This is a genomic window from Lysobacter brunescens (assembly GCF_042677005.1).
Classification (GTDB): domain Bacteria; phylum Pseudomonadota; class Gammaproteobacteria; order Xanthomonadales; family Xanthomonadaceae; genus Lysobacter_I; species Lysobacter_I brunescens.
The window spans coordinates 1129976-1245318 of sequence record NZ_JBHTIF010000001.1 but is presented as its reverse complement, the minus strand read 5'-3'; the positions used below and the strand labels follow the sequence as shown (position 1 = coordinate 1245318).

The 115343-nt window shown below is 68.9% G+C and carries 96 protein-coding genes and 3 pseudogenes (2 of these 99 running past the window's edge); 45 read left to right on the top strand and 54 right to left on the bottom strand.

The window, feature by feature from the left end; all coding sequences use genetic code 11:
• The 5 genes from hemN to ACFQ0E_RS05300 form a co-directional block, all read right to left on the bottom strand.
• On the bottom strand, positions 1-689 hold the 5' portion of the coding sequence (gene hemN / locus ACFQ0E_RS05320) for an oxygen-independent coproporphyrinogen III oxidase (protein WP_386822640.1). Its footprint begins 703 nt before the window's first position; the window shows 689 of its 1392 coding nt (coding positions 1-689); the start codon lies at positions 687-689; the stop codon falls past the left edge of the window.
• Between the two features lie 44 nt (positions 690-733).
• Entirely contained in the window at positions 734-1552 is an 819-nt protein-coding gene (locus tag ACFQ0E_RS05315; RefSeq protein ID WP_386824043.1) for an endonuclease/exonuclease/phosphatase family protein, read from the bottom strand.
• A gap of 97 nt (positions 1553-1649) precedes the next feature.
• Positions 1650-2507 carry a thiol:disulfide interchange protein DsbA/DsbL gene (locus ACFQ0E_RS05310; protein ID WP_386822639.1) on the bottom strand — a complete coding sequence of 286 codons (858 nt, stop codon included), beginning with the start codon at positions 2505-2507 and terminating at the stop codon, positions 1650-1652.
• A gap of 134 nt (positions 2508-2641) precedes the next feature.
• Positions 2642-3283 carry a thiol:disulfide interchange protein DsbA/DsbL gene (locus ACFQ0E_RS05305; RefSeq protein WP_386822638.1) on the bottom strand — a complete coding sequence of 214 codons (642 nt, stop codon included), beginning with the start codon at positions 3281-3283 and terminating at the stop codon, positions 2642-2644.
• A 119-nt stretch (positions 3284-3402) separates the two neighbouring features.
• Entirely contained in the window at positions 3403-4191 is a 789-nt protein-coding gene (locus ACFQ0E_RS05300; protein ID WP_386822637.1) for a c-type cytochrome, read from the bottom strand.
• Between the two features lie 134 nt (positions 4192-4325).
• On the opposite strand from ACFQ0E_RS05300, the gene yihA reads away from it, so the two are divergent.
• From yihA to ACFQ0E_RS05285, 3 genes are all read left to right on the top strand, one after another.
• A complete protein-coding gene (gene yihA / locus ACFQ0E_RS05295) occupies positions 4326-4955 on the top strand; it encodes a ribosome biogenesis GTP-binding protein YihA/YsxC (RefSeq protein ID WP_386822636.1) in 630 nt (209 codons plus the stop codon).
• A gap of 217 nt (positions 4956-5172) precedes the next feature.
• Positions 5173-5937 (top strand): hypothetical protein, encoded by a 765-nt coding sequence (locus ACFQ0E_RS05290; RefSeq protein ID WP_386822635.1) that lies wholly within the window; start codon positions 5173-5175, stop codon positions 5935-5937.
• Positions 5938-6218: 281 nt separating this feature from the next.
• Positions 6219-8243 (top strand): XVIPCD domain-containing protein, encoded by a 2025-nt coding sequence (locus ACFQ0E_RS05285; RefSeq protein ID WP_386822634.1) that lies wholly within the window; start codon positions 6219-6221, stop codon positions 8241-8243.
• 51 nt (positions 8244-8294) lie between these two features.
• Here ACFQ0E_RS05285 and ACFQ0E_RS05280 read toward each other — a convergent pair whose 3' ends face one another.
• The 13 genes and pseudogenes from ACFQ0E_RS05280 to ACFQ0E_RS05220 all read right to left on the bottom strand — a co-directional run bounded on the left by ACFQ0E_RS05280 (position 8295) and on the right by ACFQ0E_RS05220 (position 23041).
• Positions 8295-8681 carry a putative signal transducing protein gene (locus ACFQ0E_RS05280; RefSeq protein WP_386822633.1) on the bottom strand — a complete coding sequence of 129 codons (387 nt, stop codon included), beginning with the start codon at positions 8679-8681 and terminating at the stop codon, positions 8295-8297.
• Between the two features lie 127 nt (positions 8682-8808).
• Positions 8809-9528, bottom strand: a complete 720-nt coding sequence (locus tag ACFQ0E_RS05275; protein ID WP_386822632.1) for a response regulator — start codon at positions 9526-9528, stop codon at positions 8809-8811.
• Positions 9525-10961, bottom strand: a pseudogene (locus tag ACFQ0E_RS05270) (sensor histidine kinase); the annotation flags it as partial. The gene ACFQ0E_RS05275 and the pseudogene ACFQ0E_RS05270, both read right to left, overlap by 4 nt.
• A 213-nt stretch (positions 10962-11174) precedes the next feature.
• Positions 11175-12080, bottom strand: a pseudogene (locus ACFQ0E_RS05265) (universal stress protein); the annotation flags it as partial.
• A gap of 202 nt (positions 12081-12282) precedes the next feature.
• On the bottom strand, positions 12283-12927 hold the full coding sequence (gene kdpC / locus ACFQ0E_RS05260) for a potassium-transporting ATPase subunit KdpC (RefSeq protein WP_386822631.1): 645 nt from the start codon (positions 12925-12927) through the stop codon (positions 12283-12285).
• Between the two features lies 1 nt (position 12928).
• Positions 12929-14992 carry a potassium-transporting ATPase subunit KdpB gene (gene kdpB / locus ACFQ0E_RS05255; protein ID WP_386822630.1) on the bottom strand — a complete coding sequence of 688 codons (2064 nt, stop codon included), beginning with the start codon at positions 14990-14992 and terminating at the stop codon, positions 12929-12931.
• 11 nt (positions 14993-15003) lie between these two features.
• Complete coding sequence (kdpA, locus tag ACFQ0E_RS05250; RefSeq protein ID WP_386822629.1) at positions 15004-16821, bottom strand: potassium-transporting ATPase subunit KdpA; 1818 nt, start codon at positions 16819-16821, stop codon at positions 15004-15006.
• 76 nt (positions 16822-16897) lie between these two features.
• Positions 16898-16990 carry a potassium-transporting ATPase subunit F gene (locus ACFQ0E_RS05245; protein ID WP_386822628.1) on the bottom strand — a complete coding sequence of 31 codons (93 nt, stop codon included), beginning with the start codon at positions 16988-16990 and terminating at the stop codon, positions 16898-16900.
• Positions 16991-17005: 15 nt separating this feature from the next.
• Positions 17006-17737 (bottom strand): TorF family putative porin, encoded by a 732-nt coding sequence (locus ACFQ0E_RS05240; RefSeq protein ID WP_386822627.1) that lies wholly within the window; start codon positions 17735-17737, stop codon positions 17006-17008.
• 290 nt (positions 17738-18027) lie between these two features.
• On the bottom strand, positions 18028-19212 hold the full coding sequence (locus ACFQ0E_RS05235) for a S8 family peptidase (RefSeq protein WP_386822626.1): 1185 nt from the start codon (positions 19210-19212) through the stop codon (positions 18028-18030).
• Between the two features lie 558 nt (positions 19213-19770).
• Positions 19771-20691 (bottom strand): ABC transporter permease subunit, encoded by a 921-nt coding sequence (locus tag ACFQ0E_RS05230; protein ID WP_386822625.1) that lies wholly within the window; start codon positions 20689-20691, stop codon positions 19771-19773.
• Between the two features lie 12 nt (positions 20692-20703).
• Positions 20704-21399, bottom strand: coding sequence for a VIT1/CCC1 transporter family protein (locus ACFQ0E_RS05225; protein WP_386822624.1), 696 nt, complete (start codon positions 21397-21399; stop codon positions 20704-20706).
• Positions 21400-21454: 55 nt separating this feature from the next.
• On the bottom strand, positions 21455-23041 hold the full coding sequence (locus ACFQ0E_RS05220; protein ID WP_386822623.1) for a peptide ABC transporter substrate-binding protein: 1587 nt from the start codon (positions 23039-23041) through the stop codon (positions 21455-21457).
• A 123-nt stretch (positions 23042-23164) separates the two neighbouring features.
• Here ACFQ0E_RS05220 and ACFQ0E_RS05215 point away from each other — a divergent pair, with 123 nt between their 5' ends.
• Positions 23165-24529, top strand: coding sequence for a glutamate--cysteine ligase (locus ACFQ0E_RS05215; protein ID WP_386822622.1), 1365 nt, complete (start codon positions 23165-23167; stop codon positions 24527-24529).
• Positions 24530-24634: 105 nt separating this feature from the next.
• Here ACFQ0E_RS05215 and ACFQ0E_RS05210 read toward each other — a convergent pair whose 3' ends face one another.
• Positions 24635-25126: an REP-associated tyrosine transposase gene (locus ACFQ0E_RS05210; protein WP_449284336.1), complete on the bottom strand. Its 492-nt coding sequence runs from the start codon at positions 25124-25126 to the stop codon at positions 24635-24637.
• Positions 25127-25410: 284 nt separating this feature from the next.
• On the opposite strand from ACFQ0E_RS05210, the gene ppc reads away from it, so the two are divergent.
• Complete coding sequence (gene ppc / locus ACFQ0E_RS05205; RefSeq protein ID WP_386822620.1) at positions 25411-28110, top strand: phosphoenolpyruvate carboxylase; 2700 nt, start codon at positions 25411-25413, stop codon at positions 28108-28110.
• A gap of 43 nt (positions 28111-28153) precedes the next feature.
• Here ppc and ACFQ0E_RS05200 read toward each other — a convergent pair whose 3' ends face one another.
• The 5 genes from ACFQ0E_RS05200 to ACFQ0E_RS05180 form a co-directional block, all read right to left on the bottom strand.
• A complete protein-coding gene (locus ACFQ0E_RS05200; RefSeq protein ID WP_386822619.1) occupies positions 28154-28564 on the bottom strand; it encodes a hypothetical protein in 411 nt (136 codons plus the stop codon).
• Between the two features lie 27 nt (positions 28565-28591).
• Positions 28592-29188, bottom strand: coding sequence for a 2OG-Fe(II) oxygenase (locus ACFQ0E_RS05195; RefSeq protein WP_386822618.1), 597 nt, complete (start codon positions 29186-29188; stop codon positions 28592-28594).
• A gap of 206 nt (positions 29189-29394) precedes the next feature.
• Entirely contained in the window at positions 29395-29937 is a 543-nt protein-coding gene (locus ACFQ0E_RS05190; protein ID WP_386822617.1) for a hypothetical protein, read from the bottom strand.
• 11 nt (positions 29938-29948) lie between these two features.
• Positions 29949-30704, bottom strand: a complete 756-nt coding sequence (locus tag ACFQ0E_RS05185) for a hypothetical protein (RefSeq protein WP_386822616.1) — start codon at positions 30702-30704, stop codon at positions 29949-29951.
• The gene (locus ACFQ0E_RS05180) at positions 30686-31570 is read right to left on the bottom strand and encodes a LysR family transcriptional regulator (protein ID WP_386822615.1); all 885 of its coding nucleotides are present in this window, start codon (positions 31568-31570) and stop codon (positions 30686-30688) included. Before ACFQ0E_RS05180 ends, ACFQ0E_RS05185 begins: the two co-directional genes overlap by 19 nt.
• 120 nt (positions 31571-31690) lie before the next feature.
• Between ACFQ0E_RS05180 and ACFQ0E_RS05175 the strand changes: the two genes are divergently transcribed.
• A complete protein-coding gene (locus ACFQ0E_RS05175) occupies positions 31691-32164 on the top strand; it encodes a hypothetical protein (RefSeq protein ID WP_386822614.1) in 474 nt (157 codons plus the stop codon).
• A 51-nt stretch (positions 32165-32215) separates the two neighbouring features.
• Here the strand turns inward: ACFQ0E_RS05175 and ACFQ0E_RS05170 are convergent, their stop codons facing one another.
• Positions 32216-32638: a hypothetical protein gene (locus ACFQ0E_RS05170; protein ID WP_386822613.1), complete on the bottom strand. Its 423-nt coding sequence runs from the start codon at positions 32636-32638 to the stop codon at positions 32216-32218.
• A gap of 118 nt (positions 32639-32756) precedes the next feature.
• Here ACFQ0E_RS05170 and ACFQ0E_RS05165 point away from each other — a divergent pair, with 118 nt between their 5' ends.
• The 4 genes from ACFQ0E_RS05165 (at position 32757) to fghA (ending at position 37370) form a co-directional block, all read left to right on the top strand.
• Positions 32757-33020: a metal/formaldehyde-sensitive transcriptional repressor gene (locus tag ACFQ0E_RS05165; protein ID WP_386822612.1), complete on the top strand. Its 264-nt coding sequence runs from the start codon at positions 32757-32759 to the stop codon at positions 33018-33020.
• 29 nt (positions 33021-33049) lie between these two features.
• The gene (locus ACFQ0E_RS05160) at positions 33050-34159 is read left to right on the top strand and encodes an S-(hydroxymethyl)glutathione dehydrogenase/class III alcohol dehydrogenase (RefSeq protein WP_386822611.1); all 1110 of its coding nucleotides are present in this window, start codon (positions 33050-33052) and stop codon (positions 34157-34159) included.
• A gap of 73 nt (positions 34160-34232) precedes the next feature.
• On the top strand, positions 34233-36485 hold the full coding sequence (locus ACFQ0E_RS05155; protein WP_386822610.1) for a CocE/NonD family hydrolase: 2253 nt from the start codon (positions 34233-34235) through the stop codon (positions 36483-36485).
• Between the two features lie 48 nt (positions 36486-36533).
• Positions 36534-37370, top strand: coding sequence for an S-formylglutathione hydrolase (gene fghA, locus ACFQ0E_RS05150; RefSeq protein ID WP_386822609.1), 837 nt, complete (start codon positions 36534-36536; stop codon positions 37368-37370).
• Positions 37371-37413: 43 nt separating this feature from the next.
• Here the strand turns inward: fghA and ACFQ0E_RS05145 are convergent, their stop codons facing one another.
• The 7 genes from ACFQ0E_RS05145 to ACFQ0E_RS05115 all read right to left on the bottom strand — a co-directional run bounded on the left by ACFQ0E_RS05145 (position 37414) and on the right by ACFQ0E_RS05115 (position 44899).
• On the bottom strand, positions 37414-37755 hold the full coding sequence (locus ACFQ0E_RS05145; RefSeq protein ID WP_386822608.1) for a hypothetical protein: 342 nt from the start codon (positions 37753-37755) through the stop codon (positions 37414-37416).
• A 195-nt stretch (positions 37756-37950) separates the two neighbouring features.
• Positions 37951-39336 carry a DUF58 domain-containing protein gene (locus ACFQ0E_RS05140; RefSeq protein WP_386822607.1) on the bottom strand — a complete coding sequence of 462 codons (1386 nt, stop codon included), beginning with the start codon at positions 39334-39336 and terminating at the stop codon, positions 37951-37953.
• Positions 39333-40337, bottom strand: coding sequence for an AAA family ATPase (locus ACFQ0E_RS05135; RefSeq protein WP_386822606.1), 1005 nt, complete (start codon positions 40335-40337; stop codon positions 39333-39335). Before ACFQ0E_RS05135 ends, ACFQ0E_RS05140 begins: the two co-directional genes overlap by 4 nt.
• On the bottom strand, positions 40334-41497 hold the full coding sequence (locus ACFQ0E_RS05130) for a DUF4350 domain-containing protein (RefSeq protein ID WP_386822605.1): 1164 nt from the start codon (positions 41495-41497) through the stop codon (positions 40334-40336). The genes ACFQ0E_RS05135 and ACFQ0E_RS05130 overlap by 4 nt, the downstream gene beginning before the upstream one ends.
• On the bottom strand, positions 41494-43098 hold the full coding sequence (locus ACFQ0E_RS05125; RefSeq protein WP_386822604.1) for a DUF4129 domain-containing protein: 1605 nt from the start codon (positions 43096-43098) through the stop codon (positions 41494-41496). The genes ACFQ0E_RS05130 and ACFQ0E_RS05125 overlap by 4 nt, the downstream gene beginning before the upstream one ends.
• A complete protein-coding gene (locus ACFQ0E_RS05120) occupies positions 43095-44120 on the bottom strand; it encodes a stage II sporulation protein M (RefSeq protein WP_386824041.1) in 1026 nt (341 codons plus the stop codon). The genes ACFQ0E_RS05125 and ACFQ0E_RS05120 overlap by 4 nt, the downstream gene beginning before the upstream one ends.
• Before the next feature lie 77 nt (positions 44121-44197).
• Entirely contained in the window at positions 44198-44899 is a 702-nt protein-coding gene (locus ACFQ0E_RS05115; RefSeq protein ID WP_386822603.1) for an RDD family protein, read from the bottom strand.
• A gap of 201 nt (positions 44900-45100) precedes the next feature.
• Here ACFQ0E_RS05115 and ACFQ0E_RS05110 point away from each other — a divergent pair, with 201 nt between their 5' ends.
• A complete protein-coding gene (locus ACFQ0E_RS05110) occupies positions 45101-45355 on the top strand; it encodes a YkgJ family cysteine cluster protein (protein WP_386822602.1) in 255 nt (84 codons plus the stop codon).
• A gap of 82 nt (positions 45356-45437) precedes the next feature.
• On the opposite strand, the gene ACFQ0E_RS05105 is transcribed toward ACFQ0E_RS05110, so the two are convergent.
• Genes ACFQ0E_RS05105 through ACFQ0E_RS05090 form a run of 4 tightly spaced genes read right to left on the bottom strand, consistent with a single transcriptional unit; the run spans position 45438 to position 48625 of the window.
• Positions 45438-45992: a GDYXXLXY domain-containing protein gene (locus tag ACFQ0E_RS05105; RefSeq protein ID WP_386822601.1), complete on the bottom strand. Its 555-nt coding sequence runs from the start codon at positions 45990-45992 to the stop codon at positions 45438-45440.
• Complete coding sequence (locus ACFQ0E_RS05100; protein ID WP_386822600.1) at positions 45989-47059, bottom strand: DUF4401 domain-containing protein; 1071 nt, start codon at positions 47057-47059, stop codon at positions 45989-45991. The genes ACFQ0E_RS05105 and ACFQ0E_RS05100 overlap by 4 nt, the downstream gene beginning before the upstream one ends.
• Complete coding sequence (locus ACFQ0E_RS05095; protein ID WP_386822599.1) at positions 47056-48030, bottom strand: DUF2157 domain-containing protein; 975 nt, start codon at positions 48028-48030, stop codon at positions 47056-47058. The genes ACFQ0E_RS05100 and ACFQ0E_RS05095 overlap by 4 nt, the downstream gene beginning before the upstream one ends.
• Positions 48031-48046: 16 nt before the next feature.
• Complete coding sequence (locus ACFQ0E_RS05090) at positions 48047-48625, bottom strand: gamma carbonic anhydrase family protein (RefSeq protein ID WP_386822598.1); 579 nt, start codon at positions 48623-48625, stop codon at positions 48047-48049.
• Between the two features lie 133 nt (positions 48626-48758).
• Here ACFQ0E_RS05090 and ACFQ0E_RS05085 point away from each other — a divergent pair, with 133 nt between their 5' ends.
• Together ACFQ0E_RS05085 and ACFQ0E_RS05080 are read left to right on the top strand one after the other, a co-directional pair.
• Positions 48759-50216: a coniferyl aldehyde dehydrogenase gene (locus tag ACFQ0E_RS05085; protein ID WP_386822597.1), complete on the top strand. Its 1458-nt coding sequence runs from the start codon at positions 48759-48761 to the stop codon at positions 50214-50216.
• 52 nt (positions 50217-50268) lie between these two features.
• Positions 50269-51300, top strand: coding sequence for a cyanophycinase (locus ACFQ0E_RS05080; protein ID WP_386822596.1), 1032 nt, complete (start codon positions 50269-50271; stop codon positions 51298-51300).
• Positions 51301-51330: 30 nt separating this feature from the next.
• Here the strand turns inward: ACFQ0E_RS05080 and ACFQ0E_RS05075 are convergent, their stop codons facing one another.
• Positions 51331-51861, bottom strand: a complete 531-nt coding sequence (locus tag ACFQ0E_RS05075) for a cytochrome b (protein WP_386822595.1) — start codon at positions 51859-51861, stop codon at positions 51331-51333.
• A 159-nt stretch (positions 51862-52020) separates the two neighbouring features.
• Between ACFQ0E_RS05075 and xth the strand changes: the two genes are divergently transcribed.
• Positions 52021-52791 (top strand): exodeoxyribonuclease III, encoded by a 771-nt coding sequence (xth, locus tag ACFQ0E_RS05070; protein ID WP_386822594.1) that lies wholly within the window; start codon positions 52021-52023, stop codon positions 52789-52791.
• A 78-nt stretch (positions 52792-52869) separates the two neighbouring features.
• Here xth and ACFQ0E_RS05065 read toward each other — a convergent pair whose 3' ends face one another.
• Both ACFQ0E_RS05065 and ACFQ0E_RS05060 read right to left on the bottom strand, forming a co-directional pair.
• Positions 52870-53136, bottom strand: coding sequence for a hypothetical protein (locus ACFQ0E_RS05065; protein ID WP_386822593.1), 267 nt, complete (start codon positions 53134-53136; stop codon positions 52870-52872).
• A 29-nt stretch (positions 53137-53165) separates the two neighbouring features.
• Positions 53166-53561 (bottom strand): hypothetical protein, encoded by a 396-nt coding sequence (locus ACFQ0E_RS05060; RefSeq protein ID WP_386822592.1) that lies wholly within the window; start codon positions 53559-53561, stop codon positions 53166-53168.
• Positions 53562-53725: 164 nt separating this feature from the next.
• Here ACFQ0E_RS05060 and ACFQ0E_RS05055 point away from each other — a divergent pair, with 164 nt between their 5' ends.
• Together ACFQ0E_RS05055 and ACFQ0E_RS05050 are read left to right on the top strand one after the other, a co-directional pair.
• The gene (locus tag ACFQ0E_RS05055; protein WP_386822591.1) at positions 53726-54241 is read left to right on the top strand and encodes a ribonuclease domain-containing protein; all 516 of its coding nucleotides are present in this window, start codon (positions 53726-53728) and stop codon (positions 54239-54241) included.
• A complete protein-coding gene (locus ACFQ0E_RS05050; RefSeq protein ID WP_386822590.1) occupies positions 54238-54705 on the top strand; it encodes a barstar family protein in 468 nt (155 codons plus the stop codon). The genes ACFQ0E_RS05055 and ACFQ0E_RS05050 overlap by 4 nt, the downstream gene beginning before the upstream one ends.
• Positions 54706-54790: 85 nt before the next feature.
• Here the strand turns inward: ACFQ0E_RS05050 and ACFQ0E_RS05045 are convergent, their stop codons facing one another.
• Positions 54791-56056 carry a TCR/Tet family MFS transporter gene (locus ACFQ0E_RS05045; protein ID WP_386822589.1) on the bottom strand — a complete coding sequence of 422 codons (1266 nt, stop codon included), beginning with the start codon at positions 56054-56056 and terminating at the stop codon, positions 54791-54793.
• 237 nt (positions 56057-56293) lie between these two features.
• Here ACFQ0E_RS05045 and gltB point away from each other — a divergent pair, with 237 nt between their 5' ends.
• Both gltB and ACFQ0E_RS05035 read left to right on the top strand, forming a co-directional pair.
• Positions 56294-60787 carry a glutamate synthase large subunit gene (gene gltB, locus ACFQ0E_RS05040; RefSeq protein ID WP_386822588.1) on the top strand — a complete coding sequence of 1498 codons (4494 nt, stop codon included), beginning with the start codon at positions 56294-56296 and terminating at the stop codon, positions 60785-60787.
• The gene (locus tag ACFQ0E_RS05035) at positions 60787-62283 is read left to right on the top strand and encodes an FAD-dependent oxidoreductase (protein WP_386822587.1); all 1497 of its coding nucleotides are present in this window, start codon (positions 60787-60789) and stop codon (positions 62281-62283) included. The genes gltB and ACFQ0E_RS05035 overlap by 1 nt, the downstream gene beginning before the upstream one ends.
• Before the next feature lie 73 nt (positions 62284-62356).
• Here the strand turns inward: ACFQ0E_RS05035 and ACFQ0E_RS05030 are convergent, their stop codons facing one another.
• The 8 genes and pseudogenes from ACFQ0E_RS05030 to ACFQ0E_RS04995 form a co-directional block, all read right to left on the bottom strand.
• Positions 62357-64828 carry a M14 family zinc carboxypeptidase gene (locus ACFQ0E_RS05030; RefSeq protein WP_386822586.1) on the bottom strand — a complete coding sequence of 824 codons (2472 nt, stop codon included), beginning with the start codon at positions 64826-64828 and terminating at the stop codon, positions 62357-62359.
• A 146-nt stretch (positions 64829-64974) separates the two neighbouring features.
• Positions 64975-67527 (bottom strand): proprotein convertase P-domain-containing protein, encoded by a 2553-nt coding sequence (locus ACFQ0E_RS05025; RefSeq protein WP_386822585.1) that lies wholly within the window; start codon positions 67525-67527, stop codon positions 64975-64977.
• A 368-nt stretch (positions 67528-67895) separates the two neighbouring features.
• Positions 67896-69329: a phenylacetate--CoA ligase family protein gene (locus tag ACFQ0E_RS05020; RefSeq protein ID WP_386822584.1), complete on the bottom strand. Its 1434-nt coding sequence runs from the start codon at positions 69327-69329 to the stop codon at positions 67896-67898.
• 95 nt (positions 69330-69424) lie between these two features.
• Positions 69425-70102, bottom strand: a complete 678-nt coding sequence (folE, locus tag ACFQ0E_RS05015) for a GTP cyclohydrolase I FolE (protein ID WP_386822583.1) — start codon at positions 70100-70102, stop codon at positions 69425-69427.
• Between the two features lie 34 nt (positions 70103-70136).
• Positions 70137-72056, bottom strand: coding sequence for an exodeoxyribonuclease V subunit alpha (recD, locus tag ACFQ0E_RS05010; RefSeq protein ID WP_386822582.1), 1920 nt, complete (start codon positions 72054-72056; stop codon positions 70137-70139).
• On the bottom strand, positions 72053-75466 hold the full coding sequence (locus tag ACFQ0E_RS05005) for a UvrD-helicase domain-containing protein (protein ID WP_386822581.1): 3414 nt from the start codon (positions 75464-75466) through the stop codon (positions 72053-72055). Before ACFQ0E_RS05005 ends, recD begins: the two co-directional genes overlap by 4 nt.
• Entirely contained in the window at positions 75463-78810 is a 3348-nt protein-coding gene (gene recC / locus ACFQ0E_RS05000) for an exodeoxyribonuclease V subunit gamma (protein ID WP_386822580.1), read from the bottom strand. Before recC ends, ACFQ0E_RS05005 begins: the two co-directional genes overlap by 4 nt.
• A 147-nt stretch (positions 78811-78957) precedes the next feature.
• Positions 78958-85938 (bottom strand): annotated as a pseudogene (locus ACFQ0E_RS04995) (putative Ig domain-containing protein); the annotation flags it as partial.
• Between the two features lie 282 nt (positions 85939-86220).
• Between ACFQ0E_RS04995 and ACFQ0E_RS04990 the strand changes: the two are divergent.
• From ACFQ0E_RS04990 to ACFQ0E_RS04975, 4 genes are all read left to right on the top strand, one after another.
• Positions 86221-86769, top strand: coding sequence for a phage tail protein (locus tag ACFQ0E_RS04990; protein WP_386822578.1), 549 nt, complete (start codon positions 86221-86223; stop codon positions 86767-86769).
• A gap of 75 nt (positions 86770-86844) precedes the next feature.
• Positions 86845-87381, top strand: a complete 537-nt coding sequence (locus tag ACFQ0E_RS04985) for a phage tail protein (RefSeq protein WP_386822577.1) — start codon at positions 86845-86847, stop codon at positions 87379-87381.
• An 83-nt stretch (positions 87382-87464) separates the two neighbouring features.
• Complete coding sequence (locus tag ACFQ0E_RS04980; protein ID WP_386822576.1) at positions 87465-87992, top strand: phage tail protein; 528 nt, start codon at positions 87465-87467, stop codon at positions 87990-87992.
• A gap of 58 nt (positions 87993-88050) precedes the next feature.
• On the top strand, positions 88051-88557 hold the full coding sequence (locus tag ACFQ0E_RS04975) for a GNAT family N-acetyltransferase (protein WP_386822575.1): 507 nt from the start codon (positions 88051-88053) through the stop codon (positions 88555-88557).
• Between the two features lie 33 nt (positions 88558-88590).
• On the opposite strand, the gene ACFQ0E_RS04970 is transcribed toward ACFQ0E_RS04975, so the two are convergent.
• Positions 88591-88881 carry a DUF6916 family protein gene (locus ACFQ0E_RS04970; RefSeq protein WP_386822574.1) on the bottom strand — a complete coding sequence of 97 codons (291 nt, stop codon included), beginning with the start codon at positions 88879-88881 and terminating at the stop codon, positions 88591-88593.
• Between the two features lie 282 nt (positions 88882-89163).
• Between ACFQ0E_RS04970 and ACFQ0E_RS04965 the strand changes: the two genes are divergently transcribed.
• The 6 genes from ACFQ0E_RS04965 to ACFQ0E_RS04940 are packed head-to-tail and all read left to right on the top strand — an operon-like array spanning position 89164 to position 93343.
• Positions 89164-89934 carry an ABC transporter ATP-binding protein gene (locus tag ACFQ0E_RS04965; protein ID WP_386824039.1) on the top strand — a complete coding sequence of 257 codons (771 nt, stop codon included), beginning with the start codon at positions 89164-89166 and terminating at the stop codon, positions 89932-89934.
• Positions 89934-90683, top strand: a complete 750-nt coding sequence (locus tag ACFQ0E_RS04960; protein WP_386822573.1) for an MlaE family lipid ABC transporter permease subunit — start codon at positions 89934-89936, stop codon at positions 90681-90683. The genes ACFQ0E_RS04965 and ACFQ0E_RS04960 overlap by 1 nt, the downstream gene beginning before the upstream one ends.
• A 52-nt stretch (positions 90684-90735) precedes the next feature.
• Positions 90736-91263 (top strand): outer membrane lipid asymmetry maintenance protein MlaD, encoded by a 528-nt coding sequence (mlaD, locus tag ACFQ0E_RS04955; protein WP_386822572.1) that lies wholly within the window; start codon positions 90736-90738, stop codon positions 91261-91263.
• Between the two features lie 17 nt (positions 91264-91280).
• Positions 91281-91955: an ABC transporter substrate-binding protein gene (locus tag ACFQ0E_RS04950; protein WP_386822571.1), complete on the top strand. Its 675-nt coding sequence runs from the start codon at positions 91281-91283 to the stop codon at positions 91953-91955.
• The gene (locus ACFQ0E_RS04945; protein ID WP_386822570.1) at positions 91955-92257 is read left to right on the top strand and encodes an STAS domain-containing protein; all 303 of its coding nucleotides are present in this window, start codon (positions 91955-91957) and stop codon (positions 92255-92257) included. The genes ACFQ0E_RS04950 and ACFQ0E_RS04945 overlap by 1 nt, the downstream gene beginning before the upstream one ends.
• Before the next feature lie 27 nt (positions 92258-92284).
• Positions 92285-93343 (top strand): MlaA family lipoprotein, encoded by a 1059-nt coding sequence (locus ACFQ0E_RS04940; RefSeq protein WP_386822569.1) that lies wholly within the window; start codon positions 92285-92287, stop codon positions 93341-93343.
• 34 nt (positions 93344-93377) lie between these two features.
• On the opposite strand, the gene rmuC is transcribed toward ACFQ0E_RS04940, so the two are convergent.
• Both rmuC and ACFQ0E_RS04930 read right to left on the bottom strand, forming a co-directional pair.
• Positions 93378-94772 (bottom strand): DNA recombination protein RmuC, encoded by a 1395-nt coding sequence (gene rmuC, locus ACFQ0E_RS04935; RefSeq protein ID WP_386822568.1) that lies wholly within the window; start codon positions 94770-94772, stop codon positions 93378-93380.
• Between the two features lie 31 nt (positions 94773-94803).
• On the bottom strand, positions 94804-95997 hold the full coding sequence (locus ACFQ0E_RS04930; RefSeq protein WP_386822567.1) for a class I SAM-dependent rRNA methyltransferase: 1194 nt from the start codon (positions 95995-95997) through the stop codon (positions 94804-94806).
• A gap of 262 nt (positions 95998-96259) precedes the next feature.
• On the opposite strand from ACFQ0E_RS04930, the gene ACFQ0E_RS04925 reads away from it, so the two are divergent.
• From ACFQ0E_RS04925 to ACFQ0E_RS04910, 4 genes are all read left to right on the top strand, one after another.
• Positions 96260-97222 carry a TerC family protein gene (locus tag ACFQ0E_RS04925; protein WP_386822566.1) on the top strand — a complete coding sequence of 321 codons (963 nt, stop codon included), beginning with the start codon at positions 96260-96262 and terminating at the stop codon, positions 97220-97222.
• 82 nt (positions 97223-97304) lie between these two features.
• Positions 97305-98099: a rhomboid family intramembrane serine protease gene (locus ACFQ0E_RS04920; protein ID WP_386822565.1), complete on the top strand. Its 795-nt coding sequence runs from the start codon at positions 97305-97307 to the stop codon at positions 98097-98099.
• Between the two features lie 161 nt (positions 98100-98260).
• Entirely contained in the window at positions 98261-98806 is a 546-nt protein-coding gene (locus ACFQ0E_RS04915; protein WP_386822564.1) for an outer membrane beta-barrel protein, read from the top strand.
• Between the two features lie 312 nt (positions 98807-99118).
• Positions 99119-99706 carry an outer membrane beta-barrel protein gene (locus ACFQ0E_RS04910; RefSeq protein WP_386822563.1) on the top strand — a complete coding sequence of 196 codons (588 nt, stop codon included), beginning with the start codon at positions 99119-99121 and terminating at the stop codon, positions 99704-99706.
• Between the two features lie 84 nt (positions 99707-99790).
• Here the strand turns inward: ACFQ0E_RS04910 and ACFQ0E_RS04905 are convergent, their stop codons facing one another.
• The gene (locus tag ACFQ0E_RS04905; protein ID WP_386822562.1) at positions 99791-100435 is read right to left on the bottom strand and encodes a DUF2238 domain-containing protein; all 645 of its coding nucleotides are present in this window, start codon (positions 100433-100435) and stop codon (positions 99791-99793) included.
• Positions 100436-100545: 110 nt separating this feature from the next.
• Between ACFQ0E_RS04905 and ACFQ0E_RS04900 the strand changes: the two genes are divergently transcribed.
• Entirely contained in the window at positions 100546-102228 is a 1683-nt protein-coding gene (locus ACFQ0E_RS04900) for a M28 family metallopeptidase (protein WP_386822561.1), read from the top strand.
• Between the two features lie 112 nt (positions 102229-102340).
• On the opposite strand, the gene ACFQ0E_RS04895 is transcribed toward ACFQ0E_RS04900, so the two are convergent.
• The gene (locus ACFQ0E_RS04895) at positions 102341-102814 is read right to left on the bottom strand and encodes an Lrp/AsnC family transcriptional regulator (RefSeq protein WP_386822560.1); all 474 of its coding nucleotides are present in this window, start codon (positions 102812-102814) and stop codon (positions 102341-102343) included.
• A gap of 139 nt (positions 102815-102953) precedes the next feature.
• Between ACFQ0E_RS04895 and phhA the strand changes: the two genes are divergently transcribed.
• From phhA to ACFQ0E_RS04840, 11 genes are all read left to right on the top strand, one after another.
• Positions 102954-103844, top strand: a complete 891-nt coding sequence (phhA, locus tag ACFQ0E_RS04890; protein ID WP_386822559.1) for a phenylalanine 4-monooxygenase — start codon at positions 102954-102956, stop codon at positions 103842-103844.
• 335 nt (positions 103845-104179) lie between these two features.
• Positions 104180-105616: a cytochrome-c oxidase, cbb3-type subunit I gene (ccoN, locus tag ACFQ0E_RS04885; RefSeq protein ID WP_386822558.1), complete on the top strand. Its 1437-nt coding sequence runs from the start codon at positions 104180-104182 to the stop codon at positions 105614-105616.
• A 31-nt stretch (positions 105617-105647) separates the two neighbouring features.
• Positions 105648-106262: a cytochrome-c oxidase, cbb3-type subunit II gene (gene ccoO, locus ACFQ0E_RS04880; protein WP_386822557.1), complete on the top strand. Its 615-nt coding sequence runs from the start codon at positions 105648-105650 to the stop codon at positions 106260-106262.
• Positions 106263-106264: 2 nt separating this feature from the next.
• Entirely contained in the window at positions 106265-106426 is a 162-nt protein-coding gene (locus tag ACFQ0E_RS04875; protein ID WP_386822556.1) for a cbb3-type cytochrome oxidase subunit 3, read from the top strand.
• Positions 106426-107343 carry a cytochrome-c oxidase, cbb3-type subunit III gene (gene ccoP, locus ACFQ0E_RS04870; RefSeq protein ID WP_386822555.1) on the top strand — a complete coding sequence of 306 codons (918 nt, stop codon included), beginning with the start codon at positions 106426-106428 and terminating at the stop codon, positions 107341-107343. The genes ACFQ0E_RS04875 and ccoP overlap by 1 nt, the downstream gene beginning before the upstream one ends.
• Positions 107344-107352: 9 nt before the next feature.
• Positions 107353-107652, top strand: a complete 300-nt coding sequence (locus ACFQ0E_RS04865) for a hypothetical protein (RefSeq protein ID WP_137852305.1) — start codon at positions 107353-107355, stop codon at positions 107650-107652.
• A 47-nt stretch (positions 107653-107699) separates the two neighbouring features.
• Complete coding sequence (locus ACFQ0E_RS04860) at positions 107700-109250, top strand: 4Fe-4S dicluster domain-containing protein (RefSeq protein ID WP_386822554.1); 1551 nt, start codon at positions 107700-107702, stop codon at positions 109248-109250.
• The gene (locus tag ACFQ0E_RS04855; protein ID WP_386822553.1) at positions 109247-109816 is read left to right on the top strand and encodes a FixH family protein; all 570 of its coding nucleotides are present in this window, start codon (positions 109247-109249) and stop codon (positions 109814-109816) included. The genes ACFQ0E_RS04860 and ACFQ0E_RS04855 overlap by 4 nt, the downstream gene beginning before the upstream one ends.
• 18 nt (positions 109817-109834) lie before the next feature.
• The gene (locus tag ACFQ0E_RS04850; RefSeq protein WP_386822552.1) at positions 109835-112306 is read left to right on the top strand and encodes a heavy metal translocating P-type ATPase; all 2472 of its coding nucleotides are present in this window, start codon (positions 109835-109837) and stop codon (positions 112304-112306) included.
• Between the two features lie 44 nt (positions 112307-112350).
• On the top strand, positions 112351-112536 hold the full coding sequence (ccoS, locus tag ACFQ0E_RS04845; RefSeq protein WP_386822551.1) for a cbb3-type cytochrome oxidase assembly protein CcoS: 186 nt from the start codon (positions 112351-112353) through the stop codon (positions 112534-112536).
• 36 nt (positions 112537-112572) lie between these two features.
• The gene (locus tag ACFQ0E_RS04840) at positions 112573-113307 is read left to right on the top strand and encodes a sulfite exporter TauE/SafE family protein (RefSeq protein WP_386822550.1); all 735 of its coding nucleotides are present in this window, start codon (positions 112573-112575) and stop codon (positions 113305-113307) included.
• 4 nt (positions 113308-113311) lie between these two features.
• On the opposite strand, the gene ACFQ0E_RS04835 is transcribed toward ACFQ0E_RS04840, so the two are convergent.
• A complete protein-coding gene (locus ACFQ0E_RS04835; protein ID WP_386822549.1) occupies positions 113312-114943 on the bottom strand; it encodes a hypothetical protein in 1632 nt (543 codons plus the stop codon).
• Between ACFQ0E_RS04835 and ACFQ0E_RS04830 the strand changes: the two genes are divergently transcribed.
• Positions 114880-115343: the 5' portion of a pseudouridine synthase gene (locus ACFQ0E_RS04830; RefSeq protein WP_386822548.1), read on the top strand. 424 nt of this gene lie beyond the right edge of the window; 464 of the gene's 888 nt are visible here — the first part of the coding sequence; the start codon lies at positions 114880-114882; its stop codon lies off the right edge, out of view. The two genes, ACFQ0E_RS04835 and ACFQ0E_RS04830, sit on opposite strands and share 64 nt — an antisense overlap.

The following is a 115343-nucleotide window of genomic DNA, read 5'->3' as shown; positions in this document are numbered from 1 at the left end:
CGCCGGAAACCGTCGACGGTCTGGTTCGGCAGGCCGTAGATCAGGTCGATGTTGACCGAGCGGAAGCCATGCGCGCGGCAGGCATCGACCACGGCGCGGGTCTGCTCCACGCCCTGCACGCGGTTCACCGCGTCCTGCACCGCCGGGTCGAAGTCCTGCACGCCGAGGCTGGCGCGATTGAAGCCGGCCTGCGCCAGTTCGGCGATGTCCTGCGGCAGCACGGTGCGCGGATCGAGTTCGATCGAGATGTCTCGATCGGGCGCGTCGCTGAAGCGGAAATGCCGGCGCAGCACGTCGACCGTGCAGCGCAGCTGGGTCGCGCTGAGGAAGTTGGGCGTGCCGCCACCGAAGTGCAGCTGGATGACCTCGCGGTCGCGGTCGAACAGCGGCGCGATCGCCGCGATCTCACGGCACAGATGGGTCAGGTAGGCGTCGCCACGGCTGCGGTCGCGGGTGATGACCCGGTTGCAGCCGCAGTAGAAGCACGGGCTGAGGCAGAACGGCACGTGGACATACAGCGACAGCCGGCGCGGAATCGGGTCGCCGTTGCTGTCCTGGATGGCGCGCCGCAGTTCGGCCTCGCCGAAGTCCGGGCCGAACTGCGGCGCCGTCGGGTACGACGTGTAGCGCGGGCCGGGCCGGTCGTAACGGCGCAGCAGATCGGGGTCGAAGGTCAGTCGCGGCATCATGGCCGCAAGGTACGCACCGGGCGCGGGTCCGGCTTTGACTCAAATCAACCTGCGGCCGAAGGCGTCGCCGGCGGGGCAGTCAGGGTGTGCGCGGGCAGGCTGTGCGCAGGCACGTCCAGCTCGACCGACAGCGCCAGGTGGTCCGACCAGGCCGCCGGCACCGCGCGCATGTCGGCGCAGCGCAGGCCTTCGGAGAGCAGCACGTGGTCGATCGCGCGCTGCGGGCGCCAGCTGGGGAAGGTGTGTACGGCACAGGCCGGCGGCTGCAGGCGGGTGCGCTGGAATAGCAGCGCCATCTCCGGCTGGTCGATGGTGCAGTTGAAGTCGCCCATCAGCACGCTGTGCGGATGGTCCTGCAGCAGTTCGCCGATGAAGGCCAGCTGTGCGCGCCGCGAACCGGCGCCCAGCGACAGGTGCGCGACCGCGATGGTCAGGCTGTCGCGGTCGCGGCCGAAGCGCGCGACCAGCACGCCGCGACCGGCGATGCGGCCGGGCAGCGGATGGTCGCTGACCTCGGCCGGCTCGATGCGCGACAGCAGCGCGTTCGCGCTGGAGGCGACCACGCCGACCCGTCGCCCGGCGGTGCCGTTGCCGGCCACGCCCACGCTGCGGTTGGGCTGGTGGCTCCAGAAGTCGAAGCCCGCGCGCTCGGCAAGGTAGTGGGTCTGGTTGGTGAAGCCCGATCGCCAGCTGCCCGGGTCGCTTTCCTGCAGGCCGACGATGTCGTGCAGCGCGGCCAGCTCGGCGATGGCGTCCAGCGAGGCGCGCTTGTTGCCGGCCGGCAGCACGTGCGACCAGCTGCGGGTGGCGTAGTCGGTGTAGCGCCGGGTGCTGGCCCCGGCCTGGATGTTGGCGCTGAGCAGTTTCAGCCGCCGCGAATCGCTCGCGGCGGCATGGGCTGCGGCCGGTGTCGATGTCATGCCCGGCCGCTCCCGTTGCGGATCATGCGCGCGATGCGGATCAGGGCGTGGCCGGTGCAGCGGCGCCGCTGGCCTGGGCGCGCTCGAACGCGATCAGCGCATCGGCGACGCGCAGGCGGTCTTCGGCGCTGCGACCCAGCACGCGGTACTTGCCGTTGATGAAGATCGTCGGCGTGCTCGGGGTGGCACCGATCGACTGCGCGGCGAAATACTGCTTGGCCTTGTTGTACTTGCCGGTGACCGCGAAGCTCTTCATGTTGCCGGCGAAGGCCTTGGCATCGACGCCGAACTGCGAATAGAAGGCCGCGATCTCGGCATCGCTGTCCTCGCCGCGCTCGCCCTTGAGCTTGCCTTCGAGGTGGATCGCGTCGTAGACCTTCTCGTGGGCCTTCTCGGCGATGCCCATGGTCTGCGAGGCGTAGAACGCGCGGACGTACTGATCCCAGTTGCCGCCGAACGCCGCCGGCACGTAGGTGAAGCGCACGTCGGCCGGCAGGGTCTTCTTCCAGTTGCCGATCAGCGGCTGGAACGAGGCGCAGGCCGGGCAGACGAAGTTGAACATCTCGACCACTTCGATCTTGCCGTTGAGCGGCTCGAACGGCTGGCCGTTCTGGACGAGCTGGTAGTCCACGCCGAGCTTCAGACCCGGGACCGGGCCGTCGGCGGTGGCCAGCGGGGGCGTCGGGGCTGCGCCGGCTTCGGCGACGGCCGGATCGGCGACCACGGCATTCGGATCGTTGCCCGCAGCGGCAGCGGCAGCGGCGTCCTTCATCAGCTGTTCTTCGCTGACGGCGGTGTCGGTCGCGGCCGGCGCATCGGTGCTGGCGGCGTCGTCCTTGCCGGTGCACGCGGTCAGCGCGAGCGCGGCGAGCAGGGCGAACGGCAGGTATCGCTTCATCGGTGTCTCTCCTGTCGGAATGCGGTCGGTCTATCGAACGATGTGGAGCTGGGAATGACTGGGGAATGACGGGCTGTGCCGCGCGCGGACGCGGCGTCGCGGATCCGGCCGGCGATGCGCCGGGCAGAAGGAAATCAGGGTTTGGGCTTGGCCCGCTCCATCGCGACCAGGGCATCGACGATGCGCAGGCGGTCGGCGAGCGAACCGCCACGCACCACGTATTTGCCGTTGACCACCATGGTCGGCGTGCCCTTGACGCCGTTGGCCTTCATGAAGCCGCGGACGCGCGACATCTTCGCGGCGGTCTCCTTGGACTGCATCAGCGCGACCATGCGCGACTGGTTCAGACCCTTCTGCGCGAACCAGGTTCCCAGCTCGTCGACGGTGGGGCTGTTGCGCGGCAGCGTGCCGTCCTTGTGGATCGCGTCGAACAGCGCGTTGTGCACCTTCGGCAGCGCCTTGGCCGATTCGGCGGCGAAGTAGGCCAGCGCGTAGCTGTCTTCCGGGTCGAAGGCGACCGGCACGTAGGTGAAGGCGACATCGGCCGGCAGCTTCTTCTTCCAGGCATCGACCATCGGCTGGAAGTCGGCGCAGTGGTGGCACGTGTAGGCAAAGACCTCCGCCACTTCGATCTTGCCGTTGGCCGGCTGCCAGCGCTGGCCCTGCGGCAGCACTTCGTAGTCGCGGCCGGCCTGGACCGGGCCGGCGGGCGCCTGCGCGCAGGCGGTCAGCGGAAGGAGGAGCGAGAGCAGCAACCAGGCGAACAGACGCGGCATGGGCGGAAACCTGTGTCGGGGGAATGAAAAAACGCCGGCACAGAGGATGTCCGTGCCGGCGTCCGGATTCAAGCGCGAAACCTGTGGATTGCGATGCCGGACGCAGGCCCGGCGGCGCTTCAGCGTGCCTTCGCCGTCGCCGGCGCGCGGGCGTGCAGGCCCTGCATGTAGCTGGCCAGCGCCTGGATTTCCTCGTCGGTCAGCGGCTTGGCCACGGCGGCCATGATGTCGAAGTGGGCCTTCTCGGCGGCGGGCAGGGTGGTCACGCCGGCGCGGTATTCCTCGAGGCGACGCTTGCTGTACCAGGCCTGCTGGCCGCCGACGTGCGGATAGGCCGGGCCCGGGTTGCCGGCGCCGGTCGGGCCGTGGCAGGCCATGCAGGCCGGCACGCCGCGCTGCGGGTCGCCGCTGCGGTACAGCTTCTGGCCGACTTCGTAGAACTTCAGGCCCTGGTTCGGGCCCTGGGCGATCACGGTGTCGTCGGCGATGCCGGCGCCCGACTTCTGGGTGGCGTAGTAGGCGCCGATGTCGCGCATGTCCTGCGCGCTCAGGGCGGCGGCGAAGGGCTGCATGATCGCGTTCGCGCGGTGGCCGCTCTTGAACAGCGCCAGCTGGGTGGCGATGTAGCGCTCGCTCTGGCCGGCGATGCGCGGGTAGAGGGTCGGATCGGCGGTCGAATTGCCGTCCAGGCCGTGGCAGGCGGCGCAGGCGCCGGCCTTGGCGGCACCGGCCTTGGCATCGCCGCCCTTGGCCTTTGCCAGTTCGGTCAGCACGGACGCGTCCAGCGGCGCGGTCTGGACCGGCGCGGCTTCGGGCACGGGGGTGACCGTGGTCTGGGCGATGGCGGCGGCCGCCGCGACCGCGAGGACCGCGAGGCCGGCGAAACCGAAGGCACGTGCGTGACGCATGCTCAACACTCCAAGAAGACGGGACGCGGGGCCGGCAGGACCGACCGCAGGCCGAAACCGTGGAATTATCGTCGCGGCACCGGGGCCGGTCAAACCGGGCCGGCCGGGCTTGCCGGTCGTGCGATGCTATGGCGATGGTCACCCCTCCCAATCCCTTCGTCCGCGCCGGCTACCTGCTGGCCGCCCATACGCCCCGCCAGCTGCCGCCGGACGGCGGTTTCGAGGTCGCGTTCGCCGGCCGCTCCAATGCCGGCAAGTCCAGCGCGCTCAACGCCCTGTGCCAGCAGAACGCGCTGGCCCGGGTCTCGAAGACGCCCGGCCGCACCCAGCAGCTGGTGTTCTTCGAGCTGCCGCCGCACGAGGGCAAGTTCCTCGTCGACCTGCCCGGCTACGGCTACGCCAAGGTGCCGCAGGACCTGCAGGCGCACTGGCAAGCCTTCCTCGACCAGTACTTCCGCACCCGCCAGGCCCTGAAGGGATTGGTGGTGGTGATGGACATCCGCCATCCGCTGAAGGACTACGACCGGCACATGATCGCCTACGCCGCCGAGCGCGGCCTGCCGGCCCACGCCATCCTGACCAAGGCCGACAAGCTCGGCCGCGGCGCCGCCGGCAACACGCTGATGGCCGTGCGCAAGGACCTGCAGGCCCAGTACGGCGACACCGTCAGCGTGCAGACCTTCTCCGGCGAATCGAAGGCCGGCGTGGACGAACTGCGCAGCGTGGTCGCCGGCTGGCTGGGCATCGGCAGACCCGCAGCTTGACGCCCGTCGCGATGCGACGTTAAGAAGACCACGCCTTTTCCCCCGAAGGACCCAGAGGATGTTCCCCCTCCAGCCCCCCGGCAGGCGCCGTCGCGCGATGGCTGCCCTGACCGCATTGCTGTCGATGTCGCTGGCCGCCTGCAGCAGCGGCGACGCACCGGCCCAGCCCGCCGCCCCCAGCAAAGACACGCCCGCCTCCCGACAGGACGTTCCGCCCGTGACCACTCCCGCCCCGCCGAAGATGGCCGCGCAGCCGCCGTCGCCCAGCAGCATGCTCTACCTCATCTACCAGAAGGACGGCGATGGCGCGCTGTCGTACGAAGTCGACGACGGCGCCGTCGCGACCTGGTGGTTCGGCCATTCGTTCGATCTGGGCGGGAAGCACTGGTACACCGGCTTCGCGTACAACACGCCCGAGGTCTACGGCCCGAAGGACGAGAACGCGGTGCCGGCGCCCGGCAGCAAGGTCAACATCACCGCGGCGACGCTGTTCAAGGACAGCGCCGGCTCGGAGAAGGAATGGACCATCGACGGCGCGTATCCCACGATCGGCGAGTTCGGCGCCTACGAGCGGGCCGGCGAAATCGACAAGACGCGCAAGATCGAAAGCCGCGAGACCGGCGACGGCCGCATGGTGCTGGCGGTGCCGGTCACCTTCTTCGCCAATGGCGTGGATTCGGCGTCCTATGAAATGTTCCTCTTCGACTCGGCCGACCTGCAGCTCGAAGCCAATGCCGGCAGGCAGCGCTGGACCTACATCGGCAACATCGCCGCAGGCGAGGACAACGATGCCGATTGCGGCCAGGAGCCGGGCGATCGCGCCTGCTACCAGACCAAGGGCACGCTGAGCTTCGGCACCCCCGGCGACGGCGGCCTGCCGACGATCCGCATCGCGATGAGCGGCACCGGCACCGAAGCCGCGAGCGGCGTCACCGAATATCGCTACGACACCGCCGGCAAGCAGTACCAGCCCGCACCCTGACGCCGCACCGGCCGACGGACGGGCGTCCCGACCGCTGCCCACGCGACCCGGGATTGCTAGACTTCACCCCGCGCGCCGGCCTGGTCCGGCACGCAGGCAGTTCTGTTGACTGACCGTAGAGGGCTCATGGAGGAGTCCGGTCGACACCCATGCCGGGCGGCCCTTCGGGGACGTCCGGGCGTTGTTTCATGGTCGACCACATGCAGAGGGTCCACGGACGGATCCGGTTGACGCGCCGTGGCGGCGACACCGCCACGCCCAACCTCACGGACAGCACACACATGCCACGCGATTACAGCAAGACCGAAGTCCTCGACATCATCGAGAAGGAAGCCAAGGAACGCGGCATCCCCCGCGACGATTTCCTCCGCTTCGCCTACATCGAAACCGGCGGCAGGTTCGACGAGACCGCCAGCCGCGGCCCGAACGGCGCCAAGGGCCTGTTCCAGTTCGTCCCGGACACCGCCCGGGCCTACGGCATCGCCGGTCGCGAGCTGGACCCCGTCGCGAACACCGATGCCGCCGCACGCCTCTACCTCGACAACCGCCAGGCACTGGTCAACCGCCACGCCCGCGACGGACGTCCGTACCTGTCGGGCAGCGCGCAGCCCGACGGCCTCGACATGTACCTTGCGCACCAGCAGGGCGCCGCAGGCTACCGCTCGATCCAGACCGCGATCGCGACCGGCGAGTTCGGCCGCGACGATACGCGTCGCAACATCCTCAACAACATCAGTTCGCGCGACTTCGAGAAGGTGACCGGTCGCAAGTACGAATCGCTGTCGTCGATGTCGGACCGCGACCTCGCGACCAGCTTCACCACCTATTGGGATCGCAAGTTCGATCGCATCCAGATCCCGGAAAAGAACATCGGTCCGGCCACGCAGGCGAACACGCCTTCGCAGGCCACGCCCGCGCAGACCGCGCCGACGCAGACACCTGCCCAGACGCCGCTGCAGAACCGCCCCGCGCAGGAAGCCGGCAAGGGCATCGAGCTCAACGACGCGCACGCGCTCACGCTGAAGTACGACCACGTGAAGTACGCGATGAGCGGCAAGATCGCCGGCGTCAGCGGCAAGAACCCGGACCAGGGTTACGTCGATTGCTCGGGCTGGGTCGCGACGATGCAGAACGCGACCATGGCCGAGATCAATCGAGAAGCCGGGCGCGAAGTGTTCTCCCGCGCCGATCGCTTCAGCCTGGGCAACGACGGCGCTGCGATGATCGTGCAGAAGGCCGAGCAGCGCTCCGGCGTGATGCTCACCGGCGCGCAGGTCACGCGCGGCGCGCTGAAGGAAGGCATGATCATCGGCGAGGACAACGGCCCGACCAAGTGGGACGGCGGCCGCTACAAAGGCATCGACCACATCGTGATGGTCGTGCGCGACCCGAAGAGCGGCGAGCTGATGGTCAGCCAGTCGCGCGGCGGCGAAGGCGTGGAGCTGAGCTCGCTCGACCGCTACCTGGAGCGCAAGCAGGCGAACGGCGTGAAGCTCTACGCCACCGATCCGCTCGCCGAAGCGCGCACGCTGCTGCAGGATCGCAACCAGTCGCAGACGCAGGGCGGCGCACAGCGCGCGGCGCAGCCGGCGGATGCGCTGGCCGACGGCGTGCTCAAGCGCGGCGAGGACGGCGCAGCGGTGAAACACCTGCAGGCACAGCTGTCCACGCTGGGCTACAAGCGCCAGGACGGCCAGCCGTTCAACGCCACCGGCCATTACGGCGAGAACACCGTCGCGGCGGTCGCGGCCTTCCAGAAGGCCAATGGCCTGCCGGCCACCGGCGACGCCGACAGGGCCACGCGGCAGGCGATCGAAGTGCAGTGGAACCAACAGCGCACGCCGACGCAGGCGGCGCCTGCCGAGACCACGCCAGCGAAGCCGGCGCCGACACCCGCGCCGACGCAGCCGAACGCAACACCGTCTTCGCTGGCCAGCCCGCAGCATCCGGACCACGCGCTGTACAAGCAGGCGCTGTCGAACCTCGAACAGCTCGGTCCCGGTGGCGGATTCAAGTCGCGAGAGCAGATGGAACAGGCCGCAGGCGCGCTGGCGGCGGACGCCAAGGCCACCGGCCTCAGCCGCATCGACCATGTCGGCCGCAGCAACAACGGCCAGGGCTTCCTGATCGCGGTGCAGGGCGTGAACGGCGACCCCTCGCACCCGGCCGCGAAGCACGCGTACATCGACTACACGCAGGCGACCACGCAGACGCTCGAACAGAGCACGCGCATGGCCGATGCCAAGTCGACGGAAGCGCCGCAGGTCGCGCAGCAGGCGCAGGAAACACAGCGACGCGGGCCCTGATCCGGGCGCTTTCCTCTCTCGACCTTCCCGGGCGCATGCGCCCGGGAAGCGTCATCCGGCCGCGCGGCGCAGCAACAACGCGTAGCCGATCACGCCGACGACGAGGATTGCGACGAACAGCAGCAGGCGCCTCACCGCGATCGCCTGTGTCTGCACCGAGGTCGGCTCACCGGCACCGGTCGCGTCCAGGTCTTCACCGTCCAGGTCATCGTCCTCGAACCCCACCGGCTCGCTGGATTCCCAGTCGTCGACGACCAGGCGCGCCGCTGCGACATGCGCATCGGGCACGCGCACGAGGACTTCGGTGTTCGCCGGCAGCTCGCCGACCGCGCCCTGCAGGAATTCGCCCTGGACGAAGGCCGGAATGCCCTCGGCTTCCATCATCTGGCGGATCAGGTGGGCATCGGAGAGGTTGGCGGCGCGGTAGACGATCTGCATCGGGGCGCTCCTCTTGGCCACAGGTGGACGGACATGACAGCCAGCATACCCTCGACGCCTGTCGATCATCCGTTCGCACGCTCCCCGCAGCAGGGCACCGCATCGACCAGAACGCGCGCCGGGACAGTCAGATCCGACCGAGAAAGCGCAGGCCCACGCCCGGCTCGGTCGCGATGTAACGCGGGCTCGCCGCATCGTCGGCGAGCTTGTGGCGGAGCTTGCCGACCAGCACGCGCAGGTAATGCGTGTCTTCCTCGTGATCCGGGCCCCACAGCTCGCGCAGGATCTGCGGCTGCGTCACCACCCGCCCTGCGTTGCGGGCCAGCAGCGCCAGCAGCGCGAACTCCTTGCGCGCCAGGGTCACCTGGGCGCCCTCCAGCAGTACTTCGCGTCGTGCAAGATCGATGTGCAGCCTGCCATCGTCGAACACCATCGCGCCCTCCATCGGCGCTGCGCGCGCACGCAGCAGCGCGCGCACGCGCGCCATCAGCTCCTGGATGCCGAAGGGCTTCGTCACGTAATCGTTGGCGCCCGCATCGAGCACAGCGACCTTCTCCGCCTCGCCGGACCGCACCGTCAGCACCAGCACCGGCACCTGCGACCATTCGCGCAGTTGCGAGAGCACCGCATGGCCATCCATGTCGGGCAGCCCCAGGTCGAGAATGACGAGATCGGCGCCATGCGTGGCCAGCGCAGCCAGACCGGCCGCGCCGTTTTCGGCGAGTTCGACGCGATAGCCCTGCGCGCGCAGGCTGATGTCGAGGAAGCGGCGGATCTGCGGTTCGTCGTCGACGACCAGCACGCGGATCGGCGACGCGCCGGCGGGAAGCACGGGCGTTTGCGTCATGGACGGTGTCCGCTCTCCGGGGGCAGGATGCGGGGAAGGGTAATACGGATCACGGTGCCGCGACGCTGCGGGTCGGGACCATCGCCCGGCAGCGCTTCCACGCTGCCGCCATGGGCACCGATCATGCCCTGCGTGATCGCCAGGCCCAGGCCGGTGCCATGGCCACCGCGATCGCCCCGCTCGACGCTGTAGAACATGTCGAAGATGCGCTTGCGCTCCTCTTCGGGGATCCCGGGGCCGCGATCGCGCACGTCGACCTGCAGCGCACCGTCGCCGAGGCGCCGGGCGACGATGTCGACGGCCTCGCCGGTGGGCGAGAACTTCGCCGCGTTCTCGATCACGTTGAACAGCGCCTGCTCGACCAGCGCGGGATGCACCCAGATGGGCTCGACGTCGGCGTCGACGCGCACGGTCGCGAGCATGTCGGGCTGGTAGCGCTGCAGGCGGGACACCGCCGAGCCGATCAGTTCGCCCACACCGATCCAGTCGCGATTGAGCGTGAGGCCGCCGTGGCCGAGCCGGGTCATGTCGAGCAGGTTCTGGATGTAGCGGTCCAGCCGCTCGCCCTCCAGGCGTACGGTGTCGAGCAGCGCGTGGCGGTCTTCGGCGCTCATCGCGTCGCCGTAGGCATCCAGGCTGCCGGCCGCGCCGATGATCGAGGCCAGCGGCGAACGCAGGTCGTGCGACACCGACGACAGCAGCGCGGACCGCAGGCGTTCCGTCTCACCGGTGAGCTTCGCGCGCTCCAGGTCGGACACCAGCCGTGTGCGCACGATGGCCTCGGCGATGTCGGCGACCATCGCTTCGGCGAGCCGACGCTGTTCCGCACCCAGTCGCGACACGTGCGCGGGCAGGCGCAGGCCGGCCACGCCGGCGGCCTTGCCGTCGATCACCAGCGGCAGGAACCACCAGCCGGCATTGGCGAGCGTGTCGGTGAAACGGCCGGCGGGCTGGCGATGCCTGCAGGCCCAATCGGCAGCGGCGCGATCCATGTCGCTGAGCGCGAACGCACCGTCGCGCGGCAGCGGCGCATCGCCGACGTGCAGCAGGGCGTCGCCGTCGATGGCGCGCTGCAGGGCCACGCGCCCGGCTTCGACCACTTGGCCGATGTCCGCCGCGCTGGCGAGTTGCCGTCCGAGGGTCTGCAGCGCGCTCGCATGGGCATTGGCGGCGCGCAAAGCGACGACCTGCGCGCGCAGCCTGGCCGCGAGCCGCCCGCAGACCAGGGCGGCGACCAGGAACAGGAACACCGAAGCCACGCCCTGCCGGGCGCCGATGTAGAACGTGAAGCGCGGCTCGATGAAGAAGAAGTTGTAGGCCAGGAAGCACAGCGTGGCCGCGATCACCGCGGCCGCCATGCGCGTGCGCGCCGCGACCACGATCACCGCGACGATGAACACCATCGACAGGTCGCCCAGACCCGCGAACCGCTCCAGCAGCCATCCCAGGCAGGTCGCCACGGCCGCTGCGACGACGGGCAGCGCGATATCGCTGCGGGTCAGCCCACCGCCGGCTTCGCGCAGGGTCCGCCGCGCGCGCGCGCGGGCTTCGGGCGTGCTGATGATGGTGAGTTCGTAATGCGCGCCGCGCTGCAGCAGTTGCTGGGTGATCGTGCGGTTGAACATGCGCGCGAGCGGGCGTTCGCGCGTGCGTCCGAGCACCAGCGTCGACGCGCCGATGCGACCGGCATGGTCGAGCAGCGCGTCGACGATATTGGGGCCGTGCAGCACTTCGGTCTCCCCGCCGAGCCGTCGCGCAAGCGCGAACGCACGATCGACTTCCTGCTGCGCCTGTACGCCCGGCAGGCCGCGCGACTGCACGGTGACGACGGTCCACGGCGCATCGCGTCGTTCGGCGATCCGGCGGGCCATGCGCACCAGGTATTCGGACTGGCCCAGGCCGTCGATGGCGACCATCACCTGCCGGCGCAGCGACATGCCCGGCAGGCCGCGCGCGGCCTGCGCCTCGCGCAGGTCGCTGTCGACGCGATCGGCTGCAACCTGCATCGCCAGTTCGCGCAGCGCGCTGAGGTTCGACGGCGAGAAGAAGGCTTGCAGCGCCTGCGCCGCATGCTCGGGGACATACACCTTTCCCTCCTGCAGGCGCTCGATCAGCTCGCGCGGCGGCAGGTCGATGAGCTTGATGTCGCGCAGACGGTCGAAGACCAGGTCCGGCACGGTCTCGGCGACGCGCACGCCGGTGATCCGGTGCACCACGTCGTTCAGGCTTTCCAGGTGCTGGATGTTGATCGTCGTGTAGACATCGATGCCGGCGTCGAGCAGTTCGATCACGTCCTGCCAGCGCCGCTCGTGGCGGCTGCCCGGCGCGTTGCGGTGCGCGAGTTCGTCGACCAGGGCCACGCGCGGCCTGCGCGCGATCAGCGCATCCAGATCCAGTTCGTCGAGCCTGCGTCCGTGATAGTCGATCGAACGGCGCGGCAGCACCTCCAGGCCATCGAGCATCGCCAGCGTCTCCGCCCGCCCATGGGTCTCGACCAGGCCCACGACCACGTCGACGCCCTGTTTTTTCAGCTCGCGCGCGCGCGACAGCATCGCGTAGGTCTTGCCGACGCCCGGCGCCGCGCCGAGGAAAATGGTCAGGCGCCCGGCGGCCTGCTTCTGCAGTTCGCCGATCAGGGCATCGGCCTGTGCGCTGCGTTCGTTCATGTCTCGACGTGATTCGCGATGCGCGTGTTGCCGGTGCGTTCCGCCAAGCTTAGCGGAACGCGATGCCCGCGATCGACGCGCGACGCGATCACGGCGCCACCCGCAGCGCGTCGAGGGCGAGATTGAGCCGCAGCACGTTGACGCGCGGTTGCCCCAACACCCCGTACTGCGGCGCTTCGGTCTGGGCCGCCACCAGGCACTCGACCACGGCGACGTCCAGGCCGCGCGCCTTGGCGACGCGGGCGACCTGGATGCGCGCGGCGGCCGGGCTGATGTGCGGATCCAGGCCGCCGCCGGACTGCGTGACCAGATCGCCGGGCACGTCGGCGGGCGCGACGCCCTCGCGCGCGGCGACGGCGGCGATGGCCTCGTTCACGCGCTTGCGCATGTCCGGATTGGTGCGCGACTGGTTGCTGCCCGCCGCGGCCATCGGATCGTAGCCGGCCGCGGAGGGCCGCGACGCGAAGTAGCGGTCGCCCGCGAACGGCTGCGGCACCAGCGCGGAACCGACGACGGCGCCGTCGCGCTCGATCAGGCTGCCCTGTGCCTGCGCAGGGAACAGCACCTGACCCAACCCGGCACCAGCGAGCGAGTACAGCAGGCCGAAGCCGGCCAGCGCCACGCCGGCGAAGACGATCGCGGGGCGCCATGCGCCGCCACGATGCAAGGGCGCATCGAAGGACGGCGTCGCATCGCGGTCGGGCTGTACGGCGGCAGTGTGTGTGGCATTCATGTCAGGCTCCAGCGGCGACGAGCGCCATGTCGATCAGCTTGATGGCGATGAACGGCAGGACCACGCCACCCATGCCGTAGACCAGCATGTTCCGGCGAAGCAGCGACACCGCGGTGGCGGGCTTGAAGCGCACGCCCTTGAGCGCGAGCGGGATCAGCGCCGGGATGATCAGCGCGTTGAAGATCAATGCGGCCAGCACGGCGTTCTGCGGACTGGACAACTGCATGACGTTCAGCGCGGACATCTGCGGAATGGCGGCGGCGAACAGCGCAGGCAGGATCGCGAAGTACTTCGACACATCGTTGGCCAGCGAGAACGTGGTCAGCGCGCCGCGCGTGATCAGCTGCTGCTTGCCCACCTCGACCACCGCCAGCAGCTTGGCCGGATCGGAATCGAGATCGACCATGTTGCCGGCCTCCTTCGCGGCCTGCGTACCCGAGTTCATCGCCAGGCCCACGTCGGCCTGCGCCAGCGCCGGTGCGTCGTTGGTGCCGTCGCCGACCATCGCGACCAGGCGGCCGCCGGCCTGCTCGGTGCGGATGCGCGCGAGCTTGTCCTCGGGGCGGGCCTCGGCGATGTAGTCGTCGACGCCCGCTTCCGCCGCGATGGCGGCGGCCGTGAGCGGATTGTCGCCGGTGATCATCACGGTCCGGATGCCCATCTCGCGCATGCGCGCGAAACGTTCCTTGACGCCGTGCTTGACCACGTCCGACAGCTCGACCACGCCGAGCACGTGCCGGCCTTCCGACACCACCAGCGGCGTGGCGCCACCGCGCGCAACCTGCTCGACGCGGGCATTGAGCTCCGCCGAGACCTCGCCGCCCAGCGCCTGTACGTGACGCGCGATGGCATCGCCCGCGCCCTTGCGGATGACGCGTCCGGACGGGCCGTCCTCGCCCGGCAGGTCGACGCCGGACATGCGCGTCTGCGCGGTGAACTGCACGTAATGCGCGCGCTCGGGATCGACGACGACGCTCTGCAGTTCACGGGCCAGGCGCACGATCGACTTGCCTTCCGGCGTGGGGTCGGCCAGCGAGGACAGCAGCGCGGCATCGCGCAACTGGTCGCGGTGGATGCCGGCCAGCGGATGGAACGCGGTCGCCTGGCGATCGCCATGGGTGATCGTGCCGGTCTTGTCGAGCAGCAGCACATCGACGTCGCCGGCGATCTCCACCGCCTTGCCGGATTTGGCCAGCACGTTCGCGGCCAGCGCGCGGTTCATGCCGGCGATGCCGATGGCCGGCAGCAGGCCGCCGATGGTGGTCGGGATCAGGCAGACCAGCAGCGCGATCAGCAGCAGCGGATCGAGTGCGATGCCCAGGAAGCCGGCGAGCAGCGGCAGCGTGGCACAGACGATGAGGAACGTCAGGGTCATCGCCGCCAGCAGCATGGTCAGCGCGATTTCGTTCGGCGTCTTCTGGCGGTTGGCGCCTTCGACCAGCGCGATCATGCGGTCGAGGAAGCTGCCGCCCGGTTCCGCGCTGATCTCGATGACAATGCTGTCCGACAGCACCTTGGTGCCGCCGATCACGCCGCTGCGGTCTGTCCCGGCTTCGCGCAGCACAGGTGCGGATTCGCCAGTCACCGCCGCCTCGTTGATGCTGGCGATGCCCTCGATGATCTCGCCATCGGCGGGAATGAGTTCGCCCTCGCCGACGATCACGCGGTCGCCGCGACGCAGCTGGGTGGCCGGTATGCGGGTTTCGTTGCGCTGCGCGTCGAGCCGGCGCGCGACGAGGTCGCGGCGTGCGGCGCGCAGCGTGGCCGCCTGGCCACGGCCCCGCGCCTCGGCCACCGCTTCGGCGAAATTGGCGAACAGCACGGTCGCGAACAGGATCAGCGTCACCGCGGTGCCGAACACGAGCTGCTTGCCGACCACCACGGTGATGAGCGCGGAGAGGAGCGTGCCGAGCAGCACGATCGCGATCACCGGGCTCCTCAGCGCCTGGCGCGGCGACAGCTTGCGGAAGGATTCGATGAGGGCCGCACGCAGCGCGGCGGCATCCAGCCCCGCCAGCGACTGGCGGCGCGCGATGCCCGCATCGGCTTGGGAATGGTTGTTCATGATTGGACGTCTCAGGGACTGGCCAGCGACAGGTGTTCGGCCACCGGGCCCAGCACCAGCGCAGGCGTGAATTGCAGGACGGTCAGGATCGCGATCACCGCGACCAGCGTCAGCGCGAAGGTCGGCGTTTCGACATGCAGCGTGCCGCTGCCTTCGGGGGCCACGCGCTTCTTCGCCATCGCGCCGGCGATCATCAAGGGGATGATCAGGGCCGGATAGCGACCGAGCACGAGCACGACGACGCAGGTCAGGTTCCACCAGTAGGTGGCGTCGCCCAGACCTTCGAAACCCGAGCCGTTGTTGGCGAAGGCCGAGGTGTACTCGTAGAACACCTGGCTGATGCCGTGGAAGCCGGGATTGGACGTTCCTGTTTCAAAGCCGCCGATGTATTCCGGCAACGCCAGCGTGAGCGCGGTGAAACCGAGCACCGCCAGCGGCTGCAGCACGATGAGCAAGGCGAGCCAGCGGATCTCGAAGGCTTCGATCTTGCGTCCGAACAATTCGGGTGTGCGTCCGGTCATCAGGCCGGCGAGGAACACCGCCAGCAGCAGGTAGACCAGAAACTGCTGGAGGCCGCAGCCCACGCCGCCCCAGATCGCGTTGACCAGCATGTTGCCGATGGTCACGCCGCCGGTCAGCGGCGCCAGCGAGTCGTGCATCGCATTGACCGAGCCGTTGCTGGTCTGCGTGGTGAGCGCCGCCCACAGCGCCGATGCATCCGCGCCATGCCGCACTTCCTTGCCTTCCATCAGCGCCGGATCCAGCGCCGTGGGCGAATGGCCTTCAGACCAGATCGCGGCACCGGTGGACAGCGCGGACATCAGCAGCATGCTGCCGAAGATCAGCGCGGTGAACCGCCGCCTGCGCACGAACGTGCCGGCCATGAAGGTCACGGCGACCGGGATCAGGATGAGCGCGAGGGTTTGCAGCAGGTTGGACAGCGGCGTCGGGTTCTCCAGCGCCACCGAGCTGTTGGGCCCGTACCAGCCACCGCCGTTGGTGCCGAGCTGCTTGGCCGCCACCATCGGCGCGACCGGTCCCACCGGGATCTTCTGCGCTTTCATTTCCGCGCTGGCATCGACCGGCGCGACGGTTGGACCGCCCTGCAGCGTCGAGGGCACGCCCTGCCAGGTCAGCAGCAGCGACCATGCCAGGCACAGCGGCAGCATGAAGCGGAGCGTCGCGCGGATGACGTCGACCCAGAAATTGCCGACGTCGCGTTCCGCCTGCCCGGCCTCGCGCTTCGCAGCCTGCGTGTCTTCCGGACGATAGAACTGCGTGACCGGCAGCGACTTGTCGGCCTCACCAGCGGCCGCGGCGGCTTCGATCGGCGAGGCGTCCTTCGCCATCGACTCGCGCCCCCCGAACAGGCCGCGCAAGGTCGCCACGACCAGCGCGAGGCCCATCATCGGCGTCACCACCTGCAGGCCGACGATGCCGACCATCTGCGAGAGATAGCTCAGCTGTGCCTGGCCGGAGTAGTGCTGCTGGTTGGTGTTGGTCAGGAACGACACCATCGTGTGCAGCGCGGTATCCCAGCGCATGTTCGGGATGTCGTCCGGGTTCAGCGGCAGCCAGGCCTGGGTCATGAACAGCGCCCACACCAGAATGCCGAGCACGAGATTGGAGGCGAGGAAGGCCTTGGCGTAGGCCTTCCAGTCCATACCGCTGCCGGGGTGGATGCCCAGCGCGCGATACAGCAGGCGTTCTACAGGACCGATGGCACGGTCCAGCCACGACGACTCGCCGCGCATCACGCGGGCGAGATACAGCCCCAGCGGCCAGCCGAGGCCGACCGCGAGAGCGAAGACGAGAAAGAGTTCGATCATGTTCGTTCACCAGTACAAGGTGCGTGGACGTGCGCACTGCGCCGCGTCGGGCGAGGACGCGATGCGCGCCGACCGCTCAGAAATCCTCGGGGCGCAGGACCACGTAGATCAGATAGGCCGCGGACACGATCACCGCGACGCCGCAGACAAGGGACAACCAGGCAGGCATCGTCGTTCTCCGGGATCAGAAGGACGCCTGCAGCGCCGCTTCGACGCGCGACCCGGCGACGTCGTCGCCGAAGATCGTTTTCGCGTTCGAATCGGTGGCGTGTGCAGTCAAGCGCGCCTCGAATGGCGCCTTGAATGCCCACACCGCACTGACCAGGCCGTGGGAGTAGCCATCCTTGGCCACGACTGCGTCGTCCAGGAAGTAGTGCCCCACGGCCGCTTCGAAGCGGAACGTGTCGGTCACCGGCAGCTTCGCGCCAAGCAGCGCATAGGTCCCATCTGCGTCGTAACCCAACGCTTCGCTGGAGTAGCCGAGCGACAGCCAGTAGTGGCTCCTGTAGGTGATCGTGCCGTTGAGTTCGGTCCAGTCGAGATCGACCGTGGTCGACGGATACTGGTACCGGACCGCGTTGACATCGACAGTCCAGTCATCGTTCAGGGCCTTGGTCCAGCCGACCGTGAAGTCGAGTTCGCTGCTGGCGCGCGTTTCCGGGGCGAACTCGACGTTCGAGGCCCAGATCGATGCGTACAGGCCGGATTCGCCGGCGACTTTCACGCCCGCCTGCACGGTGGGATCGCCCTGCGTCTGCGTGGTGCCGCGCCAGACGTAGTCGGTACCGATCGCCGCGTTGCCGGTGAGGTCGACCGCGCTGGCCTCGCGACCGATGGCCATCAGGCCGATCGCGGCGAGGATGGCGGTGATGAGGGGCGCGCGCGCTTCGCGCAGGCGTTTCGAAACAGGAATCATGGTGCCGCTCGTGGATGTCGTCGAGGCCGGTCTGGCCACGCGGACATTCTCCGGAGGGGCGGCGTAAAGCCTCTATTCGCTCGGGGCGGCGTCGCGAAAAATCCGCGTAAACAATCCATGTTGCGCGACTCGGGTCGCGCTGCGGCGACAAGCCTGAGGCCCGCCGCTCATTCCTCCAACGAAAACGCGGCCGGGGCAAGCCCCGGCCGCGCGTGTTGCGCGATCCATGGCGACGACCGTCGAGGTCGGCCGCCGCCGTGGATCGATCCCGATGGATCCTTGCGAATCGATCAGAAGTTCAGCGTGTACAGCAGGCGGTTCGGCGAACCCGTCTGGGCACCGGTCACCTTGTTCGGCGTCGAAGCATTGATGATCGCCGTGGTCACCTGGGCCGGGGTGGCCGAGGGGTTCAGGGCGAGGTACAGCGCGGCGGCGCCGGCCACGTGCGGCGACGCCATCGAGGTGCCGCTGATGGTGTTGGTCGCGGTGCTGCTGGTGTACCAGGCCGAGGTGATGTTCGAACCCGGGGCGAAGATGTCCAGGCAGGTGCCGTAGTTCGAGAACGACGAACGCGCATCGGTGTTCGTGGTCGAACCGACGGTGATCGCGTTGGTCGCGCGCGCCGGCGAGTAGTTGCAGGCGCTGGCGTTGTTGTTGCCCGCAGCCACGACCACGGTCACGCCGGCATTGACCATGCGCTGCACGGCCGAGTCAGTGGTGCTGGACGCGCCGCCGCCGAGGCTCATGTTCGCCACGGCCGGACGGATGCGGTTGGCGGTGACCCAGTCCATGCCGGCGATGACGCCGGAGTTGGTGCCCGAGCCCGTGCAGCCGAGCACGCGGACCGGATGGATGGTCACGCCCTTGGCGACGCCATGCGTGGTGCCGCCGACGGTGCCGGCGACGTGCGTGCCGTGGCCGTTGCAGTCGGTGGTGCCACGGCCATCGCTGATCGCGGTGTAGCCATTGCCCATGCGGCCGGAGAACTGGCTGTGGGTGCCGAGCACGCCGGTGTCGATGATGTACGCGTGCACGCCGGAGGCGGTGCGGTTGTACACGTAGGTGCCGCTCAGCGGCAGGTTGCGCTGGTCGACGCGATCGATGCCCCAGGTGGCGCCGCTCTGCGTGGCGGACGTGGTGACGATGCCGTCTTCTTCGACATAGGCGACGCGCGGGTCGGCCAGCAGGCGGGCCAGGGCGCGGTCATCGGCCTGGGCGACGAAGCCGCGGACGACGTGGTTGAAGCTCTTGGTGATGCGGACGCGGTGCGTCGAAGCCATGCGGCTGGCGACGGTCGCGACGGAGGCGTTCGGGCGCGCTTCGCTCAGCAGGCGCGCGGCGTCGTCCTTCAGCACGACGATGTACTGGCCGGCGATCGGCTTGTCGGCGGTGCGGAAATCGGCGGCGGCGGCGGTGCCGGCCGACAGCAGGGTGGCGGCGATGGCGGCGGACAGCATGCAAACTCGATGATTCACGATCACTCCCTTTATTCGTTGTTGTTCGAGATGGTGTGTTGTGTGCTCGCGCGGCGGTACCCGCCGCGTCGGCGATCCAGAGTGCGCAGGCGTGGACGCGCGACGTTCCGCAGACCGGGTCTGCGCGGACGGCGGGTCGGTGACTGACGGATCGGGCCTGCGTACTGCTTGTCCCTGCAGATGCCCGATGCTTTCCCCCTGTGGATCGCGGAACGACACTAGGAAGCCCGTTCAGGTTGTGTCAATCAACGCCACTGTGCCGACTTTGGCTTCGCGGGCTTCGAGCCATGGCCTGGCGGGGGTGTCTGCAGGGGCAGAGCCAAGCCTGTCTCAGTTCACCGGCACGTCGTCCGGGGCATACCGACGACCGTATACCGCGCAAGCATGTGATCGATCAGGGAAAAGCACGCGAGGGTGACCGCATTGCGATGCAGCACATTCCCTTTGGGAATAAGCTCATGGCAGAAAGAGCATATGTCATGCCATTCGCAACAGGCCGTACGCACATAATGAACAAAGGCGCGTGCCTCGACCCGATCCTGCTGCGATGCAGCAAGCTCATGCGACGGAATCGCGCAGCCTCGGGTCCATCTGCGCCCGCATCAGATCCACTATCGCGTTGATCGCCACGATCAGGACACCCACCACCAGCACCACGCCGAGGACCAGGGTGTAGTCGCGGTTGAGCGCGCCCTGGACGAAGTAGCGGCCCATGCCGGGGATGCCGAACACCTGCTCGACCACCGCCGAGCCGGTGACGATGTTGATCAGCGCCGGGGACAGCCAAGCCACCACCGGCAGCAGGGCCGGCTTCAGGGCATGGGCGAACAGCAGGCGGGTTTCGGACAGGCCCCGGGCCCGCGCTGCGGCCAGGTATTCGGCATGGCGCACGTCGAGCATCGAGGCCCGCGCCAGGCGGGCGCAGTAGGCCAGGTTCGGCAACGCCAGCGCGATGGCCGGCAGGACCACGTTCGTCCACTCGCCCCAGCCGCCGGCCGGCAACCAGTGCAGGGTCACCGCGAACAGCAGCACCAGCAGCGGCGCGACCACGAACTTCGGCACCGCCAGGCCCAGCCCGGCGAACAGCATGAACAGACGATCGAGCCACGAGCCGGCGCGCATGGCGGACCAGATGCCCAATGGCACCCCGACCAGCAGGGCCAGCAGCAGGGCCAGCCCGCCGTTGAGCAGCGACACCGGCAGCGCCTGCGCGACCAGCTGGTTGACCGTGTAGTCGGGGTACTGGAACGAGGGTCCGAGGTCGCCACGCGCGACATCGCCCAGCCAGGCCGCGTACTGCGCCGGCAGCGCGCGGTCCAGCCGGTATTTCGCTTCCAGCGCCGCCTGCACCTCCGGCGGCGCCGATTTCTCGGTATCGAACGGGCCACCCGGCGCCGCGCGCAGCAGCACGAAGCACAGCGAGGCCAGCAGCCACACCGTCAGCAGGGCTTCACCCAGGCGTGCCAGGAATCGCCGCACCCCGGAGGCCTGTCAGACCTGCACGTCGAACAGGCGACCGATCACGGCCGCCGCCGCCATCGCCATCGCGCCCCAGAAGCCCACGCGCAACGCACCGCGCGCGACGCTGGCGCCCCCGACCCTGGCCGCCAGTCCGCCCGACAGCAGCAGCGCCACCACGGTCACCGCGATCACCACCAGCTCGATCCGGCCCGCCGGGGCCAGCAGCACGGCGAGGATCGGCAGCACCGCGCCCGCCCCGAACGCCGCCGCCGAGGCCAGCGCCGCCTGCAGTGGCCGCGCGCGCAGCGACTCGGTGATGCCCAGCTCATCGCGCGCGTGCGCGCCCAGGGCATCGTGCGCGGTCAACTGCTGCGCGACCTGCTTCGCCAGCTCCGGCGACAGCCCGCGCTGCACATAGATATGCGTCAGCTCCTGCAGCTCGGCATCGGGCTCCTCGGCCAGCTCGCGGGTTTCCTTGGCGATGTCGGCATGCTCGGTGTCGGCCTGCGACTGCACGGAAACGTATTCGCCGGCGGCCATCGACATCGCGCCGGCGACGATGCCGGCGATGCCGCTGCCCAGCACGGTGCGCGCGTCCGCACCCGACGCGGCGACGCCGACCACCAGGCCGGCGATGGAGATGATGCCGTCGTTGGCGCCAAGCACGGCGGCGCGCAGCCAGCCGACGCGATCGGTGCGATGGGTTTCGATGTGCCAGCGGCGCATGGGCGGCTCCTGCAGCGAAGGGGTGGGTCGATTGTCGGCGATCGCGATGTGAACGTCAGCGCTCGGCGAACGACATCCAGCGCGACGGGTGGCGATCGAGGGGATTGGGCTCGAAGCCGCGCACGCCGTCGTCGACCAGGTGTTTCGACGTGTAGAAATACAGCGGAATCGCGACGTGCGCATTGAGCAGGCGTGTTTCCGCTGCGCGCAGCCAGGCGTTGCGGGCGGCCTCGCTGCGCGCGAGGTCGGCGCGGCGCATCGCGGCCGTGTAGCGCGGATCGTCGTAGCCCATCCAGTTCAGCGCACCGTCGTCGGCGAAGCCGACCAGGAAGTTGCGCGCGTCGGCGACATCGCCGATCCAGCCGCCGCGGAACACCTGGGTGATCGCGCGCTGCCGTCGGTTCTGCACGAACACCTTCCACTCCTCGTTGCGCAGGCGCACGCGCACGCCGAGGGTGTCGCGCCACATCGCCGCCACCGCCAGCGCCATGCGCCGATGCGGGGTCGAGGTGTTGTAGCGCAGCTCGATCGTCAACGGATTGGCATCCGAATAACCGGCAGCGCGATACAGCGCCTTCGCCCGCGCCTCGCGCCGCGCCTGCGTCCAGCCGGACCAGTGCAGCGATGCCGGCGCGTAACCGGGAATGCCCGGCGGCACGACGCCATAGGCTGGGGTCTCGCCGAAACCGGTGATGTAGCGGGTGAGCTTGTCGCGATCCACCGCCAGCGACAGCGCCTCGCGCAGCTGCGGCGCGTCCTTCAGCGGCGGCTGCGTGGTGTTCAGGCCGAGCCAGAACGCACCCAGATAGGGCGAGAGCCGAAGACGCGCGCCGTGACGCGCGCGCAGCTTCGCCAGCGGCTGCGGCGGCACGGTTTCGGTCAGGTGCAGGTCGCCGGCGATGAAACGCTGCAGCTCCGCCGCGGCATCCTCGGTCACATGGAAGCGCACGCGCGGGATGCGCACGCTGGCAGCGGCGTGGAAATGCGGATTGCGTTCGACCACGAGGTGCGCCTGCGGCGTCCACGCAGCCAGACGATACGCCCCGTTGCCCACCAGCCGCCCGGGGCGCGTGTGCTGGTTGCCGTGACGTTCGACGGCCGGCAGATAGACCGGGAATGCGATCGGCAGGGTCAGCAGCGCCGGCAATGCGACCTGCCGCGACGTGCGCACGCGCACCGTGCGCGCATCGGGCGCATCGATGCCCAGCCGCGTCGGCTGCAACTTCCCCGCACGCACCTCGGGCGCATGCAGCACGGCATCGAACTGCTCGGCGAACGGTGCGGCGGTCTGCGGCGCGAACGCACGACGGAAGCTCGCGACGACCTGCACGGCATCGAGCGGCTCGCCGTTGCTCCAGCGCAGGCCCTCGCGCAGGTGGAAGGTCCAGGTGCGGCCATCGGCCGACACCGACCAGCGCTCGGCCATGCCCGGGACCAGTCGCCCCCTGGCGTCTTCGGTCACCAGCCCTTCGTACAGATCGCGCAGCACGTTGCCGCAGGCAACCTCCTGGCAGACGTGGGCATCCAGCGTCGACGGCTCCGGCCCGTTGCCGCGCTCCAGCGCGCGCGCCTGCGCCATCGCCGGCGAGGCGCCGGTCGCCATGGAACACAGCGACAGCAGCAGGGCAACAATTCGAGTCATCGGCGGGGGCTATAGTGTCGACCTTGCGATGTTAGGGGACACCCCCCATCTCGCCTACCCGCGCAACCGGATTGCCACCTGACGGCCTCCTGTTGCAGGCCTCCCCCCGCATACGGACTCTCCATGTCGAGCCCCAGCCACGTCGCCGACACGCCCATCACCCATCGCGACCAGCTGGTCGAGGTGCTCGCTTCCGGCGAAAAGCCCAAGGCCGACTGGCGCATCGGCACCGAGCACGAGAAGTTCGGCTTCCGCCTCGACGACCTGCGCCCGCCGACGTTCGACGGCCCGAAGGGCATCGAGGCCCTGCTCACCGGCCTGACCCGCTTCGGCTGGGAAGCGGTGCAGGAGCATGGCCACACCATCGCGCTGCTGAAGGACAACGCCTCGGTCACGCTGGAGCCGGCCGGCCAGCTGGAACTCTCCGGCGCGCCGCTGGACACCATCCACCAGACCTGCGTCGAAGTCGGCACGCACCTGAAGGAAGTGAAGACTGTCGCCGACGAACTCGGCCTCGGCTTCCTCGGCATGGGTTTCCAGCCGAAATGGCGCCGCGACGAGATGCCGTGGATGCCCAAGGGTCGCTACAGGATCATGCGCGCCTACATGCCCAAGGTCGGCGACCTCGGCCTGGACATGATGACCCGCACCTGCACCGTGCAGGTCAACCTCGACTACAGCAGCGAAGCGGACATGGTGAAGAAATTCCGCGTCTCGCTCGCGCTGCAGCCGATCGCGACCGCGCTGTTCGCCGATTCGCCGTTCACCGAGGGCAAGCCGAACGGCTACCTGTCGTACCGCTCGCACATCTGGACCGACACCGATCCCGACCGCACCGGCATGCTCGACTTCGTGTTCGAGGACGGCTTCGGCTACGAACGCTACGTCGACTACCTGCTCGACGTGCCGATGTATTTCTCGTATCGCGGTGGCGAGTACATCGACGCTTCCGGCAAGTCGTTCCGCAAGTTCATGCAGGGCGAGCTCGACGTGCTGCCCGGCGCCCTGCCGACGCTACGCGACTGGTCGGACCACATGACCACCGCGTTCCCGGAAGTGCGGCTGAAGAAGTTCCTGGAAATGCGCGGCGCCGACGGCGGCCCGTGGAACCGCCTGTGCGCGCTGCCAGCGTTCTGGGTCGGCCTGCTCTACGACCAGACCGCGCTGGACGCCGCATGGGACCTGGTGAAGGATTTCAGCATGGCCGAGCGCAACACGCTGCGCGACCACGTCCCGAAACTCGGCCTGCACGTCCCGTTCCGGAACGGCACCCTGCGCGACCTCGCCCGCGAAGCGCTGAAGATCTCCGTCGAAGGCCTGCGCCGTCGCGCCGCGCTCAACAGCCAGGGCGTCGACGAAACCCGTTTCCTCGACCCGGCCATCGAAATCGTCGAACGCGGCCAGACCGCCGCCGAGCGCAAGCTCGAACTCTTCCATGGCGCGTGGAACGGCGACATCGACCGCGTGTTCCGCGAGTTCGCGTACTGAGCCACACGTTGTGCGCCATCGCGGCTTGCGTCGCTCACACAAGGCTCGGCAATCGATTTGGCTGTATGCGACACGCTTTGTGGGAGCGACGCAAGTCGCGAGTGCCTAGACCTTGTCGTCCAGGACATCTTCCCAGACTGTACCAAGGTACGGATAACTGCGAGGAACAGCGACCAATCCGGCCCGTACCGGATTATGGAGGATGTACATCGCAATACCGCGCACGCTCTCATCGGCGCGGAGCGTCCGATCATGGAATCCCGGCATCCAGAATTGACCACAAGCCACGCCGGATCGCCTCACAGCAAGCGCCGATACCGCCTTGACACGCTGGATCAATGACGAAAGCACCCGCTCGCGCCCCAGCTCGATCAGTACGTGCATGTGGTCAGGCATCAACACCCAGCACAGCAACCTGGAGTCACCCCACAGGTCGCCCTCCATCAGCTTTGCTGCGACCACCTCCGCCGTTTCTGCGTGGCTGAACCGTGGGCAGCGGTTCGCACAGATAGTGGTGACCATGTATATCTGCCCGGGAATTGACCAGCGCCCCTTGCGGAGCGCTTTGTAGCCTGAAGATGAGCGCACGAATGTCATCCCGGCAGCCTAAAGTCCGCGACTGGTGACCGGTATCAGGCGTGGCCTGGCTGGTGTGTAGGAAAACTCCCAGCCTGTCGCGACTTGCGTCGCTCCCACGAACAGCATCACACCCTGTGCGCAAGTCGCGACGGACTGCCAGACAGGCCAACGGCGGCAGGTACGCCTGTCCCATGGACATCCCGGGACAGGACGCGCGGGCATGGCTTATGCACACGAATGCATAGCCCCGCTCGCGGATTTTTGTATACCCTTGGGAAACGCCCCCCACGCGTACCCCCATCATGCGACTGCGCGAACGTCTCGAATTTGCCGAGAGCGATACCCTGCTGCGCGACGATGTCCGTCGCCTCGGCGCCATGGTCGGCCAGATGCTGGCCGAACAGGTCTCCCCCGAATTCCTCCTCCAGGTCGAAACCCTGCGTCGTGCCGCGATCGCGCGCCGCGAGCAGGGCGAAACCATCGACGAACTGGCCGCGCGCCTGGCCGAGGTGCCGTCGGGCGACGCCGATGCGCTGGTCCGCGCCTTCACCGCGTACTTCAACGTCGTCAACCTCGCCGAACGCGTGCATCGCATCCGTCGACGCCGCGACTACCAGCGCAAGACCGACGCACCACAGCCGGGCGGCTTCACCGCCGTGCTGCGCACGCTGCGCGACGACGGCGTCACGCTCGACGACCTGCGCGCGCTGCTGTCGCGGCTGCGCGTGGAACCGGTGTTCACCGCACATCCCACCGAAGCGATCCGCCGCGCGCTGCTGCTGAAGGAACGCACAATCACCGAGCGTCTGATCGCCGACATCGACCGCCAGCGCACGCCGGCCGAACGCGGCGCCGACACCGCGCGGATCCGCCAAGCGCTCACCGCCGCATGGCAGACCGCCGACGCGCCATCGCAGCGGCCGAAGGTGTCCGATGAGGTCGAACACATCGGCTACTACCTCGGCAACGTGCTCTATCGCGTGCTGCCGGTGTACTACGAAGCCTTCGCCGAGGCCGTGCAGGCCGTGTATGGCGAATCGATCGACCTGCCGACGCTGCTGCGCTTCGGCACCTGGGTCGGCGGCGACATGGACGGCAATCCCAACGTGGGCGCGGAAACCATCCGCGCCGCACTGACCGCGCAGCGCGCGCAGGCGCTCAACAGCTATCGCCACGACCTGCAGTCGCTCGCCGAAGTGCTCACCCAGAGCCGCGACCGCGTGCGCGCCGACGATGCGGTCGAACGGCTGATCGCCGACTACACCGCGCTGCTGCCGGCGGATGCGGCGAAGCTGAGTCCGCGCCTGGTCGACATGCCGTATCGCCAGCTCATCAACCTGATGCGCGCGCGTCTCTCGGCCACTCTGGCAGGCGGACCCGGTGCGTATCCCGATGCCGATGCGCTGCTGGCCGACCTGCGCACCATCGACGCCAGCCTGATGCACAACCGCGGCGAGCATGCCGGACATTTCGCGCTGCAGCGCGTGCTGTGGCGCGTGAAGACCTTCGGATTCCACCTCGCCACGCTCGACCTGCGCCAGGATTCCGGCACGCATGACGAGGCCGTGGCCGCGCTGCTCGGCGATGGCGAGTGGACCTCGCGTTCCGTCACCGAACGCGTCGAACGCCTGCACGCGATGATCGACGGCACGGCGCGCATCGACCGCGAGGCCGCATCCGCGCGCAACACGCTCGACGTGTTCCGCACCGTGCACGAGGCGCGCGCCACCTTCGGCGCGCACGCCTTCGGCCCATACATCATCAGCATGAGCCGCAGCGCCGCCGATGCGTTGGCCGTGCTCGCGCTAGCGCGCACCGCCGGTTGCGTCGAGGGCGACGACGTGCCGCTCGACGTGGCGCCGCTGTTCGAAACCATCGACGACCTGCGCGCCGCGCCGGACATCATGCGCGCGCTGTTCGCCGATCCCGTCTATCGTCGTCACCTGACGTCGCGCGGCGATCGCCAGATCGTGATGCTCGGTTATTCCGACAGCGCGAAGGACGGCGGCATCCTCGCCTCGCGCTGGTCGCTGCAGCGCACCCAGGTCGAACTGCTGGAGCTGTCGCAGCAGGCCTGCATTCGCATCGAGTTCTTCCATGGTCGCGGTGGTTCGGTCAGCCGTGGTGGCGGCAAGACCGAGCGCGCGGTCATCGCCGCGCCGCGCGGCACCGTCGACGGCGTGCTGCGCGTGACCGAGCAGGGCGAAGTGATCCATCGCAAGTACGCGATCCGTGCGCTGGCGCTGCGCAACCTCGAACAGACCACCGGCGCCGTGCTGCGCGCCAGCCTGCGCCCGCGCCCGCCGGAACCTCGCGAGATCCGCTGGCGCGATCTCGCCGCCACGCTGGCGCAGCGTTCGCGCGCGCACTATCGCGCGCTGGTCCACGAGCATCCGCAGTTCTCGACCTACTTCCGCGCCGCAACGCCGATCGACGTGATCGAACAGCTACGCCTGGGCTCGCGTCCATCGAAGCGCCGCGAAGGCGGCATCGAAGCGCTGCGCGCCATTCCCTGGGTGTTCGCCTGGTCGCAGAACCGCTCCGGCCTCACCGGCTGGTACGGCGTGGGCACCGCGCTGTCCGCCGCCATTGATGAAGTCGGCCACGACACCGTCGCCGACATGGCGCGCGACTGGCCGTTCTTCGCGGCGATGCTCGACGACATCGAGATGCTGCTGGCGAAGTCCGACATCGACATCTTCGAACGCTACTCGCGTCTGGCCGGTCCGCTGCACGACACCTTCTTCCCCGGGATCGCCGAGGAATTCGCGCGCACCTGCGACACCATCCTCGCCCTGCGCGACCGCGGCACGCTGCTCCAGGACGACTACAGACTTCGCCTGTCGATCCGACTGCGCAATCCCTACGTCGACCCGATCAGCCTGCTGCAGGTGGAGCTGCTGCAGCGCTGGCGCGCCGGCGAACGCAGCGACGAAGCCCTCCTGCAAGCGCTGGTCACCACGGTCAACGGCATCTCGGCAGGGATCCAGAACACGGGCTAGCGCTGCCAGGGGACGCGCGTCGTCGCTCGGTACGCGCCCGGCTTCAGCGCGGCTTCGCGATCCGCTCGATCCGCTGATCCATCGCATCCATCTGCTTCTGCAGTTTCAGCACAGCCTTCAGCACTTCTTCCAGTTCGGTGCGCTGGAAGATCGATCCCGGAGGCGTGATGCCGACCGCGACGGTGCTGGTGCCTGGACTCACTCCGCCGCCGCCACCACCACCACCTCCTCCTCCGCCGCCTCCTCCTCCACCGCCGCCTCCACCGTCATTGACGCCCACGGCGACCGTGCTCACCGATGGATTCATGTTGTGGTCGCCGAGTTCCATAAAGACACGTCCGTGCTGCCGTATGATTTCGACCAGCACGAGGGGATTCTTTTCGAGGTCGATCAGTTTTCCGAATTTCTTCCGGATCTGCTCGACGGCCCTGAGTTGCTCGCGTTCTTTCGTCATGACGATGCACTCCTCGTGCTCATGTGGTCACTCGCGGAACCGCTTCTGGCGAAGCCAGGTCACAAGCGTGGTCTTCCTGCCCTTCAGCAGGGGCATGCTCGAATGGATCATGCGGTGGTTGCTGTCGCCGTTCGCGAACAGGTTGTTCCAAACCACCAGCTTTCCCGCCTTCGCACGCACGCGACGTCCGAGCGCACGAAAATCGGTGCCGCCGCCGTGCTCGGGCGTGGTCAGATACAGCAGGAACGTGTAGATGCGGTCGCCGGCGGGATGCGTGTCCCAGTAGCCGGAATCCATGTGGTAGTAGAAATTCCCACCCAGCGGATAATCGGTGGCCTGCCAGGTCTCGAGATGAGACGTCTCCATCTCGACGAAACCTGCGAGACGCTGCTCGATCTCCGCCAGCTTGTCCAGCATCTCGTCCGTCAACAGGCTCTGCTGCGCGGTCTCGCTGACGCGCAGCGGGCTCAACACATCGCGCCGCGTGCCGTCGTCCTGCTCCATGTAAGTCAGGCTCGGCCGCCAGCACGCGTACTTCAGCTCGTTCAGGATCCAGCGGCACTCGCTCGACGACAGGAAGCCATCGATCTCGAGGACAGCGTGCTCGCCGATGTCCGCCTCCATGTCCTGCACGCGGCTCGCTCGAATGGATCCCATGCCCGTTCCCTCGGATGTGCGTCGATGGCACGTTCCGCGCGTCGATGCGGCGGCCAGTATCCATGTCAACGCACGGGGCGATGGACAGCGGACACGGGCGTGGATCGTACTGAGGGGCACGCCCGGATCGACTGCATCGCTGCTGGCACGGCCGCCAACGGCATATGCACGTATCAGCGCTTCTTCGCCGCCGCCTCCAGCGCCCGCATCTGTGCGTTCGATAGGAATCGGAGGCTTTCCAGCTTCCGGCCGTTCAGGAAATCGAGCATCACGCCGTACTTGAAGCCATCCACGCCATCGCGCTCATCCATCGAGTGGATGCGGGCGATGTTGTAGCCATCGCAGAAATGGATCGTCGTACCTCCGTCGGATGCGGCCAGCGCGACCCGACAATCCGGCATGCCGCCCGCAAGGATCGCTGCGTAGTCGGCCGACGCAGCCTGGACGATGGCGCGTCCTTCAGCGTCGAGCGAATCGAGCGCAATGCCGAAATGGGGCGCGCCAGCGACAGGCATGAGATGCGCAGGCAGCCTGCGTTTCGACATGTTCGTCGGAATGCCGCTTTCATCGCCCGCCTTAGGTGACTCAAGCGGGTCGGACTGCGATGCCTGCACGGGTGACTTGCCGGTGACGGGGACATCTCCGGGCGAGCAGGCCGATAACAGCAGCGCGCAGGCCATCAGCGCCACGATCCTGCATTCCGCGATGCGCTTCATGGATCCATGCCTCATTCCGTCATCGTACGGAAGCAATAGAACAATCCGCCGCTGCCAAGTTCCGCAAGCTTCGGTACGCTGCAACCACGGCTCAGATGCGCGGCATTCCAGGACCTCGCCCAGGGCTGATCGATCGCGCTGACGCGATCGTGGTGGCCAACCAGGGTGCCGCCTTCGTCGCTCGCGCTGGTCCAGTTGCGGCAGGTCGAATCGGGATCCAGCGGCGACGGCGCGGTGCCGTCGAGACGCGTGCCGGTGAGGATGTCGTGCACCTTGCCGGGTACGGGTTCACCACGTTCATCGAGCGCCGTGGTGCGCGAGATCACATTCTCCGCGCCATGGAGCGCGGCCACCGACTCTGCGATGCGCACGCCCTTTGCGTTGTGCCACGGGCCCGCGCCGATGCGGTCGCGCGCGTGCACCGGCACCTCCGGCGGCATCACCTGGGTGCTCAGGTACGCGCGCCAACCCGTCGCAGGCAGGCGCGCCTTCTCCGCCAGCATCGCGCAGTGCCGGTCCGCGCCCTCGATCCCGCCGAGATCGCCGCCCTTGCCGGGACCCGCGCTGGTCACGAAGAACGTGGTCTCCTGCGCGATGGTCGACGACATCGGCGATGCAGCCAGCAAGCACAAGGACAGGCGCAAGGTGTGCGCGGTTGGCATGGCGTCTTCTCCAGTCGTTCGTCGATCGATTAGTCCGAATCCTACAACGCCGGCACATGCGACCGCACATACAGCCAAGGCCACCGCTACCGGGCAGCCTTCCATCCATCCGAGTGCGAGCGCAACGAGGCTTTCAGGCTGGCCGCTGCTCCAACCACGCCCTCTTTTCGCGACAGGATCATGTACTGCAATGCAGGCAGTTCCGGGATCGGCCGTGCGACCACGCCGGCAGGCATGCGGCAGCAGGCGTTCACCACGGCCAAGCCCATGCCCAGTTTCACCAGATGCAGCATCAACTCCCAGCCCGATGCTTCGACTGCCGCATGCCAGGGCACCTGCGCGGACTGCAGCATCTGCGACAGCATCATGCGATGTGGTCGCCCCGCTGGCGGCACGATCAAGCCGGCATCGGTGATGTCCTTCAGGCGAATGCTGCGACGCATGGCCAGCGGATGCTTTCTAGGCAACGCCAGCACTTGTCCCACGCGGGTCAACGGCTCGGCGTCCAGATCGCGCGGCATCGCGTCCAGACAGGCGATTCCCAGGTGCGCACGCCCAGCGCGCACGGCCTCCACGGCCGCCGCACCGTCCGCTGTCATCAACTGCAGGGCATGGCGACGATTGGCCAGATGCGCACGGATGCCGGGGCCAAGCAGATAGAGGAACGCGCCTTCGCCGGCCGCGAGCACAACCGGTCGCGTCGTTGCATCGTCGCGCATGTCGTCGCGGAACGCCGCCATCGAGGCCGCCATGTCGCGCGCCAGTCGCTGCACGCGCCGTCCGGCCTCGGTGATCTCGATCGTGCGTCCGCGCCGCACGTAGAGCGGCGTGCCGACTGATGCGGCGAGCTTGGCGATCTTCGTGTGCAGCGCCGGCTCCGAGATGTGCAGCCGCACGGCAGCACGGCTGAAATTGCCGTCCTCGGCGAATTCAGCGAAGGCGGCAAGGGCATCGATGGACAGGTCGCGCATCGGATTCACCATCCCGGACTCACTATAAGCATTCTCGATAGCGTATCCGAACAATCAAGTTCCCGTGAATAGTCGACCCGTGTGGAATGCGCGTCATCCACACACCTCACGGAGTACATCATGATTCTCGGCATCGACGTCGGTCGCGTCCTCATCACACCGGGCGACGACAGCAGGCCCGACACCTCATTCATCAGCGGATCTCTGGATGCCGCACTGGAGACACCGCCTTACGACGACATGTTCGACGTCGTCCCGTCACTGGTCGAACACTTCGAGGGGCGCGTCTGGATCGTGTCCAAGTGTGGACCACGCATCCAGCAGCGCACCCTTCAGTGGTTCGAGCGCCATCGTTTCTTCGAACGCACCGGCATCGCAGCCGACAAGGTCAGGTTCTGCCTGAAGCGTCCCGACAAGGCGATCCACTGCCGCGAACTCGGCATCACGCATTTCATCGACGATCGCGCCGACGTACTGGAACCGATGGCCGGCATCGTGCCGCACCGCTACCTTTTCGGGCCGCAGCGCGGCCGCCCACCCTCCGGCATGCGCCATGTCTGTACCTGGCGGGATGTGGCGAAAGCGATCCTCTGACGGGAGCCATGCAGTCGCTGCTCGTGTCACCGCATGATCCAACACGATCCGCTAATCGCGACAGAACCCCTCTCCGGTACGAATCGTCAGGCACTGCGTCTTCTCGCTCAGCCACTTCATGCCGGTATCGAGGCCATTCGTTTGTCGCATGGACTCTTCGACGCCATCACGGTTGAAGACGATACGCGTGCCGTCGGCACGTCCGGGGAAGCGGCGTGGACCATCGAGATTGGTGATCACGAGGTCGTAGACACCATCGCGTCCGCCGATCACCAGCGATGTGCCTTCGGGGCCACCCCACTGTCCGACCCAGCGATCGGTGGGATAGGCGGCCGGCACCGCCGCCGGGTCGGCAGGCACCGTTGTCGCGTCGGGCGCTTCTGTGGCCGAAGGCGGCGCACTGCGCTCGTTGCAGGCGCCAAGCGTGCAGGCGACAAGCGCGACCAGCACGAAGAGGGATTTCGGATACTGCATCGGAGTCCTCCTGTCTCTGTAACCGATAGCCAGACAAGCATGGGCCGCTTGAACACCAGGTAAGGCGGGCAATCGATGCTGGACACCTGCATTCGCCTGCCACATACTCCCCCCCACTATGCCGTACACGCCTGCCGAGAAGAAGAAGGCCCTGACCCGACTGCGCCGCATTCGCGGCCAGACGGATGCGCTGGAGCGGGCGCTGGAGGCGGGCACCGACTGCGGTTCCGTGCTGCAGCAGCTGGCGGCGATCCGCGGCGCGGTGAACGGGCTGATGGCGGAGGTGCTGGAAAGCCACCTGCGCGAGGAATTCGGCGAGGCCGCCGCGAAGGACGCGGGCATCCAGCAGGCGATCGCGCTGGTGCGCTCGTATCTCAAGTAATCGAAACGACACATCCCAGGGAGAACACCATGAAATCACGCGCCGCCGTCGCCTTCGGGCCGGGCCAGCCACTGCAGATCGTCGAGATCGACGTCGCACCGCCGAAGAAAGGCGAGGTGCTGGTGAAGATCACGCATACCGGCGTCTGCCATACCGACGCCTTCACGCTGAGCGGCGACGACCCGGAAGGACTGTTCCCCTGCGTCCTCGGTCATGAGGGCGCGGGCGTCGTGGCGGAGGTCGGCGAAGGCGTGACCAGCGTGAAGCCTGGCGACCACGTGATCCCGCTGTACACCGCCGAATGCGGCGAATGCCTGTTCTGCACCAGCGGCAAGACCAACCTCTGCGTGGCCGTGCGCGCGACGCAGGGCAAGGGCGTGATGCCCGACGGCACCACGCGCTTCTCCTACAACGGCGAGCCGGTGTACCACTACATGGGCTGCAGCACCTTCAGCGAATACACGGTCGTCGCCGAGGTCTCGCTGGCGAAGATCAATCCGGAAGCGAACCATGAACAGGTGTGCCTGCTCGGCTGCGGCGTCACCACCGGCATCGGCGCCGTGCACAACACCGCGAAGGTGCAGGCCGGCGACACCGTGGCGGTGTTCGGCCTCGGCGGGATCGGTCTTGCGGTGATCCAGGGCGCGCGCCAGGCGAAGGCCGGGCGGATCATCGCGATCGACACCAACCCGGCGAAGTTCGAGCTCGCCACACAGATGGGCGCGACCGACTGCGTGAACCCGAAGGACCACGACAAGCCGATTCAGCAGGTGATCGTCGAGATGACCGGCTGGGGCGTGGACCACAGCTTCGAGTGCATCGGCAATGTGAACATCATGCGCGCGGCGCTGGAATGCGCCCATCGCGGCTGGGGCCAGTCGGTCATCATCGGCGTGGCCGGCGCCGGGCAGGAAATCTCCACCCGCCCGTTCCAGATGGTGACTGGCCGGACATGGAAGGGAACCGCGTTCGGCGGTGTGAAGGGGCGTACGCAGTTGCCGGGCATGGTGGAGGACGCGATGAAGGGCGAGATCGAGCTGGCCCCGTTCGTCACCCACACCCTGCCGCTGGACGAGATCAACGAAGCCTTCCACCTGATGCACGAAGGCAAGTCGATCCGCACCGTCATTCATTACTGACCAGCCAGCCGACATGGCGCCACGGACCGCTGGTATGCCAGCGCCCGCTCACAACGCACCAGGACGCGATTCGATGATGAGATTCCTTGGCGCCATTCTCCTGCTGCTGTGGTTCTGGATGGCGACCGCGACCGCACAGGATCTGGCTCCCGGCTCGACGCGCGACGCCGATGCGGTGATCGACAGCCTGCCGGATCTGGCCCGGCAGGCGATTCCGCTGTACCGGGAAGAGAACCGGGCGCGCTATCTCAACACCCTGTTCCGCCTGCAGAGCGTCGCCGGCGATCACCGCGCGGCGAACGACACGCTGCAGGCCCTGGTCGAACTGCGCAGCGTGTCCGATCCCGGAAACGTCGCGCCGCTGCGCGCATTCCAGGTCGCGCAGCGCGCACGGCTGGACCATGCCGCGAACGGGCCGGTCACCGAGGGCCATGTCCGCAGCGCCTTCCGCGCTGTGTTCGAACCGCTGGGCGACCTCGACGCGAGCCGGGCGATGCATTGGCTCAAGGGCGATGCGGATGGCCTGCGCACAAATCTGCACGAGGCCGCGATGAAACAGGTGGGCGTGGCGCGCATGCCGCTGCCCGATGCGCTGGGCCTGATCCGCACACAATACCTGCTGACGACCTTCGAGACCCTCGGACCACACACAGACGCGCTGGTCGCGGAAGACGATGCGCGACGCTATATCGTCGATGCGCGCGGCCTGGTGCGCACGCCCGATGGCGCCGACATCGCGACCGTGCTCGTGCGACCGCGCGCGACTCGCGAGCCCTTGCCGGCGCTGCTGCGCTACACCATCTATGTCAACGAGCAGGGGATGGCGGATGCCCGCAGCGTAGCGGCGCGCGGCTACGCCGGCATGGTCGCCTACACGCGCGGCAAGGGCTGGAGCCCGCAGGCACCTCTGCCTTTCGAGCACGACGGCGACGATGCCCGCGCTGTCATCGACTGGATCGCGCGCCAGCCGTGGAGCGACGGTCGCGTCGGCATGTACGGCGGCAGCTACGACGGCTTCGCGCAGTGGGCGGCGGCGAAGAAACTGCCGAAGGCGCTGAAAACCATTGTGCCCTGGGTCGCGAACAACCCCGGCAACGGCCTGCCGATGGAGAACAACGTCTTCCTGTTCGTCAATCACGGCTGGCCGCTCTACGCCGCCAGCAACAAGACGCTGGACAACGAGACCTACTCCGACCATGCGCGGTGGGATGCGCTCAACGAGCGCTGGTACCGCAGCGGCGCGTCCTATCGCGACATCGATCGCATCGACGGCACGCCGAATCCCTGGTTCCAGCGCTGGCTGCAGCATCCGCGCTACGACGCCTATTGGCAGGCGATGACGCCGCATGGACGCGAGTTCGCGCAGATCGACATTCCTGTACTGACCGTCACCGGCTATTTCGACGACGGCCAGCAGTCCGCGCTGCATTACCTGAAGCAACACTTGGCACAGCGGCCCGATGCCGATCACACCCTGCTGATCGGCCCATGGGATCACGGCGGCTCGCAGGCCGCGCGCAAGCCATCGGCGCACAACGGCTATGCGATCGATCCGGTCGCCATGATCGACACGCCGGAGATCACCTTCCAGTGGATGGACCATGTCTTCCGCGGCGCGCCGAAGCCGGCGATCCTGCGCGACCGGGTCAACTACCAGGTGATGGGCGCGAACGCGTGGAAGCATGCGCCATCGATCGATGCGATGAGCCGCGAGCGAAAGACCTTTTATCTCAGCGCGACGCGCAGCGGCCAATACCACGCGCTGTCGGAGCGCCCCGACGCCACGCCATCGACGCTGAGCCAGATCGTGGACTTCGCCGATCGCAGCACCAGCCTCGGCGACACCTATCCGGACCCCGTCGTCGGCAGGACGCTGGGCGCATCGAGCGGCCTGGTGTTCGAGAGTGCGCCGTTCGATGCAGCAATCGAAGTTTCAGGCATCTTCTCGGGCGAATTGCACGTGACCACCGATCGTCGCGACCTGGATTATGCGGTGACGCTGTACGAGCGCCTGCCCACTGGCGAACTGTTCCAGCTGTCGTACATCATCGGTCGTGCGAGCCATGCCGATGACATGGCGACACGCCATCTTCTGACGCCCGGGGAAAAGACCATCATCCGCTTCGACAGGACGCGGATGACCAGCCGGCAGTTGCAGCCGGGCAGCCGCCTGGTCGCCACCGTCAGCGTCAACAAGAACGCCTACGCGCAGGTCAACCACGGCACCGGCAAGGATGTGAGCGACGAAAGCATCGCGGATGCCGGCGCGCCGATGCGCGTGCAGTGGCACACCGAGAGCCGCATCCACATCCCGATATCGAATTGAATCGAGCGATTGATCCACACCAGATCGAGGCAGAGAGAGCAAGCGCACATGCAACGGATCGAACATCACGCGTCCCACGGCGGCTGGCAGGATGTCTGGCGCCACGAATCGACAGTGCTGGGATGCACGATGAACGTCGGGGTCTACCTGCCGCCGCAATCGGCCAACCGGCCGTGCCCGGTGCTGTACTGGCTGTCCGGGCTGACCTGCACCGAGCAGAACTTCATCACCAAGGCCAACGCGCAGCGTTACGCGGCGGAGCACGGGGTGATCGTGATCGCGCCGGACACCAGCCCGCGCGGCGACCAGGTGCCGGATGCCGAGGGCTACGACCTCGGCAAGGGCGCGGGCTTCTACCTGGATGCGACGCAGGCGCCATGGTCGGCGCACTACCGCATGCACGACTACGTCGTGAACGAACTGCCCGCGCTGGTGGCGGCGCATTTCCCGGCCACCGATGCGCGCGCGATCAGCGGACATTCGATGGGCGGGCATGGCGCGCTGGTGGCGGCGCTTCGCAACCCGGGGCGCTACCGCAGCGTCTCGGCGTTTTCGCCGATCGTGGCGCCGTCGCAGGTGCCGTGGGGCCGGAAGGCCTTCGCGGCCTATCTCGGCGACGACGAATCGCAGTGGAATGCCTGGGACGCGTGCGAACTGGTCGCGACCGCGCGCGAGCGGCTGCCGCTGCGCATCGACCAGGGCGGCGATGACGAGTTCTTCGACACCCAGCTGCAGTCGGGTCGCCTGCTCGCCGCCTGCGATGCGGTCGACCATCCGATCGACCTGCGCATCCGCCCGGGCTACGACCACAGCTACTACTTCATCAGCAGCTTCATCGGCGAGCACTTCATCTTCCACATGCGCCAGTTGAACCAGGCACGCTGAACCTGGCGCTTCGAAGTGCTTGCCTGGCCGCCTGTCGCGCGTGTCAGGCGGCGGTCACGTCGCGCAGCTGCCAGGCATGCCCGGCGAGCAGGCGCAGGCGGTGGCGCAGGACGCTGCTGGAGATGGACGACACCACCACCAGCTCCACGTGCAGGTCATTCTGCGTGCCGACCACGGTGGCCCCGGGATCGGTCGCGGCCATCGCCGGATCGACGGCGTCCGGATCTTCCTGCGTGGCGCGCCAACGCTGGAACAGCGCATCGGTGCGCAGCGCCGCCAGCAGCTCCCCGGCGATGCCTTCGGCGCCGCGCGAACGGAACGCGAACGCGCCGGCGGCCTGCACGGCATCGGGATCGGGCAGCGAGATGAAGAACCTGGCGGTCATGCGCGTGCTCCTCTGATCGGTATGCGGTCGATGCGCCACACGTTACGCCGATCAGGTGGCGGCGGGTAGGGCGTGCCCTGCACCCGCCGTGGTGTTCGTTGCGGACGTTCAGGACGCATGCCGAAGCGCATCATCACCGTGACCGTCGACGTGACCGCCGGCGGAACGGCCACGACGGCGGGCCCAGGGCCCGCCCTACAGCAAGCCGCTGCGCTTGATCGACAGGTACTGCTCGACCAGGGCGGCCGGCAACTGTTCGCAGGTCACGTCGAGCACGGTGACGCGGTGGTTGCGCAGCACGTCGTGCGCGGCGGCGCGTTGCGCGATGTAGCGCGCAGCGGAGGCAGCGCCGACGGCGCTGCGCAGGTCGTCGACCGGCACGTCGAGCGCCTCGTCGAGATCGCGCTCGCGCAGGCTGGCGACGACCACAAGATGCCGGCGCTGGAGCAGGCGCACCGCGCCTAGCACGTCCTCGATGTCTTCGTCGCGCAGGTTGGTGACCAGCATGACCAGCGCGCGGCGGCGCTGGCGCAGGGCCATCTCGGTCGCGGCGGCGAGGTAGTCGGTGGCGACCGGCGCGGGTTGCAGGTCGTAGCTGGCGCGCAGCAGGGTGTCGATCGCGCCCATGCCGCGCTGCGGCGACACCCAGCGCTGTTCGCCGCCGGCGGTGAACAGGCCGACCGCATCGCCGCGCTTGAGCGCGATGTACGACACGACCAGCGTCGCGTCGAGCGCACGATCGAAGTGGGACAGCCCGCCTTCGTGCGCGAGCATGCGCCGGCCCGTATCGACGACCATCAGCAGCTGCTGATTCTTCTCGTCCTGGTATTCGCGCGAGATGAGCTTGCGCGCGCGCGCCGTCGCTTTCCAGTCGATCTGGCGCAGGCTGTCGCCGACGCGGTATTCGCGCATCTGGTGGAAATCGGTGCCTTCGCCGCGACGGCGCTTGATGTGTGCACCGACCAGGCGCGAGGCCTGTTCCGCGCTGAACAGCGCGAACCCGGCCAGCGGCGCGAAGTTCGGGAACACCCGCACCTGCTGCGCGACACCGGCGATGCGCGACTGCCGCCACAGCCGCAGCGGCGAATGCAGGCGCAGCTGCACGCCGTCGAAGCGGAAGTTGCCGCGCGCGCCCGGCTGCAGGTGATAGCGCAGGGTCGACACGCTGTCCGCCGCGAGGGTGAGCGTGCGTGGCAGTCCGCGCATCGCCCAGCCGCCGGGATGCAGGTCGTGCACGGTCACGCGCTGGCGGCGGCCATAGTGCTCGATGCGCAGCTCGACATCGCGCTCGACGCCGATCGGCCACGCTTCCGGCAGCGTGCGCGCGATTTCCGGCGTGGACACGCGCAGCAGCAGGGCGAGGTCGATCAGGGCGAGTCCGGCCAGCGCGACGATGGCGATCAGCCAGGCGTTCGCCGACACCACGCCGATGCTCGCCGCGAGCCCGAGTCCGCCCCAGGCAACCAGCGCCCAGACCAGCAGCGGCCCGGGACGCGGCCAGGCGCGGCGCGCGCCATGCGCGCCTGCCGGGCGCGCGGGCACGGCAGGCGCGGCTTTCGCGATGGCCGGCACGGCGCTCATTGACGCGGCGCTTCGACCTTGGCGAGCAGGGCGTCGAGCACCTGGTCGGTGCTCTGGCCTTCGATCTGCATTTCCGGCGAGAGTGCGATGCGGTGGCGCAGCGCGGGCTTGGCGATGGTGCGGATGTCGTCGGGCGTGACGAAATCGCGACCCGACAGCACCGCCTGCGCGCGCGCCGCGCGGACCAGCGCGAGGCTGCCGCGCGGGCCGGCGCCGAGCGCGATGCCCGGCCACTTGCGGGTAGCGGCGACGATGCGCACGGCGTAGTCGATGACTGCGGCATCGACGGTGACCAGCGCGGTGCCCAGCTGCATGGCCACGATCTCGTCGGCGCTGAGCACCGGGCGTACCTGCGACAGGTCGAAGTGCGCGGCGGCGCGGCCGGTACTGACCGCGGTGACCATGCTCACTTCGTCGGCATGCGAGGGATAGCCGATCAGCACCTTCAGCAGGAAGCGGTCGAGCTGCGCCTCGGGCAGCGGATACGTGCCTTCCTGCTCCACCGGGTTCTGCGTGGCCAGGGTCATGAACGGCGCGGGCAGCGGATGGCTGCCGCCTTCGATGGTGACCTGTTGCTCCTGCATCGCTTCGAGCAGCGCGGACTGGGTCTTGGCCGGTGCGCGGTTGATTTCGTCGGCGAGCAGCAGGTTGGTGAAGATCGGGCCGCGTCGGATCGTGAAGCGCTCGGTCTTCGGGTCGTAGACCGCGTGGCCGCTGACGTCGCTGGGCATCAGGTCGGGGGTGAACTGCACGCGGCCGTAGCCGCAACCCAGGGCCTGGCCCAGCGCGCGCACCAGCAGGGTCTTGCCGAGGCCGGGCACGCCCTCGATCAGCACGTGGCCGCCGGCAAGCAGGACGATCAGGATCTGGTCGAGCACCTCGTCCTGGCCGATGAACGCCTTGGCGACCTCGTCGCGCACCGCAGCGGCGCGCGCGACCAGGGCTTCGCCGACGATCGGCTCGGGCGCGGAGGACGGAATGGCGGTGGCGTCGTTCGTCATAGTTGGCGTCTCAATTGGAGAAGTCTGGCGATGCGTTGCACGAAATCCTTGCGGTCGCCGCTGCGCGGATAGCGCAACGCAGCTTCGACCTCGTCCTTCGACAGGCCGGTGCGTCGCGCGATGGCTTCGATCTGCGCCGGGCCGTCGAGCGCGGCCGCATAGGGGTCGCGCTGACGCAGGCGGCGCATGAAGGCCTCGTGCACCGCGGCGTAGAGCGTGGCGCGACGACCGTAGCGATACAGATGCTCGCCGCTGGCCTGCACGTGTTCGAGCAGGGAGCGGCGATCCATCGGCGGCGCCGGCAGCTGCGGACCGAGGCGCTCGGCGCGCATCCACAGCCAGACCAGCAGGGCGAGGAACAGCGGCAGGAGCGCGCGCCAGCCGTGGTCGAGCAGCAGCTTCCACAGCGGCGGCATGTCCGCGCTGTAGATCAGGTGGAAGGTGCCGCGCGCATCCCAGTTCGGCTGCAGCAGCTGGCGGGTGAGCGCGAGGTGCTGCACGTCTTCCAGCTTCTCGTTGCGCAGGAAATCGAGCTCGGCGATCACATCGACCGTGCCCTCGCCCCAGCCCACGCGGGCGTAGCCGTAGTCCAGGCCGTCCTCGTTCTCTTCCGACCACGCGGCCTGCACCTGCGCCTCCTCGTCGTAGAAGTAGAAGCGGCGCCCGTTGCAGAACTCGTTGTGGCGCGCCAGCGCGTCGACTTTCAGGCCCATGCACTCGGGCACGTCGTCGTAGGGCGCGATGCCCAGGTCGGTGAGCAGCGGCACGTCGGCATCGCCGATCGCCACGCCCGGCGCGGGCGTGGTCACGATCAGGTGGCCGCCCTCCGCGACCCAGTCGAGCAGGGCCTCGGCATCGGCGACGGGCAGCGCGCGCAGATCGCCCATCATCAGCACGGTGTCGGCCGGCTTGAGCGGGTGTTCCGACAGGCGCAGGCGCTGGCGCGATTCCACGCGGCGGCCGGCGTCGCGCAGCGACAGCTTCAGCGCGTACAGCGGGTTGTAGGACGCCTCGCCCTTCGCCGGCAGCTTGACCTCCTCGCTCACGCGCTCGTGAGTGTCCAGGAACCACCACACCGCCAGCGCGCCGAGCAGCACGCCGAGCACGGTCACCAGCGAGATCAGGCCGACCCGGCGACCCTGGTTCGCGGGCGCGCTCATGACGTCCACCGGAAGCGGCGCGCCAACAGATCGAGCAGGGTCTCGAAGTCACTGGCCTCCGGCAGGCTGTGGCCATACGCGGCGTACTGCCAGACGCGGACCACGCGCTGGAAGGCCTCGCGGTCCTCGACCTCGGGCATGCGTCGCGAGGCGCGCAGGCATTCGGCCTCGGTCGCGCCCGGCGGCAGGTGCGCGTCGATACGCGCGGCCATGGCCTCGACGCTGGCGCGATACAGCAGGGCCAGCGCGCGGCGCGGCTGACCCTGGGCCCACAGACGGCGCGCGACGGTGGCGATGTCCGGCGGCAGCGGTTCGTGCTCGTCGACGCTGCGCACCTCCACAGGATCGGGCTGCGCCTGCGGCGGGCGCGTCGCCAGCTGCAGCCAGGGCAGCCAGCGCTTCGCCGTCGCGATCAGGAGGCCCACCAGCACCGCCAGCAGCAGCCACAGGCCGTATTCGGCAATGAAGCCGAAGATGGCCCCGAGCCAGGCCAGCGACGGCATGTCGAAGGGCGCCTTGTTCTCTTCCTTCTTCTTTTTCGGCTTCCAGAGGCTGACCGTGCGCGTCGGGCGCAGGTCGGGATCCTTGTAGGCCTGCTTCACCGAGCGCCCGAAGGCATCGTGCGGCACGCGCTGGTCGCCGAAGATGTCGTCCAGGCTGCGATCGTCCGCTTCGGCTTCGTCGTCGGCGGGCACGTCGTCGGTCGTTTCGGCGGTCTTGTCGGGAGGCGTCCCGCCGCTTGCGGCGGACGCCGGCGCCTGCGCGTCCTGCGCCGTGGCCGGCATGGGCGACATCGCCAGCGGCAACAGGCAGGCCAGCGCCACCAGGCTGGTGCCGGCCGCGGCGGCGAGGCGACGACGCATGCGCCGGAACGCGATCTCCAGGTCCCAGGCTTCCAGCTGCGTGCGGCGATTGAGGTACAGGCCGAAGCCGGCACCGATGTAGAACGGTTCGATCAGCGCCACCGCCAGCCAGTCGACGCCGTTGAGCGCGATCAGCGCCCAGGCCGGCGGGGTTTCGGTGATCGTCGCCCAGGCGTCGCGCGCGGTCTCGGACAGCAGTTCGTTCGGCACGAACATCAGCGGGATCAGCACGGCGGATATCTGCAGCGCGAGGATGAAGTGCAGGCACATCAGCGTCAGCATCGCCGCGTGCCCGCCGTTGCCGGCGCCGATGACGCGGCGGCGTTCGCGCATCAGCGCCGGGGCCGCGCCTTCCAGCAGGTCGACCGGCAGCATCGCCGTGCGCAGCGGGCTGAAGCGGCGCCAGGTCAGGTGGCCCAGCATCGGTCGCCAGCCCCAGTGCAGCTGCGCGCGCAGGGTGTCGGCGACGGTCGGCACGCTGCCGAACACCGCGCGCGACAGCACGTAGAGCGGGATGCGATCGAACACCGGGCGCAGCCACCACATCGCCAGCAGCGCCAGCCAGAGCTGGTCGATCGCCCAGGCGGCGAGGTTGAGCAGCGCGAAGACCAGGCCGGTGACGATGAGCCACGGCACCCAGATCGCGGCGGCGTGGCGGCGCACCAGCGCGGCGCCGAGTTCCATCGCTTCCCAGCCCGAGCGCGGACGCAGTTCGACCGCGAGCGATTCGATCCTCATCGCCGGCCGCCTCCGCCGGACGCATCCGGGGCATCGACGATGCCGCGCCCGCCGAAGGTCAGCCAGGCCAGGGTGAGCGTCCACAGGAGCGCGCCGACGCCGTACTTCACCAGCGCGGGGATCCAGCCGATCGACGACCAGAAGGCTTCGACGAAGGCCGCGAACAGCAGCATGACGAACACGCCCAGGCACAGGCGCGCACCGACGCGCCCGGCCTCGATCAGCGCATCGACGCGACGGCGGCGGCCCGGCGCGACCAGCGCGAGTCCCAGCTGCAGGCCGGCGGCGCCGGCGATCACGATGGCAGTGAGCTCGGGCGCCGAGTGCCCCGCGACGAAGCGCCAGAACGGGTCGCCGTGGCCGATCGCCTGCAGGTGGCCGGCGGTGCCACCGATCATCACACCGTTGATCAGCAGCACGACCACCGTGCCGATGCCCGCGAGCAGGCCGCTGGCGAACGTGCGCAGGCCGATGCTGATGTTGTTCATGATGTAGTGGCCGAACATCATGAAATCCGAACCGCTGTCGCGACCGATGCGGTGCTGCGTCGCGGCCGGGTCGTACATCTGCTCGAATTCCGACACCTGCTCCGGCGCCATGATGCTGTAGATCAGCTCCGGCATCTGCTGCACGGCGACGAACGAGGCCACCAGCGGCACGACGAACAGCAGGCACGCAGCGAGCAGGCAACCGCGCTGCGCGCGCACCAGGCGCGGGAAATCGGCGAGCAGGAACCAGAGCGCGCGATGCCACGCGGCCGGCGGCGCGCGGTAGAGCACGGCGTGGCCGCGCTGGGTCAGCACCTGCAGACGCTCGACCACGCGCGGGCTGTAGCCGCGACTGCGCGCCAGCGCCAGCTGCTGGCACAGGCGGCGATAGCGCGCGGGCACGTCCTCGTCGCGCAGCTCGCCGCTGACGACCGGGTGCTTGCGCGCCTCGCGCGGGCTGCCGCGCCGGGTCAGCCAGGTCTCGAAGGCGTCCCATTCCTCCCGGTGACGCGCGACGAAGGCCTCCTGGCGCATCACCGCCGCGCGCATCGTCGCGGCCCCGGCCGAGGCCGGCATGGCGGAGGATGAGGGAGTGCCCGATGCAGTCGAGGTCATTGCCGTCCCAGCAACCAGTTGGCGACGCCCTGCAGCCGCAGCGCGCCGAGCGCACCGCCGCTGCCCACCACGGGCGCGGCGATGTCGGCCAGTTCCTCGCGGCGCGCCTGGGTCAGCTGCGAAGCGCGGTCGGCGAAGGCGATCACCGCCGCCTGCTCCTGCGGACGCAGCGGCTGCGCCGGCGCATGGGCGCCGTCGACCTGCACGCGCGGTGCGGGCGCAGTGGCAGGGGCGTGGATGACCATCGTCCTGGCGACCATGTCGCCCAGGCGGCGGCCCCAGGGGTCGAAGAAGCCCGCCACCAGGCCGGTGGCGTAGCCGAAGGGCAGGAAATCCACGGTACGCAGCAGGTTGCGCACGATCGACGCCAGCCAGCCCACCGGCGCGCCGTCGTCGGAGATCACGCGCAGCGACATCACCCGCTTGCCCGGGGTCTGGCCGTCCCAGAGCACCTCGAACAGGATCGGGTAGGCCCAGAAAATCACGAAGTAGGCGATCAGGTAGACGCCGGCGCCAACGCGGTCGAGCATGGCGGCGACGATGCTGACCACGAACAGCAGGGAGAAGCGGACGGCGCTGTCGATCAGCCAAGCCAGGGCGCGCGGCACGGGACCGGCAGCGGGCAGCCGCAGTGCGACGCCTTCGGGGGTGTAGACCTCGCGCACCGTGTCGAGGCTGCGCATGGCGTGTTCGCTCATGCGGCGCGGCTCCGCGCCATGGGCCACGCCACGCACCACGCGTGCGGCCCCATCGTGCCCGCGTCCCTCGTTCCCACCGCTCCGGATCCCGTCGTCTCTGTTCGCATGCGGGGCCTACTCTACCGTGACGCTGCGCAAATTACGCCCCCGGATCGCCGCGATCCGGCACACTGGCCACCCGCCCGCGGACGACCCGCCCCGATGGACTGCCGACCCGGCTGCGGCGCCTGCTGCATCGCGCCCTCGATCGCCTCGCCCATCCCCGGCATGCCGCACGGCAAACCGGCGGGCATGCCCTGCGTGCAATTGGACGATGCCCTGTGCTGCCGGCTGTTCGGCCAGCCCGAACGCCCCGCGTTCTGCGCCTCGCTGCGCCCGGCCGCGGACATGTGCGGCGCCTCGCGCGACGAAGCCATCGACCTGCTGTCGATGCTGGAGATCGCGACGCGGCCGTGAGCGATGCGCGCATAAGTCAAAACGGGGTCAGGTTCACTTTCGCAAAAAGTGAACCTGACCCCGTTTTGACGGGTGATGCACGTCAGAGCGGCCTGCGCTTCTCGTCGCGCAGCCCGGCGATCAGCGCGGTGCCGTCGGAGGCGACGCGCAGCTCGGCGTAGCGAGCGGGCTCGTAACGCTTCGCCTGGCCTTCGGGAAAGAACCAGCTGTTGCCGGCGATGACGATCTGGAACCACTTGCGCACCCGGAATTGCAGCGCGATCTCGCCCTCGGCGAGCCGCTGCGGCGCGTCCTGGATGCGGACGAAGCGGCCGACGCCGTCGCGATCCGGCACGACGACGACGTAACCATCGCTGCAACCCTTCGAGCCGCAGGAATCATCCATGTTCCAGAGCGCTGTCGCATTACTGCCGCTACGGCGCTCGGGATGCTGCGCATCTCGAATCGCCTCGTCCACCGCGAAACGCAGCACCATGTAGTCGCCCTGCATCAGCGAACGCGGGTCGACCGGCGCCAGTTCCAGCAGCACCACGCGGCCTTCCGACAGCGTGCGCTCGTGGCCGCGGATGCCGAGGTTGGCCACGACCAGCGCCAGCAGCAGGCCGCCCCAGAGCAGGAGGTTGCGCCAGTGCGTCATGCCGCCTCCTTCCGCGCGAAGCGCGCGTGCGCCCAGCGCACCCCCAGCACGGCGACGCCCGCAGCCGCGAGCCAGCCGGATTTCTCCAGCAGGGTCAGCTGCAGGTGGTAGTAGTAATCGAACAGATAGGCCGCCGTGCCGAGCAATCCCATCGCCAGCAGCGCGGGCCGGTACAGCGCGAAACCGATCAGCGCGATGGTCACGCCGATCGACACGCCCGGCGCGCGCCACACCAGCAGTGCGAAACCGGCTGCGAAACCCAGCGCGATCAGGCGGCCTCGCGCATCGAGCGCAGGCTGTCGCGACACCAGCCAGTGTGCGCACAGCGGCAGCAGCGGGACGATCAGAACATCCGCGACCAGCAACAGGTCGTTCGACGTCTCGACCCGACCGGAAAAGATGCCGGTCGCGCGCGCGACGAACCAGGTCGAGAACAGCAGCACGAGCGCCAGCGCCCAGGCCAGCGGCGGCAGGGCCACCGCCAGACGATCATGGCCGGTACTGCGCCACCATGCGGCGAACATCGCCCAGGCCAGCAGCGGGATCGCGAAGTACTTCGACGCGGCGTCGTCGACGAGACAGAGGGCGAGCAGGGCCACCGCGACGATGACGCCGCAGAGGAAGCGATGCATGGGCAGCCGGCCGAGCGCGTACATCACCGCAGCTACCGCGCCGATGCCCAGCCAGACCAGTCGCCAGTGATCGTCGCTGCCCGGGCGCTCGCCCCACTCGACGAAGGCCATCCCGATCAGCAGTTGCCCCACCAAGCTGGTGGCGATCGCGAACTGCTCGATGAAGTCGCGGCCGCGCGCCACGCGCAGCAGCATCCACGCGACTGTGCAACAAGCGGCGCCCATCGGGAAGGCCAGCGCCGGAGCGCGATACAGATCGTCGAACAAGGTGAGGAAGAAGCCGAAGAAGAACAGCGCCGCGATCCAGGCCGACACGCCGATCAGCGCGGCGAGATACCACGGCGTGTCGTCGGCGATGTCCGGCGCGTCGCCGGAGACCGCACCGGCCTGCGTCAATCGCTGCCAAAGCGCCTGCGTGCGTGCGTCGAGGCTCATGCGGCCTCCTCGCGCGCCAGGCGGCGCAGCACGAACGCGGCGGCGGTGGCCTGGACAAGCACCGCCATGGCCAGCGCGAGCATCTCGAAGGCAGTCTCCTTGCCGCTGAACACGAATTCCGCCAGTGCGCTGGTCACCACCGCGATCACGCCCAGCATCAGCATCGCCAGCACCGGCAGGTCGCGGCGCGGGTGCAGGAAACACAGGCCCGCGACCAGGGTCATCGCCAGCCAGCACAGCAAGCCGACATGCAGCCCACGATCGCGACCGAAGATGTCGTCCATCGCCGCGAACGACAGCGATGCGATCATCGCGAATGCCAGCAGGCGGCGGCCGATGTGACCGGAGAATTCGGGCCAGCGCGTGCCGGCGAGTTCCCAGGCCAGGAGAAGCAGTGCGTTGAGCAGGCCGAGGGCGACATCCTGGGACAGGTGGCCGGCGACATCCAGCCACAGCGTCAGCGCCACGTTGAGCAGCAGCGCCCAGGTCAGCCACAGCGCCGCATGCCGACCAGCGAGCACCCAGGGCAGCGACAGCGCGGCCCACAGCGCGAACAGCTCCCAGGTGTCGGCGCCGGTCTGGTAGGTCTGGCCGATCAGCGCGAGCAGGCCGCCCAGCAGCACCATCGCCAGCCACAGCACCGCCTGCCCGGCGAGTCGCGACAGCCCCAGCCTTGCGGCGCCGATCACCGCCGCCACCAGCAGCGCCTGCAGGCCGTAGAGGCGCAGGAACTTGCCCATCTCGTCCCAGTTGGCGGCGATGAAGCAGATCGCGCCGGCCGCGAGCAGGGCAACGCCGAGCCACAGCCCCAATAGGTCGAGGAAACCACGCCACTGCGCCGCAGACGGATCGCCACCGAGCGCCGCGTGCGCGCGTGCCGAGGTCGCGGCGTCGATCGCAGCGGCACGTCGCCAGCCGCGCAGCAGCGACCGCGTCGCCGCTTCGTCCCGCCATCCTGCCGCGTCGTGCATGGCGTCTCCGTGCCGGTCAGGCCGGCGGGTTGGCGGATATCGCGTCGAGGTACTGGCCCTTGAGTCGCACGTAATGCCCGGCCGAGTAGTACAGCGCCTCGATCTCGGCCTCGCTGAGCTTGCGCGCGCACTTGGCCGGGCTGCCCAGCCACATCTCGCCCTCGCCGACCACCTTGCCCGGCGGCACCAGCGCGCCGGCGCCGACGAAGGCATGCTTCTTCACCACCGCGCCGTCGAGGACGATCGCGCCCATGCCGATGAGCACCGCGTCCTCGATGGTGCAGGCGTGGATGATCGCCTTGTGGCCGATGGTGACGTCGCTGCCGATGCGCGTGGCGAAACCGCCGAGCTTGGCGTGCGGGCCGTCGTGGCTGACGTGGACGATGGTGCCGTCCTGGAGGTTGGTGCGCGCGCCGATGCGGATGAAGTTCACGTCGCCGCGGATGACGGTGGCGGGCCAGACCGAGCTGTCGTCGCCGATCTCGACGTCGCCGATGACCGTGGCGGCCGGGTCGATGTAGACGCCGCTGCCGAGCCGGGGCCACTGGCCGAGGTAGGGGCGGGTGGGGGGATGGGGGCTGTGGGCATCGTTCATGCGGGCATTGAACCATGCGACCGGCGCGGGACGCACGGCGCCGGACCTCCCGAGGCTCGCCCCCGAGGCAAGTCGCGGAAAACGCGACGCCCGGTCGCCTGCCGCGCCACGGAATGCCACTACACTTCGGCGTATGGACGCCCAGACCACCGCCGCCACGCCCACCGACCTCACGCCCGCCGACATCAGGCCCGCCGAACTGCAGCCCACCCTCGACCGCCTGCGCGCCGCCTGGCGTGCCAGCAAGCCGGACCACGCCCAGCGCATGGCCGACCTGGAGCGGCTGAAGACCGTGTTCCGCAGGCGCATGACCGAGATGGAGGCCGCGGTGCGCGCCGACTTCGGCCACCGCTCCGAGCATGAGACCCTCCTCGCCGACGGCATGACCGTGCTCACCGAGATCGACCACCTGCGCCACCACCTGCGGCGCTGGATGAAGCCGCGACGCGGCCGCGTGGGCTGGCGGCTGTGGCCGGCGCGCGCGCAGATCCGCCGCGAGGCCCTGGGCGTGGTCGGCGTGATGTCGCCGTGGAACTACCCGGTCAACCTCGCCCTCGTGCCGCTGGCGACCGCGATCGCCGCCGGCAACCACGTCTACCTCAAGCCGTCCGAACATACGCCGCGCACCAGCGCCTTCCTGCAGTCGCTGCTGGCCGAGGTCTTCCCCGCCGACCGCGTCGCGGTCGCCGTGGGCGGCGCGGACATCGGCGCGGCCTTCGCGGGCCTGCCCTTCGACCACCTGCTGTTCACCGGCTCCACCGCCGTGGGCCGCAAGGTGATGGCCGCCGCCGCGCCGAACCTGACGCCGCTGACGCTCGAACTCGGCGGCAAGTCGCCGGCGATCGTGGCTGCGGATTTCCCGATCGAACAGGCCGCTGCGCGCTTGGCCAGCGGCAAGTGGTTCAACGGCGGCCAGACCTGCATCGCCCCGGATTACGTGCTGATCGATGCCGGGCGCCGCGACGCGCTGGTCGCCGCGCTGCGCGAACAGGTCCATGCGCGCTACGGCGCGGACATGCGCGATGCGCCGCATTTCACCCGGGTCATCAACGAAGGCCAGTACCGCCGCCTGCGCGCCCATCTCGACGACGCCCGCGCGCGCGGCCTGCAGGTCATCGCGCTGGCCGAGGTCGACGAGGCGCGCGCCGAGGCCGAGCACCTGCTGCCACCGACCCTGGTGCTGGACCCCGGTGACGACGCGACCGTGATGCAGGAGGAGATCTTCGGGCCGATCCTGCCGATCCGCGGCTACGCCGCGCTCGACGATGCGATCGCGCATGTCGAGCGCCACGACCGGCCGCTGGCGCTGTATCCCTTCAGCCACGACAGTTACACCGTCGAGCGCATCCTCGGCCGGCTGGTCGCCGGCGGCGTCACCGTCAACGACACCCTGCTGCATTTCGCGGCCAGCGACCTGCCGTTCGGCGGCATCGGCCCCAGCGGCATGGGCCAATACCACGGCGAAGCCGGCTTCGACACCTTCACCAAGGCGATGCCGGTGCTGTGGCAGGCCCGCTGGAGCGCCACCGACATGCTCAAGCCGCCCTACACCGGGCGGATCGACGCGCTGGTGCGCAAGCTGACGCGCTGACACGCCGCGCAGACCCACCCTCGACTTCCACAACGGACACAAGGATTTGCCGATGCCCCGTCGCACGCTCGCCCTCACAGCCGTCGTCGCCACCGCGCTGGCCGCGCTCTGCGCGCAGGCGGCGCCCTCGAAACCCGCCAAGCTGCGCAGCTGGCTCACCGGCAACGCTGCGGATTCGGCACGCCAGCCGGTCGGCGGTCCCGCGCTGCTGCTGATGGGCGGCAGCACCGAGGTCGACGCCGCGTTCGCGCAGCGCGCGTTCCCGATCGCCAACGGCGGTGACATCGTGATCCTGCGCACCTCGGGCAAGGATGGCTACAACGACTACCTCTACACCCTCGTCAGCGGCCCGCTGAAGCCCGATTCTGTCGAAACCCTGCTCGTCGACACGCGCGACAAGGCCAACAGCGACTACGTGGACCGCGCGATCCGCCAGGCCGAACTGGTTTTCCTCGCCGGCGGCGACCAGTCGACCTACGTCAACGCCTGGCAGGGCACGCGCGTGCAGGACGCGCTGCACTTCGCGCACGCGCGCGGCGCGGTGATCGGCGGCACCTCGGCCGGCCTCGCCGTACTGGGCCAGCACGTCTACGACCCGGACGGCGTCGCGGGCGTGACCAGCGCGGAAGCGCTGGCCAATCCGTACCATCCGTACGTGATGCTGAGCACCGGCTTCCTGCGTTTCCCGATCCTCGACGGCGTGATCACCGACAGCCACTTCCGCGAACGCGACCGCATGGGGCGCACACTCGCCTTCATGGCGCGGCTGCGCCAGGACGGCCTCGCGCCGTCGATCACCGCCATCGCGATCGACGAACAGACCTCGCTGTTCATCGACCGCAACGGCCGCGGCACCGTCGACAGCAACCTCGGCGGCGCGACCTACGTGATCTCCGAACGCAGCGACACCGTGCGCGAGCAGGTCCAGCCCGGCCAGCCGCTGGTCTACCGCAACCTGCAGCGCGTGCGCCTGCGCGCCGGGCAGTGGTTCGACTTCGTCGCGCGCACCCACAACGGCGAGAGCACGACGCTGTCCGTCGACGGCCGCAACGCCGTGCCGTTCACGCCCGCCGACCCGTACTGAATCGGCACCGGCATCGCCTGCGACGCGTGCTCAGAGCATGCGCCGCAGCGCGTCGTCGCGACGGAACAGGTGGTGCCACAGCGCGCCCAGCGCATGCAGGGCGATCACGGCGTAGAAGGCGTTGCCCAGGGTTTCGTGCGCCTCCTCCAGCGCCTCGCCCGCGTCCTCGCCGAGGGCCAGCATCGGTGGCACCTCGATCGACGTGAACGGGATCGCCAGCGCGTGGCCCTCGGCCCACACCGAGAGCACGCCGAGCACCGGCTGCGCCACGACGAACAGCAGCAGCGCCAGCGCGACCAGCTTCGATAGCATCACGCTCCATGCAGGCGACGGCGGCGTCACCGGCGGTGTGCGCGTGAAGGCGCGCGACAGCAGGCGCGGCAGGAACAGGGCGAGCAGGGCCAACCCGGCGAAGACGTGCCAGTCCGGCCCGGCACGCTCGCCTTCCGCGATCTCCTCGGTCAGCTCGCTGGTGAGATAGGCCAGCAGGACGAGGCCCGCGCTGATCCAGTGGATCGCGCGCACGGGCCATGCGAATTTCGACGAACGGACGGCGGACATCTTCGGCTCCAGGCATGGGGGAGACACGAATGTCGCTGCGCATGCACATAGAGGAATTGATCGCGATCAATCCGCATCGCGAAATCGGCATGACCGATGGCAGGGTCCGCGGAACGATTCCCGACTGCGTGCGTAGCTGATTCCCGCTACACTCGCGCAATGAAAATCGCTTCCTGGAACGTCAATTCGCTCAACGTGCGCCTGCCGCACCTCGAACAGTGGCTGCAGGCCGCGCAGCCCGACGTGGTCGGCCTGCAGGAGACCAAGCTGGAGGACAACCGCTTCCCCGATGCGGTGCTCGCGGGCCTCGGCTATCGCAGCGTGTTCGCCGGACAGAAGACCTACAACGGCGTGGCCCTGCTCGCGCGCGGCCATGCGCTCGACGACGTCGTCATCGGCATCCCGGGTTTCGACGACGCGCAGCGTCGCGCCATCGCCGCCACCGTCAACGGCATCCGCATCGTCAACCTCTACGTGGTCAACGGCCAGGACGTCGGCACCGAGAAATACGACTACAAGCTGCGCTGGCTCGACGCCGTGCATGGCTGGATCGCCGACGAACTGTCGCGGCATCCACAGCTGGTGGTGATGGGCGACTTCAACATCGCGCCCGACGACCGCGACGTGCACGACCCGGCCGTGTGGAACGACGAGAGCATCCTCACCTCCACCGCCGAACGCGCCGCCCTGCAGCGGCTGTTGAACCTAGGTCTGCACGACGCCTATCGCCTGCATCACAGCGAAGGTGGTTTCTTCAGCTGGTGGGATTACCGCCAGGCCGGTTTCCGCCGCAACCTCGGCCTGCGCATCGACCTCAACCTGGTGTCCGATGCGTTGCGCGACAAGACCGTCGCCGCCGACATCGATCGCGAACCGCGCACCTGGGATCGTCCCAGCGACCATGCGCCGGCGTGGGTGCAGATCGCCTGAGTCAAGCCGTATCGGGTGCGCCTCGGCGCACCGGCTTTTCACGCCCCTGACGGCCCGCTTCGCGCGACACGCCCACCTTCAGGTACTACGTCGCCTCGCGACCCAGGCGCCTGCCAGCATCGAGATGCCGATCGCCAGCGCGAGATCGATCGCGAAATACACGGGATGGAAGGCATAGGTATCGCAGCTTGCGGGATGGCAATCGCCTCCGCAGCGATGGAACGCGAACGGCAGGCCGATCGAATGGAAACCATCGACGGCCGGCGCGCGCACCGTCAGCAGATGCGTCGCGGCGTTCAAGCCGACCCACAGCAAGAGCATCGCCAGGCACGTGAGGACCGACACGCGTCGCTGACGATGCGCCTCAGGTTGCGTCATTCCTTCGACGTGTCCGCCACCGGCCTGCTCCGCAGCGACGCGGCGATCAGGCCCAGTCCGCCGGCGAGCAGGCCGAGCATCATCAGCGTGTTGAACAGGCTGGTCGGGCGGAAATAGATCTGCAGGTTGGCGAGCACGCCGACGATGATGATGGTGAGGCCGGCGAGCAGCAGCAGCCAGCCGATCACCGACTTGGCGTTGAAGAAGATCAGCCCGGTGCCGAGCAGGAACGGGATCAGCGAGAGGCCGAAGCTGCTGTAACCGTAGAAACTCCAGAATCCGCCGGAGCTGACGTGGACCTGGTTGGTGAGCAGCCAGCCGCCCGCGACTGCGCAGACCAGGCCGATCAGGAACTGGGAAATGCCACCGGGCGTGCCGCCTGCGCCATTCATGGTGCGTCCTCGGGAAGATGAACGAATCGACGAGGGATCATAACGCGGCGCTGCGGTCGTGGCGGACAACCCGGCATGCGGATCCGGCGCGGATTTTGACCGGGGTCAGCGCGACGCGGCGGATCGGGTCTACACTGCGAACCGACACCGGACGGGAGCCAGGCATGCGTCGATCACGATCTTCCGGCAAGCGCGGCATCTCCTGGATCGCCGTGCTCGCGCTGCTGCTGCTCGGCGCCGCAACCTGGAGCTTCCTGCGCACGCCGGACGCGACGCCGTCAGCCGACGCGCCGGGCATCGCCGCGTCTGCGGAGATGGAAACCAATCCGCTGGCGCTGCCGCCGCCGATGGAGGCGAATACTCCGGCGACACCGGCCGCATCGCCCCGCTACCCGGATTTCCTGCCACCGGAAGCCATCGACACCCTGCAGCTGATCGCGCGCGGCGGCCCTTATCCCTATCGCCAGGACGACGGCGTGTTCGGCAACCGCGAACGCCGCCTGCCGCAGCAACCGCGCGGCTACTACCGCGAGTACACCGTCGAAACGCCAGGCTCGCCCGATCGCGGCGCGCGGCGCATCGTCGCCGGCGGCCAGCCGCCGGTCGAATACTTCTACACCGACGACCATTACCGCAGCTTCCGTCGCTTCACGCTGGACGGATCGGAGACGACACCGTGAACATTTCGGTCGAACTGGGCAGCCTGCTGGCCGATGCGGAACAGACCGGCGCGTATTTCGTCGATGCGCGCGACCGCGAGGCGCTGGTCGAAGCCGGACGTCTGCTGCGCTACACCGTCGCGCCGATCGACCTGCGCAACTGCGCCGACCTCGACGCCGTGCTGCGCGAGATCGCCGACGCGCTGCAGTTTCCCGACTGGTTCGGCGGCAATCTCGACGCGCTGGCCGACTGCCTGAACGATCTGTCCTGGCTGCCCTCGGGCGGCTATGTGGTGGTGCTCGAACACATCGGCGACTGGCGCGCGCGCGCGCCCGAGGAAGTCGACGATGTCGTCGACATCCTCAACGACGCCGCCGCGCGCTGGGCCGACGACCAGGTGCCGTTCTGGACCTTCCTGCCGCTGTCGCCACGCGAGTTGGAGGCGATGGACAGCGACACCGGCGAGGATTCATCGCCCGCGTAGCGGAAAAGCATCGCGACTTGCGTCGCTCCCACAGGAGAAAGACTGCTTGTGTGGGAGCGACGCAAGTCGCGACTGCCGGCCAGGCTCAGGCCGACGCAGCCTCATCGCCCGATCCGGCTGCGACACGCGCCGGCCGCGCATAACGCCACGCCACCAGCACCGCGCAGGCGAGCAGCACGGCGGCGATCAGGAAGGCGATGCCGGGCAGGCGCGTCGGTGCGTGCGGGCCGATGAAGAAACCGAACGAACCGGCGAACAGCGCCGGCGCGAAGATGCCGGCGAGCGACACCAGGCCGCTGAGCGCCCCCTGGATGCGGCCCTGCACATCGGCGCCGACCTGCTTGCTGATCAGCGACTGCGTCGCCGGTGCCGCGATCGCCCACAGCGCGCTGATCGGCAGGCCGACGAGGAACAGCCAGCCGACATCGGCGATGCCGTAGATCACGAAGCCGACCACGCCGCAGGACAGACCGAGCAGCATCGCGCGACGTTCGCCGAGCGCCTTCACCAGCCTGCCGACCAGCAGCGCGTTGACGATCACGCTGAGCACGCCGACGGCAGCCAGGACGTAGCCGGCCTGCTTCTCGCCCCAGCCGTAGCGCGCGTCGGCGAACAGCACGAAGGTGCTCGGATAGACGTAGTGCGCGAAGTTGGCGATGAACACCACCGCGACCAGGCCCCAGATCTGCGGGTACTCGCGCAGCATCTTCACGCCGCCCATCGGCTTGGCATGCGCCCAGTCGAAGCGCGGCGAACGACGTTCCTTCGGCAGCGACTCGGGCAGCACGAACAGGCCGTAGGCGAAGTTCAGCAGGGCCAGCCCGCCGGCGAACCAGAACGGCAGGCGGTGGTCGATGTCGCCGAGCACGCCGCCGAGCAGCGGGCCGAGGGTGAAGCCCAGGCCGAACGCGGCACCGATCATGCCGAAGCCCTTCGCGCGATTTTCCGGCGTGGTGACATCGGCGATGTAGGCGTTCGCGGTGGTGAAGCTGGCCGAGGTGATCGCCGAGACGATGCGGCCGACGAACAGCCAGGCGAGGTTCGGCGCCAGCGCCATCGCGATGAAATCGATGCCAAGGCCCAGGCAGGACAGCAGAATCACCGGACGCCGGCCGAAGCGGTCGGACAGCGCGCCCTGGATCGGCGAGCTGAAGAACTGCACCAGCGCGAACACCACGCTGAACGCGCCGACCCAGTAGGCGGCGGTCGACTCGTCGCCGCCGACGAAGGTCTGCACCAGATGCGGCAGCACCGGGATGATCACGCCGAACGCGAGCACGTCGATCAGCACGGTGATGAAGATGAAGACGAGCGCGGCCTGTCGGCGGCCGCCGGCGAGAGGGCTGTTCACGTGAGTGCGGGGAGGGAGAGCTGGAGCGCGAGTCTACCGCGACGCGCCCGCAGCCGACGCCATGCGCCGCGAGCGCATGCTCCGTGACGGACGCCTCATGTCGTCGTGGCCGTCATGAAAATCCGGCAGTTGCCGCAGTGCATCAATTGTGCTTAAGTCGGATGCATCCTGTGTCAAATCGTCGGCGAGCCTCGTGCCCGCCTTGGTTTCTGCGCCTTTCACTCGGACCCCCTCCCGATGGAAAGTTTCCAATGTAACGATTCGCGCCGGCAACGGCCTGGCCTCCACGATGCGCGCGACGAGCGCGACAGCTGCGGTTTCGGGCTGATCGCGCACCTCGACGACACGCCCGACCACTCGCTGGTCGAGCAGGCGCTCAACGCACTCGCACGCATGGAGCATCGCGGCGGCATCGCTGCCGACGGACTCAGCGGCGACGGCTGCGGCCTGCTGATGAAAACGCCCGATGCCTTCCTGCGCGCGCTCGCCGCCGAATCCGGCATCGCGCTCGGACAGCGCTACGCCTCCGGCCTGGTGTTCATGCCGCACGATCCCGACGCCATCGCGCGCGTGCATGCGGTGTTCGCGAAGACGATGCGCGAGAACGGCCTGGCCGTCTCCGGCTGGCGCACGGTGCCGATCGACGACAGCGTCTGCGGCGCACTGGCGAAGTCGACGATGCCGGCGATCGAGCAGGTCTTCGTCGTGCCCGTGCTGGACGTGGAAGGCGCGCGGATGTCGCGCGAGGCCTTCGCACAGGCCCTGTACCTGGCGCGCAGGCGCGCCGAGCAGCGACTGCGCGACGTGCCTGGACTGCATGTGGTCAGTCTGTCGGCCAGCAGCATCGGTTATAAGGGCATGGTGCTGCCGCAATACCTGTCGCGGCTGTATCCCGATCTGCAGCGACCGGAACTGGCGAGCAGCGTGGTGGTGTTCCACCAGCGGTTCTCGACCAACACCAGCCCGCGCTGGCCTCTGGCGCAGCCGTTCCGCATGCTCGCGCACAACGGCGAGATCAACACGATTTCAGGCAACCGCGTGTGGGCGCAGGCGCGCGCGCACGTGTGGCGCACCGAGGCGCTCGATCCGTCCGAATTCGATCATCCGATCGAGATCGACGGCTCGGATTCGATGAGCCTCGACTCGATGCTCGAACTGCTGCAGGCCGGCGGCATGGACCTGCTCAAGGCGCTGCGCGTGGTGATCCCGCCGGCGACGCAGTCGCTGGAATACAAGGACGCCGACCTGCTCGCGTTCTACGAGTACTACGCGATCAACAGCGAGCCGTGGGACGGCCCGGCGGGCATCGTCGCGTTCGACGGCCGCTATGCCGCCTGCACCACCGACCGCAACGGCCTGCGCCCGGCACGCTGGCAGCTGAGCGACCAGCGCGTGTTCATGGTCGCCTCCGAAACCGGCGTGTGGGACGTCGACGACGCGCGCATCCTCGCCAAGGGCAAGCTCGGTCCGGGCCAGATGATCGCCGCGGACCTCGACACCGGCCGCCTGCTCGACACCGACGCGATCGACGCCATCAACCGCGCGCGCGCGCCGTACAAGCAGTGGCTGAAGCAGGGCATGACCTACCTGCACAGCGAACTGATCGATCCGAATCTGACCGCCGAGCCCTTCGACGGCAGCACGCTCGCAGGCTTCCAGAAACTGTTCCAGCTGACCCGCGAGGAACGCGAGCAGATCCTGCGCCCGCTTGCCGAGACCGAGCAGGAAGCGGTGGGTTCGATGGGCGATGACGTGCCGATGGCGGCGCTGTCGGCGCAGGTGCGCCCGCTCTACGATCGCTTCCGCCAGGCCTTCGCGCAGGTGACGAATCCGCCGATGGATTCGCTGCGCGAGGACTGCGTGATGTCGCTGGGCACGCAGATCGGCGAGGAAGGCAACATCTTCGTCGACGGCCCGGAACAGGTGCGGCACGTGATGCTCAACTCGCCGGTGCTGTCGCAGCGCAAGCAGCGCCAGCTGCTGACGATGCCGCAGTTCCGCGACTCGCATCGCTACATCGACCTGAACTACACGCCGACCGAAGGCCTGCGCGCCGCGCTCCTGCGCCTGTGCCGCGAAGCCGAGACCGCTGCGCGCGATGGCATCGAACTGCTGATCGTCACCGACCGCAGGCCGCGTCGCGGCGAGCTGCTCGTGCATGCGCTGCTGGCGACCGGCGCGATCCATCGCCACCTGGTGCGCACCGGCCTGCGCTGCAAGTCGAACCTGATCATCGAGACAGGCACCGCGCGCGATCCGCACCACGTCGCCTGCCTGATCGGCTTCGGTGCGACGGCGGTGTATCCCTACCTCGCCTACCAGACCCTGCACGACCTCGGCGAGCGCGGCATCCTCAAGACCAAGCACGGCGAAGTCGCGCAGATCGGCCGCAGCTACCGGCGCGGCATCAAGAAGGGCCTGTTGAAGATCATCTCGAAGATGGGCATCAGCACGATCGGCAGCTATCGCGGCGCGCAGCTGTTCGAGATCGTCGGCCTCGACCGCGAGGTCGTCGACCTGTGCTTCGCCGGCACGCCCTCGCGGATCGGCGGCGCCACCTTCGAGCAGCTGCAGCGCGAGACCGAATACATCGCCGCGCGCGCCTGGGACAACAACGCGCTGCCGGAGATCGGCGGCCTGCTGCAGTACACGCCGACCGGCGAATACCACCAGTACAACCCCGATGTGGTCACCACGCTGCAGCGCGCCGTGCGCAGCGGTCGACGCGAGGACTGGGACGCGTACGCGAACGCGGTGAACGGCCGGCCGCCGGCCGCGCTGCGCGACCTGCTCGCGCTCGACACCGCGAAGACGCAGCCGATCCCGCTCGACGAAGTCGAACCGGTATCGAGCATCGTCCGCCGCTTCGACAGCGCGGCGATGAGCCTCGGCGCGCTGTCGCCCGAGGCGCACGAGGCGCTGGCGATTGCGATGAACCGTCTCGGCGGGCGCAGCAATTCCGGCGAAGGCGGCGAAGACCCGGCGCGCTACGGCACTGACAAGGTGTCGAAGATCAAACAGGTCGCGTCCGGCCGCTTCGGCGTGACGCCCGAATACCTGGTCAGCGCGGAAGTGCTGCAGATCAAGGTCGCGCAGGGCGCCAAGCCCGGCGAAGGCGGCCAGCTGCCCGGCCACAAGGTCAACGCGCTGATCGCGAAGCTGCGCTATGCACGACCGGGCATCGGCCTGATCTCGCCACCGCCGCACCACGACATCTATTCGATCGAGGACCTCGCGCAGCTGATCTTCGACCTGCGCCAGATCAATCCCGAGGCGCTGATCTCGGTGAAGCTGGTCGCGCACGCGGGCGTCGGCACGATCGCAAGTGGTGTCGCCAAGGCCGGCGCCGACCTCATCACCATCTCCGGCCACGACGGCGGCACCGGCGCCAGCCCGATCTCCTCGATCCGCTATGCCGGCACGCCCTGGGAACTGGGCCTGTCGGAAGCACGCCAGTCGCTGATGGCCAACGGCCTGCGCGAACGCGTGATCGTGCAGGCCGACGGCGGCATGAAGACCGGCCTGGACGTGATCAAGGCCGCGCTGCTCGGCGCGGAATCGTTCGGCTTCGGCACCGCGCCGATGATCGCGCTGGGCTGCAAGTACCTGCGCATCTGCCACCTCAACAACTGCGCAACCGGCGTGGCGACGCAGGACGACAAGCTGCGCGAGGACCATTTCACCGGCCTGCCCGAGCGCGTGGAGAATTTCTTCCGCGGCATCGCCGAGGAAGTGCGCGGCTATCTCGCCCAGCTCGGCGCGCGCACGCTCGATGACGTGGTCGGTCGCACCGACCTGCTGCTGCAGACCGAAGGCACGCTGCCGCAGCATCGCCTGATCGACCTGTCGCCGCTGCTGTCGCAGGACGGCCTGACCGGCCCCGCGCGCTGCAGCGTGCGCGGGGCCTCGGCGCCGCCGGAAGGCCTGGCGGCAACGCTCGATGCGGACCTGGCAGAAGTCATCGCGCACAAGCGCGGCGGCAGCTTCCGCTACGCCATCCGCAACACCGATCGCAGCATCGGCGCGCGCCTCTCGGGCCGCATCGCCCGCGCGCACGGCAACCACGGCATGGGTGATGCCCCCATCGACCTGCATTTCGACGGCAGCGCGGGCCAGAGCTTCGGCGCCTTCCTCGCCGGCGGCCTGCGCCTCGAACTGGAAGGCGAAGCGAACGACTACGTCGGCAAGGGCATGGCGGACGGACGCATCGTCATCCGTCCACCGCAGGGCGCGCGCTACGTCGCGCACGAGTCGGCGATCCTCGGCAACACCTGCCTCTACGGCGCCACCGGCGGCGAACTGTACGCCGCCGGCCGCGCCGGCGAGCGCTTCGCGGTGCGCAACTCCGGCGCGCTGGCGATCGTCGAGGGCGCGGGCGACCACTGCTGCGAGTACATGACCGGCGGCATTGTCGTGGTGCTCGGCCGTACCGGCCTGAACTTCGGCGCCGGCTTCACCGGCGGCATGGCCTACGTGCTCGACCGCGACCGCGATTTCGTCGATCGCTACAACCACGAACTGATCGACATCCTGCGCATCAACTCGGAAGGCTTCGAGCACCACCGCTCGCACCTGCTCGACCTGCTCGAACACCACCAGCGCCTCACCGGCAGCGTCCACGCCCAGAACCTCATCGACAACTTCCGCGATTTCCTCGGCAAATTCTGGCTGGTGAAACCGAAGGCGGTGAGCATCGAATCGTTGGGCGAAACTCTGAGACGGGCTGCGTAATGAGCAAGAAAACACCACAGGCGTTCCTGCAATCGCAACGACAGATGCCCGAGCGCGTCGCACTGGAGCTACGCCGCCAGGGCGACTGGCATGAGCTGTACGGCCGCTTCGAGGAAGCCGAGGCGAAGAAGCAGGCGTCGCGCTGCCTCGACTGCGGCAACCCCTACTGCAGCTGGGGCTGCCCGCTGCACAACTTCATTCCGCAGTGGCTCGAACTCGCGCGCGAAGGCCGCGTGCACGAGGCAGCGGCGCTGTGCCACGAGACCAATCCCCTGCCGGAAATCTGCGGCCGCGTCTGCCCGCAGGACCGACTCTGCGAAGGCAGCTGCACGCTCAACGACGGTTTCGGTGCGGTCACCATCGGCGCGGTCGAGAAATACATCGTCGACAAGGCGCTGGCCGAGGGCTGGCGCCCCGACACCACCACCGCGCCGGCCACCGGCAAGCGCGTGGCCGTGGTCGGCGCGGGCCCGGCCGGCCTCGCGTGCGCGGATCGCCTCGCGCGCGCGGGCGTGCAAGCCGTGGTGTTCGATCGCTACGAACAAGTCGGCGGCCTGCTGCAGTTCGGCATTCCGAGTTTCAAGCTGGAGAAGTCGGTGATCGCCGACCGCCGCGCGGTGCTCGAAGGCATGGGCGTGGAATTCCGCCTCGGCGTGGAAATCGGCCGCGACGTGTCGATGGACGCACTGCTCGGCGAATTCGACGCGGTGTTCCTCGGCCTGGGCAGCTATCGCTACACCGATGGCAAGCTGCCAGGCCAGCAATTGCGCAACGTGCTGCCCGCGCTGCCCTTCCTCGTGCAGAACGGACGCATCGTGGTCGGCACCGACGACACCACCGGCCGGCCGATCGCGGGCTGGGAAGACCAGGTCGACCTGCCCGACCTGCGCGGCAAGCGCGTGGTCGTGCTCGGCGGTGGCGACACCGGCATGGACTGCGTGCGCAGCGCGATCCGCCTCGGTGCCGCGCAGGTCAGCTGCGTCTACCGCCGCGACGAAGCGAGCATGCCCGGCTCCGCGCGCGAAGTCGCCAACGCGCGCGAGGAAGGCGTGCAGTTCCTGTTCCAGCGCGCGCCACTCGAATTGATCGACAACGGCGAAGGCGACGTCCGCGCCGTGCGCGTGGCCGAAACCCGACTCGGCGAACCCGACGCGCGCGGCCGCCGTCGCCCCGAACAGGTGCCCGGCAGCGAAGTCGAACTCGACGCCGACATCGTGATCATCGCCTTCGGCTTCCAGCCCGATCCACCGGCCTGGCTCGCCGAACACGGCATCGCGCTGCACGATGACGGCCGGATCCGCATCACGCCCCCGCCACCGCCGCATCACCACATCGCCCAGACGAACGGCGCGACCGCGATCCTTCCCTACCAGACCGCGAATCCGAAGATCTTCGCCGGCGGCGACGGCGTGCGCGGCGCGGACCTGGTGGTCACAGCGGTGAAGGAAGGCCGCGACGCAGCGGCGAGCATCGTGCGCTGCCTGCTGCCGGGCTGAGGCTTCGCCGCATCGCCGAAGTCGATATGCCGCCGGAACGACACGGGCACCGGCCCGTGCCGTTCGCGCAGCATCAGAAGGTGAGGCTCCAGCTGTTCAGACGGCCGGAATCCTGCTGGTCGACGTCGCTGACGCGCAACCGCCAGGTGCCGTTGAGCGGTTCGCTGGACAGGTTCAGCTGATAGCTCTGGATGACGTTGTCGGCACTGTCGCTGCCGGACGATGCCTTGACCGGGTACACGGTGCCATCCGGCGCGATCAGGTCGATCACCACATCACCGCGATAGGTGTGCGAGATGTTCACCGACAACGTGGCGTTGCTAGGCGCGTTGCCGGTGCGACCGTTCACCACGATGCCGCTGGTGATGGTCGCGAGCGCCGGCAGGTCCTGACCCGTGGTGTTCGCATAGGTCTGCGTGCTGCCACCGGTGCCGGCGGTGAAGCTGCCGGTCAGGCTCGCACCGGAGAATGCCGCGTAGCCCTTGATCAGCACGTGATACGTCCCGGCCTGCGCGGTCGCGACGTTGATGGTTTCGCTGTTGGTGCCGCCATCGGACTTCTGGTCGAAGCCGCCGGTGGCCGAGGTCGGCGCACTGCCGAACTTGATGTACAGGTCGGCATCGCCGCTGCCACCACTGGTCAGGAAGCGGAGATTGGTCGCGCCTGCGGGCACCTGCAGCGTGTAACGCAGTTCGGCATCCTTGGCACCGGACAGGCCGGTCACGGCCACGCCGTTGCTCAACACGTTGCCCCCACCGCCGCCTCCGGTGGCGATGTTCACCAGCACGGCATTCGGCGCGCCTGCTTCACCAGAAGCATCGACGCCCTGGACGTAGATGAGGTGCCGACCCGGGCTGAGTCCCGTCGTGGAAATGCTCGCGGTGACTGTCTCGCGCGAAGTGCTGAAACTGCCGTCGCCGGCATTCATCGCGATGCCGCCGCTCGCGCCGGCTTCCCAGGGCGGCGTGTCGATGTAGGCGCGCGCCGAAGCGATGCGATGGGTAGGATCTGCGGTGCCGACGGTCTGCCCCCACAGGCCATCGTCAAGCACGGCGCTGATCGTGACGGTGGTACCGGCAGCGACAGTGATGGATCGGGCAGCAGACACAGAGGGCGCCGAGACGGTCAGGCTGGCGGTTTCCGGACCGGACGGATAGCGGTAGGGCCTGGTCAGGATGCGCGCGGTGTATTTCAGCGCGCTGAGGTTGTCGGGCAGGATGGTGCTCAGGAAGGAACTGCAGGGCTGGAAGAAAGTGCTGTCAGCGACCAGGCTCGATCCAAGCTCCCATGTGTAGCTCGGCACGCCAAGCTCGCCGTACATGGCGTCATCGGTCGCGCCTGCGGTCGGGTAGAGGTAGGCCGACTGATACGGCGAGTACTTGTTGTAGTAGCCCATCCGGCGACCGAGGCTCTGCAAGCCGGCGTGATTCGGCGCAGTGCTGTTCTGCACGTCGCCCCAGGGCCAAAGCACATCGCCACCGAAGGCGTGCAGGTCGATGTAGACGCCCTGGGTGTCCGCCGGCGCGGCGCTGGTCCTGTCGCTGGCACGCTTGTCTGCGAAGATCCCGCCCGCATAGCTTCCCGATGCGCCGCGCGTGCCGGCGATCAGGCGCATGATGTTCTGCGTCTCCTGCTCCGAGGCGGCCGAGGGCCCACGGTAGGTTTCGACGCAGGCGTTGCTGCTCGTCTGAGCGTTATCCAGTCCCCCCCATCCGAACGGGAAATTGCGGTTCAGATCGACGCCGGTCTGGCTGGCGGGGCAGGAGCCGTTGGTGTTGTTGATGTTCTTGCGCCACAAGGTGCCGTTCTCGGCGACCTTGCGGCCATCGGGATTGCCTTGCGGAATCAGGTAGAACACGTAGTTGTCGAGCAGCCAGGTCGCTTCGGCGTCGGTACCGTAGCCATTCACCAGCCACTCGCCGAAGCGCATGCTGAGCTCGGCTGGCGCATATTCCCGCGCGTGGATCGAAGACAGCAGCACCATCGCCGGCTTGTTCGTGCGGATCGCATCGGTGGCCGAGTTCGTCAGGCGAAGCACCTGCATCTCGTAGCCGTTGGTGCCGCCGGCACTCCATTTCTTCCAGGTCGGCCCGAGGTTCATGACCTGGGCGAGCGCGGGCTTGCTGACAGCCAGGGTCGCCATCGCGCTGTGCGTATCTTCCACGGTGCGATAGCAGGCGAAGTCGCTCAGCGCGCGTGCGCCGAAGCGGCCTGTACGCAGGGCCTGGCTCATGCTGCGCAGTCGACTCGTACCGGTGGGATCGATGTCCATACGCACGCCCATCCGGCGCAGATCGGACATGTCGTAGGCGTCGATCGGGACCCGGATGGTCCTCGCCTGCCTGTCGATGCGGGGATGCTGGAAGCGCCCGGCGATCCGCTGGAGTTCGGCCTGGTCGCGGTAGTGGATGATGACGTAGTACTCCTCGGCTGCAACCCTGGATGGGGTCGCGGTCGAGGACTGCGCGGGTGCGCTCGATGTCGGCAGCGTGCACAACAACAAGGCTGCCGGCAACGCGGCGACCAGCAGCGAACGAATTTTCATGGCGGTGTCCCTCGAAAGATCCTGCTTCAAGTAAGGGCCACATGCGTGTGGCCGTGCGCCGGGGGGGGGGGAGACGAGTGCCGTCGATGCGGCGCTTCGCAGGCGCTGTCGGGATGGCACCGGCGGCCGGCGCCATCCCGCCGTGATCAGAAGGAGATGCTCCAGCTGTTCAGACGGCCGGCATCCTCCTGGTAGACGTCGCTGACGCGCAGACGCCAGGTGCCGTTGAGCGGTTCGCTGGACAGGTTCAGCTGGTAGCTCTGCATGACGTTGTCGGCGCTGTCGTTCGAGGAAGCCTTCACCGGATACACGGTGCCATCCGGCGCGATCAGGTCGATGACCACGTCGCCGCGGTACGTATGCGAGATGTTCACCGACAGCGTGGCGTTGCTCGGTGCGTTGCCGCTTCGACCGGTCACCGGGATGTCGCTGGTGATGGTCGAGAGCGCTGGCAGATCCTGACCGACGTTGTTCGCATAGGTCTGCGCACCGCCACCGCCATTGCCGGCGGTGTAACTGCCGGTGAGGCCCAGGCCGGAGAAAGCGCTGTAGCCACGCACCAGAACGTGGTAGATACCGGCCTGCGCGATTGCGACGTTGATGGCTTCGCTGTTGGTGCCGCCATCGGATTTCTGGTCGAAGCCGCCAGTGGCCGACGTGGGCGCACTGCCGAACCTGATGAACAGGTCGGCATCGCCACTGCCGCCTGAGGTGGCGAAGCGCAGGTTGGTCGCGCCCGCCGGCACCTGCAGGGTGTAGCGCAGTTCCGTGCCTTGTGCGCCCGACAGATTCGTCACGGCCACGCCATTGCACAACACGCTGCCGCCGCAGGCCGGATTGCTGCCGCCGCTCACGGTCACCGCGCTGGTCTTGCTACCGGTCAGTCCGCCATTGTCGGTGACCGTCAACCTGACGCTGTAGGTGTTCGCAGCCCCGTACGTCTTGGTCGGATTGGCCATCGTCGAGGTCGTGCCGTCGCCGAACTCCCACACGCGCGAAGCGATGCTGCCATCGCTGTCGCTGGAAGTATCGGCGAACGTGGCGCTCAGGCCGCTGGTCACGGTCGTGAAGTTCGCGACCGGCGCGGCATTACCGCCAGCGGGCGGGATCAGCTCGACACCGGTACCATCGGCCTTCCGCCTGTACCTGGCGAAGAAATCCTTCCACAGATTGCGCGAATGCTCGTTGAGGTTGCCGTGCTCGACGCTCGCGGCGACCGAGCAGCGCGCTTCGAGCTTGCTGGTGGTGTTCGTGTAGACCGTGGTCGCGACGCGATTCGCACTGTCGAGCGCGGCGTAGCTGATGCTCGATGTCGAGGTCGCACCCAGCTTGGTCCGCACGGCGTTGACGAATGTGTTGGGGCAATCTCCGCCATCCAGGCTGCCGACGCCGTACCAGTACGGAATCGCCTGCCCGCTCACGCTGGAGGCCTCGGTGTACGCCCAGGAACCGGCGGCGGCGAGCACATCGCCGTTGCTCGCGACGAAGTCGGAGACGAAGTAGGACCCGTTCGAGAAACCGTGCATGTACACGCGGCGGGCGTCGACCGCGTACTGGGTGCCGTCCGCAGTGATGCCGTTGGCAGTGAAGCCGGTGATCAGCGTGCGATAACGCGCGAAGTTCGAGGAGCCCCACGAGAAGCCCGGCGCGGTCGGGGCATACACGATGAAGCCGAACTCGTCGGCGACGCGATTGAACTCGGTCTGGTCGAGGAAGTAGTTGCCGTTCGCGGTCACGCCATGGAACAGCATCACCACAGGCGCCGGGACACCGGGGTTGCTGCGCACGGAGGCCGGCACGTACACATAAGCGTCGCGGCTGCTGCCGCTGACGGTCTCGGTGATCCTGTAGAAGCCCGTGCTGCCGGCACGGACGCGCGCGCGGAGCGTGTAATTGCCCTGGACCGTCTTCCAGCGCGAGACCTTGGTGAACAGGTTGGCATGCACGAGGTTCGGCATGTCGGTCGTGCTGGCCACGTTGCTCATGCGGCGCACGAAATGCGACGTCGTGAAGTCGCGGTTCCAGGCCGAGGAGCCGGTGCGGTAGTAGCGCAGGTCGTTGGCGCTGGTGGTATCGCTGCCTTCGGAGCCGCCGCGTGCGTTCTCGGTGCGGACATGCGCGACGAAGTTGTCCATGCCGGTGCCGGTCGAATTGATCGTCAGCACCGCCAGCGGGCGCTGCGGCTTGGTCAGGCCGGTGAGGCTGGCCGACGAGGTCGCATCGATGAAGGCTGCGCCGGCGATGTTGTTCGGGTACTGCGCGGCATAGGCCGCCAGGGTGGTGCCGGCGGAACCGTAAGCAGCCATGTAACGCGAAGCGCCCTCAATGCCGCTGCTGGTCGAGCTGCTGTACAGCGAAGCGAGCGAGGAGACGTCGGCGCTCGCATCCCAGGCGGTGCCGCCATCCATCACCACGACCTTCGCCGCTTCGGCATTGGCCACGGCCTTCCAGCGGCTGCCTTCTGTCGACGAGAGGAAGCCGGAAGCGGTTTGTCCTTCAGGCGCCAGGACGATGTAGAGCGGCACGCCCTGGCCCGACGCGACCGTGTTTCCGATGTAGGAGACGGAGGCGGCGTTCGCGAACATCGGCAAGGCCAGCAACAGGCCAGCGGCCAATGCGAGCCGCCTGCACGGTACGTGGTCGGGTGCTGCATCCGTGCTGCCGGCAACGGCCGGCATGTGGAGAAGAAAAGTGGTCATGGCTTACCTGCAAGAGTGTGGTGGATGCCCTGCACCAGCCCGCGATGACGGGAGGCGCGCACGAATCGGACGGGTGCGCCGCAGACAGGCAGCCGGCGCCGCGCCGCGGCCTCTACGCCACAGCTCGGGGTCGGATCGATGCGCCCTCGCGTCGCCGCAGCCACGCGTCGTGCGTGTCGACAGTGCGAAGACACCCTCGCGCTTCGTGGCTGGGTCGCATGCTCGACCGCCACGGACCGGTCTTTCGTGATGAAAGACCGCTTTTTATGTCTTGTGAGATTCTTCTCAGCAGGCCAGCTGCACGGCGCTGCCGGCGACCGCCGCTGCGGCAGCTGGCTGGCGGCCCGGGCAGGCCACGCAGGATGTCGTCAGGCGACCGCCATCACCGCCGACTCCACGCCGGTACGCGCGATCCAGTCGAATGCATGCGCGAACGCGGTGCTCGCCGAGCAGGCCAGCGTGGAGATGGCGACGCGCAGCTTGCCGGTGCGCGTGAGCGGGATGTCGTCGGCGTAGTGGAAGTTCAAACGGGTCGACGGGCCGCAGACCTCGTGGAAGCGTTCGCGCAGGGTATCGAGCGCGGCGGGGTCGAAGCCCTCGCCGCGCACCAGCGAGACCTCGATGGCGTCGAGCCGGTGCTGCACGGCCTGGAAGCGCTGGATGCCGGGCGTGCCGAAGACGAGGTATTCGAGGTACTCGCCGACGAAGCGGCCTTCGGGCGTGCGCAGGGTGTCCATCCGGCGGCCGTCGACTCTGCCCAGCAGCGGCAGGCCGCGCCCGCAGGGGCAGTCCTGCGCGTGGGCGGTGGCGATGTCGCCATTGGCGTAGCGCATCAGCGGCATGCCGTAGTTGTGCAGGTCGGTGACCAGCACCTCGCGCGGGCCGGCGGCATCGCCCGGCGCCACTGGCTCGCCCAGCTCGACGTGCAGGTGGTCGGCGTTGACGTGCAGGCCGGGGCCATGACCGCATTCGGCGGCGATCAGCATCACCTCGCGACAGCCGTAGGTGTTGCGGACCGGCGCGCCGAACACGCGTTCGATCAGCAGGCGATGGTGCGGATAGAGCGGCTCGGCGGCGCAGAGGATCGCGCGAGGCGCATGCACGCGACGGCCGCGCGCCTCCAGCCACTTGGCCAGACGCACCAGCGGCGCGACGTAGGCGACGATCACCTCCGGACGATCGGCGTCGATCGCATCGGCATACCCGGCGAGGTTGGCCTCGCCCATGACATAGGCGTTGAGGTAGCGGCGATTGAACGCCGCGTGATGCAGGCGTTCCTTCCATCCCTGGCCGCCGGGATCCTGGCCCCACAGGAACAGCGCATGGACGCCGAGCGGCGCGCCTGCCCAAGCGTAACCGCGCAGCATCACCGCAGTGCGGCGTTCGTAGCTTTCGCGGGTGTAGCCGATGGTGACCGGCTCGCCGGTGGAGCCGCCGGTGGTCTTGTACAGGAGGCGATCGCGCCAGCCATCGGCCTTGAGCGCTTCGAAGTGCTCGCGGAGGTGACGCTTGGTGAGGATCGGCAGGCGCGCGTAGTCGTCGTGGTCGCGGATGTCGCCGGGGCCGGACACCCCGGCGCGCGCCCAGTGCGCGCGGTAGAACGGCACCTGGGTCCAGCAGTGGTCGACCAGCGCGCGCAGCTTGCGCCACTGCAGCTCGCGGATCTCGTCGGCCGACCGCCACTGGTCGCGCTCGTACTCGGTCAGGTAGCGCAGGGTGCCCCGGCCGCGCAGGCCGGACTCGTACAGTGGATACAGCACCCTGCGGAACAGCGGCCCATAGGCCCGGCGCAAGCGGTTCATGCCATGTGTCTCCAGCACCTGTCGGTCTCCTCGCAATCAGGACAACGACAAGCAGGCACCGTGCCAGCCACCGCGATCGCGGGCGAGCCCGGCGCTCAGCCGGCGCCGCGGACCCGGATCAGTTCGAGGAACTCGGCCCGGGTGCGGGCGTCTTCGCGGAAGGTCCCCAGCATCTTCGAGGTGACCATGCTCACGCCGCGCTTGTGGATGCCGCGCGTGGTCATGCACTCGTGCGCGGCCTCGATCACCACGCCCACGCCGCGCGGTTCCAGCGCTGTCTGGATGCAGCGGGCGATCTGCGCGGTCATGTTCTCCTGGACCTGGAAGCGGCGGGCGTAGGCCTCGACCACGCGGGCCAGCTTGCTGATGCCGACGACGCGGCCCTTCGGCAGGTAGCCGACATGGGCGCGGCCGATGATCGGCGCCATGTGGTGCTCGCAGTGGCTCTCGAACTCGATGTCGCGCAGCACGACAAGTTCGTCGTAGCCGCCGACTTCCTCGAAGGTGCGCTGCAGATACGCTTCCGGATCCATGGCATAGCCGCTGAACCAGTCGCCGTAGGCCTTGACCACCCGCTTCGGGGTGTCGATCAGGCCCTCGCGCGTCGGGTCGTCGCCGGACCAGCGCAGCAGGGTGCGCACGGCCTCCTCGGCCTGGGTACGGGTCACGCCGTGGCGTGCGTCGCCACCCGCAGCGGCGGCAGCCTCGGCAGGCGTGTCATGAGCGTGGTCGTCGGCGCACATCGTGAGGGAATCCAGCGTGGGGGTGGGCATGGTAGCGCGTTCCGTTCAGGGAGGGCCTTGAGGCCTACGGAACGGCGCATTCCCCGGATGCAGAGATCCGCCGCAGCCGTGCTTCCAGCCCCGATTCCCGCCAGGTCCGGCGCTCGAGCGCGCGTTCGAAGGTTTCGGTCGCGCCCCAGATCCAGACGCTGCGACGGGCGCGGGTGAGCGCGGTGTAGAGCAGTTCGCGGGAGAGCACGCGGGCGTCGCTGTCGGGCAGGACCAGCAGCACGCGGTCGAACTCGGAGCCCTGCGCCTTGTGCACGGTGGTGGCGTAGGCCGAGGCGTGGACCGGCAGCTGCGCCGGGCGCCAGGCGCGCAGGCCCTGCGGGGTCTCGAACCAGGCGGCGAGGTCACCGTGGCGGTCGCGCCAGACCACGCCGAGGTCGCCGTTGTACAGGCCGTGGCGCTCGCTGTTGGCGGCGATCATCAGCAGGCGGCCGTGGAAATACGGCGTGCGCTCGCCCAGCTCGGCGGCGCACCAGGCGTTCCAGTGCTCGGCGCCGAACGGGCCGCGACGCAGCGCGGCGAGGATGCGGCAGCGCGCGGCCAGGGCCAGCGCCTGGCCGGGATCGTCGGCATCGCGCACGGCGGCGAACGCGGGCAGGGCCTCGCGGCGCAGGGCCTCGGCCAGGGCTGCACCATCGCCGTGGCGACGCGACAGCACGGCCTCGTCCCCGTGCGCGAACACGTCGAGCACCGCGTCGCGATCGCCGCGTTGCAGCGCACCGGCCAGCGCCTGCAGCGGCGCGGCACCGGCCTGTCGCCAGCCGTGCAGCAGGTGCACGCGCGCCCCGGCGAGCGGCCCGGTGTCGGCCTGCGCGGGCGACACGTCGGTGCCGAGCAGCGCGGTGGCGAAGGCGGCATCGTCCGCCGGCAGGGACAGGCCATCGCCGCTGGCCGCGCACAGGCCGCCGAGCACGTCGCCGGCTTCCACGGCAGGCAACTGGTCCGGGTCGCCGATCAGCACCAGGGTCGCGGACGCCGGCACGGCCTCGACCAGCTTGGCCATCAGCGGCAGGTCGACCATCGAGGCTTCGTCGACCACGACCAGGTCCTCGCGCAGCGGATGGCCGGCGTGGTGGCGGAAGGCGACGCGCCCGGGCTGCCAGCCGAGCAGGCGATGCAGGGTGCGGGCCTGGGTGGGCACCGCTGCGGCGGTGTCGGCGTCGATGCGGCCGGCAGCGAGATCGGCGCGCAGCACGGCGGCGATGGCCTCGCGCAGGCGCGCGGCCTCCTCGCCGGTGGGCGCGGCGAGAGCAATGCGCGGCGGCGGCGCGCCGCGCAGGCGCGCGGCTTCGATGACCGCGACGAGCAGGCGCGCCACGGTGGTGGTCTTGCCGGTGCCGGGACCACCGGTCACCAGCAGCAGGCGTCGGCGCAGGGCCATCGCAACCGCCAGCGCCTGGCGATCGAGCATCGGCGGTGCATGATCGCCGGCCGCGCGTCCGAACAGCCGTGAGAGCAGCGCACGCAGCGCCGGGGGATCGGCAGTCGCCTCCTGCCGCTGTGCAGCGCGCGCGGCGAGACGGTCGGCGAGCGCCTGCTCGTAGCGGGCGTAGCGACGCAGCGCGATGCGATCACGACTGAAGTCGAGCAGCGTGCCGGCATGCCCTGCGTCATCCGTCGAGACACAGGCGTCGGCCTGCAGCACAGCGCGCCATTCATCGAGATCCGGCAACTGCGCGCTGGTGCCGAGCGCATCGAGCAGGCGGTGCATGTCGCCCAGCGCGACGCTGCTGTGCCCGGCCGCGACCGCGCGCATCGCCAGCGCACCGGCCAGCGCCACCGCCGGCGAAGCGCGCAGGCGATCGCGCAACAGGGCGGCGAAATCGGCATCGACCTGGCGCAGCGCGCCGTCGGCCTGCAGCCGATGCAGGGCGCGCGCGGCATCGGCATGCACGCGTTCGGCATCACCATGCGCTTCGCGGATCCGATCGTTCATCCGCCGCCCTCGCCGTCGAAGAACGCATCGAGCGCGGCGAGCAGCGCCGGATCGACCGGATCGACATGCACGCCGCGGCGCGAGGTCCCGGCCGCATCCGCGTCGTGCGCAGCAAGCGTGTCGGCATCGATGCCCCGCATGAACAGATAGACCGCGCCGCCGAGATGGCGCGCATCGTCGTAGGCCGCGCCATGGCGCAGGCGCAGCCAGCGGCGCAGCGCGACCAGGTAGATGAGGTACTGCAGGTCGTAGTCCTGCGCCTGCACCGCGCGACGCAGGCTGTCGGGGTCGTAGGCCGGCAGCCGGTTGGTCTTGTAGTCGAGCACGTGGTGGCGACCGTGCGCATCGCGATACACCAGATCGACGTAGCCGTGCATCAGGCCATCGAGCGAGCCCGCGACAGGCCTGCGCGCGCGCGGGTAGCCATGCGCCTGCAGCAGCGCGTGCAGGGCGTCGATGCGCAGCGGCCGCAGACGGAAATGGAAGGGCAGCTCGCGGATGACCGAGGTCGACGGCCAGTCGCACAGGCGCACACCACCGGGCAGCGCGACGTTGAGCGCACGCGAGACCAGGCGCGCGGTCTGTGCGATGTGCGAGGGCGTGACCGCGAGTCCCTGCCGGCGCAGCGCGCGTTCGAGCAGGGCGCGCTGGATGTCGGGCACGAGGTCTTCATCGTCGCCGGGCGCGCGTCGCCACGCGGCGGCATCGGCCTCTTCCAGCACGCCATGCACGGCGTTGCCGAAGCCGGTGCCACCGAGCGTCGCATCGTCGGCCTCCAGCTCGACGACGGCCAGCGCTTCGTCGCCCGCGCCGCGCGCGCTTTCGCCATCCTCGCTGCGCGCATGCAGCGACGAGAAACTGTGCAGGCGCAGTCCGCCGACGAGCGTGCGCGACGGCATGCGCGTCGCCACGGACGCGACCTGCTCCTGCCGGCGCGACGGTCGCGGCAGCGGCGCGTCGGGATCGAAGGGCCGCACGACGATGCTGCCGCCGGAATCGGCCGCAAGCCGTTCGATGCGCGCCTGCATGCCGGCGTAGTCGAGGGTGTCGTCCTTGAGTCCCGTGCTTTCGCCGGAATGCAGGATCCAGTGCAGCGCGGTGCGCTTCACCTGATCGTTGCGGCTCCAGACGACGTGCAGGGCGTGCTTGGCCCGTGTCAGTGCGACGTAGAGCTGTCGCTGCTGCTCGGCCTGTTCCTCGCGCTGCACCTCCACCGCGATCGCATCGGCCTGCGCCGGTTCGAGCACGCCCTTGCGCAGCCAGGCGCGCGCGGGACGGCCCTGCGCATCCTGGAATTCGCGCGCCACCAGTCCGCGCGACGGCGGTTCGCTGCGCCAGGCCACGAACGGCAGCACCACGACCGGATACTCCAGGCCCTTACTCTTGTGGATGGTGACGATCTGCACCATGCCCGCGTCCGATTCCAGGCGCAGCTGCCGCGTTTCGTCATGGGTCGCATCCGCGCGCTGCCGCGCGAACCAGTGCAGGAGTTCGGCCGCACCGGGACGCAGCGCCGATTCGGCCTGCAGCAGCTCGGCGAGGTGCAGCGTGTCGGTGAGGCGCCGCTGGCCGTCGGCCTCCGCCAGCCAGCGCGGTGCGGCATCGACCACGAACGGCAGCAAGGCCGGCAGCGGCCCGCGCTGTCGCCAGGCATCGGCGGCATCGGCGAAGCGCGCCAGCCACGCCTGCTGCGCGCGATCGTCACCGTCGAGCGCCTGCAGCGCGGTCGCATCCAGTCCGAGCAGGCGCGTCGCCAGCGCAGCGCGGAAACGACCGCCATCGGCCGGTTCGAGCAGGCTGGCGAGCAGCGCATGCAGGTCTTCCGCGGCTTCGCCGGCGAACACGTTCGCGCCGGACAGCGTCGCGGCAGCGATGCCGGCGCGGGTCAGCGCGCGCTGCATCATCGCCGCCTGGTCGTTAGTCTGGGCCAGCACCGCGATGTCGGCGGGACGCAGCGGGCGCAGGCGTTCGCCGACGCGCAGCGTGCCGTGCGCGAGCAGTTCCGCGACCACGCGCGTCGCGGCATCGCGCATGACTTCGAATTCGTCGTCCTTGTTGCGCAGGCCCTTGCGCAGCGCCGAATTCGGCGGACCCTTGGGATCGTGCGGCGCCTTCGGCAGCCAGTGCAGGGTCATCCCGGGCACCGGGTGCTCGCCAGCGTTCGCATCGACGAGGCGCAGATCGTCGTCGCGCGCATCGGCGCCGGGCTCGACATGCTCGAAACGGATCGCATCGACATGGAAGGGCAGCGGATGCGTGGTGAACAGGGTCTCGATCGCGCGCAGCACCGCAGGGGTCGAGCGGTAGTTCGCACCGAGGGCGACCACCGCCGATGCGCCGCTGCGGGCGATCGCATAGTCCTTCGCCTTGAGATATGTGGCCAGATCGCCGCCACGGAAACGATAGATCGCCTGCTTGGGGTCGCCGATCAGGCACAGCCAGCCCGGCGCAGCGTTCGACGCGCTGTCGTCCACGCCGGCTTCGTGCATGCGCTTGAAGATGTCCCACTGGCGCGGATCGGTGTCCTGGAATTCGTCGATCAGCCGGTATGGCCAGCGCGCGGCGAGCGCGGCGGCGAATTCGGCATCGTCGCTGGCGCGCCAGACGCGTTCGATCAGGCGATCCTGGTCGGACAGGCCACGTCGCGCCATCAGCGCTTCGTAGCGCGCGGTGGCGGTGTCGCGCAGCGCGTGCAGCGCGGCGGCCATCTCCGACTCGTGGGGCTCGGGATGCATCGTGCGCAGCGGATCGCAGAGCTTCGGCAGGTCGCCGGCCAGCGCATCGGGCGAATCCCACAACGCCGAGAGCAGCGGATGCAGGTCGACATCGTCCGCACCGGCAACGCCGTTGCTCGCCGCACGCCAGACCTCGGCCGCGACCTCCGCCCAGAGTTCGCCCGGATCGTCGATCACCCGCTGCTCGGCGAGCAGGCCGGCGCGGAAACCGAATTCGCGCAGCGCACGATGGCAGAAGCCGTGGATGGTCGAGATCGTCGCTTCGTCGATCTGCAGCAACGCGGCTTCGACGCGTTCGCGCACGCGCGCTTCACCGTCGCGGGCGATCGCCGCCTGCAGCACCGCCATCGTCGGCACCGCTTCGCCCTGCGGCATGGCGTGTGGCGCGTCGAGCAGCCGACGCGCCAGGCGCAGGCGACGACGCACGCGCTGGCGCAGCTCCTGCGTGGCCGCGCGGGTGAAGGTCACCGCGAGGATCTGCGCCATCGTCGCGCCGCGCTCCAGCAGCAGGCGCAGCACCAGCGTGGTCAGGGTGAAGGTCTTGCCGGTGCCGGCGCTGGCTTCGATCAGGCGCACGCCGTCCAGCGGCAGGTGCAGGCCGACATCGCGCGGCGCCGTCGTCGGCGTGTCGTCGTGCGCGGCCGGTGCGCCGAACAGGGGCAACTGCGTGCTCATGCGCCGAGCCCCGTCGTGTCGAAGACGCGCACGGCGAGTTCTCGGAAGCGCACGCCGAAGCGGCCGTCGATGGCATCGAGCAGGCCGTCGGGGCGGAACGCCAGGCGCAGCCAGGCATCATCGCTTTCGCCGGCGAACTCGTGCGGCGCGAAGGCATCACAGGCTTTGCGCCAGGCCGCGAACGCGTCGCCCTTGGCGGCGAAGTGTTCGGCATAGGCATGCGCGGCCTTGGGCGCGAACGGCAGCGGCGCGGCCTGGCCCTCGCGCCACAGATCGAGCAGCACGCGCAGCCGCGCCTGCGCCTGTTCGCGACTCACGCCGGACCAGACGCGCCCGGCATCCTTGCCCTTGCCGTTCTCGAGTCCGAGCAGGCGCGTGCTCGCGGCCTCGCCCAGCGCGGAGGCGAGCAGCAGGTGGTCGATACCCGCTTGCAGCACCCGCTTGCCACCGAGGCTGCCCGCGCTCGCGATCACGCGTCGTCCGTCGTACACGTCGTCGAAGCGGAAGTCGATGCCGAGGCCGGCGTCGCCCTCGATCACGGTCGGCGAGGCGTCGCCGATGGCCGCGGCACGCGCCGCGCGCAGGCTTGCAGCATCGACGCCCGCATCTGCGGCGAGCTGCTCGCCGTCGCGCCCCGGCGGCAGCAGGCCTCGTGCGCGCAGGCGACGCGGCACGACGTCGCTGTCGGGATCCGCATCCATCGGCGCGTCCAGCAATGCGTCGAGCACCTGGTAGCGCAGCAGCCTGTCGTGGCCGAGCGGCTCGCGGTCCGGCGCATCGTCGGCCGTCTCGGGCAGGCGCAGGCCGAGCCGCCCGCGCAGCCAGGCTTTCGCGGGATTGGCGAAGAAGCGCTGCAGCGCCTCCCGGTCCGGCACCTCGTCGTCGAGCGCATCGGGCGTCGCGACCGACAGCGTGTCGGCGACGAAGGCCGGCACGGCGCGCAGGTCGCGCGCATCGACCGCATCGGCACGCCATTCGCCCCGATACGAGAACCGGCGTGGTTCGATGCCGCCCTCGTCGTCCGCACCGAAGGCACGCGGCGAGAACGGCTGCAGCGGATGGTCGACGCACAGCGCGTCGCGCACCGCTTCGCCATGCATCGCCTCCACCGCGTCGAGCAGTTCGGCGACCACCGGCGAGGGCTCGCGCATGCTGCCGTCGCGCGCATCGCGCCCGCCGTAGCTGAGATAGAACACATCGCCCGCCGCGCACAGCAGCTGCAGGAACAGGAAGCGGTCGTCCTCGCGCACCGAGCGATCGCCGAGCCGGCGCGGCGCACGGCCCTGGATCGCATCGACGAGGCGGTTGATGTCGTCGCCCGGCTCGCGGCGCGGATAGGCGTCGGCATCCAGCCCGAGCAGGCAGATCACCCGGAACGGCACGGTGCGCAGCGGCACCATGCCGGCGAATACCACGCCGCCCGACAGCCACGGCCGATGCGGCGATGCGCGCTCGAGCGTGTCGTGCAGCGCGCGCTGCACCAGCGCCGCCGGCAGCGGGCCGGCCTCGGCGGCTTCGGCCGCGAAATCGTCCAGCGTCTCCAGCAGCAGGCGGCGCGCCTGCGCTTCGGCGTCGTCCTGAGGCACCGGTGCGAGCAGGTCCTGCAGCAGCGTCGCGAGGGTCTCGCGCCACGCACCGGCGTCGCGCGGTTCGCGTGCCCAGGCCGCGAACGCGCGCAGCCGGCGATACAGCGCCAGCGCGCCGTCGAGCAGCTCGGCATCCGCACCTTCGAGTTCGGGATACGGTGCGATGAGCGCGGCATCGACTTCGACCTCGGCGGCGTCGCCGCTCGCATAACCACCTAGCAGGCGCTCGATGCCGAAATCGAAGCTGTATTCGCGCCAGCGGCCCGCACCGGCGCGTTCGCGCGCCTGTGCGTCCTCGCCCCAGCGGATGCCGGCGGCCTCGAACCAGTCGTCGATCTTCGCGCGCCGCGCGGCATCCAGCCCCAGTGCATGCGCGATGGCCGGCGTCGCCAGCAGGTCGCGGAACAGGCCGGCGGTCAGCGGCGCATCGGCCAGGCCGAGCAGCGTGGGCAGCAGCGGCACCAGCGGATGCGACTGCACCTGCGGGCGATCGGCGAGCGAGAACGGAATCCAGCGCGGGTCGTCGGGCGCGATGCCGCCGAACACCGCGCGCGCCAGCGGCAGGTACTCGGCGATGTCCGGCGCCAGCACCGCGATTTCCGAGGGCTGCAGCGGCGGATCGAAACGTGGGTCTTCGAGCAGACCGCGCAGCTGATCGTGCAGCACCTCGACTTCGCGCAGCTTCGAATGACACGCGTGCAGCTGCAGCGACACGTCGCCGGGATCGAACGCGCTCGGCACCGGCGCGGCGCGATCGAGCACGTCCTGCTGCAGGCGATGCAGCAGTGTGTCGCGTCCGGGCGCGACGAAGCATTCGAGTTCGCTGTGCGGCAGCAGCACGTCGTAGGCGAACAGCTGGGCGACGATCTCGCGACCGCCGGCGCCCCAGGCCATCAGCAGCGGGTTGTCGCGCTGCGCGTCGGCGAGCGCCGCCGGCAGCGACTGCGGACCGTCGCGACGCAGGCGTTCGCGCAGCGATTCCACGTCGCCCCAGTATTCGGCCGATGGCGTGGGCAGGTGGAAGTCCAGATCGATCCACTGCCCGACCACGGCCAGCAGGTGCAGCACGTCCGGTGAGACGTGGATGGTGCCGAACGCGACGAGGCGCGGCGGCAGGCCCGGCGGCGCGATGCCGGTGGCGGCCGGCGATTCGCGATCGTGGCGCGCCAGCCAGTCGGCGAGCAGCGCGGCGCGGTGCGCGCCGGGCTGGCGGTGCCGCATCTGTCGCCAGAGCTGCGCCTGCCAGTCGTCGCGCGACTCCGGATGCCCAGCCTCCCAGTCGCGCAGCCAGTCCGGGCGATAGGCCTGGTACTTGTCGAACGCGCCTGCCAGGGATTCGGCCAGGCCGAGGCGGGCCAGTGCGACTTCGCGGGGATCGCCGCTGCCACCGGCGCGCTGCAGGTGGCGGCGCACCGGCGGCGGCAGGCTGCCGGGCTGCGCGCCGAGCAGGGCGTACAGCCGCCAGCGCAGGTGGTCGCGATCCCACGGCGACTGGTCGGGCAGGTCGGCGCGATCCGCGCGCAGCAATCGCCAGACGAATTCCGAGGGCGTGCACAGATCGAGGTTCGCGGCCACGCCATGGCGCTCGGCGAGGGTCTGCAGCAGCCAGTGCCGCAGCGTCGGCTGCGGAATGAGGATCACGTCCGGCGCCAGCGAGTCCACGTCCAGCGGTGTCGCCAGGCGCTCGCCGAGCAGCCCCGCCAACCGGTCGAGCCGGTTGCCGGAGATCAGGCGGAAGCGGGTGGAGGCGGTCGGCATCGAGGACACATGATGCCGGAGCGCGCGCCGGACCGCTTCGCGCCCGCGAACTGCGCACAAAAAAAGCGCCGCTGCGGTGAGGCAGCGGCGCTCGGTGGATCAGACGCGTGGATCCGGCGATGGCGGCGTGGATCAGAACTTCTTGTCCACGTTCAGCTGCACGCCGTGGTCGCGGTCTTCGCCGTTGCCGATCAGGCCGCGGTAATCGAGCTTGAACGACCAGTCGTTGTTCAGATCGAACAGGAAGCCCAGGCCGAACATCCAGCGGCTCCGATCGAAGTCCGAGAACGTCGCGCGGTAGAACGGGCCGCTCGGCAGGTCCGCGTAGCGCATCGACTGCGCGCCGCTGCCCTTGAAGTCGTGCTGGTATTCCATCCGGAACTGCGGCGAGAAGATGCCCCACGTGGTCTCGCGACGGTAGTCGATGCGCACGCCGGCGTTGCCGGTGGTGGTGTCGACCTCCATCTCGTTGTAGGCCAGCGCGAAGATCGCGTCGCCGTTCTCGGTGTAGCCGTCCAGCGTGGCGCGGGCCACGTCGACACGGGCGTACGGCGTGAACTGCCAGGCATTGCCGACCGCGATGTCCGCACCGGCCGACAGCGAACCGAACCACTGCGAACCGCCACGGTTGCCGTTCACGAAGTTGCCGTTGCTGGTCACGAAGCGGCGCAGGTCGTAGTCGAGCTTCTGGTAGCCCCACAGGCCGTCGAGGAAGAACACATCGCCCGGGCTGTAGCTGCCGTACAGGGCGAACGTGTACGCACGACCCTCGCTGCGGCTGCCGTTCTCGCCGATGTCGCTGCTGTCGGTGCCGTAGCCCACGCCGCCGCCGAGCACGAAGGACTCGTTGACGCGGTAATCCAGGCCGAAGCTCACGCCATCGGTCTCGAAGTCGACGTTCGCGGTGTCGTTGCGGCCATCGCGGTTGCCCGAGCGGATCATGCCCGAGGCCCAGATGCCGAAGGCCTTGTTGACGTCGCCGCTGCTGCCGCCCTGGCCGGTACCGCCGCCAGCGCCATTGCCCGCACCGTTGCCGAGGCCCGCACCGATGCTGTTGCCGGTGGTCGGACGATCGCAGCGGCGACCCGGGATGCTGCCCACCATTTCAGGGCAGTACTGGTCGTAGGACACGCTCAGGCCGTTGTCGAAACCACCGCCCGAACCCGACCCGTGCAACCGCTCCAGACGCTGCTGGAAGTTGTTGATCTGGGTGGTGGCGAAGCGACGGGTCGCATCGGCCTGCGACTCGATCAGGCCGCGCACTTCCGGATCGCGCGACGGATCGGGGCGCTGCACGATGTTGATCGTGTAGGCACGCGTGCCGGTGAAGCCGAGGGCATCGGTGGCGCGGATGGTGAAGTTGAACGCACCCGAGACCGTCGGCGAACCGCTGAGGTTGCCGTTGGCGTTGAGCGTCACACCCGCCGGGAGCGCGCCGGCCGACACCGCGAAGGTGTACGGCGCGGTACCACCCACCGCGTTGATCACGTGGGTGTAGGGCACCGAGAAGATGCCGTTCGGCAGCACCGGCGGATTGACGGTGATCGTCGGGGTCGAGATCGCCAGGGTGTAGGCGTTCGTCACCGTCGCCGCCGTGCCGGTGGTGCTGTCGGTCGCGCTGATGCTGAAGCTGAAGCTGCCCGCGACGGTCGGCGTGCCGGTCAGCGCGCCGGTGGTCGGGTTGAAGCTCAGGCCTGCCGGCAGCGCACCCGACGCCAGGGCGTAGGTGTACGGCGCCACGCCATTGCTGGCGGTGAAGGTCTGGCTGTACGGCGTGCCGCCCGTGCCCGCCGGCAGCGCACCGGCCGCCGGGGTCAGGGTCAGCGTCGGCACGGCGATGACCAGCGTGTAGTTGTTGGTCACCGTTGCGGCCGTGCCACCGGTGCTGTCGGTGACGGTCACGCTGATGTTGAACGTGCCCGACTGCGTCGGCGTACCGCTGAAGGTGCGCGTGGCGGCGTTGAAGGTGATGCCGGCCGGCAGCGCGCCGGTCTGGGTCACGATGTACGGCGCGATGCCACCCGCGATGGTCAGCGTCTGGCTGTAGGCCACGCCCGACGTGCCGCCCGGCAGGGTCGCCGGCGTCAGCGTGACCGTCGGCACGGCCACCACCACGGTGTAGGCGCGGCTGCCGGTCTGGCCGAAGCCGTCGGTCGCGGTCACGGTGAAGTTGAACGTGCCCGAGGTGGTGGTGGTGCCGGACAGCACACCGCTGCCGCTCAGGGTGAGACCGTTCGGCAGACTGCCCGCGGTCACCGCGAAGGCGTACGGCGCAGCGCCACCGGTGGCGGTCAGCGTCTGGCTGTAGGCATCGCCGGCCGTGGTGTTCTGCAGCGTCGCCGGATCCACGGTGATCGTCGGTGCCGGCACGTCGATCGTGTAGTTCTGCGCGATCGAGAACGGCGCGCCCACGCCGGTCAGCACGGTGTCGGTGGCGGTGATCGTGATCGGGTAGCTGCCCGGCACGGTCGGCGTACCCGAAATCGTGTTGCCGCTGAAGCTCAGGCCCGTCGGCAGCGTGCCGGTGAGGACGTAGCTGAAGCTGTTCGAGCCGCCTGCGGCCGGGAAGGCCTGCGAGAAGGCCGTCGCGTACGGCGCGTTCAGCGTGCCCGCGGCCGGGGTCATCGTCAGCGTCGGCGCCGCGATGGTCACCGTGTAGGCCTGGCTGCCGGTCTGGCCGAAGTTGTCGGTCGCAGTCACGGTGAAGCTGTAGGTGCCCACCTGGTTCGAGGTGCCCGTGAGCGCACCGCCGCTGGCCAGGGTGATGCCCGGCGGCAGACTGCCCGCCGTCACCGCGAAGCCGTACGGTGCTGCGCCACCGGTGGCGGTGATGGTCTGGCTGTAGGCGACCGCAGCCGTCGGATCCGGCAGGGTCGCCGGGCTCACGACGATGGCCGGGGCCGGCACGTCGATCGTGTAGTTCTGCGAGACCGTGAACGGCGCGCCCACGCCGGTCAGCACGGTGTCGGTGGCCGTGATCGCGATCGGGTAGCTGCCCGGCACGGTCGGCGTACCGCTGATCGTGTCGCCGCTGAAGCTCAGGCCCGCAGGCAGCACGCCGGTGAGGACGTAGCTGAAGGTGTTCGAGCCGCCCGATGCGGTGAAGGTCTGCGAATAGGCCACTGCGTACGGCGCGTTCAGCGTGCCCGCGGCCGGGGTCATCGTCAGCGTCGGCGCCGCGATGGTCACCGTGTACGCACGGCTGCCGGTCTGGCCGAAGTTGTCGGTCGCGGTGATCGTGAAGTTGTAGGTCCCGACCTGGTTCGAGGTGCCCGTGAGCGCACCGCTGCTGGCCAGGGTGATGCCGGGCGGCAGGCTGCCTGCCGTCACCGCGAAGGTGTACGGGGCCGCGCCGCCGGTGGCGGTGATGACCTGGCTGTAGGCAACCGCAGCCGTCGGATCCGGCAGCGAGGCCGGGTTCACCGCGATCGCCGGGGTCGGCACGCTGATGGTGTAGTTCTGCGCGATCGTGAACGGCGCGCCGGTGCCGGTGGTGCCGTCATCGGTCGCGGTGATCGTGATCGGATAGTTGCCCGGGACCGTCGGCGAACCGCTGATGCTGCCGCTGCCCGCATTGAAGCTCAGGCCAGCCGGCAGCGTGCCGGTCAGGGCGTAGCTGTACGGACCGGTGCCGCCGCTGGCGGTGAAGGTCTGCGAGAACGCGGTGGCATAGGGCGCGTTGAGCGTGCCCGGAGCCGGCGTCATCGCCAGGGTCGGGCCAGCGACGGTCAGCGTGAACGCCTGGCCGACGTTGTACGGCGCGCTGGGACCCGTGCTGCTGTCGGTGGCCGAAACATTCAGATTGAACGTGCCGGCTTCGGTCGGCGTGCCCGAGATCGTCACCGTGTTGGCGGTGGTGCCGGTGACGGCGAGACCTGCCGGCAGGTTGGTGACCTGATAGGTCGACCACGGCTGCGCGCCGCCATTGAAGGTGAAGGTCTGCGTGTACGGCGCCGCGACCGTGGCGGCGAAGCCACCGCTCGGGGTGATCGTGATCACCGGATCCTGCACGGTGATCGTGACAGTGGCGGGCGCCGAGGTGCCGCCGGAGTTCGTCGCGGTGTAGGTGAAGCTGTCCGGGCCGGCGTAGCCGACGTTCGGCTGGTAGGTGATCGTCGTGCCGCTGACGATCGCCGTGCCGTTGGTAGGCGCGGTGACGATCGCGAGCGAGGTCGCCGCACCGCCGCCCAGGGTCAGCGGCACGTTGGTGGCCGGGGCGTTGTAGGCCACGGTCAGCGACGAGTTCGTGGCCGTCGGCGGCACATCGATCACGGTGATCGCATACGACTGCGTGGCCGTGTACGGACCGGTACCGGTGCTGCTGTCGGTCGCGGTGACGCTGAAGTTGAAGGTGCCCAGCGCGCTCGGCGTGCCGGTGATGGCGCCGGTCGACGGGTTGAGCGTCAGGCCGCCCGGCAGTGCGCCGGCGGTGACGGCGTACGCGTACGGCGCGGTGCCGCCCGAGGCTGCGGTGATCGAAGCCGTGTACGGCGCGCCCAGCGTGCCGCCCGCCAGCGTCGTCGCCGGCAGCGTGATCGTCGGCGCCGCGATGGTGACCGTGTAGGCCTGGCTGCCGGTGAACGGACCCGGGAAGGGGCTGCTGTCGGTGGCGGTGATCGTGAAGTTGAACGTACCGCCCGCCGTCGGGGTGCCGCTCAGGGCACCCGCCGGCGACAGGGTGACACCGGCCGGCAGCGCACCTGCCGTGACCGCGAAGCCGTACGGGCCGACGCCGCCGCTGGCGGTGACGGTCTGGCTGTAAGCCGCCGCCACGGCGCCGTTCGGCAGAGTCGCCGGGTTCACCGTCACCGGCACGTCGTCGTTGGTGATGGTGCCGACGCCCTGGTTGTCGCTGATCGTCGCGTTGGTCGCGCCGCTCAGGTTGACGAAGAAGGTCTCGTTCGCCTCGGGCACGGTTTCGCCGATCACCGGCACGGTGATGGTGCGGGCGGTCTGGCCCGGGGTGAAGGTCAGCGTGCCCGACGTATTGGTGTAGTCGGCCGGCTGGGTCGCGGTGCCGTCGGCCGTGGCGTAGTTCACCTGCACGGACAGACCGCTGGCCGCGTTCAGGGTCACGGTGAACACCGCGTTGACGGTGCCGGCATTGCCTTCGACCACGGTCACGTCGTCGATCGACAGGGCCGGATCCGGATCGTCGTTGTTGATCGTGCCGATGCCCTGGCCATCGACCACGACCGCGTTGATCACGCCGGTGACGTTGACGAAGAAGGTTTCGTTGTTTTCGTCCAGCAGATCGCCGTTGACCAGCACAGTGAAGGTGTAGGTGCTGCTGCCGGCCGGGATGGTCTGGCCGGTCAGCGACTGGGCGACGTAATCCACGCCCGCCGTGGCGCTGGCGTTCGCCGTGGCGATGTTGAAGGTGACGCCGCCCGGGCCGGCCGGCGCGCTCAGGCTGACCGTGAAGGTGGCATTGGTGATGCCGGCGTTGCCTTCGCTGACCGTGACGTCGTTGATCACCAGGTTCGGCAGGTCGTCGTTGAGAATCGTGCCGGTGGCGCTGTTCGGCACGCCGACGGTGTAGCCGGTGCCGGCCGCCAGGGTCAGCGTGACGGTCTCGTCGGCTTCGATATTGGTGTCGGCGGTCGGATTGACCGTGACCGTGCCGGTGGTGTTGCCGGCCGGAATGACCAGCGGCGAGGCGATGGTCGCGTAATCGGTGCCGTTGGCCGCCGTGCCGCCGATCGTGTAGTTGATCGATGTCGTCGAGAACGCGGCCTGGTTCAGCGTGAAGGTATAGATGAGGTTCGGCGCGCCGTCTTCGGCGACCGCCGCCGGGGAGACGGAGACCGTCACGGTCGGCACGTCGTCGTTGAGGATGGTGCCCGTGGCGCTGGCCGGCGCACCGACGGTGTAGCCGGTGCCGGCGGCAACGGTCAGGGTGACGGTTTCATCCGGCTCGACGGTGCCGTCGACGTTCGGATTGATGGTGATCGTCGCGGTGGTCGCGCCGGCCGGGATGACCACGGTGGCGACGCCGCCGGTGTAGTCGGTGCCCACTGTCGCGGTGCCGGTCGTGGTGATGTTGACCGTCGTCGGCGAACTCAGGAGGAGGCTGCGGGTGACCGTATAGGTCAGGTTGGTCGCGCCGTCTTCACTGACCGAAGCCGGCGACACCGCGATGCTGACGCTGGGCGGCGGGCTGACGGTGAGATTGAACTGCGGGATCGGCGTGTTCTCGAAATAGGTGCCAGGCCCCGTACTCGAATCGCTCACGCGAAGATTGATCGGATATACACCAGGTGCTGCGTTCGTCGTTCCGCTGATCACACCGCCGGACAGGCTGATGCCGGCAGGCACGTTGCTGCCGGGCTCAGGGGTATTGGAAATCGTATACGGCGGCACGCCGCCGGAGACTGTCAGGGTCTGCGAGAACGGCGCGCCCTGGATCGCAGTTCCAGCGGCCGGAGTCACGACAAGCTCGGGGTTCTGGACTGTACCGGTGTAGCCCTTGTCGACGAACTGCGCAGTCGGCGTCGTGGCATCCGTTGCACGGACACTGAAGCTGTAGGCACCGCGCTGGGTCGGCGTACCGCTCAGCACGCCTGCGCTGGTCAGCGTCAGACCGGGAGGGAGGACACCGCTCTGCAACGCATACGTGTAGGGGGCAAGTCCGCCGGAAGCGGTCAGATTCACCGTGACCGGCTGACCGGCGGTGAGCGTCGGCAACGAGGCTGGCAATACCGTGATCGGCGAGGCCGACGGGTTGATGGTGATCGTGATGCGGACATCGCCGCCACTGACATCATCGGTGATTTCGAAAACATCGGTCGACCCGATGCCGGTGGTGCCATTGTGGCTGTAGTCGAGGAACCATTGACTACCCGACAGCCGGGTGGTGGCAGTGCCGTGATCCTCGAAGTCCAATGCCCCGAAACTGCCGCCGTCGATATCCCCGGTCCCACCGTTTCCCGGGATTTGCTGACAGTCCGAGATATCGATCGTGACGGTGCCGCCACTGGTGACCGTGGCGGTCTGTGCCGGACACTCCGAGGATGTGTGCTGGGCGCTTGCCAGCGCAGGCCAGAGCAAGGCCAGAAGGAGGAGCAGGTAGCCCAGCGCACCGTTGAAACGGCGACCCGAGCGACGGTTCGAAGAAGACGTGTACATGTTCCAGCTCCCCTGAAGAGCGCCCGTCCGACACGGGCTGCCGGCCGGCCATGATGGCCGCCCTGCGAAAACGCGATCCGGGGATTCGAACAGACACGCTAGCCGCTCCCCCGGCATGGTCCATGTCATTGGAACAGGGTTCCGGGTCGAGCGGAAGCCCCCGCCGAGAACTGATACCAAGATACGGTGCCGCCGGGCCTTGTCGCCCCGGCCAATGCGGTTCAGAGTACGTCGGCGCGGCGCACGACGCGTTCGCGCTCACCATCCAAGGGGAGGATCACGATGAGCGAATTCTTCATCGGCCAGATCATGATGGCCGGCTTCAACTTTGCGCCCAAATTCTGGGCACTTGCGAACGGCCAACTGCTGCCGATCAACCAGAACCAGGCCCTGTTCTCGCTGCTGGGGACGCAGTTCGGGGGCAACGGGACCACCAACTTCGCGCTGCCGGACCTGCGCAGCCGCACGCCGATCGGCTACGCCTCGTCCGTGGACCCCAGCTGGCAGCCGCCGGCGGTCCAGATCGGCCAGTCGGCCGGCGTCGAGAACGTGACCCTGCTGAGCACCAACCTGCCGTCGCACGGCCACTCGGTCAATGCGTCGACGAACAACGGTGATATCCGCACCCCTAGCGGCCGCATCTTTGCAACCAGCACCAATGCAGGTTCTCCACCGCCTAACCTTTATGCTGCGAGCACCGGCCCCCTGGTTCCGCTGAATCCCCAGACCGTCGCGCCTGCCGGCGGCAACCAGCCGCATCCGAACCTGCAGCCCTACAGCGTGATCAATTTCTGCATCGCGCTCAGCGGCATCTATCCGTCGCGCAGCTGACGACAGACGGACCTCAAGGACACCGGACCCGCGCGCCAGACCGCGCGATCCACACAACCTCCGGAGCAAAGACACATGAGCACACCCTACATCGGCGAGATCCGCATGTTCGGTTTCGGCACCCGCGGCGCCCCCAACGGCTGGCAGGCCTGCGACGGCAGCCTCCTCCCGATTTCCCAGTATGACGCCCTGTTCGCCCTGATCGGCACCACCTACGGCGGCGACGGTCAGACCACCTTCGCGGTGCCCGATCTGCGCGGCCGCCTGCCGATCCACCAGGGGACCGGCCCCGGCCTGAGCACCTACGTCATCGGCCAGCGCGCCGGCACCGAGACAGTGACCGTCCTGCCGACGCAGATGCCGGCGCACACCCACACCGCAGTCGCGACGGCCGCGCTGGCGACCACGCTGACACCGGGCAACACACTGCTCCCCGCCGGGATCAGCGGCGACAATTTCTATGTGTCCGATATCACCGGAAAGACAGCCGTCGCGATGTCGCCGCAATCGACCAGCCTTGCCGGTGGCAGCCAGCCGCACGAGAACTGCATGCCCACGCTGACGGTGCAGTACTGCATCGCGACCCAGGGCATCTTCCCCAGCCAGGGCTGATCCCGCCACCGACCGCATCCATCGCGCCACGCAGGCGCGGCCGCTGCGAGTCCGCGCGGCCACCTCATCGGAGGAACCAACTCATGACACAACCCTACATCGGCGAAATCCAGCTGTTCGGCTTCACCTTCAACCCCGTCGGCTGGGCGTATGCGAACGGCGCCACGCTGGCGATCTCACAGAACACCGCGCTGTTCTCGCTGATCGGCACCATCTACGGTGGCAACGGCCAGACCACCTTCCAGTTGCCGAACTTCGCCGGCCGCGCCGGCTGCCAGCAGGGCCAGGGGCCGGGGCTGAGCCCGCGCTCGCTGGGCCAGAGCTTCGGCGTCAATACCGTGACCCTGACCAGCAACCAGATCCCGCAGCACAACCACGGCATCAACGCATACATACCATCCAATGCAAGCACGCCTGCAGCCAACAGTGGCCTGTCGCAACCAGGCGTCTCCGCGAACAGGCCCTTCTCCTCGGGCGCTCCCAACACCACCTTCGCCCCCAACATGCTTTCTCCCAGCCAGGGCGGCGGCTTCCCGCACGAGAACCAGCAGCCCTACCTCGGCTTGAACTTCTGCATCGCGCTGGTAGGCATCTATCCGTCGTTCCCGTGACATGACGGTGGCGACGCCGTCGCGGCCGGCACCGTTCCCACCGGAACGGGCCGACCGGATGCAGACACCCGCGCTCCTCGCCGAGCGCGGGTTTTCGTTGCGCTGGCTGCGCGACGGGGACATCCCCTGGCTGCGCGACCTCTACGCAACGACGCGCGCCGAGGAAATGGCACCGGTGCCCTGGCCGGAGATCGCCAAGCGCGCGTTCCTGGATCAGCAGTTCGGCCTCCAGCACCAGCATTACATCAGCCACTACGCCGATACCGACTTCCTGGCGATCGAGCAGGCAGGCCGCGGCCCGGTCGGCCGCTACTACCTGCAGCGCGTGGCCCCGGCGCACCTGATCGTCGACATCTGCCTGTTCCCGGGTCTGCGCGGCAGTGGCGTGGGCAGCGCGCTCATCCGCCACAGCCAAGCGGAAGCCGCCGCGCTCGGGCGCGGCATGCACCTGCACGTGATGCGGACCAATCCCGGTGCGAAGCGGCTGTACGAGCGCCTGGGCTTCGCCGTCACCGAAGACGGCGGCGGATCGCACCTGGCCATGGCCTGGTCGCCTCCGGGCTGACGCCGGAGCGTCACCTCGGTTGCAGACCGCCCGTCAGTTGTAGATCGCCTGATAGAGGAAGCCCGCGCGCTCCTGCGCGACCGGCACCAGGAAGATCCCGACATCGCCGACGCGCGGATGGCGCATCGGATAGATCTGCTGCGGGAACAGGATCGGCGACGTGTTGCGGAACAGCAGCGAGAACGGCACGCGCATCGCGCCGGGTACATGCGCCTGCAGCGGCCGCGCCTCCACCAGGACGAATTCCACGTCCATGTCGTTGAGACTGGCGGTGAACGTCTCGTTCACGCAGCCGGCGAAGTGTTCCAGCGTCAGCAGATCCATGGTGTCCCCGTGTCGGTGTCGCCGGCGCGCGGGCCGGCATGGCGCGACATCCTCGCGTGCGCACGCCTCGCGCACAAGGCGGCGTCCGGCATCACTTCTCCGGCAGGGGCCGGTTCCGGGACGCTGCGTCGCCCACGGCGGCGCAGACAGGCGGTCGTCGGACGGCGACAATGGGCGCCCGCCGCCGGCCGCCGCTCCACCGGGATTCAGCCGGGAGCCGCCATCCTGAACGCCTTTTTTACGCCCCGGATTCCCTCCGTCGTGTCCTCCGCGCCCCCTTCCATCGCCGTCCGCGTCGCCGGCCTCCGCCTCGAACGGGGTGGCCGCGTCATCCTGCGCGACATCGACCTGTCGGTGCCGCAGGGCAGCGTGACCGCGATCCTCGGGCCCTCGGGCTGCGGCAAGTCGACCCTGCTGTCGGCGGTCACCGGCGAGCTGTCGCCGGCCGCAGGCACCGTCGAGGTCTTCGGCCAGCCGGTCCCGCAGCGCAGGCGCGAGCTGCTGGAACTGCGCAAGCGGATCGGCGTGCTGCTGCAGGGCAACGGCCTGCTGACCGACCTGACCGCCGCCGAGAACGTGGCCCTGCCGCTGCGCACGCATACCGACCTGCCGCCGGCCGTGGTGAGGCAGCTGGTCGAGATGAAGCTGCATGCGGTCGGCCTGCGCGCCGCCGCCGACCTCTATCCGCGCGAACTCTCCGGCGGCATGGCGCGCCGCGTCGCCCTGGCCCGCGCCATCGCGCTGGACCCGCCGCTGATGATCTACGACGAGCCGCTCACGGGCCTGGACCCGATCGCCAGCGGTGTGATCATGAGCCTGATCTCGCGGCTCAACCGCACCCTCGGCCTGACCAGCCTGATCGTGACCCACCACGTCCACGAGACCCTGCCGATCGCCGACCGCGCCGTGGTCATCGCCAACGGTGGCATCGTCTTCGACGGCACGCCGGCAGAACTGCAGGCCGGCGCCGACCCGCTGGTCCGCCAGTTCCTCGACGGCCAGCCGGACGGTCCCATCCCGTTCGACGCCGCGCCGCGCACGGAGGCCGCGTGATGGCCTTTGCGCAGACGATCCGGGGACTGGGCAAGGCGGGCCTGTTCTCGCTGGCGGTGTTCCGCGCGAGCACGCCGACCGCCGACTTCTGGCGGGAGCTCGTTCGCGAGGTCTACAAGATCGGCGCGCGCTCGCTGCCGATCATCGCCGTCGGCGGCGCCTTCGTCGGCCTGTCGGTGACCCTGCTCGGCTACCGCGTGCTGGTCACCTACGGCGCGACCGGCCAGGTCAGCGCGGCGGTGGGCATCGGCCTGTACCGCGAGCTGGCGCCGGTGCTGACCGCGCTGCTGTTCGTCGGCCGCGCCGGCAGCTCGATCGCCGCCGAACTGGGCCTGATGCGCGCCACCGACCAGATCACCGCGCTCGGCCTGATGGGCATCGACCCGGTCGGCAAGGCCGTCGCCCCGCGCTTCTGGGCCGCCGTGCTGAGCATGCCGCTGCTCACCGCGTTCTTCTGCAGCCTGGCGATCGCCGCCAGCTGGTTCCAGGCGGTGCAGGTGCTGGGCATCGACAACGGCAGCTACTGGCAGGTCATGAAGGACGCCGTGGATTTCCACGACGACTTCCTGTCCGCCTTCCTGAAGTCGGCCGTGTTCGGCGGCACCGCCGCGCTGGTCGCCTCGTACGTGGGTTACCACGCCGAGCCGACCATCGAAGGCACCTCGGTCGCCACCACTCGCGCCGTGGTCAACGCTTCCCTGCTGGTGCTGATGTTCAACTTCGTCCTGTCAGCCTTCCTGTTCAGATGATCTTCCGCCAGGGATGTCGTTCCTGGCCCAACGTTTCTTCAGGTAATCCGTCATGAGTACCCGCGGTCCCCGTATCGAATTCGCCGTCGGCGCGTTCCTCCTCCTGGCCCTGGCCTCGCTGCTGGTGCTGGCGATCGCGTCGACCAACGGCCGCTTCGGCGTCAGCCAGGACACCTATCCGCTCAAGGCCCGTTTCACCAACCTCGGCCAGCTGCGCCCGATGGCGCCGGTGAAGATCGGCGGCGTCGCCATCGGCAAGGTCGCCTCGATCGACCTGGACCCGCAGAAGCTCGACGCGGTGGTCGTGCTCGACATCGACAGCCGCTACAAGGACCTGCCGATCGACACCTCGGCCAGCATCCTTACCGGCGGCCTGCTCGGCGAGAGCTACGTCGGCCTGCAGCCGGGCGGCGATCCGCAGACGCTCAAGGCCGGCGACGAGATCGCCTTCACCAGCCCGGCGGTCGACCTGATCCAGATGGCCGGCAAGTACATCTTCGGCGGCACCGGCACCTCCCCGTCGCCCACGACCACCGCCGAACCGGCGGACTCCCCCACCGACGCATCGTCGACTCCATGACCCCCCTCATGACCCCCATGAAGACCCGCCTCCTGCCCGTTCTCGCCGTCGTCGCCCTGGCCACGGCCGTTCCCGCGCTCGCCCAGAATGCCGCCCAGACCGCCACGCCGGCGCGCCCGGCCTCGGCCTCGGCGATGATGCAGGGCACGCCCAGCCAGCTCGTGCTCAACAACAGCCAGCGCGTGCTCAGCACGCTGGAAAAGCGTCGCGGCGAGTTCCAGAAGAACCGCGGTGCGCTGCGCCAGTTCATCAGCACCGAATTCAACGCGATGTTCGACCGCGACTACGCCGCCCGCCTCGTGCTGGGCCGCCACGCGCGCGGCGCCTCGGACGAGGACGTGAAGCTGTTCGCCGACGCCCTCGCCGACAACCTGATGTCGCGCTACGGCTCGTCGCTGCTGGACTTCAACACCCAGCTGCGCGTGCGCGTGAAGTCCGAGCAGGCCCTGAAGCAGGGCTTCGGGGTGAAGGTCTCCAGCGAATTCCTGCGCCAGGCCGGCGAACCGATCCCGGTGGATTACCTGATGCGCAAGACCGGCACGCAGTGGAAGGTCTTCGACGTGATGGTCGAAGGCGTGTCCTACGTGCAGACATTCCGCAGCCAGTTCGACGCCGAACTGCAGCGCAAGACCATCCGCCAGGTCGCCACCGAGCTGCGCAACGGCCAGATCAAGGCCGACGCGGGGCAGTGATGGCCGACCGCCCCGCGAGCGTCGTGCGCGACGGCGAGACCCTCCGCTTCGGCGGGGCGCTGCGGCGCGACAGCGTCGCCGCCCTCTGGCGCGAGCTGCAGGGCGGCCTCGCGGGCGTGCGCGCCCTTGACCTGTCCGGGGTCGAGCGCATCGACAGCGCCGGTCTGGCGCTGGTCTCGCTGCTCGCGGCGCGCGGCGAGGGCGTCGAACTGCACGGGATCGCCGAAGGCGGTCCCATCGGGTTCGCCGAACTGCGCGAAGCCTACCGGCTGGGCCACGGCCTGGCCTTCGTCCGGGATTGACCGGATCCAAACCACTACACTGCCCCCATGAACGCACGCCTCGCCTCGCTCGGCCTCGTCCTCCTGCTGACCAGCGGCTGCGCCCATCAGGCCGCGACCCGCGACACGCCGCCCGCGCAGGTGGTGGCGGACGCCGCGCCCACCGCCGATCCCATCGTCGACCCCGCCGCGCCTGCAGACGCCGTCGCCACGGCGACCGAGGCGGCCCCGGTCGTGGCCGGCACCGAGCCCGCATCCGCAGACGCGACCACGGATGCCGCCGCCGGCCAGGCGCCGACCGAGGCGGAACAGGACTTCGCCGCGATCTACGGTGAAACCGCGCTGGGACAGGCGGGCTACGACCCGATCGCCGATCCCACCCTACCGACACCGGTCGTCGCACCGCAGAGCTACGACCCGTGGGAGAAGTACAACCGGCAGATGCACCGCTTCAACAACGCGGTCGATCGCAGCATCGCCAAACCGCTCGCCCGCGCCTACGTGAAGGTGGTGCCGCGTCCGATGCGCCTTGGGGTCAGCAACTTCTTCAACAACCTCGGCCAGCCGGTCAGCGCACTCAACGCCTTGCTGCAGGGCAAGCCCAAGCAAGCCGGGCAGTCGCTGGGGCGCTTCCTGATGAACTCGACGCTGGGCCTGGCCGGACTGTTCGATCCGGCCACCTCCGCGAAGATCCCCAACCGCAGCGAGGACTTCGGCCAGACCCTCGGCAAGTGGGGCTGGAAGCGCTCGCGCTATGTCGAACTGCCACTGTTCGGCCCGCGCACCGTGCGCGACACCTTCGGCATGCTCGGCGACGCGCCGCTGTCGCCCACGCGTCGGATCGGCAACGACGCCACCCGCGTCGGTCTGCAGGGCCTGCAGTTGGTCGACCTGCGCACCCAGCTGATGGCGACCGACAGCCTGCGTGAAGGCGCCACCGACGACTACGCCCTGGTCCGCGATGCCTGGCTGCAGCGCCGCCAGTACCAGATCCACGGCGACCAGCAGAACGGCAACTCCGCCGAACTGCCCGATTACCTGCGCGACATGGAAGACGACCCGACCGTGCCGGTCAACGCGATGCCGGGGCTGCCGGGCACGCCCTGACGCCGTCGCCCCAAGCCTTCACCTCCGGACGCGCTCAGTCCGCGTCCGGTACTCCACCGACATCGGTACCGGTCTCGACGCCGGCATCGCCCAGCAGCAGCCGCGCCTCGTCGGCAGGCAATTCCTCCACCTTGCGCAGCTGTCGCTCGATCGCGCGCGTACGCACGCCGGCGTCCTTGATGCTGTTCTGCACGGTGTCGAGCTGCTTGTGCGCCTTTTCGAGCACGCCGGCGAACTTGCCGAACTCGGTCTTCACCGCACCCAGCAGCTGGCGCACCTCGCCCGAGCGCTGCTCGATGGCCAGCGTGCGGAAACCCATCTGCAGGCTGTTGAGCAGCGCCAGCAAGGTCGTCGGCCCGACAAGGGTCACGCGATAGTCTCGCTGCAGCACTTCGAACAGGCCAGGGCGACGCAGCACTTCGGCGTACAGGCCTTCGGTCGGCAGGAACAGCAACGCGAAATCGGTGGTGTGCGGCGGCGCGAGGTATTTGTCGCGGATGCGCTTGGCCTCGACCTTGATGTGACGCTCCAGCGCCTGCGCGGCCTCGGCGACCGCCGCCGCATCGGCGCGATCCTGCGCATCGAGCAGGCGTTCGTAATCGTCTCGCGGAAACTTGGCGTCGATCGGCAGGCGCACTGCATGCCCGGCCTCAACGCCCGGCAGCTTCACCGCGAACTCGACGCGCTCGCTGCTGCCCGGCACGGTGGCCACGTTCTGCTCGTACTGCTCGATCGTCAGCACCTGTTCGAGCAGCGCGGCGAGCTGCACTTCGCCGTAGATGCCGCGGGTCTTCACGTTGGTCAGCACGCGCTTGAGGTCGCCGACGCCGGTCGCGAGCTGCTGCATCTCGCCCAGCCCGCGCTGCACCTGCTCCAGACGCTCGGACACCAGCCGGAAGGATTCGCCCAGACGCGTCTCCAGCGTCGATTGCAGCTTCTCGTCGACGGTCGCGCGCATCTGCTCGAGCTTGGCCTCGTTGCCGGTCTGCAGCTCGCGCAGCTTCTGCTCCAGCGTCGCGCGCAGTTCGCCCAGGCGCTGCTCGTTGCGATCGGTCAGTTCGCGCAGCTGCGCGCCCAGCGCGTCGGCGAACTGCTGCTGGCGCGTCGCCAGTTCCAGTCGCGCCTTGTGCGCGTCGTCGTTGAGCGCGACGCGCAGTTCGTCGAGACGCGCGTCGGTGCGCGCGGTCAGGTCGCCCAAGCTGCGACCGAAGGCATCGATGCGCTGGCCCTGGTTCGCACCCAGGCTGTCGAGCTGCTGGCGCAGCTCGCCGCGTCCCGCGCGCTGCTCCTCGCGCAGCGCCTCCTCGATGCGCCCACGCAGGCTGTCCAGCGCGGCGTCGGGCCTGCGCAGCAGCAATACGACGAGCAGGACGAGGATGATCGCGACGGCGACCAGCAGCAGGACGAGCAGGAGATTGGTCTCGGGCATGGCGGCAGTGTAGCCCGCCACACCGTGTCGATCAGTCCACCACGCGACAGAACGCAGCCTTGAGGTAGCGGCTTTCCTGCACGTCGGTCAGCCACGGGTGGTCGGCGCCGGCGCCCGCGACCTTCAGCACCTGCACGGTGCGGCCGGCGTAGAACGCGGCGCGGCGCAGCATGTCGAGGAACTGTTCCTCGCTGACCAGGCCGGTGCAGGAGAACGTCGCGAACAGCCCGCCCGGCTTCACCACACCCATCGCCAGCTTGTTCATGTCGAGGTATTTCTTCAGCGCCGGAATGACCTGCTCGCGGTCGCGGGTCATCTTCGCCGGGTCGAGGATCACCACGTCGTACTGCTCGCCGGCATTCGCCGCGTCGCGCAGCCACGGGAAGATGTCGGCCTGCACGAAGCGCGGGCGCACGCCGCTCTCGAACGGCAGGTTGAGTTTCACATTGCCCTTGGCGATCTCGATCACCGCTTCGTCGATGTCGATGCCGACCACCTCGGTGGCGCCGCGCGCGGCCGCGTACACGCCGAAGCCGCCGGTGTTGCAGCACAGGTCGAGCACACGCTTGCCGGCGCACTGGCGCGACAGCCACTCGCGGTTGTCGCGCTGGTCGGCGAAGAAGCCGGTCTTGTGCGCACCGGCAGGATCGGCGCGGAACTTGATGCCATGTTCGGTGATGATCGCCGGCGCGGCCGGCTCGGAACCACGGAAGTCGAAGCTCTCCTGCTTCTGCACGTGCTCGTCGGCGAACGCGTGGAAGCGGCAGCCCGGGAACTGTTCGCGCAGCGCCGCATAGATCCATTCGCGATGGCGGAACATGCCGGCACTGAAGTATTCGACGACCAGCAGGTCGCCGTAGCGGTCCACGACCAAGCCGCTGAGGCCGTCGCCCTCGCTGTGCACCACGCGCCAGGCGTCGGACACCTCGTCGAGCTTCAGCACCTCGCGGCGCAAACGCACGGCCTCGGCGATCTTCGCCGCGAACCAGGCCTGGTCGACCGCCACGTCCGGGTCGCGCTCGAGGATGCGGATCGCGATGCGCGAGTGGCCGTTGTAGAAGCCGCGCCCGGTCCAGACCCCATCCGGGCCGACCACATCGACGATGCTGCCGGGCTTGGGACGCTGGGCCGGCTTCTCGACGAGCTTCTGGAAGATCCAGGGATGGCGGGACGTCCAGGGGTTCCTGAGGCGGATTTCGGGCAGATTCGGCAAGGTTTCGTTCATTTCCGCATTGTACGGCGATTGACAAGACGCGACCCGGACCTGAACAATGCGCGCGTCTGAAGGGGAGTAGCTCCCAACGTCACGGTCGTCATGACGAGCCCACCGGCTCCGGCCCGACGGCAACCCGGCCCAGCGCCGCGGTTGTGAGCGAGACCTTCGCCGTGTGGCGAAGGCTTGTCCCCGCTGGTCGTGCAGTGCGCTGCCGGCCCGGTCCGCGCCCGATCCCACGGTCCGACATTTCGTCCCTGGACCTGGAGTTGCAATGACCACCATCGGTAGTCCCCTGTTGTGGGGCGCGTTCGGCGTTCTCGTCGTCGTCGCCCTGCTCGTCGATCTGGTGCTGATGCGCCACGGCGGCCCGCACAAAGTCACCTTCAAGGAAGCGCTCTACTGGAGCATCGGCTGGGTGCTGCTCGCCCTCGCCTTCAATGCCGGCCTCTGGTGGTACGTCACCGACACGGCCGGTGCCGCCGTCGGCAACCGCGTCGGCCTCGAATTCCTCACCGGTTACCTGGTGGAGAAATCGCTCGCCGTCGACAACATCTTCGTGTTCCTGATGTTGTTCACCTACTTCGCGGTGCCGGAGGAGCAGCGCCAGAAGGTGCTGATCATCGGCGTGCTCGGCGCCATCGTGCTGCGCGCGATCATGATCTTCGCCGGCGCGTTCCTCCTGGCCAAGTTCCACTGGATCCTCTACGTCTTCGGCGCGTTCCTGCTGCTGACCGGCGTGAAGATGCTGCTCGCCGCAGGCAAGGCGCCCGACCTCGAAGCGAATCCCGCGCTGAAGTGGATGCGCAAGCATCTGCCGCTGACCAGGGACTACCACGAGGCACGCTTCACGGTGATGCTGGATGGCAAGCGCTGGTACACGCCGCTGTTCGTGGTGATCGTGCTGATCGGCGTGACCGACGTGATCTTCGCGGTCGACTCGATCCCGGCGATTTTCGCCATCACCAGCGACCCGTTCATCGTGTTGACCTCGAACGTGTTCGCGGTGCTGGGCCTGCGCGCGATGTTCTTCCTGCTCGCGGGCATGGCCGACCGCTTCCACCTGCTGCCCTACGGCCTGGCGATCGTGCTGATGTTCATCGGCGTGAAGATGTTGCTGATCGACATCTACAAGATCCCGATCGTGGTCTCGCTGGGCGTGGTGGCTCTCACCATCGCCGCGACGGTGGTGCTGAGCTTGCTGCGCCCCGCCGCGCAGCCGCCCAGCGCCTCCTGAGGTCCGCCCGCCGCCCGTGGAACGCGACGTTCCGCGGGCGGCGGGACTTGCTTTCCCGCGCCCGGGCACCATCTGTTGCTGCATGGACCTGCACACGCCCGAGGATGTCCCCGATACCCCCGCGCAGCGCGCCGCCGATCGGCGGCGCCTGATCCTCGCGCTCAACGCCAGCCTGGCCTTCGTGCTCCTGCTGGCCGCCGCCTTCGCCCTGCAGCAGGGTACCGACTTCCGCGCGCTGACGGTCGCCGCGCGCGAGCCCGCCGGGCTGCTGGGCATCCTCACAGCGCCGCTGCTGCACGGCTCCTTCGAGCACATCGCCGCCAACGCCGCCTCGCTGCTGCTGCTGGGCACGCTCGCGCTGGCGGTCTACCCGAAGGCGACACTGCGCGCGCTGCCGCTGTTCTGGCTGTCTTCGGGCCTTGGCGCCTGGCTGCTGGGCGATCCCGGCTCGCATCATCTCGGCGCCAGCGGCCTGACCCACGGCCTGATGTTCCTGGTGTTCATGCTCGGCCTGCTGCGCCGCGACCGCCCGTCGATCGCGGCGGCGATGATCGCGTTCTTCCTCTATGGCGGCATGCTGCTCACCGTCCTGCCGCAGGAACCTGGCGTTTCCTGGCAGTCGCACCTCGGTGGCGCGATCGGCGGCGTGCTCGGCGCGCTGCTGTTCCGTCATGCCGATCCGCTGCCGCCGCGCAAGAAGTACAGCTGGGACCTGGAGGACGAGGGCGCGTTCGACGAGCACGACGAACTCGAATTGCCGCCGCCCGACGACGTGCCGGTGCTGTGGCGTCGCCCGCCGGAAGAGCGCGGCGTGGTGCTGCCCTTCCCGCGCCGGGACCCGCCGCCCACGGAGCCACGGCGGCCCACGGATTCGTGACGATGAACGCCCATTTAACGAATTATTGACAGCGCACGCCAAGCCACCTATCGTGCGCCTCCCTTCGGGACGACGGCCACGCGCCGCGTACGCAAGCGACCCGGCAGGTTCGCCCGAATGGCCAGACCCCACATCATTCATTTCCAAGAGTTCACATCTTCATGAAGAAGCTCGCTCTGCTTGCCGCCCTTGCGGCCGCCTCCCTGTCCACCACCGCATTCGCTGCCGAAGGCAACGGCGGTTTCATCCGCGCCGAAGTGGGTCGTTCGGACGTCGACGTGATCGACGACCGCGATACCGCGTTCAGCTTCCGCGGCGGCTATTTCTTCAACAGCAACGTCGCGATCGAAGGTTTCTACGCGAACCAGTACCGCGCCAAGACCGGCTGGGGCGACGAAGAAGCCCAGCTGTACACCCTCGGCGTCGGCGTGGTCGGCAAGAAGAACTTCGGCGGCGACCACAAGGGCTTCTTCATCAGCGGTCGCGGCGGCCTGGCCTACACCGACATCGCCTACGTCGAAGACGGCGAAGTCGAGATCGACGAAGAGAACGACAACTCGGCGAACATCTACCTCGGCGTCGGCGTCGGCTACGACTTCAACGAGCGTTTCGGCCTGAGCCTGAACTACGACTACCAGAAGGCCGAGCTCAACGACGTCGATTTCGACGTCCGCACGCTGACCCTCGGCGGCGAATTCCGCTTCTGATCGTCGCTGCGACACTGCGGATCGCCTGATCCGCGTCCGACGGCCGCCTCCGGGCGGCCGTCGTCGTTTCGTGCGCCGAAGCGAACAAGAGAACGGTGATGGCGATGTCCGATCGCCCATGTCGAATCGTCGTATCGCAATGCATTCGCCGCATCGAAATCGCATTGACGCACCGCGATCGACTCCCTATCGTGTGCGGCCCTTCGCGGAAGCGGCCTGCATCGACACGACGCAAGCGTGTCCACGGCGTCTCCGCAGGGCATCGCGCTGCATGCACCACACGCACTCCAACCCCACAAGACATTCGAGTCCATGAAGAAGATCGCACTGTTCGCGGCCCTGGCCGCTGTTTCCCTGACTTCCAACGCCTTCGCCGCCGACGGCAAGGGCGCTTTCCTGCGTGCCGAAGCCGGCAACACCCGCATCCACTATTCCGCGATCGACGACAGCGAGAACGACGTCGGCTACAACCTGCGCGGCGGCTACTTCATCAACCAGAATCTCGCGTTCGAAGCCTTCGTCGGCAACCTCGGCGGCGACGGCATCGACGGCGCGTCGATCGACGCGATCAACTACGGCGTCGGCATCGTCGGCAAGAAGTCCTTCGGCGAAACCGCGCATGAAGGCTTCTTCATCGGCGGCCGCGTGGGCGTGGCCCGCATCGACGTGGACCTGGACGTCGATGGCGCCGGCAACTTCGAAGGCCATTCCAACCATCCGTACATCGGCGCGAGCATCGGCTACGACTTCAACGCCAACATGGGCCTGAGCCTGAACGTCGACCACCAGAAGTTCAGCTCGAACGGTCTCGACGGCAACGTCGGCCCGGTGCCGGTCCGCATCACGGACGTGGGCGCGCAGTTCACCACCGTGACCCTGGGCTTCGAATACCGCTTCTGATGTGATCGCGACACCGCGGACCCCGCTTCGGGAATCCGCATCCGACGGCCGCCTCCAGGCGGCCGTCGTCGTTCGAGCGTGGCTTCAGCGCGACACGCCCGCGCCGAGCTGGCGATCGTGCAGGCGCGACCACAGCAGCAGCGAGGCCGCCGCGCCGCAGAGGCACAGGAACATGTCCCACTGGGTGTCCCACTGGTCGCCCTGGGTGGCGAGGAAGGCATCGGCATCCGCGCCGTAGATCAGCGCGGCCCACCATTCGATCAGTTCGAAGAACGCGCTGAAGCTGAGGCAGGCGGCGAGGACGAGGTAGACCAGCCAGCCGCCGCGACGCAGCGACGTGCAGCGCAGCAGCAGCTCGCGGGCGAGGATCGCGGGCACGAAGCCCTGCATGAGGTGGCCGACGCGGTCCCAGGGATTGCGCTCGAAGCCGAAAGTGTCGCGAAGCCAGAAGCCCAGCGGCGTCTCGGCATAGGTGTATGCACCGCCGTGGATCAGCACCAGCGCGTGCGCGACCAGCAGCCAGCTGAGCAGCCGCGTGAGGGGGAAGCGCTTCCAGTTGAAGGCGATGATCGGGATCGCGACGATCACCCAGACCACTTCCAGCAGCCAGGTCAGGCGATCCTTCGGATCGATGCCGGACACGACCAGGGCGAGGATCGCGATGGCAAGCAGCAGCTTGCGCTCGACGGGCGAGGGCGGCGTGGCGATGGCGGTGGATGCGGTGGTCATCGGGCGCTCCGGGCAACATCGATGATCTTACGCCGACGGCTCCGGGTCCGTTGTCGCGGCCTGCGACGGGTGCTAGCGTCCCGTCCTTGCCGCCGTCCCAGGAACCGCCGATGTCCCGTTCCGCATTCGCCTTGCTGCTCCTCGCGCTCGTCGCCTGCCAGCGCGAGGAAGCAGCGCCCGCCAAGCCCGGGCTTCAGGTGTCCGCACCGACGCCGACCGAAGCGGCACCGGTGCCGAAGACCGATGCCGAGCGGCGCATCGCCGAGGATGTGAAGCAACTCGCCGACGACCGCATGGAAGGCCGCGAGACCGGCACGCGCGGGTTCGATCTGGCGGCCGAGTACGTGGCGAAGCGGTTCCGCGAGATCGGCCTGGCGCCGGCCGGCGAGAACGGCAGCTACTTCCAGACCGTGCCGCTGCTGGAAGGGCGGATCGCGAAGGAGGGCGCGGAACTGCGGGTGAAGCGCAACGGTCGCGAGATCGCGCTCCGTTTCCAGGACCAGTTCCTGCCGGCGGCGAACTTCAACGTGCCGCAGCATCGCGTCGAGGCGCCGGCGGTGTTCGTCGGCCAGGGCGTGCATGCGCCGGAACTCGATCACGACGATTTCGCCGGGCTCGACCTGAAGGGCAGGATCGCGGTGGTGTTCGGCGGCGCGCCGGCGCGCTTCGACAACGACCGCCGCGCCTTCTACAGCTCGTCGCGCGAGAAGCTGCGCGGGCTGGTCGCGCGCGGCGCGGTGGGCGTGGTGTTCGTGAACACGCCCGAGGACGAGGCGGGCAGCCCGTGGGCGCAGGATGCGGCGAACTGGCAGGAATCGTCGATGCGCCTGCGCGGCGCCGACGGCAAGGGCCTGTGGACCTTCCCGGAACTGCAGGGCATCGCCTGGGTGAGCGCGGCCAGCGCGGACCTGGTGTTCGCCGACGGGCCGCGCACGGCGGCGCAGCTGTTCGACGAGGCGCGCGCGGGTACGCTGAAGGGCTTCGCGCTGCCGGGCACGCTGACGCTGGCCGGGCGCACCACGCTGAAGCCGATCGAATCGCGCAATGTCGTCGCGGTGCTGCCGGGCAGCGACCCGGCGCTGGCCGGCGAGTCCACCGTGTTCACGGCCCACCTCGACCACATCGGGATCGGTGCGGCGGTGGAGGGCGACGCCATCCGCAACGGCGCGCTCGACAATGCCCTGGGCGTGGCGATCATGCTGGAAGCGGCGCACTCGCTGATGTACCTGGAGGCGCCGCGGCGGAGCACCGTGTTCGTCGCCACGACCGCCGAGGAAAAGGGGCTGCTGGGGGCCGAATGGTTCGCCACCCATCCCACGGCGGCGGCCGGCACGATGGTCGCGAACATCAACATCGACATGCCGGTGCTGCTGGCGCCGAGCAAGGACGTGGTGCCGGTGGGCGTGGAGCATTCCTCGCTCAGGCAGGTCCTGGACATGGTCGCGAAGGACGTCCGCGTCGACCTGTCGCCCGATCCATTCCCGGAAGACGTGGTGTTCGTGCGCAGCGACCAGTACGCCTTCATCCGCGCCGGCGTGCCTGCGGTCTACCTGATGGGCGGCATGGTCAGCGCCGACGGCGAGCGCGATCCGAAGCGCGCGCTGCAGAACTTCCTGCGCAAGCACTACCACCAGCCCAGCGACGAAGCCACGCTGCCCATCGTGTGGAGCGATGCGGGGCGGCTGGCCAAGCTCAACATGCGGATCGCGCGCATGATCGGCGACGCGAAGGATCGACCGACGTGGAATGACGGGGATTTCTTCGGCGGGAAGTTCGGGGCACGGCCGCGATGATTTCACTGTCATCCCGAGCGCAGCGAGGGACCTGTTTTGATTTCCGTCTATCACGGATGAAGCAGGTCCCTCGCTGCGCTCGGGATGACAGAACGACGGCGTCCTGACTGCCTCACCGCCCCAGCGGCATCCCCTTGAACGCCTTCACCGTGCGCAGGACGAAGCTCGAGTTCACGTCGGCGACACCGGCCTGGGTGAGCAGGCGGTCGAGCAGGAAGCGGGAGAAGTGTTCGAGGTCCTGCACGACGACGTGCAGCAGGTAATCCATGTCGCCGGTGAGCGCGTGGCAGGTGACGACTTCGTCCCAGGCGTTCACGAACTCGCCGAAGGCGGCGACGGCGGCGGCCTCGTGGTGGCGCAGCTGGACGCGGACGAAGGCCTGCAGGCCCAGGCCCAGGCGCTCGGGGTCGACCTCGGCGCGGTAGCCGGCGATCACCCCCTCGCGCTCCAGCCGCTGTACCCGGCGCAGGGAGGCCGAAGGCGAGAGGTGGACGCGCTCGGCCAGCTCGGCATTGGTCAGGCGGGCGCCGCGCTGGAGTTCGGCCAGCAGCAGCAGGTCGGTGCGGTCGAGCTCGACGGACGGCATATCGTTGCGCCTCGATTGCGGATATCGTCCGATTATTGCGCATCGACCGCCTGTCGGCGCAATAACGCAAGCCTGTTGCGCGGGAACGGGCCTAGAGTGTGCGGATCGCCCGCCGGGCCCATCGCGCAAGGAATCCGCCATGAACGCCGTCCCGCAACGTGTCGAGCACCAGATGACCGACAAGGGCTACGTCCCGGTCTACACCACGGCCGTGGTCGAGCAGCCCTGGGACCAGTACACGGAGACCGACCACCAGGTCTGGGCCACCCTGTTCGAGCGCCAGCAGAAGATCCTGGTCGGCCGGGCCAGCGACGAGTTCCTGCGCACCCAGCAGGCGATGGGCATGAGCGCCGGGCGGATCCCGAAGTTCGACGACCTCAACCGCATGCTCCGCGCCGCCACCGGCTGGGAGCTGATCGGCGTGGAGGGCCTGCTGCCCGAACTGACCTTCTTCGAGCATCTCGCCAACCGCCGCTTCCCGGTGACCTGGTGGATCCGCAAGCCCGAGCAGCTGGACTACCTGGCCGAGCCGGACCTGTTCCACGACCTGTTCGGCCACGTGCCGCTGCTGATGAACCCGGTGTTCGCCGACTACATGGCGGCGTACGGCGCGGGCGGCGTGAAGGCGCACGGCATCGGCCCCGAGGCGCTGGTCAACCTGACCCGGCTGTACTGGTACACGGTCGAGTTCGGCCTGATCCGCGAGGCCGGCGGCCTGCGCATCTACGGCGCCGGGATCCTCAGCTCCAAGGGCGAGAGCATACATTGCCTGGAAAGCGCCGCGCCGAACCGCATCGGTTTCGACATGGAGCGGATCATGCGCACCCGCTACCGCATCGACACCTACCAGAAGACCTATTTCGTGATCGACAGCTACGAACAGCTGATGGATGCGACGCGCCCGGACTTCACCCCGATCTACGCACGCCTCGCCACGCAGGAGTCCTTCCCGGCCGGGCAGGTGCTCGATACCGACACCGTCTACAACCGCGGCACCGGCGAAGGCTGGCTGAGCGACGGCGACGTCTGACCGCTGCCGACACCATCCCACCCACGAGGCCCGCGCATGCGGGCCTCGTGCATTCCGGGCCGGTGAAAACCACTGCGGTCCGTGCCATGCTGGGGTCCGCCAGCCAGCCACGCCGGGCACCGCTCCCGCCGCTCGCGCTTCTTCCGCCCCGCACTGGCTGCCGCGCCGACCGCCAAGGATGCGACCGGCGCTGCTCTTTCATCCGCTGCACCGAACGCAACAGGCCGTCTCGCGCCACGCGAGGCGCCGCTCCGGCGTTCCCGTCCGACTTGATCCGGATCAAAACGACCGACGGGCGCCGTTCATAGACTGCGCAGCAACCGGAGGAAGCACCCATGCACACCGCGGATACATACAACGACAAAGTGGTCCTGCAGTTTTCCGTGATGACCGTGGTCTGGGGCATCGTCGGGATGCTCGTGGGCCTGTTCATCGCGGCGCAGCTGTACTGGCCCGCGCTCAATTTCGACCTGCCCTGGCTGTCCTACGGACGCCTGCGCCCGCTGCATACCAATGCGGTGATCTTCGCCTTCGGTGGCAGCGCGCTGTTCGCCACCAGCCTGTACGTGGTCCAGCGCACCAGCCATGTCCGGCTGCTGTCAGACAAGCTGGCGGCCTTCGTGTTCTGGGGCTGGCAGCTGGTCATCCTGCTCGCCGCGATCACCCTGCCGCTGGGCCTGACCCAGGGCAAGGAATACGCCGAACTGATCTGGCCGATCGACGTGCTGATCGCGGTGGTCTGGGTGGCGTACGCGGTGCTGTTCTTCGGCACGATCGCCAAGCGCCGCGTGAAGCACATCTACGTGGCGAACTGGTTCTACGGCGCCTTCATCATCGCCGTGGCGCTGCTGCACATCGTCAACAGCCTGGCCATCCCGGTGGGCGCGCTGCATTCCTTCCCGATCTACAGCGGCGCCGTCGACGCGATGGTGCAGTGGTGGTACGGCCACAACGCGGTGGGCTTCTTCCTGACCGCCGGCTTCCTCGGGATGATGTACTACTTCGTGCCCAAGCAGGCCGGTCGCCCGGTGTATTCGTACCGGCTGTCGATCGTGCACTTCTGGGCGCTGATCGCGATCTACATGTGGGCCGGCCCGCACCACCTGCAGTACACCGCGCTGCCGGACTGGGCGCAGAGCCTGGGCATGGTGTTCTCGCTGGTGCTGCTGGCCCCGAGCTGGGGCGGCGCGATCAACGGCGTGATGACGCTCTCGGGCGTGTGGCACAAGCTGCGCACCGATCCGATCCTGAAGTTCCTGATCGTCTCGCTCTCGTTCTACATGATGAGCACGTTCGAGGGACCGATGATGTCGATCAAGACGGTCAACTCGCTGTCGCACTACACGGACTGGACGATCGGCCACGTGCATTCGGGCGCGCTGGGCTGGGTGGCGATGATCTCGATCGGCGCGATCTACGCCCTGCTGCCGCGCCTGGTCGGCCTCAAGCAGATGCACTCGATCAAGCTGATCGACGCGCACTTCTGGACCCACACCATCGGCGTGGTGTTCTACATCGCCTCGATGTGGATCGCCGGCGTGATGCAGGGCCTGATGTGGCGCGCCACGAACGCCGACGGCACGCTGACCTACAGCTTCGTCGAATCGCTCAACGCCACGTATCCCTATTACCTGGGCCGCATCGCCGGCGGCGCGCTGGTGGTGGCCGGCATGCTGATCATGGCGGTCAACGTGATCCGCACCCTGCAGGCCGCGCGCGGCGTGGTGGAGCACCCGGTGCTCGCCCCGCATGCCGACGAAGCCCGCGCCTGATGCGCACGCGTCCTCTTTTCGGAGACCCAAGATGAGTCATTCCCACGAGAAAGTCGAAAAGAACGTCGGCCTGATGGCGATCCTGATCGCGGTCGCGGTCTCGTTCGGCGGCATCGCCGAGATCGTGCCGCTGATGTTCCAGGCGGAGGCGATCAAGCCGCTGCCCGGCGTGAAGCCCTATCCGCCGCTGGAACTGGCCGGTCGCGAGATCTACATCCGCGAAGGCTGCTACAACTGCCACTCGCAGATGGTGCGCACCCTGCGCTTCGAGACCGAACGCTACGGCCACTACTCGCTGGCCGGCGAATCGGTGTACGACCGCCCGTTCCAGTGGGGCAGCAAGCGCACCGGTCCGGACCTGGCGCGCGTCGGCGGCCGCTATTCGGACGACTGGCACCGCGTGCACCTGATCAATCCGCGCGACCTGGTACCGGAATCGAACATGCCCGGCTTCCCGTGGCTGGCCGAGAACAAGGTCGACGGCGCGCTGGTCCGCAGCAAGATGCAGGCGCTGAAGACCCTGGGCGACCCCTACTCGCAGGCCGACATCGACGGCGCGGTGGACGAAGTCGCCGACAAGACCGAACTCGACGCCCTGGTCGCCTACCTGCAGGGCCTGGGCAAGCACGCACCGAGGGGGGGCTGATCATGATTCCCGGAATTGTCACCGCCGTACTGCTGGTGCTGTTCGTGGCCGGCTGCTTCTGGGCGTACAGCCCCAAGCGCAGGGCCGACTTCGACGCGGCCGCGCGCGAACCCCTGAACGATGACGACGCGACCGCAACGGTCGCGCGGGAGACACGGCAATGATGAGCGCAGGATGGTCGTGGTTTGTGATTGCCCTGGTGGTGCTGAACATCATCGGCTGCGTGTGGCTGATCTGGTGGACGGCGCGCCGTCGCGCCGGCGACCCCGCCGCCACCGATACCAGCCATGTCTGGGACGGCGATCTGACCGAATACAACAAGCCGATGCCGCGCTGGTGGATCAACCTGTTCTACCTGACGATCCTCTTCACCATCGGCTACCTCGCCTGGTATCCGGGCCTGGGGTCGTTCGCAGGCAAGAGCGGCTGGACCTCGGCGAAGGAACACGACGCCGACAAGGCCGCCGAGGACAAGAAGCTCGCCGCGACGTTCGCGCCGTACGCGGGCAAGCCGATCGACGTGATCGCCGGCGATCCGAAAGCGCTGAAACTGGGCAAGGCGATCTTCTCCAACACCTGCGCCACCTGCCACGGCTCGTCGGCGCAGGGCGCGGTGGGCTATCCCAACCTGACCGACAACGTCTGGCACTGGGGCGGAGCGCCGGAGCAGATCCTCGAAACCGTGCTCAACGGCCGCCAGGCGGCGATGCCGGCCTGGGAAGCGGCGCTGGAAGGCCCGAAGGGCGTGACCGAGGTGGCGGTGTACCTGCAGTCGATGCGCGGCGAAAAGGTCGACAGCGCGCTGGCCAACGCCGGCAAGAACCGCTACGAGGCGATCTGCGTCAGCTGCCACGGCATCGACGGCAAGGGCAACCAGGCGCTGGGCGCGCCCGATCTGACCGACGACTACTGGCTGTACGGCGACAGCAACGCCGCCGTGATCGAAAGCATCGCGAAGGGCCGCAACGGCATGATGCCCGCGCACATGCCGATCCTCGGCGAAACCCGCGCCCGCCTGGTCGCGGCCTACGTCTGGTCGCTGTCGAACGGCAAGTCCGCGGACGCGACCAAGTCGCAATGAGGTGACGACATGCCCCACGAGACCGCGCCGCAGCCGTTCGATCATCCTCCGCGTTCGATGGCCCAGCGACTGGGCGCGATCCTCTGGCCCAGTTTCTTCGCCGCAGGCGTGTCGACCATGGTGTGCTTCGCCATGGTCGATCCGCTGGTCCTCCGCGACATGACCTTCCCCGATCTGCACATCAGCCGCGAAACCGGCTATGCGATCGGGTTCTTCGCGTTCTGGCTGGCCACGTCCGCCTCCAGCCTGTTCACCTGGATCCTGCTGCGCCCGGCCAGCCGCTTCAACCGCGCGCTCAAGGGCGACTGACGCCGCGCCCGCGCGCGTCCACGCCTCCACCGACGGTCCCCACGGCCATGACCAAGAAGATCCCCATCCAGCTCGCCGAAGACGCGCAGTCGATGTACGTCAGCGAGAAGAAGATCCATCCGCGCGACGTGGACGGACGCTTCCAGCGCCTGCGCGCGATCGCGGTGTGGGTGCTGCTGGGCATGTACTACGTGTTCCCGTGGATCAACTGGGACGGCCGCCAGTCGGTGCTGTTCGACCTGCCTGCGCGCAAGTTCCATGTGTTCGGCCTGAACTTCTGGCCGCAGGATTTCGTGTTCCTCGCGCTGCTGCTGATCATCGCCGGCATGGCGCTGTTCTTCTTCACCTCGCTGGCCGGTCGCCTGTGGTGCGGCTACGCCTGCCCGCAGACGGTGTGGACGGAAGTGTTCATCTGGATCGAACAGTGGGCCGAGGGCGACCGCAACAAGCGCATCAAGTTCGACAACGCGCCCTGGACCGGCGAGAAGCTGCGCCGACGCGGCGGCAAGCACGCGCTGTGGCTGCTGTTCGCGCTGTGGACGGGCTTCACCTTCGTCGGCTTCTTCACGCCGATCCGCGAACTGGCTGCGCGCGCCGTGCCCTTCGACTGGAGCGGCTGGGAAACCTTCTGGGTGCTGTTCTACGCCCTGGCGACCTGGGGCAACGCCGGCTTCCTGCGCGAGCAGGTGTGCAAGTACATGTGCCCGTACGCGCGCTTCCAGAGCGCGATGTTCGACCGCAACACCCTGATCATCGCCTACGACCCGATGCGCGGCGAACCGCGCGGGCCGCGCAAGAAGGGCAGTCTCGACAGCGTCCTGGCGCGCGCGCGCGGCCTGCTCGACAAGGCCACCGCCTACGACTACGTGTTCCGCGCCGCGCACCACCACACCGCCGCCGACAACCTGGTCGCCGCGCGCGGCAACACCTCGATCCTCGACCACAGGCTCGAAGCAGAGCCGCTGCCGAAGTTCGCACCGGACCAGCTCGGCGACTGCATCGACTGCACCATCTGCGTGCAGGTCTGCCCGACCGGCATCGACATCCGCAACGGCCTGCAGTACGAGTGCATCGCCTGCGGCGCCTGCATCGACGCCTGCAACGAGGTGATGGACAAGGTCGGCTATCCGCGCGGCCTGATCCGCTATTCCACGCAGAACGCGATCGACGGCAAGCCCTCGAAGGTGCTGCGCCCGCGCATCGTCGTCTACGGCCTGCTGCTGCTCGCGCTGCTGGTCGGCTGGGGCTGGGGCGTGACCCATCGCAGCCCGCTGATCGCCGAGGTCCTGCGCGACCGCAACGCGCTGTACCGCGAAGCGCGCGACGGCGGCATCGAGAACGGCTATACCCTCAAGCTGATCAACAAGACCCGCGAAGCGCAGACCTACCGCATCGAGGTCCAGTCCGCCGACGGCATCGCGCTGCGCGGCGGCGCGCAGACCGTCCGCGCCGATGCCGAGGAAGTGCTGACCCTGCCGCTGGTCGCGACCGCGCCAGGCAGCATCTCGGGTAAACACACGCTGCGTTTCGTGATCCAATCCGGAGACGGCGAGACCCGACGCGAGGTCGATGCCAGCTTCTTCGGACCGAGCCCATGACCGACTCAACGCCCAACCCCGCACCGGATTCCTCGTCCTCGCAGCGCAAGCCCCGCAATCCCGTCCTCTGGCTGGTGATCGGCCTGCCCGCCGTGGTGATCGTCGCCAGCCTGACCACGCTGTACATCGCGATCGATGCCGGCGGCAGCGACGCGATTCCCGACGAGGTGCGCCGCACCGCGCAGATCCAGACCACCGAGCTGGGCCCGGACGAACGCGCGGCCACGCTGAAGCTCTCCGCCGTGTTCAGCGTGCGCGACGGTCATGTGGAAGTGCTGCCGGCCTCCGGAGCGCTGGTCGACGACAAGGCCCTGCGCGGCCAGCCGCTGCGCCTGCTGCTGCAGCATCCCACCCGGGCCGCCGAGGATCGCGAACTGAAACTGCTGCCCACCGAGGCCGGCTGGCGCGCGGACATCGCGCTCGATCCGAACCATGACTGGCGCATCCAGCTGGCGCCCGAAGGCACGGCCTGGCGCCTGCGCGGACGCCTGCCCGCCGGCCAGCGCGGCGTGCTGCTGGCGCCGGCGGTGGGCGACGTGCCCGCAACCGGAACCGACGCGCGCTGAGGCGCGCATGCTCCCGGCATGACGCACGCGGCGACCTGTTTCCACTGCGGCGACGCCCTGCCACCGCAACCGCTGCGCGACACCATCGCCGGCACGGAGCAGGCGTTCTGCTGCACCGGCTGCGCGGCGGCTGCGCGCTGGATCGCCGATGCCGACCTCGGCGACTACTACCGCCTGCGCCAGACCGACGCCGCGCGCGTCAGCACCGAGGCGATCGATTACGCTTGCTGGGATCGCGCCGACCTGCTGGCCGAACACAGCACCACCGTCGACGGCGGTCGCGAGATCACTGTGCTCACCGACGGCATGCGCTGCGCGGCCTGCGCGTGGCTGATCGATCGCGCGCTCACCCGCGAGCCCGGCGTGCGCGAGATCGCCGCGAACGCGATCACCGGGCGCATCCGCATCGTCTGGGACGACGCGCGCACGCCGCTGTCGGCGCTGCTGTCGCGGCTGGCCTCGCTCGGCTACCGGCCCTCGCTGGCCACCGGCGAGGCGCACGAACAGGCGCGCAGGCGCGAGCGCAACCGCTGGCTGCTGCGCCTCGGCGTGGCCGGGCTGGGCAGCATGCAGGCAATGATGTTCGCCGAGGCCCTGTATCTCGACACGGCCGGCGAAATGCCGCTGCCCACGCGCGATTTCTTCCGCTGGATCACGTTTCTTGTCTCCACACCCGTCGTGTTCTACGCCGGCTGGCCGTTCATCGAAGGCATGTGGCGCGAACTGCGCGGCCGCCGCCTCGGCATGGACACGCTGATCGCCTCGTCGACGCTGCTCGCCTATTTCGCCAGCCTGCTGGAGACGGTGCGCGGCGGCGTGCATGTCTGGTACGACGCGGCGGTGATGTTCGTCTTCCTGCTCCTGGCCGCGCGGATGCTGGAGCAGCGCGCACGCGGCATCGCTTCCGCGCAGGTCGATGCGCTCGCGCGCGCGCGTCCCGCGCTGGCCATGCGCGAGCGCGAGGACGGCAGCGCCGAACAGGTGCCGCTCGCGGCGCTGGCCGCTGGCGACGTGCTGCGCATCGCGGTCGGCGAGGCCGTGCCCGCCGATGGCGTGCTGCTCGACGACCACGGCGACGGCGGCGCGGCCTTCGACGAAGCCCTGCTTACCGGCGAATCGCTGCCGGTGTCGAAACGCGCGGGCGACACGGCCTATGCCGGCAGCCTGTGCCGCGAGCGTCCGGCGCGACTGCGCGTGACCCACACCGGCGCCGACACCCGCCTGTCGCAGCTGGTGCGCTTGGTCGAGCGCGCGCAGGAGCAGCGTCCCGCGATCGCGCGCGCCGCCGACCGCATCGCCAGCGTGTTCGTCGCGGTGCTGTCGCTGATCGCCCTGGGCGTGTACCTGTGGTGGCGCGTGCACGAACCGGCGCGCGCCTTCGAGGTCGCACTGGCGGTGCTGGTGGTCAGCTGCCCCTGCGCGCTGTCGCTCGCCGTGCCGGCCGCGCTGGCCGCCGCGCATGGCGCACTCGCGAAACTGGGCGTGCTCGCCCTGCGCGGCGAAGCGCTGGACACCCTCGCGCGCGCCGACCGCATCGTCTTCGACAAGACCGGCACGCTCAGCGACCGCCATCCGCGCATCGTCGCGATCGACACCTTCGGCGACATCGATCGCAGCCGCGCGCTGGCCATCGCCACCGCGCTGGAACGCGACAGCGGGCATCCGCTGGCGGCGGCGTTCGTCGAAGCAAGTGCGCAGGAGGCAGGCACGAGCGCTGCGACCGACGCCCGCAATGTCCATGCAAGCCCCGGCCACGGCATCGCCGGCCAGGTCGACGGCCGCGCATGGCGCCTCGGTCGCGCGGCATGGGCGGCGGCACAGGACGCGCGCGGCGGCGACGACGAAGCGGCGCTCTGGCTCGGCGACGGCCAGCGCGCCAGCGCGCGCTTCCGCCTCCAGGAAACGCCGCGCCCGGAAGCCGCCGAAGCGCTGCAGGCGCTGCGCGCGCAGGGACTGTCGGTCGCGCTGTGCAGCGGCGACGCCGAACAGGCGGTGGCGCGCATGGCCGACGCCGTCGACATCCCGCGCGGCCGTCCGCACGACGACGTCCATGTCCGCGCGCGGCAGACGCCAGAGGACAAGCTCGCCTACGTGCGCGAGCGCCAGGCGACGGGCGAGATCGTGGCGATGGTCGGCGACGGCATCAACGACGCCCCGGTGCTGGCCGGCGCCGATGTGTCGATCGCACTGGCCGACGGCGCCGCACTGGCGCAGCGCGCGGCGGATTTCGTGGTCGGCGGCGGCGACCTGCGGCGCATCCCGCAGGCCGTGGCGCTGGCACGGCGCAGCCGGCGCATCGTCCGCGAGAACTTCGCCTGGGCCATCGGCTACAACCTGCTGGCCCTGCCGCTGGCCGCTGCCGGCATGGTCACGCCGTGGATCGCCGCCGTCGGCATGGCCCTGTCCTCGCTGCTGGTCACCCTGAACGCGCTGCGCCTGACGCGATTGCCTGCGCAGGCACCGACGGACATCCGCGCACCGCGCATTTGACCGCGCTCAGAAACCCGGCGCCGCCCGGGCGTAGACTGCGGCGCATGAACATCCTGCTCGCGCTCATCCCGATCAGCCTGGCCCTGCTGGGCCTGGCCATCTGGGCCTTCGTCTGGGCCGTGCGCAAGGGCCAGTACGACGACCTCGACACGCCGGCGCTGGACATCCTGGTCGACGACGACAAGCCGCTGCCGGCGGCCGGAACGCGTCGGGACAATGTCGATCCCTGAGCCGATGCGTCCGTTCCGCGTCCGGAGCCCTGCGCGATGCTGATCGACTGGCTCGTCCTCGGTTCCGCACTCCTCGCCGGCCTGTTCGGTGGCGTGCACTGCGCGGCGATGTGCGGCGCCATCGCCACCAGCCTGTCCTTCGGCCAGAAGGCCGCGTCGCCCGCCGCGCAATGGCTGCACGCGCTGCAGCCCAACCTCGGTCGCGTGCTCGGCTACACCGTGGCCGGCGCCATCGTCGGCGGCATCGGCCACGGCCTGGTCGCCCTGGCGCAGCAGCCCACGCTGATGCTCACGCTGCGGGTCGGCGTGGGCCTGCTGACGATCGTGGTCGCGTTGCGTCTGCTCGATCCGCGCGGTCGCCTCAATCCGCTGTCGCGCCCCGCGAACGCGGTGTGGAGTCGCCTGCAGCCGCTGCAGCGCGCCCTGCTGCCCGCCGACACCGCGTTCAAGCGCATCGGCATCGGCCTGCTCTGGGGCTGGCTGCCCTGCGGGCTGAGCGCCACCCTGCTCGCCACCGCCTGGCTGCAGGCCAGCACGCTCAACGGCGCGCTGACCATGCTCGCCTTCGGCCTCGGCACCCTGCCGGTGATGCTGCCGCTGACCTGGAGCGGCGCCCGCCTCGGCCAGCGCCTGCAGCGCGGCGGCCTGCGCGCCATCGCTGGCGTGATCGTGTTGCTCGCCGGCCTGCTCACCATCGCCGCCCCGTGGCTGATGCAGGTGCCCGCGCTGCATGGCGTACTGGCGGCGCTGGGGTGCCAGCCGCTGGCTTGAGCGCTCAATCCTCTTCGACGAACAACGGACTCGGCTCCGATCCGAACTCGCGGAGGAAGTAGACCGTCGGCGGTGCGGCCGCGCCGCTTTCCTGACGGGCATCGGATTCGGCGAGCGCCCAGATCACGGACGCGTCGTACGCGAACGATTCGATGTCGTCCGCATCCATGTCGTCATCCAGATGGCGCAGCATCACCGTGTAGCGCCAATCGCCCGCGACCTGTTCCGTGTCCGGGTCGTACCAGGCCACATGCAGCTTGCCCTGGGTGCCATTGCTCATGAAGCACAGCGAATCTGCGTGCTGCACGCGATCGCGCCCGCGCTGTCCGCGCATTTCGTCGACGACGGTGGCGATGTCTTCGGCCAGGGCTTCCGGCGTCGCCGCGGTCGTGAGGTAGTACAAGGGTGGTTCTCCGGCCGCAGCCCACCACCCCTGCCGGGGCGCGTCCGGCTCGCCGTCGACGTCTGCCCTGTCGGAATCCGCCCCCGCACGCACATCCTGCGGGGCGGACTGCGGCTGCGTACCCCGCGCCAGCGCAGCCTCGACCAGTCGTTGCAGCGCGACTTCATCGTCGGCGTGCGCATCGAGTACCGCCAACACCCAATCGCATCCCGCCGCCGAAACTTCGCTGCGCTGCACCGGATCATTCCTCAGCGCTTCGATCGTCAACGCGAACTCGCCGCCGTCGGCGGCCACGCCCTGTCCGATGGTTTCGGCCAGATGCAACGGCAACGGATCGAACGGACGCAATGTCAGCGCGAGTTCGTGCCGCGTCCGATAGCGCTCGCTGTGTTCAATCACGCAGGCGCCCAAGGGCAAGGCCATGTGCAGCCAGCGCGCATGTTCCCGCGAACCGGGCGCCAGCGAATGCGACTCGGCATGCAGGTCCGACGGCGATCGATGGCCACCGTCCCAATGCAGGCCATGCGCGTCGAGCATGAACACGCGCAGGTCGCGCAGCGCTTCGGCTACCCCGTCGACCCGCGATTCGTAGCTGCACAGGTCACCGTTCGGAAACCGCAGCCCCCATGCGCCATCGCCGCCGGGCAAGGCCAGCAGGGGCGCGGGAATGCAATCTCCGGGAACGACGAGCGCTGCACCATGCAAGGTCCCGATCATCCGCGCGGGCTGGAATTCATGGATGCTGAAGCAAAGGACGTGTTCGCGGCGACAGGTCGTGCACTGCACTGCGGCAAACCAAGCCTTCTCACTGTCCGGCGCCACGATCCGACCGGCCTCTTCGCTGCAGCCGAACCAGTGCGGCAACTGGCTGCTCCACACGTATTTCAGGGCATCGAATTCGCGAATGCCGCGCCCGACCTCGTGCTGCAGCGGGACCTCGCGTTCCGCGCCGCAGGCTGCGCACTGGAACGGCAACCGTGCGTCGGCCTGCTCCGGGCCGTCGTAGAAGCAGGGACGCTGGGGATCCGGGAGGAGATGGGGGCGGAGAAGGTACATGCGAACAAGACTGGCCTGGAAACTGGGCATTAGAACGTGTTGCATCCGCCTTTGCACGTCGCCGCGCGCAGCCGCCTGGCGATCGCTGCGGCCTTTTTGCTTACACTGCCGAAATGCCTGTCCTGCCCGCGATCGATGGCGTTTCGCCGAGCCGTTTCCAGCTGCCGATCGGCCCATGGACCACGGTGCTGGACGCGCTGTGCGCATGCTTCCCGAAGGTGGATCGCGACACATGGACCTCGCGCTTCCTGCGCGGACGGATCTTCGATGCCTCGGGCACGCCGCTGCCGGTAAATGCGCCGTATCGCGTCGGCGCGGAGATCCGCTACTACCGCGAGGTGATGGACGAAGCGCGCATCGATGCCACGGAAACGCTGCTGCACGTCGATGCGGACCTGATCGTGGTCGACAAGCCTCACGGCCTGCCGGTGATGCCCGGCGGCAGCTACGTTGCGGATACCCTGCTGGCGCGGCTGGTGCGGCGCTTCGGCGACATCGGCATCGTGCCGCTGCACCGGCTGGATCGGCCGACGGCGGGCGTGGTGCTGTTCTCGGCGAATCCGGCCACGCGCTCGCG

Coding starts and splice junctions, on each gene's coding strand:
- ACFQ0E_RS04960 (WP_386822573.1), top strand. CDS start 89,934: ATGGCCTTTGCGCAGACGATCCGGGGACTGGGCAAGGCGGGCCTGTTC.
- ppc (WP_386822620.1), top strand. CDS start 25,411: ATGCGACTGCGCGAACGTCTCGAATTTGCCGAGAGCGATACCCTGCTG.
- ACFQ0E_RS04940 (WP_386822569.1), top strand. CDS start 92,285: ATGAACGCACGCCTCGCCTCGCTCGGCCTCGTCCTCCTGCTGACCAGC.
- ACFQ0E_RS05220 (WP_386822623.1), bottom strand. CDS start 23,041: ATGACTCGAATTGTTGCCCTGCTGCTGTCGCTGTGTTCCATGGCGACC.
- fghA (WP_386822609.1), top strand. CDS start 36,534: ATGCAACGGATCGAACATCACGCGTCCCACGGCGGCTGGCAGGATGTC.
- ACFQ0E_RS05175 (WP_386822614.1), top strand. CDS start 31,691: ATGATTCTCGGCATCGACGTCGGTCGCGTCCTCATCACACCGGGCGAC.
- ACFQ0E_RS04950 (WP_386822571.1), top strand. CDS start 91,281: ATGAAGACCCGCCTCCTGCCCGTTCTCGCCGTCGTCGCCCTGGCCACG.
- ACFQ0E_RS05060 (WP_386822592.1), bottom strand. CDS start 53,561: ATGAATGGCGCAGGCGGCACGCCCGGTGGCATTTCCCAGTTCCTGATC.
- ACFQ0E_RS05025 (WP_386822585.1), bottom strand. CDS start 67,527: ATGACCACTTTTCTTCTCCACATGCCGGCCGTTGCCGGCAGCACGGAT.
- ACFQ0E_RS04945 (WP_386822570.1), top strand. CDS start 91,955: ATGGCCGACCGCCCCGCGAGCGTCGTGCGCGACGGCGAGACCCTCCGC.
- ACFQ0E_RS05125 (WP_386822604.1), bottom strand. CDS start 43,098: ATGAGGATCGAATCGCTCGCGGTCGAACTGCGTCCGCGCTCGGGCTGG.
- ccoS (WP_386822551.1), top strand. CDS start 112,351: ATGAACATCCTGCTCGCGCTCATCCCGATCAGCCTGGCCCTGCTGGGC.
- ACFQ0E_RS04930 (WP_386822567.1), bottom strand. CDS start 95,997: ATGAACGAAACCTTGCCGAATCTGCCCGAAATCCGCCTCAGGAACCCC.
- ACFQ0E_RS04925 (WP_386822566.1), top strand. CDS start 96,260: ATGACCACCATCGGTAGTCCCCTGTTGTGGGGCGCGTTCGGCGTTCTC.
- ACFQ0E_RS05055 (WP_386822591.1), top strand. CDS start 53,726: ATGCGTCGATCACGATCTTCCGGCAAGCGCGGCATCTCCTGGATCGCC.
- ACFQ0E_RS05310 (WP_386822639.1), bottom strand. CDS start 2,507: ATGAAGCGATACCTGCCGTTCGCCCTGCTCGCCGCGCTCGCGCTGACC.
- ACFQ0E_RS04860 (WP_386822554.1), top strand. CDS start 107,700: ATGACCAAGAAGATCCCCATCCAGCTCGCCGAAGACGCGCAGTCGATG.
- mlaD (WP_386822572.1), top strand. CDS start 90,736: ATGAGTACCCGCGGTCCCCGTATCGAATTCGCCGTCGGCGCGTTCCTC.
- ACFQ0E_RS04980 (WP_386822576.1), top strand. CDS start 87,465: ATGACACAACCCTACATCGGCGAAATCCAGCTGTTCGGCTTCACCTTC.
- ACFQ0E_RS05170 (WP_386822613.1), bottom strand. CDS start 32,638: ATGCAGTATCCGAAATCCCTCTTCGTGCTGGTCGCGCTTGTCGCCTGC.
- folE (WP_386822583.1), bottom strand. CDS start 70,102: ATGCCCACCCCCACGCTGGATTCCCTCACGATGTGCGCCGACGACCAC.
- ACFQ0E_RS05020 (WP_386822584.1), bottom strand. CDS start 69,329: ATGAACCGCTTGCGCCGGGCCTATGGGCCGCTGTTCCGCAGGGTGCTG.
- ACFQ0E_RS05030 (WP_386822586.1), bottom strand. CDS start 64,828: ATGAAAATTCGTTCGCTGCTGGTCGCCGCGTTGCCGGCAGCCTTGTTG.
- ACFQ0E_RS05200 (WP_386822619.1), bottom strand. CDS start 28,564: ATGACGAAAGAACGCGAGCAACTCAGGGCCGTCGAGCAGATCCGGAAG.
- ACFQ0E_RS05120 (WP_386824041.1), bottom strand. CDS start 44,120: ATGCGCCAGGAGGCCTTCGTCGCGCGTCACCGGGAGGAATGGGACGCC.
- ACFQ0E_RS04975 (WP_386822575.1), top strand. CDS start 88,051: ATGCAGACACCCGCGCTCCTCGCCGAGCGCGGGTTTTCGTTGCGCTGG.
- ACFQ0E_RS05155 (WP_386822610.1), top strand. CDS start 34,233: ATGATGAGATTCCTTGGCGCCATTCTCCTGCTGCTGTGGTTCTGGATG.
- ACFQ0E_RS05100 (WP_386822600.1), bottom strand. CDS start 47,059: ATGAGCCTCGACGCACGCACGCAGGCGCTTTGGCAGCGATTGACGCAG.
- ACFQ0E_RS05135 (WP_386822606.1), bottom strand. CDS start 40,337: ATGACGAACGACGCCACCGCCATTCCGTCCTCCGCGCCCGAGCCGATC.
- ACFQ0E_RS04985 (WP_386822577.1), top strand. CDS start 86,845: ATGAGCACACCCTACATCGGCGAGATCCGCATGTTCGGTTTCGGCACC.
- ACFQ0E_RS04915 (WP_386822564.1), top strand. CDS start 98,261: ATGAAGAAGCTCGCTCTGCTTGCCGCCCTTGCGGCCGCCTCCCTGTCC.
- ACFQ0E_RS05085 (WP_386822597.1), top strand. CDS start 48,759: ATGGACGCCCAGACCACCGCCGCCACGCCCACCGACCTCACGCCCGCC.
- ACFQ0E_RS05105 (WP_386822601.1), bottom strand. CDS start 45,992: ATGACGCACTGGCGCAACCTCCTGCTCTGGGGCGGCCTGCTGCTGGCG.
- ACFQ0E_RS05110 (WP_386822602.1), top strand. CDS start 45,101: ATGGACTGCCGACCCGGCTGCGGCGCCTGCTGCATCGCGCCCTCGATC.
- ACFQ0E_RS05035 (WP_386822587.1), top strand. CDS start 60,787: ATGAGCAAGAAAACACCACAGGCGTTCCTGCAATCGCAACGACAGATG.
- ACFQ0E_RS05165 (WP_386822612.1), top strand. CDS start 32,757: ATGCCGTACACGCCTGCCGAGAAGAAGAAGGCCCTGACCCGACTGCGC.
- gltB (WP_386822588.1), top strand. CDS start 56,294: ATGGAAAGTTTCCAATGTAACGATTCGCGCCGGCAACGGCCTGGCCTC.
- ACFQ0E_RS05225 (WP_386822624.1), bottom strand. CDS start 21,399: ATGCGCCGCTGGCACATCGAAACCCATCGCACCGATCGCGTCGGCTGG.
- kdpC (WP_386822631.1), bottom strand. CDS start 12,927: ATGAATGCCACACACACTGCCGCCGTACAGCCCGACCGCGATGCGACG.
- ACFQ0E_RS05190 (WP_386822617.1), bottom strand. CDS start 29,937: ATGAAGCGCATCGCGGAATGCAGGATCGTGGCGCTGATGGCCTGCGCG.
- ACFQ0E_RS04875 (WP_386822556.1), top strand. CDS start 106,265: ATGATTCCCGGAATTGTCACCGCCGTACTGCTGGTGCTGTTCGTGGCC.
- ACFQ0E_RS05180 (WP_386822615.1), bottom strand. CDS start 31,570: ATGCGCGACCTGTCCATCGATGCCCTTGCCGCCTTCGCTGAATTCGCC.
- ACFQ0E_RS05240 (WP_386822627.1), bottom strand. CDS start 17,737: ATGATTCCTGTTTCGAAACGCCTGCGCGAAGCGCGCGCGCCCCTCATC.
- ACFQ0E_RS04865 (WP_137852305.1), top strand. CDS start 107,353: ATGCCCCACGAGACCGCGCCGCAGCCGTTCGATCATCCTCCGCGTTCG.
- ACFQ0E_RS05130 (WP_386822605.1), bottom strand. CDS start 41,497: ATGAGCGCGCCCGCGAACCAGGGTCGCCGGGTCGGCCTGATCTCGCTG.
- ACFQ0E_RS05160 (WP_386822611.1), top strand. CDS start 33,050: ATGAAATCACGCGCCGCCGTCGCCTTCGGGCCGGGCCAGCCACTGCAG.
- ccoP (WP_386822555.1), top strand. CDS start 106,426: ATGAGCGCAGGATGGTCGTGGTTTGTGATTGCCCTGGTGGTGCTGAAC.
- recC (WP_386822580.1), bottom strand. CDS start 78,810: ATGCCGACCGCCTCCACCCGCTTCCGCCTGATCTCCGGCAACCGGCTC.
- ACFQ0E_RS05080 (WP_386822596.1), top strand. CDS start 50,269: ATGCCCCGTCGCACGCTCGCCCTCACAGCCGTCGTCGCCACCGCGCTG.
- ACFQ0E_RS04920 (WP_386822565.1), top strand. CDS start 97,305: ATGGACCTGCACACGCCCGAGGATGTCCCCGATACCCCCGCGCAGCGC.
- ACFQ0E_RS04910 (WP_386822563.1), top strand. CDS start 99,119: ATGAAGAAGATCGCACTGTTCGCGGCCCTGGCCGCTGTTTCCCTGACT.
- ACFQ0E_RS05275 (WP_386822632.1), bottom strand. CDS start 9,528: ATGACGCAAACGCCCGTGCTTCCCGCCGGCGCGTCGCCGATCCGCGTG.
- ACFQ0E_RS04990 (WP_386822578.1), top strand. CDS start 86,221: ATGAGCGAATTCTTCATCGGCCAGATCATGATGGCCGGCTTCAACTTT.
- ACFQ0E_RS05195 (WP_386822618.1), bottom strand. CDS start 29,188: ATGGAGGCGGACATCGGCGAGCACGCTGTCCTCGAGATCGATGGCTTC.
- ACFQ0E_RS05140 (WP_386822607.1), bottom strand. CDS start 39,336: ATGAGCGCCGTGCCGGCCATCGCGAAAGCCGCGCCTGCCGTGCCCGCG.
- ACFQ0E_RS04850 (WP_386822552.1), top strand. CDS start 109,835: ATGACGCACGCGGCGACCTGTTTCCACTGCGGCGACGCCCTGCCACCG.
- ACFQ0E_RS05215 (WP_386822622.1), top strand. CDS start 23,165: ATGTCGAGCCCCAGCCACGTCGCCGACACGCCCATCACCCATCGCGAC.
- ccoO (WP_386822557.1), top strand. CDS start 105,648: ATGAGTCATTCCCACGAGAAAGTCGAAAAGAACGTCGGCCTGATGGCG.
- ACFQ0E_RS05185 (WP_386822616.1), bottom strand. CDS start 30,704: ATGGAAGGCTGCCCGGTAGCGGTGGCCTTGGCTGTATGTGCGGTCGCA.
- ACFQ0E_RS05210 (WP_449284336.1), bottom strand. CDS start 25,126: ATGACATTCGTGCGCTCATCTTCAGGCTACAAAGCGCTCCGCAAGGGG.
- ACFQ0E_RS05090 (WP_386822598.1), bottom strand. CDS start 48,625: ATGAACGATGCCCACAGCCCCCATCCCCCCACCCGCCCCTACCTCGGC.
- ACFQ0E_RS05095 (WP_386822599.1), bottom strand. CDS start 48,030: ATGCACGACGCGGCAGGATGGCGGGACGAAGCGGCGACGCGGTCGCTG.
- ACFQ0E_RS04840 (WP_386822550.1), top strand. CDS start 112,573: ATGCTGATCGACTGGCTCGTCCTCGGTTCCGCACTCCTCGCCGGCCTG.
- ACFQ0E_RS04900 (WP_386822561.1), top strand. CDS start 100,546: ATGTCCCGTTCCGCATTCGCCTTGCTGCTCCTCGCGCTCGTCGCCTGC.
- xth (WP_386822594.1), top strand. CDS start 52,021: ATGAAAATCGCTTCCTGGAACGTCAATTCGCTCAACGTGCGCCTGCCG.
- recD (WP_386822582.1), bottom strand. CDS start 72,056: ATGAACGATCGGATCCGCGAAGCGCATGGTGATGCCGAACGCGTGCAT.
- kdpB (WP_386822630.1), bottom strand. CDS start 14,992: ATGAACAACCATTCCCAAGCCGATGCGGGCATCGCGCGCCGCCAGTCG.
- ACFQ0E_RS05075 (WP_386822595.1), bottom strand. CDS start 51,861: ATGTCCGCCGTCCGTTCGTCGAAATTCGCATGGCCCGTGCGCGCGATC.
- kdpA (WP_386822629.1), bottom strand. CDS start 16,821: ATGATCGAACTCTTTCTCGTCTTCGCTCTCGCGGTCGGCCTCGGCTGG.
- ACFQ0E_RS04970 (WP_386822574.1), bottom strand. CDS start 88,881: ATGGATCTGCTGACGCTGGAACACTTCGCCGGCTGCGTGAACGAGACG.
- ACFQ0E_RS05285 (WP_386822634.1), top strand. CDS start 6,219: ATGCCACGCGATTACAGCAAGACCGAAGTCCTCGACATCATCGAGAAG.
- ACFQ0E_RS04835 (WP_386822549.1), bottom strand. CDS start 114,943: ATGGGCCGATCGGCAGCTGGAAACGGCTCGGCGAAACGCCATCGATCG.
- ccoN (WP_386822558.1), top strand. CDS start 104,180: ATGCACACCGCGGATACATACAACGACAAAGTGGTCCTGCAGTTTTCC.
- ACFQ0E_RS04905 (WP_386822562.1), bottom strand. CDS start 100,435: ATGACCACCGCATCCACCGCCATCGCCACGCCGCCCTCGCCCGTCGAG.
- rmuC (WP_386822568.1), bottom strand. CDS start 94,772: ATGCCCGAGACCAATCTCCTGCTCGTCCTGCTGCTGGTCGCCGTCGCG.
- ACFQ0E_RS05245 (WP_386822628.1), bottom strand. CDS start 16,990: ATGCCTGCCTGGTTGTCCCTTGTCTGCGGCGTCGCGGTGATCGTGTCC.
- yihA (WP_386822636.1), top strand. CDS start 4,326: ATGGTCACCCCTCCCAATCCCTTCGTCCGCGCCGGCTACCTGCTGGCC.
- ACFQ0E_RS04855 (WP_386822553.1), top strand. CDS start 109,247: ATGACCGACTCAACGCCCAACCCCGCACCGGATTCCTCGTCCTCGCAG.
- ACFQ0E_RS05280 (WP_386822633.1), bottom strand. CDS start 8,681: ATGCAGATCGTCTACCGCGCCGCCAACCTCTCCGATGCCCACCTGATC.
- ACFQ0E_RS04895 (WP_386822560.1), bottom strand. CDS start 102,814: ATGCCGTCCGTCGAGCTCGACCGCACCGACCTGCTGCTGCTGGCCGAA.
- ACFQ0E_RS05145 (WP_386822608.1), bottom strand. CDS start 37,755: ATGACCGCCAGGTTCTTCATCTCGCTGCCCGATCCCGATGCCGTGCAG.
- ACFQ0E_RS05115 (WP_386822603.1), bottom strand. CDS start 44,899: ATGAGCGAACACGCCATGCGCAGCCTCGACACGGTGCGCGAGGTCTAC.
- ACFQ0E_RS05305 (WP_386822638.1), bottom strand. CDS start 3,283: ATGCCGCGTCTGTTCGCCTGGTTGCTGCTCTCGCTCCTCCTTCCGCTG.
- ACFQ0E_RS05005 (WP_386822581.1), bottom strand. CDS start 75,466: ATGAGCACGCAGTTGCCCCTGTTCGGCGCACCGGCCGCGCACGACGAC.
- ACFQ0E_RS05300 (WP_386822637.1), bottom strand. CDS start 4,191: ATGCGTCACGCACGTGCCTTCGGTTTCGCCGGCCTCGCGGTCCTCGCG.
- phhA (WP_386822559.1), top strand. CDS start 102,954: ATGAACGCCGTCCCGCAACGTGTCGAGCACCAGATGACCGACAAGGGC.